Here is a 115,343-nt window from a genome sequence, read left to right on the forward strand (position 1 = left end):
CTCCGGGTCGGCCACGACGGCCTCAGCGACACCGGCGAGGTCCTCTTCCTGAACGACGGCAAGCGCTACATCGGCCGGCCGGGGGGAGCGCCCGAGCAGATCAGCACGGACCTCGGGCACGGGCGCTGGCTCGACGGGAGCTGGTACGTGATCATCGGCAACACGCTGTTCCAGGCGGCAAGCGCGGGCGGCTCCCCCGCGCGCCTCGCAGCGACCGCGGCGTTCGCGCCGGAGGACGGCGCAGAGGTGCTGTCCACCTCGTTCACCGGCGACGAGCTGCTCGACGCGCCGGTGTCGGTCCGCGACCTGCACGAGCCCGACGCGCTGCCTGTGTCGTCCGACGGCGCCGAGCTGACAGGCGATGAAGCGGACACCGGCGGCGACCTCGCGCCGGCCGCCGCAGGGTGCAGCGCCGCTGGCCCGGCGGGCTCTCCGGGCGGCGCCGCCGCGCTCGCCGCGGCGCTCTCAGGGCTCCTCGCCCTCGCGCGCCGCAGCCGCCCGCGCGCGTAGTCCGTCAGTCGGCGACGACGATCCGCCACCGCTGCTCGTCGCCGCCGCTGCTCCCCCGCTGCTCGATCGCGGCGGCGTCGTCGGTGGAGCCCTGGACGACCCCGATGAGCTTGCCGCTGTTCTTGTTCCGGATCTGGTAATCGCCGCCGCCTGTATCGATGAACAGCCACGCCTGGTTGTCGCCGTCGTGGTTCGTCCATTGCTTCAGCGCGATGCCGTCGTTCTTCGACTCGTCAGGGACGTCGAGCACCTTGCCGCTCTTGACGTTGGTCAGCCGGAAGTGGCCCGAGCCGTTGTAGTTGAAGCTCCACTTCTGGTTGTCCCCGCCGCCGTCAGGGCTCTGGACCACCGCGGCCCCGTCCTCCGACGACGCTCCCGCGACCTCCATCACCTTGCCGCTCTTCTTGTTCATGAGCTTGAAGTTGTTGGTCGCCCCCGAGACGGTGCCGGCCGCCGTGTCGATTGTCAGCGTGTTGCTCCAGCTCATGCTCATGGTGGTGTCCGACGGGAACGCGATCGGCTGCCAGACATAGGTCGAGTCGTTGACCCGCCCGCTCCAGGCGCCGGCCCAGCGGTCTCCCATGTAGAGGTAGGATGTGCCCGAGCTGCCCTGGACCGGGAGCACGTACGTCGACTGGGAGTGGAACGTCGTGCCGTCGGCGACGTTGGTCATCGACGACCAGCCGCTGGCGAGGGAGCGGGAGGTCGCGTACTTGGCCTGGTTGGGCGACCAGCCCGTCGCCCCGGAGGTCAGCAGGAAATAGGTGCCTTTCCGCCGGAACAGCGCGGGCGCCTCGCGGTGCCCGCCGGGGAAGAGCACCGCGACGAGGCGGTCGATCTTCAGGTAATCGGGGGTGAGCTGGTACAGGTTGAGATCGTAGTTCTCGTTCGAGGCGGAGATGAAATAGCCCTTCTTGTCGTCGTCCACGAAGAGCCCGCAGTCCCGGGACATGTACCCGGGCTTGTCGTGGTCGATCACCCCGCTGCCGGCGAGGGGCCGGAAGCTGCCGTGGTACGTGTAATCGCCGTCCACTGTGTCCGAGCTCGCGACCGCGGCCCGCGCCTCGCCGTAGTGCACCCCGTTCTCCCAGTGCATCCACATCACGTACCTGCCGGTGGACTCGTTGAAGACCACCTTGGGGCGCTCGATGTTCGCCGGATCGAGGTCCTCGTCCGAGTCCATCGTCAGGACATGGTTCCTGAACTCCCAGTGACGCAGGTCCTCGGAGCGATACGCGGAGACGGCGTAGAACGTCCCGTCCGGGTTCCGGTTCTCCCCGAACCAGTAGTAATACGACCCCACCTGGATCACCCCTCCGCCGTGCGCCTGGATGGGGTTGCCCGCGGTGTCGGCCCACTGGATCCCGTTGACCAGCGGGCCGAGATCCGCCGGCGTCTCGACCGGGCCGCCGCCCGCGCCGGGCGTCGAGCCGCCCGTCGCCCCGGCGCTCGAGCTGGAGGCGCCGCCGCCAGACGCCGCCCCTCCGCTGCCGGAGGCCGAGCTGCCGCTGCCGGACGACGGGCCGCCGGACGCGCCGACGCCGGGGGCCGAACCGCCGGCGGACCCCGACCCCTCGGAGGGCTCGGGCTGGCCAGCATCGCCGCAGGACGCGAGGCCGAGCGCGACAGCCAGCAGGCACGGGACCGGGGACAAGAAAGAACGACGCATGATGCTCTCCAGACAGAGGCTCATCTCCATGCCTTCAACCTGGCCTGTCAAGGCCTTCGCGCCCGCTATGTCCGGACTGGTATGTTCCGCTCCGGTACGATCTGCGCCGGGTCGACGCGGCCGCGCGTCGCCCGCCCTCAGGCGCCGCGGCGCTTCACTCGCGGATCCGCGTGCTCGTGTTGTAGCCGCGCGGCGCGAGGGGCGACAGCTTCTCCAGCCATATCTGCTCGAGCAGGGTGAGCTCGTCCGCGAGCGAGAAGCCCGGATCGTCCTTCTGCCGCACGACCTCGAGCACCTCGAACGTGAACGCGTCGGCGCCGTGCAGCTTCCAGTCCTTCTGGAGCTCCTGGTTGGAGTGCCCGCCGGTGGACAGCATGAAACGGTGCTTGTTGAGCGGCCCGTGGAGGTTCGTGCTGCTGCCGAGCAGCACCTTGCCGTTCACCGTGTTCTTGACCTGGAAGATGCCCGCCTGCTTCGGGGTCTCGAGGTACTGCCGCTTCAGCTCCTTGCGCGTTTCCATCGTGCTCTCTCCCGCTTTCCTCTCCGTCACCCCGGGCGTCCCTGTCGCTGCCTCGGGCGTCTCGGTCGTCTCCCCGGACATCCTGGTCCCCGCCTCGATCACCTCGTAGACTTGGCCGTCGCGCGCCATGTAGCCCTCGTCCACCAGCATCCGCCGGATGGTGCAGTGGTCGGGGTACAGCGCCTGGATGATCGCGTTCACCTCCTGCTCGCTGTAGCGCCGGCCCACCTCGAACCTGGCGAGGAACTTCTCGAGCACGATGCGCCGCTTGCGCCATTGCTTCGGCATCTGCACCAGCACGCCGCCGCGGAAGAAGGAGCGCATCACCTGGCCCCGGGCCCGCTCGACGCGCCGCCGCGCCGGGCCGTCGCCGGCCGATGGCACAGTGACGAGCTCTCTCAGCGAGAGGCGGAGCACGTCGTCGCGCAGCGCGTAGACCAGGTAGTACTGGGTCTTGCGCTTCGTCACGAGGCCGGCCTCGTCGAGCTTCCGGAGGTGGAAGGAGACAGTGGACGGCGCGCGCCCCAGCCGCTCGGCCAGCTCCTCGGCGCAGTGAGGCCGCTCCAGCAGGGCGTTCACCACCTGCAGCCGCGAGGCGTCAGCGAGCGCCTTGAGCACGCCGATGCGCGCCTCGAGGCCCAGCTCGGGCGCCGGAGAATCTGCTTCGATGGCCATCGAAGAGAATATAGCGGGCGCGCAGCGGCCGTCAATCTGGTTCGACGGGTGTCGAATCAGCGCACGGAGGAAGGCGCGCTGCGCTTCCTCGGAGGGTGACGTGGCCGGAGCGCGGTGAAGCGTGCGCCGAGCGACTACGTGAGGCTCGGGAGCGTCCCGCTGCAGAACGCCGGATCGCCGAACGTTGTGTCGTTGGTCCCCATCGCGTTCGCGATCGTGAGCAGCAGATCGTTGTGCTGCCGCGCCTTGCCCCCGTTGGCCAGGTAATCCACGAACCGCCCGGTGCGGAACACCCCGCCCGCGCTGCCGGCGAGCAGGAACGGCATGTTCGTGAGCGCGTGCTGCGTCGACTCGCTGATCTCGGTGACCCACAGCACGACGGTGTTGTCGAGGAGCGTGCGATCTCCCTCCGCGTACGAGTCGAGCTTCCCGAGCAGGTAGGCGAGCTGCTCCGCGAACCACGTGTGGATCTTCGAGTACTGCGCCTTCCCCTCGGTGTCCCACTGGTGCGAGATGGCGTGGTGATTCCCCCGGAGGTCGAGCCACGGGTAGAGGTGCTCGCTCTCCGCGTACGACCACTGGATCGTGACGATCCGGGTGAGGTCGCACGCGAGCGCCGCCGCCGCCATGTCCATCTGGAGCTTGCCGATCGCGGGCATGTTCGCGTCGTCCAGGAGGTCGATGCGCTGGCCGAGCGCGGGGCCAGCGCAGCCCGTCGTCGCGGCGCCGCCGTTGCTGCCCGCGAGGCGCTCCTCGATGCCCCGGATCGACTGCATGTGCGCGTCGAGCTTGATGCGGTCTTCCGCGCCGATGCGAGGCCGCACCTCCGCGATCTCCTCGCCGAGGATGTCGAACACGGTCCGCCGCTGCGCCCGGAGCCGATCGATCGCGTCGGCGCTGCTCTGACCCGGCGTCGCGGCCGCGAAGAGCTGCTCGAAGGTGTCGTACGGGTCCTCGCGCGGGGGGATCGGCTGGTCGGGCCCGCCGTAGCAGATCCGGCCGCGCACCTCCGGGTCGCGGACCTGGACGCCGAGCTCCAGGGTGCGGAACAGCGTCGAGGGCTTCAGCGTGTTCGCCAGGTGCTGGTCGAGCGAGATCCCCGACGACCAGCCCGCGTTGCTGGAGTTGAAGCTCCGGAAGTTGCCCCGGAGCAGCGCCCGCCCCGTGAGCAGACCGCCGATGCCGCGCGCGTGCTCGGAGCCGATGTTGGAGTTGACCACGACGTCCATGTTGATCCCGCGCAGCGGGAGCAGCTTCGCCTTGAACGGCTCCAGCGGCTGCAGCAGCGGGCTCAGCGTGAAGTCGGTCTCGGTGCCCCGGGGCATCCATTGCGACTCGAGCGTGCCATTCGGGGTGTAGAACACAACGAGGCGCTTCGGCGCGGTGCTCTCGTCCCCGCGGGCCCAGTCCGCGTTGAGCAGGGGGATCGCCGCCGTCGCCGCCAGCGAGCCCTGGAGCAGCCGTCGTCGGGAAATCAATCGCTGTCTCATCTCACTCCCCCTCTGCTGCGATCGCGCTGCGGTACATGAAGGCCTGGGTCTGCGTCGTGCCCACGATGAGCTCCACGAGGTCGCCCTCGGTGCCGTGGAACCCGGCGCGCAGCGCGCCGAGCGAGCACTCGTCGCCGGCGGTCTCGAAGCGGCCCGCCGTGTAGCGGAACCATTGCGTCGCGAGGCACTCCCGGACCTGCGCGCTCCCGGCGAGCTTCTCCGCCAGCTCGCGGACGCCGACGAAGGCGCCATCCATGTCCTCGGACAGGAAGATCTCGCCCGATGTGTCGATGACCTGCCCGCCCTCCTCGGTGCGGTACGCGCCGACGGCGTCGAAGTTCTCGAACGCGAAGCCGATGGGATCCATGAGCTGGTGACAGCCGGCGCACGCGGCATCGGAGGCGTGCTGGTTGTACCGCTCGCGCGCGGTGACGCCCCTGTCGCCCTTGGGCGGGTTGAGGTCGACGTCGGGCGGCGGCGGCGGCGGCTCCTGGCACATGAACTTCTGCCGGATGGACTTGCCGCGCAGGACCGGCGAGGTCTGATCCGGATGCGCGTGGACGGCCAGGAACGCGGGCTGGGTGAGCACCCCGGCGCGCTGATCGGCCGGGAGGTTCACGAGCTGCGGTGTCGTCGAGCCGGGAGCGACGCTCACGCCGTACACCTCCGCGACCGCCTCGGTGGCAAAGCCGATCGGCAAGGTCAGCAGGCTGGAGAGCTTGCGGTCGCCCGACCACAGGACGTGATCGATGAACGCAGGCGTCTCCGCCTTCATCCCCGCGACGAGCTCCTCGTCGAACCCGGGGAACGCGCCCTTCTCCTTGACGATGCCCTCGAGCTTCCCGAGGTTGAGCCATTGCTTGTAAAACTCCGCGATGGCCGGGCGCGCCTTCGGGCTCTCCAGCATCTCGCGGGCCCGCTCGGCGAGCTGCTCGGGGGTCTCGAGCAGGCCTGCCTCGGCGGCCGCGAGCAGCTCGTCGTCGGGGCCCGACGCCCAGACGAGGTACGACAGGCGCGACGCGAGCTCGTACGGGTCGAGGCGCACCCTCGGCGCGGAGCCGTCGAGATCGTGGCGCAGCTCCAGGCGGAACAGGAACTTCGGCGATTGCAGCGCGGCCCGGATGACCACCTCGATGCCCTCGCGCAGCGACCCGCCCGTGCGCCCGGCCCCGTAGGCGCGCATGAGCCGCTCGACCTCCGCCGGCGCGAGCGGCCTGCGGTACGCGCGCCGGCCGAACTGCTCGACGAACTGACGGGCGCACGCCTCCTCCTGGTCGACCTTGCCCTCGACGGCCGCCGCATCGCACGGCAGCAGCCTCGAGAGGTCGCCCGCCACGGCCTCGGCCGCGAGCGACTCGGCTGCCAGGAGGTATTTCTCGGCGTGCAGCGGAGAGATGGTGAGCACCGATGCGTTGTTGTTGAAGCCGCCGGCGACCTCGTCTGCCGGGAACTGATCGGCGGGGGTCTGCGACGTTCCGAGGAGATCGCGAACCGTGTTGTTGTACTCGAATCGCGTCAGGCGCCGCTGCGGCGCGGGGAGACGCTCGCTGCTCCCGCAGGCGTCCTGGGGACCTCCTTGTCCGGACGTCGACCCGTCCTCCCCCGCGCCTCCCGTTCCGATCTGCCCGGGCGCACACCCGGCAACGAACGCCAGCGCGAGCGTCACGATCGGCACGCGACCCGCTCGCCAGCGACGATATCTCAAGTCCGCCATACCGTGACCTCCTACCGTCAATCGCAACCTACGGGGGAGTCTCGCCGGCCGTCAAGCGCTGCTTCTCTCAATACAAGGCACCTGAGGTCCTCGTGAATGGCCGGTCAGCGCCCGTGATGGAATCATCCAATGAGAGAGTCCACCGCTGACACAACGGCGCGAGTCTCTGCGTCATCTCGGCAGCGGTCGGGGAGAGCCTGAAGCTGCCTCGTCCCAACCATTGATGAGAAGAAGAAGGAACCACAGAGGACACAGAGGGCACAGAGGATCCAGAGGACACAGAGAATTCAATTCCCTCTCCCCTCTGTGGCCTCTGTGCCTCTGTGGTTCAAATTCGCCACCCGTGCAGAACGCCAGAGCAGCGGCAACTTGAATGCCCGCTGCGCGGCGTCTTGATCACGCGCTCGACCGAAATGTGCTCTCGTTCGCGCGACGGGGCGGTTGGATCCGTTCAAGCCACGGCGCCGGCCGGGCGGGACTGGATAGTTACGCCTGAGTTAAAACCGCGTCACGGGGCGGGCTCGACGCCGCCGTGCTCGTCGCCCGCCGGGGCGACAGCGCGGGAGGCGGGCAGCCAGCCGTACGCCGCGAGGAAGCGGAGCAGCGACGGATCGTCGACCGACAGCGGCGGCAGGTACTCCGCGACGCGGACGCGGCGCCACCACGCGCCGCTGCCGTCGCCGATGCGGGTGAAGCTGTAACGGTAGAGCCCGGCGCGGATGTAGCGGGGCGGCGCGTCGGGGAAAGGGTTGCTCGCGAGCAGGCGCTGCGCGCCCGCGTCGCCCGAGAGGAGCTTGTAGACGAGGTGAACGAGCCACGGCTCGCTCTCGTAGCTGCCGAACGCGGCGAACCAGATCTGCCAGTCGAGGCGGTAGTGGTACGGCGTGATCAAGCACGGGCGCCGGCGCACGTCGCCGGGCTTGCACGGCAGGTCGTACTCGATCCACCGCGTCCCCTCCCCCGGCGCCTCGTCGCGCGTGCCCTCGAGGATCACCTCGTAACGCTCCCGGCCCACGCTGCCGAACGCGCCGTAGGTGTTCACCAGGCCGAAGCTGTCGAACGTCGCGTTCATCGCCTGCCGCGGCGAGAGCAGGTTCATCACCGGATTGACGCTGAGGCAGAGCACCAGGACAGCGAGCAGGGCGGCGGCGATCCGGTGCGCCCGCGACGGGGAGAGCTCGCCGGCGAGCGCCGCGGCGCGCTCGCGGACCCGCGCGGGGAAGAGCCGGCCGAGCGCGCCGTCGTCGAAGCAGGCGATCGCCGGCACGATGGTGAGCCAGTTGAGGAAGGAGAGGTTGCCGCTCGCGATCAGCATCCCCTGGAAGAGCACCAGGAGCACGCCGGCAACGTGGCGCGCGCGCCGGGGGCCGAACGCGAACCAGGGGACGACGAGCTCCACGAGGTGGTTGAAGAGCACGCCGATCGCGTGCACCCACGCGGGGAGCTGGTGGAGGTAATAGCTCAGCGGGCTCGGGACCGGCTGCGTCTCGTAGTGATGGACAAGGCAGGTCAGGTCGGTCCAGCACGGGTCGCCGCGGAGCTTGATGAGGCCGGCGCCGAGCATGATCCGGAAGATGAGCCAGCGAAACAGCCAGATCACCACGACGGGCGGAGGCGGCGACAGGAAGGGCCGGAATCCGCGCAACGGGCAGAGGAAGACGGCCAGAAAGCCGGTCTCCGCGAGCTGGTGCTCCCAGCCGTACCCGTAGAAGACCTGCCCGATGTGGACGAACGAGAGGTAGAGCGCCCAGAGCGCGAGCTGCACGACCGCGTTGGTGACGCCGGCGCACACAGCGAGCGACAGCGCCACGCCAGCCCAGGCCGCGGCGTGGAGGACGCCGTCCGAGGCGCCGAGCCACAGGAACAGCGTGGGGAGCCGGCGGAACGCCGCGCCGTGCGAGCCGGTGATGTCGACGAGGCGCTCGAGGAAGCGGTCGGCCGGCAGGAGGCCTCGCGGGCCGAGGAGCGGGCCGAGCTGCCGGGCGAGCGAGAAGAACGCGATGAAGTAGACGAAGCCGAGGAGGCGGAGCAGGACGAAGCGCGTCAGGAGATAGGACCGCGGCGGGCCGAGGAAGCGGCGGAGCGGGTGGCTCCGGATGCGCCGGAGCAGCGCGCCGTCGTCTTCGTCGGCCGGATCTGCGGCGGCGTCGGCCGGATCTGCGGCGGGGGGCGGCGCTTCGCGGGCCATCGGGCGCGAGAGGATAACCCCCTCGCGCGCCTGTCATCCACCGCGGCTCATCGTGGCGTGGATGAGCCCGTGGGGCTCGTCCACCGGGACGAAGATCTCGTTGTCGTTGCTGAGCCCGAAGGGCGAGAGATCGACAAGCAGGCAGTGCTTGTTGGGCAGCGAGAGGCTCACCTCGTCGACGGCAGGGCACGCCTCGAGCACGGCGCTCGCGAGCGCGTGGATCGTGTGCTGCACCGAGAGGCTGTGCTGCTCGGCGAACGTCTCGAGCAGGGCGCGGCGGGCGCTCTCCCACGTCGTCGTGGGGGCCTCGTCGCGGGTCGCGGTGCGCCAGCGCGCCACCAGGAGGGTCGAGAGGATGCGGTCGTCGGCCTCCTTGAGCGTCGTGTACGGGTCGCGCGGGAAGCCCGAGAACGCCGAGCCGGTCGTCTTGAGGACGAGCAGATCCGCGACGCCGCTCTCGATCGCGAGCTCGCCGGCGGCCGCCGTGATCTCCGCGGTCCGCCGCTCCCCCCCGGCGCGGAGGAAGGCGTGCCGGTGCGGCGCGCCGCCCGCGTCGATGCGCGACCAGACCTTCTCCGCGATCGCGACCCGTGCGCGGCGCGCATGGGGCGCGCCGAGGAAATGCTCGGCCAGGAGGACGCCGAAGTCCTCGATCGGCTCGACCGGATGCCCCTTGGCGAGCGCATACACGGTGTTCTTCATCGTGTCCGTGGGCAGCACCTTGCCGTTGTCGCCCTGCGTGTAGGCGTCGTCGAAATCGCCCTCGAGCTCGATGTCGACGTCGATGTCGGTGAGCTCGTGCCGCCCGTCCGCGCGGCGGACCTTGACCAGCCGCACCCTCGATTTGCCGTAGCTGTTCCGCACCAAGGAGATGGCCATCGCTCTTCAGCTCCCGCGCCGGGCAACGACGTCTCTCGGCGACGCGGGAGACCGTACATTGAAGAAGGATGGCAGCTCAAGCGCGGCGGGCCGGCGGCGCCAGCGGCGCGCTGCGTCCCTCGCGTTCCGTCGGGGCGGCCGCCCGCGAGGGACGCCCCGGGCGAGCTCGTGCGATATCGCGCGTGCGCCGGCGATCGGGCGTCACCAGATACGCGCGCATGGGCATCCCAGAGCGCGACAGGGCGGCGGACGAGCTCCTCGCTCGCCGCGAGCCGTTGATGGACGCCGCGATCGACCGGCTCAAGGCAGCAGCGCGGCGAGCGCCAGGCGAGGGCGACGGGCGAGAGGACCTCGCGCGCTGCCGCGAGGACATCGGCGCGCACATCGACGCGCTCTCGGCGGCGCTCCGCGCCGCGGGCGCCGAGCAGTTCAGCGAGTACTGCGCCTTCACCGCTGTGTTCCTCGAGGGGCTCGGCGTGCCGCGGAGCGCGCTCGGCGCCGCGCTGGACGCGCTCCGCGAGGGCGTCGGCGAGCAGCTCGCCCCCGCGCTCTCCGCGATCGCGCTGGAGGCGATGGCGCCGGGACGGCGGCGGCTCGACGCCTCGCCGATCGTGACGCCGCTCGCGCTCGCGACGAGCCCCGCCGACGCGCCCGCGCCCCTCGACGAGCGCGCGGCGGCGGCGGAGGCCCTCGCGCGCGCGGCGCCGCGCATCGCGCCGATGAGCGTCGCGCTCGGCTACATGCGGCGCCCGGGGGACGCGCTCGCGCACGGCGCGCGGCGCGGCCGCTGCCTGGAGGACGCCCGGCGCCACCTCGCCCAGCTCGCCGCGGCGGTCGAGGCGGGGACGCCCGCGCTCTTCGGCGACTACGCGGACTGGGTGCGAACGCTGCTGACGAGCTTCGGCCTCGACCCCGCGGAGCTCGTGAACCACCTCGGCGCGCTCGGCGACGCCATCGCCATCGCGCTCCCCGAGCACCTCGCCGAGGCGCCGCGCCGGTACCTCGCGGCGGCGCTCGATCGGCTCGCCGCCGGGCGCGTCGAGCTCCCGAGCTTCGTGCGACCCGAGGCCCCCCTCGGCGCCGTCGCGTGCGGCTACCTCGACGCGTTGCTCCAGGGAAACCGGGGGCGAGCGCTGAGGATCATCCACGAGGCCGTCGAGGCGGGCGCGCCGATCAAGGACATCTATGCTCACGTCTTCCAGCCGTGTCAGTACGAGATCGGCCGGCTCTGGCAGATGCAACAGATCAGCATCGCCGAGGAGCACTACTGTACCGCTGTCACCCAGACGGTCATGAGCCAGCTCTATCCGCTCGTCTTCAACGCCGACCGCGCCGGCCGCCGGCTCGTTGCCGCCTCCGTGGACGGCAACCTCCACGAGATCGGCGCGCGCTTCGTGGCCGACTTCTTCGAGATGGCGGGGTGGGACACGTTCTATCTCGGGGCCAGCACGCCGGCCCGGGACGTGCTCGACGAGGTCGCTCGACGGCAGGCCGACGTCCTCGCTGTCTCGGCCACGCTCGGCGAGCACCTCCCCAGCGTGCGCACGCTGATCACCGCCGCCCGCGAGGACCGCCGCTGCAGGAACGTCGTGCTCCTGGTCGGCGGGCAGCCGTTCCGCGTCGTCCACGGCCTCTGGAGGCAGCTCGGCGCCGACGGCTCGGCGCCGACGGCAGAGGGGGCCGTCCACGTGGCGCAGGAGATCCTCGCGGCGCGCGCGTGACGGCACGCCAGCGCGAGGCCCGCCCGGCGCGGCGAGCTCACGGCGCGCGGAACAGGTGCTCGCCCCTGGAGCCGGCCGCTCGCCACGGCCACGCAGGCGGGCATGGGCAGCCGCGCGAGCCCCCACGCGCCGGAGAGGCGGAAGGCCGCCGAGACGACCGCGCGCATCCCGCGCTCGATCGGATCGGCCAGGCCCTCTCGCGCTGGAGCTCGCTTCATCTCCCGCCCTTCCCCGGGCTCCGGCGATCGAGGAGGAACATGGATGACGGGCGAGCGGCGGAGCCGGCGTGGGGTGCGTTTGGTGTAGCGAGCCTCGCGCCGGGCTGCCAAGAACCGAGGGTCTCCGCCGCGAACGAAGGTGAGGATCGGACTCTCATGCGCCCGCGCGAGCCGCGAAGAACAGGAGAAGACGGCGAACGATCGCCTGTCGTCCCCTTGCCGGGGCAGGCGCTGAGCGGCGCAGTCGCCAGGCTCGCCGGCGCTTACCTCATGGATGCGATGGCGGTCGCGGTCGGCGTGTTCACGACCGACGGCGCGCCGCGGCTCGAGAACCGCGGCATGCGCCGGCTTCTCGGCGGGGCGGGCGGGCCGGGCCGCGCCCCTGTCGGCCTCGTCAGCCCGGGCTTCCCGCAGCTCGCCGCGGCGGGGCGGCGCGGCGACGCGCCCATCTACCGCGGGATCCTGCACTTCGGGGACCAGCGCTCCGTAGCGCACAGCCTCCGGGGGGAGGTCTGGCGGCTCGACGACGATCTGCTGATCCTGGCCGAGTTCGACGTCGTCGAGCTCGAGCGCGTGCTCTCCGAGGTGTCCGCGCTCAACTCGAAGATCACGAACCTCCAGCGGAGCCTCGTGTCCGAGCAGAGGGCGCTCGAGAGGTCGCTCGACGAGCTCCGCGCCACGCAGGCGATGCTCGTCCACTCGGAGAAGATGAACGCGCTCGGCAAGCTCGCCGCCGGCGTGGCCCACGAGATCAACAACCCGCTCGCCTTCGTCCGCAGCAACGTGCACACCCTGGGAGAGTCGTTCGCGCGGCTGCTCGCCGCGTACGAGACGCTCGATGCGGCGGCCCTCCCCGGGGGCTGCGGGGACATGGCGGCGCTCGCCCGAACGCTGCGCGAGGAGATCGACCTCGAGTTCCTGCGCGAGGACGCGGGCGACCTCGTGAAAGGCACCCTGGGCGGCCTCGCGCGCGTGCAGAAGATCGTCGAGGATCTGCGGACCTTCGCGCGGCTCGACCAGGCGGAGGTGGAGCTCTCCGATCTGAGAGAGAGCCTGGAGAGCACCCTCGCGATCGCCGGCCCCGCGCTGAAGAGCAGCGGCGTCCAGGTCACGCTGGAGTGGGCGGAGCTGCCGAGGCTGCGCTGCAAGCCGGCGGAGCTCAGCCAGGTGTTCCTGAACGTGCTCATCAACGCGGCCCAGGCGGTCGAGGGCCGCGGCCGGGGGAACGGCCGCGTCGTGATCCGCGCGCGGGATGAGGGGAGCTGCGTCGCCCTGGAGTTCGAGGACAACGGCGCCGGCATGACCCCCGACGTCCTCGGCCGGATCTTCGATCCGTTCTTCACGACCAAGCCCGTCGGGCAGGGCACCGGGCTCGGCCTCAACATCTCGCACAAGATCATCGTCGACCAGCACGGGGGCACGATCTCCGCCCGGTCGACGCCCGGGGTCGGCAGCACGTTCACGATCACGCTGCCGAAGGAGCTCGATCGATGACGCGCGCGGGCGCCGAGCGGGGCGCGCTGCTCATCGTCGACGACGAGCGCGAGACGTTGAAGGCGCTCCGCCGGGAGCTCCGGCGCGACTACGACGTCCTCGTCGCGGAGAGCGCCGAGCAGGGCTACGCGGTCCTTCGCGAGCGCCCCATCCACGTCGTGCTCAGCGATCAGCGGATGCCGGGCATGACCGGCACGGAGTTCTACGCGCGGGTGAAGGCCGAGTTCCCGGACACGGTCCGGCTCCTCATGACCGCCTACGCGGACACGAACGCCGCGATCCAGGCCATCAACGAGGGCGGCGTGTACAGGTTCATCCCCAAGCCGTGGGATCCGGCGGGGCTCGCCGGCATCCTGAAGGACGCGTTCTCCCAGCACGCGCGCCTCGGCGAGCGCCAGCGGCTGCTCTCCTGGCTGGAGGCGAGGGTCGACGCGCTCGACAGGGAGAACCAGCAGCTCGCCGCGCTGAAGCAGCGGAGCCACGATCTCGTGGGCACCGCCGCGCACGACCTGCGCAATCCGATCGCGGCGATCCAGTGGTTCTCGACGATGCTGCTCGCCGGCGCGGGCGCCGGGAGCGAGGACGCCCGGCGGCACCTCCTGAAGATCCAGTCCAACGCCGAGTTCACGCTGCAATTGCTCGAGGACCTGCTCGACATCACGACGCTGGAGGGCGGCAGCGTGGCGCTCCGGATGCAGGACGCCGATCTGCGCGGCCTCGTCGCCGCGGCCGTCTCCCTGAACGAGCACAGCGCTCGCCGGAAGGCGATCGAGGTGGCCATCGACGTGCCCGCCGAGCTGCCGCCGGTCCGCTGCGACGTCGAGCGGATCGAGCAGGTCCTGAGCAACCTGCTCAGCAATGCGTTCAAGTTCTCGCATCCGGGCACGACGGTGACGGTGCGCGCGCGGCGGCTCGGCGATGCGGTGGAGGTGACGATCGACGATCAGGGCCTGGGGATCCGGCCGGAGGAGATCAGCGGCCTGTTCTGCAAGTTCCGGAGGACGAGCACCCGGTCGACAGGCGGCGAGAAGAGCACGGGGCTCGGCCTGTCGATCTGCAAGAACCTCGTCGAGCGCCACGGCGGCGCGATCCGCGTGGAGAGCGAGCTCGGACGGGGAACGCGGGTGTGCTTCACGCTCCCGCTGCCCGAGGGAGAAGCCGGCCCGAGGAGCGGCTGAATCGGCGCAGCTTTCTTCGAGCGCGATTCTCCGTCGCATACCCTGCACCCCCCTGTTGCAGGAGCGAACGCATGCGACGCCCCCGTCTCTGGCTATCGATCTTGACCACCGCGACCCTCGCGACCGCGGCGTGCGGCGACGACGACACGTCGGGAAGCGGCGGCGCCGGCGGCGCCGGCGGCGCTGACGCGACCAGCAGCTCTGGGTCCACAGGGGGCTCCGGCGGCTCCGATGGCGCTGGGGGCCCCGGCGGCTCCGGCGGCTCCGATGGCGGCTCCGGCGGCTCCGGCGGCTCCGATGGCGGCTCCGGCGGCTCCGATGGCGGCTCCGGCGGTTCCGATGGCGGCTCCGGCGGCGCTGGGGGCTCCGGCGGCTCCGATGGCGGCTCCGGCGGCGGCGACGCGACGCCGCCGGCCGGCGAGGACTGGACGCGCGACATCCTGTCGACCGCCCTCGAGCTCGACCTCGCCAGCCTCACGGGTCGGGCGACCCTCGTGCTCGCCGCGTCGGACAGCACCGCCGCCTCCTTCCAGATCGGCGACCTCGACATCGCGTCCGTCACCGGTCCGTCGGGCGCCCTCGCGCACGCGGTGAGCTCTGGCCAGCTCGACGTCGGTGTCCCGTCGACAGGGAGCGACGCAACGATCATCATCGACTACGCCTTCAAGCCCCACGCAGACTTCGACGGGTGGATGCCCGGGTCGGGTGTCTCGTTCCTCTGGCCCTATTTCTGCGGCAACCTCTTCCCGTGCAAGCCCGATCCCGCGGACGGCGTGCGGTTCACCCTGCGCGTGACCGGGGTGCCGGAGGGCATGACCGCTGTCTACCCCGAGAGCATCCCCGCCGCGGCGCCTTCCTACATGCCCGCGATCGCCGTCGACGAGCTCACGCGCGTGGAGCTCGGCACCACGACGGCGGGCACCCGGGTGAGCGTGTGGCACCTGCCCGGCCAGGAGGCCGACGCGGCGAGCGGCACCGGGCACCTCGTCGAGGTGTTCGACTTCTTCGAGACCACGTATGGCCCCTACCCCTTCGGCGACAGCGTCGGCACCGTCTCGGCCGACTGGGGCGGCGGCGACTACGGCGGCATGGAGCACCACCCGTTCTGGCACGTCTCGAGCGGCTCTCTCTACAGCGAGGAGGTCAACGCGCACGAGGCAGCGCACGGCTGGTTCGGCAACGGCGTGCGCATCGCCTGCTGGGAGGACTTCATCCTCTCCGAAGGCACCGCCTCGTACCTCGCGGCCCGCGCGCTCGAGGAGGCCGGCGTCGACGCGTGGGCCGACTATGAATGCACGCTCCAGTCCGTCTGCGATCCGGCGGCCGACAGGAACGCCATCGCGCTGCCGGACACGTGCAATGCGATCGACATCCTGGATCACCCGCTCTGGTCGTCCGTGCCCTACATGAAGGGAGCGTTCTTCTTCCGCGAGGTCGCGGAGACGATCGGCGTCGACGTGCTCGACCGGGCCCTCGCCGGGTTCTACACAGCCAATGTGGGCAAGGCCGCGCGCACGCAGGACCTCCTCGACGCCATCAAGGCAGCCACCGACACAGCCGGGGCCGCCGCCGTCGACGCGCTCGCCACCGACTGGCTCCGCACCCTGACGTGCCCGGTCGACGTCGCGACCCTCTGCCCCACCTGAGAGAGAGAGCTCGACCATGTGGACCGATACGCGCCTCACACGACACCTCGGCCTGCGTCTCCCCATCGTCCAGGGCCCCTTCGGGGGCGGCCTGTCCACGGCGGCGCTGGCGGCCGCCGTCTCGAACGCCGGTGGGCTCGGCTCGTTCGGGGCCCACTTCCTGTCCCCGCCGCAGATCGTCGAGCTCGTCGCCGAGCTCCGGCGGCTCACGCCGCACCCGTTCGCGCTGAACCTGTGGGTCCCGCAGCCCGGCGAGCCGTCCACCGTCGCGCCCGCGGAGCTCGAGCGGCACGTGGCGCGCCTCCGCCCGATCCTGCGGCAGCTCGACCTCCCCGACCCCGAGCTGCCCAGCGCATTCACCCCGCGCTTCGAGGAGCAGGTCGAGGCCGCGATCGACGCGCGGCCGCAGGTCCTCAGCTTCGTCATGGGGGTCCCGCCTGCCCACGTCATCGACGCGGCCAAGGCGCGCGGGATCGCCCTCCTCGGCACCGCCACAACGGTCGACGAGGCGATCGCGCTCGACCAGGCCGGCATCGACGTCATCGTGGCCTCGGGCAGCGACGCCGGCGGGCACCGGGGCGCGTTCCTGCGACCCGTGCGCGAGTCGCTGGTGGGCACGCTGTCGCTCGTGCCGCAGGTCGTCGACGCCGTGCGGGCCCCGGTGGTCGCCGCGGGCGGGGTCGCGGACGGCCGCGGCGTGGCGGCGGCGCTCGCGCTCGGCGCCGACGGGGTGCAGATCGGGACGGCCTTCCTCGCCTGCGACGAGTCGGGCGCGAGCGCCGGCCACCGCCGCGCGCTGGCGTCGCCGCGCGCGCGCACGACAGTGCTCACGCGGGTCTTCTCCGGCCGCACCGCGCGCGGGCTCGTCAACGAGTTCGTCGAGGCGATGACGCCGCACGAGGCCGACGTGCCGGAGTATCCGGTCCAGAACTGGCTCACCCAGCCCATCCGCCGGGCCGCCGCGGCCGCGGAGCGCGACGACCACCTGTCCCTCTGGGCGGGCCAGAGCGCCGCCCTCGCCAGGCCGCGGCCCGCGGCCGAGCTGGTGGCGGCGCTCGTCGAGCAGACCGAGCAGGTGATCCTGGGGCTCATGAAGCGCTGAGCGGCGCCCCAGGCAGAGGACCGCTCCAGGCTAGAACGGGACGAAGTCTTGATCGTCCGCCGCGTGCTGCACGCGCCCGTTGCTCGATGCGCCGCCGCTCGGGCGGCCCTTCTGCGGCGGCTTCCACAGCGCCTTGCCCCCGTGGCGGCCCGGTAGACGCCCCGGCGCCGCGGGCCTGTGGCCCGAGCCGCCGTCGCCCTCCTGCGAGAGTCGGAACGACGCCATCACGTTCTGGAGCTGCTCCGCCTGGGCCGAGAGCTCGGCGGCCGTGCTGGCGAGCTCCTCGGCGATCGCCGCGTTGCGCTGCGTGGCCTGCTCGATCAGCTCCACCGCCCCGCTGATCTGGGCCACGCCGCTCGACTGCTCCTTGGACGCCGCGGCGACGCCCTGCACGAGCTCCGCTGTCTCCCGGATCGACGGGACGAGCTCCGCGATGAGCTGCCCCGAGCGCTCCGCGACGGTGATGCTCGACGCGGCAAACGAGCCGATCTCCTTCGCCGCGTCCCGGCTTCGCTCGGCCAGCCGCCGCACCTCCGTGGCGACCACGGCGAAGCCCTTGCCGTGCTCGCCCGCGCGGGCCGCCTCGATCGCGGCGTTCAAGGCGAGCAGGTTCGTCTGGTACGCGATCTCCTCGATGATCACGATCCGCTGGGTGATCGCCTTCATCGCGTCGACGGTCTCCCGGACCGCCTGACCGCTCTGCTCCGCGTCCTTCGTCCTCCGGTGCGCCGTCTCCTCGACCTGCTTGCAGTTGGCGGCGTTCTTCGCGATCGTGCCGCTCAGCTGCTGCAGGCTGGCCGTCGTCTCCTCCACGGACGCCGCCTGCTCGCTGGTGCCCTGCGACAGGCTCTGCGCCGTCGCCGAGAGCTGCACCGAGACCGAGGAGACCGAGACAGCGCCGCTCCGGACCTCGCCGATGAGGCCCGCCAGGCGCTCCGACATGGCCTTCACGGCGCCGAGCATCTGGCCGAACTCGTCGGAGCTCTTCACCGTGACGTCGCCCGTGAAGTCGCCCTCGGCGATGCGCTGGTGGATCGACACAGCCTGGGTGAGCGGCACCAGGACCATCCTGCTGAAGAAGATGGCGAGCACGACGGCGACGACGAGCGCGAGCAGACCTCCTACCTGCAGCGTCGCGTACATCGTCGTGACGAGCGCGTTCGTCGCCGCCTGCCGCTGGCCGAGGAGGGCGAGCTCCTCGTCGTCGATCTCCTTGAGCGACGCGCGCATCTGGTCCATGAGGATCTTCCCTCGCCCCTGCCTGACCTCGTCGAAGGCGCGATCCGCCGGCGCCTTCGCCTCATCCGCCATGCGGCGGAGCTGGATTGTCGGATCCAGCACGGAGGAATGCCACTCGCTGTGGTCCTTCGCGACCTTGTCGAGGCGCTCCTGCTGGCGCGGGTTGTCCCTGGTGAGCTCCCGGGCACGACTCAGGTGCTTGTCGAACCGGTCGCGCCCGCTGCGGTACGGCTCCAGGAACGACTCCACCCCGGTGATGACGAAGCCGCGCTCCCCTGTCTCTGTGTCGAGCAGAGACCTCATGATCTCCCTCGTCTCGAGCATCACCTCGTACGTGTGCTGGTCCCATGAGCGGGCCTCGTCGAGCTCCGCGAAATTCTTGTAGGCCGTGCCCGCCAGTCCGAGGACGATGACGACCATGGCGGCGAAGCCGAGATAGAGCTTCCGGCCTACTCCGATATGCGCAAGCATGATGCATGCTCCGGGCTGGATGGTTTGGGGCTTCCTTCGAGCCCCTCCGGGGGCTGGAGCCGATAAACTGACGGCGCGACGCATCGCACGCGGTGGTCCGTCCCGTGGAGGCCCTCGGCGTGTCCGAGGAACAGGTGCCCTGAAGGCGCGAGGCTGGCGATGAGCCTCGTCACGATCGACGCCTTCGTCGCGGCGTCGAAGTAGATGAGGACGTTGCGGCAGAAGATCAGATCGAACAGCCCGAATCGCCTGGGCGCCGCGTCGAGCAGGTTGAAGCGCCGGAAGGTGATGAGCCTGCGCAGCTCCGGCCGGGCCTTCATGAGGCCCCCGCTCGCGCCCGTCCCGCGGAGCATGTAGGCGCGCAGGCGCTCCTCCGGGATCTCCGAGGCCCGCTCGATCGGCCACACAGCGCGTTGCGCCTGGTCGAGCACGCGGACGGACAGGTCCGTCGCGAGGATGCAGATCCCCGGAGCGGCCAGAGGCGCGTCGCCTGCCCGTGGCGGCGCCTGTCCTGCCGCGCCGCCGCGATCCGGAGAGCGCAGGCTGTCGAGCAACGTCATCGCTATCGAGTACGGCTCTTCCCCTGTCGAGCAGGCCGCGCTCCAGGCGCGCAGCGGGCGGGGGCCGCGCGCGAAGGGCGCTCCATGGCCCGCGCTCTCGCGCCACGCCGGGAGGATCTCGCGCTCGAGGAGCTCGAACTGCTCGCGTTCCCTGAAGAAATGGGTCTCGTTCGTGCAGATGCAGTCGAGCATGTGCACGAGCTCTGCCTCGCCGTCCGCCGCGATCACGCGGCGGTAGTACTCGCCGAAGCTGCGGAGCCCGAGCGCGCGGAGCCGGGGCCCGAGGCGGCAGACCAGGAGCGGCTTCTTCTGCGGGCCCAGCGCGATGCCCGAGAGGCGCTTGACGAGCCTCTGGAACAGCACGAACTCCTCATCGCTGAGCGTGCGCGGGCTCAGCTCGGCGATCGAGATCATGGCCTGCCCCCCTGGCCGGTCAGCGCCCTGTGGCTGCCCGGGAGCGCCGGCGAGGCCCCGTGGGCCCGGGGGTCGAGCGCCGTCGAGGCCAGGAGCTCCGCCGGCGAGAGGATGCGGTCGATGTTGAGCAGCAGCACGAGCTTCTGGCCCACCTTCGCCAGCCCGAGCAGATGATCCGCGCGCACCTGCGTGCCGAAGGTCGGCGCGGTCTCGATCTCATCCTCGGCGACCGCGAGCACATCGCCCACGCCGTCGATGAGCAGGCCGAGGCGGGTGTTCTCGCCGTCGAGCTCGGCCTCGACGATGAGGATGCAGGTCCACCGGCTCACCCTCGTCGGCGGCAGCCCGAGCTGGACCGCGAGATCGATGACCGGCACCACGCGGCCCCGGAGGTTCATGACGCCGACGATGCACGCCGGCATCGTCGGGACCCGCGATGTGCGGCTGTGCTCGACGATCTCCCGCGCCCGGAGGATGTTCACCGCGTACTCGTCCCCCGCGATGATGAAGGAGATGTATTGCGACACGGGGCTCGACGCGTCGGAGATCATGACGCCTCCATAAAGAGAGAGTGGAAACGGGCGCCCTGCGCGCCGGGGCGCCCGATCATCCTGGGACGCCTCCGGCGGCCGACGGCGCTGCCCTGCGCTCGTCGAGGGCGTCGGCCGGGACCACGTCCCTGAGGACGCCGCCGAGCAGCGCGTCGACGTCGAGGATCATCGCCACGCCGCCGTCGCCGAGGATGGTCGAGCCGGAGATGCCCGGAACGCGGCGAAAGAGCTGGCCGAGCGGCTTGACCACCGTGCGCCCCTCGCCGTCGAGGAGGTCGACAACGAGGCCGGCCTCGGCGCCGTCGTGCGCGACGATGACGACGCGCTCCTCCGGCGGAGGAGGACCGCCGAGCCCGAAGAGCGCCCGGAGGCGGACGCACGGCAGCGCGCGTCCGCGCCGGACCATGAGCCCCTGGGCGCCGTCGTGCGCGAGCGCGCCGCGCGGCAGATCGCAGCAGGCGACGACCGCGTGGAGCGGGATCACGTACCGCTCGTCGCCGATCCCGACGGAGAGCCCTTCGATGGTGGCCAGGGTGAGCGGGAGCTGGATCAGCAGCGACGTGCCGTGCCCTTCGCGGCTCTCGATCCGGATCGTGCCCTGGATCGACTCCACGCAGCGCCGCGCGACATCCATGCCCATGCCGCGCCCCGCCAGGTGGGACGCCTCCGCCGCCGTGGAGAAGCCGGGCTCGAACACGAGGCTGAAGAGCTCCTGATCGGGGAGCGCGTCGGGCGCAGGGTGCCTCCCCAGCGCGCGGACCCGGGCGGCGATGCGCTCGCGGCTCATGCCGGCGCCGTCGTCGGAGATGCGGAGCGCGATGCCGCCCCGCTCGTGCGCGGCGTGCAGGGCGATCGTGCCGCAGGGGTCCTTGCCCGCGGCGCGCCGCGCCTCGGGCGCCTCGATGCCGTGACAGATGGCGTTGCGCAGCAGGTGCGTGAGGGCGTCCCGGAACCGCTCGACCACGGCCGTGTCCACCTCGACGTCGCCGTGCAGGACGACCAGGCGCGCCTGCCTGCCGTGCGCGTGGGCGAGATCGCGCACCGTGCGCTCGTAGTACCGGAACCAGGGGCCGACAGGCACCATGCGCGCGGCGCGCACCGCCTCCTCCAGCTCCTTGCAGAGCCGATCTTGCTCCTCCATCTCGTCGCGCAGCGCAGCGCCGGCCTCTCCGCGCACCCCGCGGAGCGTCCGCACGATCCTGTTCCGCCCGAGGGTGAGCTCTCCGATGAGATCCGCCATCCGATCCAGCTTCTCGACGACGACACGGATGCTCTTGATGCTGGCCGCTCCGTCGGCGTCGTCATCGGTCGCGCGGAGTGCGCTCGTCACCCACGCGCCCTGCGGCGCCTCTGGCCCTCCGCGCCGCGCCTCCTGGAGACGCGCGATGACCGCCTTGTGGGCGGTGCTGCGCTCGGCCTGTCCCCGCTCGACCTCGGTGACGAGCCGGCGGGCTGCGTCCACCGTCTCGAGCAGCAGCGAGACAACGGGCGTCGTCAGCGGGAGGTCGCCGCCGCAGAGCGCCTCGATGACGTCCTCCGCCGCGTGCCCGAGCTCGCTCAAGCCAGCGAGCCCTACCGAGCCGGCGCTCCCCTTGAGCGTGTGGGTGGCGCGGAAGAGGCGCAGGAGGACCTCGTGAGCGTCGCGGCCGGTCTCGAGCTGCAGCAGCGCGCGCTCGATCTCGTCGACGATCTCGTGCGCCTCTGGCAGGAACGTCTGGAGCAGCTCGTCGCGATCGCTGTCCATGAGGCTCACAGCGGCTGGATCGAGATGGCGCCGTCGCTCGTCCGGAAGACGATCTTGCGCCCCCGGCTCCCGCCCGTGTCGAGCTGGGCGATCCGTATCCCCTGCTCGCGCAGGAACGCGAGCCCTGCATCGACGTTCTGCGCGCCGAGGTGGGTGCCGCGCTCCCGGAACGCGGAGATCAGGCAGGCGCCCCCGACGACCCGCGCTTGCAGCGCCCGGCTGGAGGCCCCGAGCTCCACGAGCTGATCGAGCAGGCGCTGGCACGCGATACCGGCGAAGCGGACCGAGGCCACCGCCGGGCCAGGGCATTCCGGAAGCACGTAATGGTTCATCCCGCCGACGCCTGTGGTGGCGTCCCACAGGCAGATCGCCACGCATGACCCAACGATGGTGGTCACCGAGGTCGGCTCGGACGAGGCGAACAGCTGGCCCGGCATGACGTGGTGGGACCTCTCCGGCAGCGAGCGCCAGCTCGGCGGTGCGACAGAGAAGGACGGTATCGTGCGCTCGGACGGCCTGGCCGTTTCCTCGCGTTCGGCGTCGCTGGGAGGCGCGCGATGTGCGTCCTCGGATGCCCTGAGCGCGGTGTCAGTCGCCAAGGCAGCTCCTGACCTTTTCCAGGAGCTCCATCGTGTCGATGGGCTTCGTGACGAAATCGGAGCAGCCGCTCCGGAATCCCTCTTCCATGTGCGCCACATCGCTCCGGCTGGTGACGAGCAGGATCGGCGTGCTGCGCGTCGCCTCATCCGCGCGCAGCTGCCGGCACGCGTCGAACCCGTTCATCTGCGGCATGACGACATCGAGGAGAATGAGATCGGGCCGCTGCTCCACGGCCACGGCGACGCCCTCGCTGCCGTCGTTCGCCGTGATGAGGTCGTAGTGCTCGCGCAGCGCCATCTGCTCGATGCGCAGGATGGTCTGAGAATCGTCGACCAGCAGAATCTTCTTTCGACGCAACGTGGCCCCCCGATCCGTTCAGCGGACATGGCTGAGCCCGTGCCGTCGCGCATGGCCGCCAAGACTCCCCCGCATCCACTCACCTACAGCTCGTCTCCCCCTGGACAGAATCACCCTACCACGAGAGTCGGCCGCCTCTCCAACAGAAATTTGCAACACGCACACATCGGGTCCGTGCCGGTCGCGTTGGTTCGCCGGCGCCCCCGGAGCCTCAATGAGGCTCGATGCCGTGATTCTGGCAACACCCAGGCGGGCAGAGGCTGGCGCTGCTCGGCCTGCAGCTGGAGCGCGCAGCCTCGAGGGGAGACGCTGTTCCCGCGCCGACAGCGATTGTGCGCGAAGCAAGCGCGCGAGCTCTGCTCCAGGGCGCTCCTGGAGGTGAAACGCAGGTGGATGTGAGGTAAGGTGCTGAGGAGGCAGGTAGCAGGGAAGCAAGCTGGCAGGGAAGCGAGGGATCTGCGCCGCAACGTACAGCAAGCCCGAAGGAGGATACCCTGTGTGCTCTGTACCTCTTGGCTCAGATGCCCTGTGTTCGAATGCCTCCACATCACGAAGTCAGGGATGAGCTTGGGAGACGCGGAAGGGGGCCACGCCCGACGGCTGTCACGGGTCCGGCGAGCGCGAGCGAGGAAGACGGAAACAGCCCCGCTCGAGCTCGGCCGGTTGTTCGGCCGCTCGCGACGTCGGCCAGGCAGGACCTGCAGGGGATCGCCGGGCGCGCGCGCGGCGCCATCCGCGCCTGCTTACCAGGTCACCGTGTCGTTCAGCGTGAGCGTCCCCGTCGCAGGGGTGCCCATCGTGCGATTGCCGCCGCCCGACAGGTTCTCCCACGTCACGCTGCCATTGGCGTTCTTGCGATAGTACTTGTACTGCACGGAGCTGCTGGCCGGCACGTTGACGCGGTTCTTCCACACCGGGTAGCTGTTCATATTGGGCGCGATCGGGACGACAGCGACCGGGACGCCGAGGTCGGTGTTCCAGTTGCCCAGCGCCGCCGTGTTGCCGGTGATATACACGTGCTGGCCGACCACTGTGTGCGCTGTCACGTTGACGGAGACGCCCACCTCGCCGGCCGCGGGCTGCACGACGCAGGCGTTGTAACGGCCGCAGACCACCGACGGGATGTCGACCACCTTGCCCGCACGGATCGACGCCACAAGGCTGATGTACTCGCCCATGGCCCAGTTCAGCGGGCTCATCGACCGCGTCGGGGTGCCGGCCGTGGCGCCCGGCGGCAGATCGACGTCCCATCCCGTGACGAGCGTCGCCTCGCTCCATACCTGCTCGGGGATGAAGCCCTGCGGCGTCGAGAACGCCTTCACCGCCGTCAGGAACGGGGTGCCGGCGCTTCCCAGCCCCGTGCTGGCGATATTGAACATGCCGCGCTCGGCGGTGAAGATGGGCCACAGCCGGCCACGACCGGTGAGACCGTCGTAGCTGGCGCCGCCGATCTTCTCGCCATAGCCATCGTAGTTGTAGCGGAACCAGGCCTCGCCCTTGCCCGCGATGGTCCGCTTCAGGATGGCGTCGTACTCCGGCAGCGTCGCGACGATCGACGGATCGTCCGGCCGCTTCACGCCCATCCGCACGAGCTCGAGGAACCCGCCGTCGATGATGTACCGCTGGTCGTGCGTGCCGCCGCCGTTGCCGTGCGTGACAGGGATGGCCGCGTCCGGTCCGGACACCGGGTTGTAGACCTGCGGCCCGGCGCCGGAGTTCCCCCGCGCCGACGGGTTGATGCGAATATAATACTTGCCGTCGCCGTGGGGTCCGGTGTTGGTGAACGTCCACCTGTCGACGCTCTGCTGCCAGTAGTCCGCGGCGGCCATGTAGCGGGCCGCGCTGGCGGTGTCGCCGTTCGCGCGGGCGATCGTCGCCGCGCAGACGAGGCCCGCGATCTCCGCGGCGATCGTCGACGGCGAGTACCCGTAGTTCTCCTCCCAGCGCTCCTGCTGGGTATACGGGCCGACGTTGACGATGTAATCGGCGGTCTTCTTGATCTTGGGCCACAGCGGGTTGTACACCGCCGCGCCGAGCCGCCAGGCGAGGATGATCGGCATCGCCTGCTCATCCATCTGCGTGCCTTGCCAGTACTGCCAGCCGCTCACCCAGGCGTTCTGCGGGAAGCGGCCGACGCGGCTGTAGCCCTGCGGACAGCCGGGCGCGTTGTACTCGCCGACCCCGCAGTCGCTCGTCTGCTGCAGCGTGTTGAACAGGTAATTGACGACCGACGTGCCGGCCGCCGTGTCGCCGGCCGTCACCAGCGCGCCGGCGAACTTGAACAGGTCGCGCGGCCAGACCAGGTGGTAGCCGCCGTTGTTGCTGTCGCCGCTGCTCTCGCCCCAGGGCGTGCCCATGCCGGCGATCATGGCGCCGTTCGACTTGTCCTGGATCGTCTTGAGCGCCATCGCCGCGAGGTAGTACTGGTCGTCGGCGGTGCCGCCCTGGCTGTTGAGCCCGCTCGTGTAGCTCTTCCACCCGCTGTCGTACGTGGTCTGCAGGGTGGCGAGGTTGCTGCCGAGGGTCGCGTTCGCGGTGGTCGTCGCCTCGCTCTCGGTGGCGCCGAAGGCGAGGACCACGTCGAACGAGACGCTGGTGGCGGCGCTCGCGCCGAGGTCGATCCAGCCCATCTGCGCCACGTTGCCGCCGCTCGCGGCGTCGTTGCGCCAGCTCATCGTCTTGTCGCTGCTGCCGCCGAGCAGGTCGGTCCAGCCGTCCGTCTCGCCGACGAAGCCGCTCGACACCATCGGCAGGCCGCCCGCGCCCGCCTTCCACGACCGCGTGATCGCCAGCGCCGAGGCGCGGCTGTTCTCCGAGGCGACGAGCATCGTGCGCGCCCCGGCCGTGACGGTCTTCGACGAGTCGCCGGCCCCGGAGTTGTCCATCGCCGGGTTGTGGAGCAGGTAGAGGTTGAACTGGGTGACGTTCCTGCCGTTCAGCGCGTCGAACTTGACCCGCTGGATCAGCGCGTTGCGCCCCGGATCGGTGAAGATGGTCTTGGTGATCCGCCAGTTGTGGCCGCTGTTGGTGGTCGTCGCCTGCCACCGCATCGAGCGCTTGTCCGGCTGGGTGACTGTGTAGCTCTGCTGCTTCTCCTCGTCGACGAACGTCTTGGCCGTATCCCCCACCAGGAACTGCAGGTCGACGGTGTTGACTGTGTCGAGCACCGGGTAGAACACCTCGGACACGATGCCGCGGTGACCGGTGAAATAGACCCTCGACGCCGCTGTCGTCGACGTGCCGAGGAAGGACTTGTCGGCCGGCCCCCACACCGAGGCTGCCCCCGAGCCCGCGGCGAGCGCCTTCAGGCGCTCGGGCGGGGGCGAGCCGCCGCGCCCGAACGGGACGGCGGACTCGCTGAGGATGGGCTCCTCCGCGTCGAACGCGCAGCCCGCGAGCCCCAGCGCCAGGAGAAGAATTGTAGTACCACAAGAAATCCGCATCCGCATCACGCCATCCCCTTTCGATCGGGCAGCCGCCGCGCGAGGCCCCCCGCGGCTACCGTAAGCCAGCGACTTCGTTGATGTTTCCACGTGGCGCAGTCGGTCCGCGGCCCGGCCCCCTGCGCTCTGCTCGCTCCTGCGCCGCATGGAACGCTGACGATATTTCAGCTTAGCACGCCCTCTGTTCACGCTCGCGCGCCGCGATGCCGGGCTCCTGGCAAGGGCGCCGACGATGCGGCTTACGCACCGTGTCGACGCGGCGGGGCGCCTCTCGTACCTTCCCCGGATCGAAGCAGGCAACGTGGATCGACGAAGGAGCATGGGAATGCGACGAAGGGCGTGGGGCGGGCTCGGGGCGATCGCGCTGGGGCTGGGCGCGTGCTCCGAGACTGTCGTGGACCCGAGCGGAGGCGGAGCGGGCGCCGACTCACCTGCCGCCGACGGTGGCGGCGCCGCGGCGCCCGCCACGGGCGGAGGGGGGCACGGCGGCGGCGTGGAGCTCCCGGTCGGCCAGTGCAGCCCGCCGGTCGAGGCTCGGCCGTTCGACAAGGGCATCTGGACGCTGGAGCTCAACTCCATCGCATTCGACCGTTCTGGCAACCTCGGCATGACGGGGATAGCCCAGACGCGCGTCGATCTCGGCGGCGGCGAGCTTCAGCCCGGAGGGGGCATGGATGTCATCGTGGCGAAGTTCGATGCCGCGGGCAACCACGTCTTCAGCAAGGTCTTCGGCAATCGAAGCGACCAGCGCGGCGACAGCATCGCTTTCGACTCCGGGTGCAACATGATCCTCGGAGGCACGTTCGCGGGCGCGATGGACCTCGGTGGCGCGACGCTCACCGGAGAAAGATCCCTCTTCGTCGCGAAGCTCGACAGCGCCGGCAATCACGTCTGGAGCAAGCGGCTCGGCGGCGCATCCGAGTTGGATCCGCTTTCCCTTTTCGTCGCCGTCGACCCGACAACGGATGATGTGGTTCTCGCAGGGCACTTCAAGGGGATCATCGACTTCGGTGGAGCGTCGTTGACGAACGCGAGCGACGGCCGGCGGCCCGCCTTCGTGGCCAAGCTGAACGTCGCCGGGCAGCACCTGTGGAGCAAGCAGCTCGTCGGCACCGTGAACGTTCGTGGGCTGGGCGCCGACTCCTCCGGAGATCTGATCATCGCGGGTGAGCAAGGCGGCTCCGTCGACTTTGGAGGAGGTCCGCTCGGACCGGACGACCGGCTCGCTCACGGGCTGTTCCTCGTGCGGCTCGACGCAGCGGGAAACCATCGCTGGAGTAAGCGATGGGAAGCGAACAACACCGGAACCAACATGAAGGGTATGGTGATCGACGTGAGCGGCGCCGCGCTCATCGCGGGCTCGACCGAGTGCGGCCTCGATCTAGGCGGTGGCCGCTTGGAGACCGTCGAATGTCGGCGTAGCGCGTACGTGGCCCAATTCGACGTCGAGGGCGCCCACCAGCTCAGCCGGCTCCTCGGCAGCAGCAAGCTTTCGGGAGCCGAGAGCCTCGGAGTGGATCCCAGCGGGAGCGCCTTCATCGCGGGCATGTTCGGCGGGACGATGGACCTCGACGGCGAGTTGCTCACCGCGGACGCGGAGGACGGTGCAGGATTCGTGGCGCACCTCACCGAGGATGGCTCCGTCTCGCGGAGCAAGATGATCGTCGGCCAGCTCGATCAGCTTCATCGGATCGCCGTCGACCCCGAGGGAGATGTCGCCGTGCTGGGTCGAGCATGGGAGAGTGTCGAGCTGGAGAGCGGCCCGCGGCTCGGTCGCGGCGACTTCGTGACGAAGTTCGACATCGCAGCGCCATGACCCGGTAGCCGCGACGCCGCTGGGCGACTATCCATCGGCCCGCCGAGTCCATGCACCTTCCCCAAGAAGGCTATTGCACACATATGTAATCCGCATCACTCTCCACTCGATCAGCATGGCAGGTTAGTGTCGCGTCCAGCGTGCGCTCCGTCCGCAGAGCGGCGAATCGGTTGGAGTGTCGGCACGGGGCTCATGGTGGTTCCCGGCGCGGACCAGCGGAGCCATGCTTGTTCCTGCTCTGCGCTGCCTGCACTTCCGCCTTAAAATCTCCCGATCGCCTTGCCATTCTATCAACGGTCGAAGCAGGTACAGTAGGTCAACGAAGGAGTCCTGGGATGCGACGAAAGATGTGGATAGGGTTCGGTGCGGTCGTGCTGGGGCTGGGCGCGTGCTCCGAGACTGTCGTGGACCCGAGCGGAGGCGGAGCTGGCGCCGAGCAGGCTACCGCAGGCGGTGGCGGCGCCGCGACGCCCGCCACGGGCGGAGGGGGGCACGGCGGCGACGGCGGCGCGGAGCTTCCCGTCGGCCAGTGCAGTCCACCGGTCGAGGCGCAGCCTTTCGACAAGGGCATCTGGACCCTGGAGCTGAACTCCGTCGCGTTCGACCGCTCTGGCAACGTGGGCGTGACGGGGATAGCGCAACCGCGCATCGACCTCGGCGGCGGCGAGCTGAAGCCCGGAGGGGGCATGGATGTCATCGTGGCGAAGTTCGATGCCGCGGGGAACCACGTTTTCAGCAAGGTCTTCGGCAACCGAAGTGACCAGCGCGGGGACAGCATCGCGTTCGATTCCCGGTGCAACATGATCCTTGGAGGATCGTTCGAAGGCGCGATGGACCTCGGCGGCGCGACGCTCAGCGGAGGCAGATCCCTCTTCGTGGCGAAGCTCGATGGCGCCGGCAATCACATCTGGAGCAAGCGGCTCGGTGGCGCATCCGGGATGGATCCCCTCTTCCTCTCCGTCACCGTCGATCCAACGACGGATGATGTGGTGCTCGCAGGGGAGTTCGAGGGGACCATCGACTTCGGTGGAGCGTCGTTGACGAACACGAGGGACGGCCAGCGGCCCGCCTTCGTGGCCAAGCTAAACGCTGCCGGGCAGCACCTCTGGAGCAAGCAGTTTGTTGGCACCATCAGCATCGACGGGCTTGGTGTTGACGCTTCTGGAGATGTGATCATCTCGGGCGGTCAAGGTGGCTCCGTCGACTTCGGAGGAGGTCCGCTCGGACCGGATGACCGATTGGCTCTCGGGCTGTTCCTCGTACGGCTCGACTCTGTGGGAAACCACCGCTGGAGCACGCGATGGGAATCAACCAACACCGTGACAAGAATCAAAGGCATGGGGATCGACGCGAACGGCGACGCGCTCATCGCGGGCTCCACCGAGTGCGGCATCTATCTGGGCGGCGGCCTGCTGGAGACCGATGAATGTCGGGGCAGCGCGTTCGTTGCAAGGTTCGATGCCGAGGGCAGCCACGAGTTCAGCCGGCTCCTCGATAGCAGCGAGGGTTCCGTTGCGCAGAGCGTCGGAATGGATCCCAGCGGAAACGCTTTGATTGCGGGGCTGTTCGGCGGGAGGATGGACATCGAGAGCGGAGAGCTCACCACGGATGCGGAGGGCGGAGCCGGCTTCGTCGTGCAGCTTTCTGCGGATGGATCTATCTCGCAGAGCAGGACCATCGTGGGTAGCCTCAAGATGCTTCATCGGCTCGCCGTCGATCCCAACGGGCACGTCGCCGTGCTGGGAAGAACGTGGGACGACGTCGATCTGGAGAGCGGACCTCAGCTCGGTCGCGGCGACTTCGTGACGAAGTTCGACATCGCAGCGCGATGATCCGGTAGCCGCTCGCCGCTGGACGTCCCCGCATCGCCCAGCACGAGTCCGTGCGGATCCAAATAGCACAAATCCAACTATTTTGTATTATTGATCGCCATGTTACTCGTCCGTCCGCTCGGTAAGGGTGGCCGATCGAGGGAGCGTCGCGTTCGGCGCGCTTTCGCAGCGCCATGCCCGCGCGGAGCTGCGCCTTCGCGCATCCGTCGATGCCGACGAAGCGCAGCGTCCCTCGAGGAGAAGAACATGCCCAAAGTCTATGTACCGCTCGCAGTCATGGTGCTCTGTCCCGCGCTCGCAGGTTGTGGCGCCGGCGAAACGCTGACAGACGACATGATGATGGTTGGCGAAGAGCCGCTCGGGACCACGGCGCAGGCGCTCGTGCGGACGAGCCGCACGTTCAATAAAATTTCCGCGATCAGCGGGGACAATACCGCTCGCAAGGAGCACTGCGCGGTCGAGAACGGACAGTTCGAACTGGAGGACGGTGTGGCGGTCGGAGCCGACGTGTTCCGGGAGAATACGCAGGTCCTGCTCAGCGACAGCAACAACACGTTGCGCGGGCTGTGCACGGTCACCGGGCAGACGTCCCCGGGCGATTCGAGCTACTACATGGCCACACAGGGCTCCATCAATGGGGGATTCGAGGCGCGCTTCGGGTCCCCGACCCCGAGAACGGGCATCACGGTGAGCAACAGGTGGAGCACGACCGCGCCGCTCCACGCCATTGCCGAGCCCGCCGCCGCGCTGGCAGACCTCACCACCGACACGGCCAACAAGATCATGGACTTCAGCGATCGTGCTCGGGACGCGGGCACGCGAGGCGTCCTCTACGCGGCGGATCACCCGTTCGAAACCGGGAGCTTTAACCAGATCCAGTACATCCACGACACCCTCGATTACCAGAGCTGGGACACGGTATGGGCCCTCGGCGTGCAGAATCAGAGCGCCACCGCGGACGCGGCCTTTCACATCACGGCGGCGGACATCAGCGGCCTGAGCTTTCCGCAGCTCGGCGCCTTCATGGCGTCCAAATCGGCACGACTTCCCTACGCCGCGGCATTTCACGGCTTCGATGAAGACAACCTCGCCTGCAATAAGTACGAGCTGAAGATCGGCGGCGGTGTCGAATCGGACTTCCGCCGGGGCGTGGGCGAGATTGTCAAAGAATACGTTGGGAGCCCGGCGTCGCCGAGCGGCATGAACATCGGTTACTGGGACGACGGGACGTGCCCGCTCAACGGCGAGGTCGACGACAACTTCATCAACCGTGTCACGAAGGGGAATCGTGGGCTTCAGCTCGAGCAACGGTCTGACATGCTCAACCCGATGCCCAGCAGCTCAGCCTGGCGCAACGATGTCGCCGAGGCCACGAAGTCCGTCTACGACTGCCTCCTCGACGCGAGCGACGACAGCGACAGCACGGCGTCGACGTCGTTCATGCTCTCTGGGACCACGACGACCTACGGCACGACGGGCGTCGCTTGCCCGAGGTGGATCGGCGAGATCACGTTGAGCACCAACGCATCCCCGGCGGTCTACACGATGACCGCCGGCGCGCTGCTCGATACCTGCGAGGTCGGCGCGCACGCGCACGTGGACATCTACAAGAAGAACGGCGATGGCGCCTGGGTCCGCACCGGCGGCGGCCGGGTCCAGTACGAGAACGTGAACGGGAGCTGCGTGGCGAACGAGAAGGGCTGGAACGGAGGCGGCCAGCTCGACGAGCCGTCGTGGGGCTGGCGCCCCTCCGGGCCGGATGAGCTAGGGAGCGGTACCTACCGCGCGGTCGTGCGGGCGACGAGGGCGAGCGGGGCTCCTGCCAAGGCGTTCTTCAGGATCCTCTCCCTGTGACATGACCTCATGAGCCAACCACCTTGCGCCGCGCCGCCGCGTAGCGCCTCACCAGCTCATCCGCGATGACGCCGCTCAGGATGACGGCGCCGATGACCGCGAACTCGATCTGGGTCGGGACGCCCAGCATGTTGATCGCGTTGCGCAGGACCTGCATCAGCGCGGTGCCGAGGATGACGCCCATCACCGCCCCCTCGCCGCCGCGCAGGCTGAAGCCGCCGAGGACGGCGGCCGCGATCGCGTAGAGCTCGTAGAAGTTGCCGAAGTCGACCGGCTGGGCCGAGTTGACCTCGAGCGCGAACAGCATGCCCCCGAAGCAGGAGAGCAGCGAGCAGAGCACATAGGCGAGGATCGTCATCCGGTCCGTATCGACCCCGCTGTATCGGGCCGCCTGCTCGTTGCGGCCGAGGGCCATGAGATAACGACCGTAGATGGTGCGGTTCAGGAAGATCGACGCCGCGATTGCGATGGCGAGGAACAGCAGGAACGGCATCGGGATATCGATCCACGTGATCGGCGCAAGGCGCGTCCTTACGCCGGTGAACGGGTGCACCGCGTAGGGGCTGAACCGCCCCTCGGAGATCCACGAGAGGAAAGGCACCGGGACGGAGAACGGAGTGCCGACAGCGAGGTAGCGCAGCGACTCGAACCCGACGCCGAACCCCTGCGTCTGGTCGCCCGCGATGCCGCGGGCCGTCCCCCGGTAGAGCAGGAGCCCGCAGAGCGTGACGACGAACGGCTGGAGCCGGAGCTTCGTGATGAGCAGCCCGTGCGCGAGCCCGATGCACAGGGAGATGCCGAGCAGCAGCGGCACCACAACGGAGGCCGGCCAGTGATGGACGGCGAGCAGCCACGGCAGCATGCAGCCGGCGAGCGCCACGACGGAGCCGATCGACAGGTCGATGCCGCCCGTGATGATGACGAAGCCGGCCCCGATGCTGAGGATGCCGAACAGCGCTGTCCGGCGGATCAGGTTCTCGAGGTTCTCCGCCAGCAGGAACCTGCCGTTCATGAGCGCTGTGCCGAGCGACACGGCGAGCAGGAGCCAGAAGACGCCGAGCACCTTCCGCCGCGTCGTCGGCGCGAGCGGCGCGGGGGGCTCGGCGCCCGCCGCCCGGGGATCACGTGTCGTCGTCACAGGCATGCTCCTCTGACCTCGCACCTCGCACCTCGCACCTCGCACCTCGCACCTCGCCACCGCCTCGAGCGCTCCGGCTCAGGCCGCGACGCCGCTGCCTGTCGCGAGCTGCAGGATCGCCTCCTCGCTCAGCGCGGCGCGGCCGAGCTCCCCGGCGATGCGCCCCTCGTGCATCACCAGCGCGCGGTCGGACATGCCCATCACCTCTTCCATGTCGCTCGACACGAACAGGGTGGCCATGCCGCTCGCGGCCAGCCGCTCCATGAGCTGGTAGATCTCGTGCTTCGCCCCGACGTCGATGCCGCGCGTCGGCTCGTCCAGGAGCAGCACGCGCGGCGACATCGATAGCCACTTTCCGATGACCACCTTCTGCTGGTTGCCGCCGGAGAGGTGCTGCGCCGGCTGCACGTCGTTCGGCGTCCTCACGCCGAGCTCGCGGACGATCTTCGCCGACATCCGGCGCTCGCCCGCCCTGTCGAGGACCCCGCGGCGCTGCGTCCTTTGCAGGCTCGGGAGGCTCACGTTCGCCCGGATCGCCATCTCCAGGATGATGCCCTGTTGCTGGCGATCCTCGGGGACGAGGCCGATCCCGGCGGCGATGGCGTCGCGCGGGGTGCGGGGGGTGAGCTCGCGGCCCGCCACGCGGATGGCGCCCCCGGCCGCCGGCGTGACGCCGAACAGCGCCCTCAGCAGCGACGTGCGCCCCGCGCCGAGCAGCCCCGCGACACCGACGATCTCCCCGGCGCGGACGGTGAAGCTCAGCGCGTGCTCCGGGTGCCGCGCCGTCCGGAGGCCGGAGACCTCCAGCACGGGCTCGCCCGGCGGGTGCGGGACGTGCGCATAGAACTGCGAGAGCTCGCGCCCCACCATGAGCCGCACGATGCGCTCGTGGCTCACCTCGTCGCGCCGCAGCTCGCCGGCGTTCTCGCCGTCGCGCAGCACGAGCACGCGGTCGCACAGCGCCTCGACCTCGCCGAGGCGATGAGAGATGTACACGACGCCGATGCCGCCCGCGCGGAGCTCGCGCACGACCTCGAAGAGGGCCTCGGCCTCGTGCGGGCACAGGCACGACGTGGGCTCATCCATGATGAGCACCCGGGCGTCCGCCGACAGCGCCTTCGCGATCTCCACGAGGTGCCGCTGCCCGAGGGAGAGGCCGCCGACGAGCGCGCGCGGCGACCCGGAGAGGCCGACCCGCGCCATGATCGCCCGCGCCTCGCGCTCCATCCGCCCCTCGTCGATGAAGCCGCCCCGCCGCGGCTCGCGGCCGAGGAAGATGTTGGCCGCGATATCGAGGTTCTCCGCCAGGTTGAGCTCCTGGTGGATGAGCGCGATGCCGCGGGAGAGCGCCTCTCTCACGGAGCCGAGCGCGACGGGCCGCCCGTCGAGGGCGATCTCCCCCGCGTCGGGCGCCTCGACGCCGGCGAGGATCTTCATGAGGGTGCTCTTGCCGGCGCCGTTCTCGCCGACGATGCCGAGCACCTCGCCGCGGCCGAGCGTGAGGTGAACGTCGCGGAGCGCGAGCACGCCGGGGAAGCGCTTGGTGAGCCCGCGCGCTGCGAGCAGCGGCGTCACGCCTGGGTCGGGCGGGGAGGACGTCATTCTCACGAGGGGTCGCCGGCCGTGGCAGCGCGCCGCGCGGGCGCCGCGCCCGGGTCGGGCGAGGATGGCGTCACTCGGGCTTCGCCGCCTTCAGCTTCAGATCCGCCCAGAACTCGGGGAGGTTCGCCTTGCGGATCTGCCGGGCCGGCAGGGAGATGAACTTGCTCGGGGGCACCACCGAGTCGTCGCCCCGCACGAGCGCCGCGAGCACGCGCACCGACTCCTTGCCATACATGTACGGGTTCTGCACCACCGTGCCGACGACCTCGCCGTCCTGGATCGCGCGCAGCGTCGCGTCCTGCTCGTCGAAGCCGACGACCTGGATCGAGCTCATCTTCCCCGACTGCTTGAGCGCCTCGAGCAGCGCCGGCGTGTGGTACGCGTTCAGGCCGATGAGCCCCACGAGGTCCGGGTGCGCCGACATCATGTCCTCGGCGTTGCTCTTGGCCTTCGCCGCGTCGATCTGGTCGGTCAGCGTCGCGACGATCGTGTACTTCGCCCCTTTCAGCACGCCGTTCAGCGGGTCGTTGCCGCCGCTCGTGTCCTGGCGGTCGAGGAGCTCGTCGAGCACGCCCTGCCGGCGCTTCCTGGCGTTGTCGCCCTCGAGGCGCCCGACGAAGATCGCCACCTTCCCGCCGCCCGGGATCGCCTCTTTCACGAGCTGCCCCGCCATCCGGCCAGCGACGTAGTTGTCGATGCCGATGTACACGATGCGATCGCTCTTCGGCGCGTCCGAGTCCTGCGTGATGAGCTTGGTCTTGGCGGCCGCCTTGTTGAGCAGCGGGACCTGGTTCTCCGCGTCGATCGGGCTGATCGCGATGCCGTCGACGCCGCGGATGAGCAGGTCCTCCACCCGCTGCATCTGGTCGTTGACGTCACTCGGCATCACCACGCTGACGTCGGCGTTGTACTCCTTCGCTCCGTCGATCACGCCCTTCTCGGCGATGGTCCAGAACGGCGCGACGCCGTTGGTGATGTAGGCGAGCTTCGGCCTGGCGCCGGGCGCCGGCGCCTCGCTCCCGCTGCCGCCGCTGCTCTCGCAACCGAGGGCCGCGAGCCCCGCCATGCAGATCCCGACGACGAACCGACCGACGCTCTTCAACATCCCCTCACCCCTCCTGCTGCGAGAAGCCGCTTTGGCCCGGCCGATCCGCGCCTCGTGTCAGCGCGCGGTCAGCGCGAGAGCGCTACCGCGATGGAGCACGACCCCCCGGCCAACTCGCGACCTCATCATGCGCGATCCGCCGCGGATGTGTCCACACGATTCGACGCCGCGCGCGCTCGGGCAATCGCGCGCTCGGGCAATCGCGCGCTCACGCAGGGCGCTCACGCGAGCACGGCGCCCTGGCGCCCGACAGCGTAGGCGATCCCGCTCTGCAGCGTCCCGCGGATCACGATGCGCGTCATGTCGACGTCGAGCCCGACGAGCGCGCGCGCTACCTCGCCGCGAATGCCGGTCAGCACGGCCTGGGCCCCGAGCAGGCGGAGCGCGTTGGCCGCGTTGATCAGGGCGTTCGCCACGCGCTCGTCGACCGCCTTGATCCCCGTCACGTCGATGATGACGACCCGGGCGCGGCTCCTCGTCGCGCCGTCGAGCAGCGTTTGCAGCACCTCCTGCGCCCGCTCCTCGTCCAGCGTGCCGATGAGCGGCATCACCATGACGTCGTTCGTGATCGGGACGAGCGGCGTCGAGAGCTCCGCGATCTTCTCGCGCTGGAACCGGATCACCGCCTCGTGCAGCTCGGCGCGCGACCGCTCGGCGCGCTCGCGCTCGCCGAGCTCGTGCAGGAGGCGCAGGTTGGTCTCCTTCAGCTCCTCGCTCTGCTCGCAGAGGCGCGCGTTGGCCTGCGAGAGCTCCTCGGTGCGCTGCTTCACCTCCTGCTCCAGCCGCTCGTTCGACCGCCGGAGCTCCGCGCTCACCGCCTCCAGATCCGCGTAGAGCAGGGCGTTCTCCACCGCGACAGCGGCCTGGGACGAGAGGAGCCGCAGGAGCTCGATGCGATCGGCGGTGAACGCGTGCTCGGCGACGTGGTTCTCCAGGTACAGCACGCCGCTGAGGCGGCCTTGATGGAGCAGCGGCAAGCCCAGGATCGACTTCGGCCGGCGCGAGCTCACGTGGGGATCGCCGGCGAGGCGCGGGTCGTCCTCCGCGCGCCCGATCACGACCGCCTCGCGCGAGCGCGCGACGTAGTGAACGACAGGGCGGGCGAGATCGAGGCGCTCCTCCATGGGCGTCGAGAGCCCGAGGTGCACCGCGTCGGGATCGACCGAGATCATCGCCTCGACCGTCAGCCCCTCGCCGCGCGCGAGGATCAAGAACCCCCGGCTCGCGCCTGCGCTCTTGATCACGTTGCGAAGCACCCGCTCGATCACCTTGTCCAGCACGATCTCGCTGGAGATCGCCTGGGCCGTCTGCAGGACCGCGGCGAGATCGCAGACCTCGCCCGCGGCGAGCCCGCCGAGCGCCGTGGCCGTCGCCCCGGAGGACGTCGCGAGGCCCGCGGGCAGGCCGAGGGCCGGCGAGACGAGCGGCGCGAGCTCCTCGCGCAGCGCCTCCACCTTGGCGCTCGCCCCCCAGCGCTCGTAGAGGTACATCGCCCTGCGCAGGAAGATGCCCGCGAACTCGAGCCTCCCCTGGGCGAGCCAGAACCTGCCGTAAAGCTCGTTCCCGAGGGCCTGGTTGTTGATGTAATCCGCCTGCCGCGCGGCCTCGATGCCCCGCTCGTAGAGGTCCATGGCCTCGGCCGTCCGCCCCTCGACGCGCGCCTTCTCCGCGAGCAGGAGGGCGTGCTTGTGAAGGACGTTGTCCGGCCCGGCGTCGGCCCAGCGCTTCATCCGCCCGAGGAGCCGCTCGATGTGCTCCCCGTGCTCCTCCCGCTCGGCGCCGCCGGCGGCCTCCCAGGCGGCGATCCGCATGAGCCCCGCGTAGAACGTCGCCTCTGGCACCTTGGCGTGCGTGGGCAGCGCGGCCTCGATGATCGCGAGCTTCGGCATCAGGTCGGCGAAGCTCGCGCGGTCGCCGAACAGATAGGCATTGCGGATCTTGGCGTAGGTGAGCCACCCCATGTGGTAGGGCGAGCCGCCGTGCTTCTCGGTGTACGCCGCCTCGTCGAACGCCTCGTCATCGAAGCTGAGCCGGCTCTTCGTGAGCCCTTGAAGGCACTTGATGGGCTGGATCACGCCCGCAAGGAGGATGTCGATGATATCGTGGCTCCTGGCCCGCTCCAGGAAGGCGAGGTGCACCTCGGTCAGCCGCGCGAGCTCCGGCAGGGCCATCCCGTAGGTGAGCCGATCCGAGCCGCTCTGGCTGATCATGTACCCCATGGCCGTCCAGTCGCCGGCCTGGAGCCCGAGATCGTAGACCCGGTCGTAATACGGATCTGCCCGCCGCAGGGGCTGCGTCCAGCTATGCACGTCCGCGGAGAAGATGTGGTATGTCTTGGCCCGGAGGACGAGGTTGTCGAGCTGGTCGGCCAGCTCGATGGCCATCTTGCCGAACCTGTAGGCCGTCGCGTACTCGCCGAGCAGCGGGCCCACCACCATCCCGTAAGCGACGTATCCGAAGGCGGACATATCGCTGTTGCCGTGCTGCAGAGAGAGCGTCACCATCTTCACGATGGCGAGGTTCGCGAGCGTCTGATCGCTGGAGTTGTACGCGCCGAAGAACAGGTTGACGAGGAGCTCCAGCGTCATCGGGTGCTCGGGGCTCGTCGCCCTCGGGGCGTGCGCGAGCTCCTCGATGCTCCGCCCGCCGAGGAGGACGGGCACCGCCGCGAGCTCCTGCTCGAGCAGCGCGGCGACCTCGGCCCTGTCCTCGGGGATCGGGCACCCGAGGAGCCGGAGGCCGGCCTTCTGCACGAGGGTCGCCTCGTGGTTGCGCCACTGGAGCAGGTACTGATTCGCCTGGACGAGGTGGATCGACACCTTGTCCATCGCCGTCCGGGCGCGCGCGAGCGCCGCGGTACAGAGCCGCTCCGCCTCGTCGAAGGCGCCGCAAAGCGACTCGACCTCGGCGCGCTCCCTGTGGAGCGCGAGGGCGAGGTCGTAGTGGTCCTCGAAGCCGCCGCCCGGCAGAAACCCCATGCCCGCGCGGAAGTAGCCCGCGGCGGCCTCGTAGGCGGTGGCCGCCTTGGCCCTCCTGCCGGCGGCGAGGTTCAGCTCGGCGGCCGTGGCCCGCTCCTCCGGGGAGCTCACGAGGGGCGCCGCGATGTTGAAGTGGTTGACGATATCGAACATCGCCTCGTCGCGCGCGGCGCCGTAGCTGCTCGCGAGCATGAGCCGCCCGATCCGGAGGTGGGCCTCGCGCTTGCGGTCCTCGTCGATGAGCGAGTAGGCCGCCTGCTGGACGCGATCGTGCAAGAAGCGGTAGGTGACGCGCCAGTCGACGGCGCCCCGCGCGTCGTCGTCGGTCGCGTGCGCGAGGCGGTAGTCGGCGTCCACCGGCGAGATCAGGCCCTCTTGCAGGATCTTCCACAGCGCGGCCACGGTCTCGTGCGGGGGCCGCTCGCTGATGACCGCCAGCGAGCGCAGGTCGAACTCGTGCCCGATGCACGCCGCGAGCTTGAGGACGCGCTGGAGATCGGGCTCGAGCTCCGCGAGCCGGCGCGCCATGAAATCGACAACGTTGTCCGTCACCGTGCGCCGCCGGATGCGGTCGAGGTCCCACGTCCACGCGCCCGCCTCGAAGCGGAGCAGGCCCTCGGCGTGGAGCGCGCCCAGGAAGTGCCGCACGAAGAACGGGTTGCTCCGGGTCCTGTCGAACACAACGCGCGCGAGCGGCTCGACCTCTTCCCGCGCGGCGGAGAGCGTGTCCGAGAGCAGATCGAGCACGTCGGAGAGGGCGAGCGGCTTGAGCTCGATCTCCCGCAGCTTCGCGCCCGCCTTCTCGATCTCGCCGAGCGCGACGCGCAGCGGGTGGGCCGCGTAGATCTCGTTGTCACGGTAGGCGCCGAGGACGAGCAGGTGCGCGCGCTCCGGATCGGAGGCGATGACCTGGAGCAGCTTGAGGGAGGCCGGGTCGGCCCACTGCAGGTCGTCGAGGAAGAGCACGAGCGGGTGATCGACCCGCGCGAACACGTGGAGGAACGCCTTGAAGACCGCGTGGAACCGGCCCTGAGACTCCGCCGGCCCGAGCGGCTGGACGGGGGGCTGCGGGCCGATGATCCACTGGAGCTCCGGGATGAGATCGATCAGGAGCTGGCCGCTGCCGCCGAGGGCGCGCTCGAGCGCCGCGCTCCACCGCGAGAGCTGCTCCGGCCGCTCGGTGAGGATGTGGCGGATCAGCTCGCGGAACGCGCGCGCGATCGAGGCATACGGGACGCCGCGGTTGAGCTGGTCGAACTTGCCCGCGGCGAAGTAGCCGCCCCGCTGGGCGATGGCCTTGTGGATCTCGTTCACGAGGGCCGACTTGCCCATGCCCGAGTACCCCGACACGAGGAGCAGCTCGCGCTCGCCCCCGGCGGCGCGCTCGAAGGCGGCGAGCAGCGCGCGCTCCTCGTCGGCGCGGCCATAGAGCTTCTGCGGGATGCGCAGCGTGTCGGGGATGTCGCGCTGCCCGAGCGCGAACGGCGCCACGGCGCCGGTCGTCGAGAGCTGGCGCAGGCACGCGTCGAGGTCGGCCACGAGCCCGAAGGCGCTCTGGTAGCGGTCCTCCGCGTTCTTGGCCATGAGCTTCATCACGATGCGGGAGACCGCCTCGGGGATCCCCGGGGCCCGCTCGGACGGGGGCACCGGCGTCCTCGCGATGTGGCCATGGATGAGATCCATCGGCTCGCCCTCGGCGAACGGCAGCGCGCCGGTGAGCATCTCGTAGAGCGTCACGCCGAGCGAGTAGAGATCGGTGCGGCGGTCGATCACGCGGTTCATCCGGCCGGTCTGCTCGGGCGACATGTACGCTAGCGTCCCCTCGAGCGCCTCGGGGCTCACCGCCTGCTGCGTCTCGTGCGGCAGGAGCGTGGCGATGGTGAAGCCGACGACGTGGACCTCGAGCGTGTCGGGGTCGACGAGGAGGTTCTGCGGCTTGATGTCCTTGTGGATCACCTTGCGGCGGTGGATCTCGTCGAGGATCCGGGCGGCCGAGCGGGCGATCGTCAGCGCCGCCTTGAGCTCCAGCCGCCCGGCGCGCAGGATGTCGTGGAGCGTCGTGTCGCTCGGCCGCTCGAGCACGAGGGCGAGGCCGTTCTTGTGCTTCTCGATCCCGTAGGCCTTGACGACGCCCTCGACGTCGAGCTCGCGAAGGACGTTGTACTCGTGCCGGAGCGAGGCCAGCTCGCGCGAGCTCGGGAACTCGCTCTTCAGGACCTTGACGGCGATGGGCTTCCAGTCGTCACCCCATGTACCCTGGAATACATCGATGCTCGCATCGCTGTAAATCTTCTGGCCTACGGTATACGTCGCGGAGAGCATCTCACCTCGCCAGGGTGCTGGGCCGCCCGAGACAGCCGGGGACGGCGGCCTCGCAGAATCGCACCCCTGGCGGATCCTGTCTAGGTTGGGCGCCTCACACCGACGTCCTGCTGCCCTTCCAGAGCGCGGTCCACGAGCGCCCCGCCTTCGCGGCGGCCGCCGGGGCGGCCTCGCGCGCGCTCTCCGCGGCCGGCGGGTCCTTGTGCGACTGGCTCTCGAGGAACGTGATGAGGCGCTCGCGGAGGGGATAGTACATTGGGTCCTCGAGCACCGCGTTCCTGTCCCGCGGGTGCGGGAACGGGACGGCCAGGATCTCGCTGACCCGCGCCCCCGGGCCGCTCGTCATCATCGCGATGCGGTCCGACAGGAACAGGGCCTCGTCCACGTCGTGCGTGACCATCAGCGCTGTCTTCTGGTCCTCGGCCCACAGGTCCATCAGCACCTCCTGGAGCTCGAACCGGGCGAGCGGGTCGAGCATGCCGAAGGGCTCGTCCAGGAGGAGCATCCTGGGCGACAGCGCGAAGGCGCGCGCCAGCCCGACCCGCTGCTGCATCCCCGAGGACAGCTCCCGCGGCTTCTCGTGCATCGACGACCCGAGCCCCACGAGCTCCAGGTAGTGTGTCGCGATCGCGAGGCAGTCCTTCTTGCTCTTCTGCCGGTGGACCTGCTCCACCCCGAGCAGGACGTTGTCGAGCGCCGTCATCCAGTGCAGGAGGCAGGGCGACTGGAACACGACCCCTCGATCCGGGCCAGGCCCGCGGATCTGCCGGCCCGCGAGGACGATGCCGCCGCTGGTTATCTCGCTCAGGCCCGCGACCATCGACAGCACGGTGGACTTGCCGCAGCCGGAATGGCCGATGAGCGACAGGAACTCTCCTTTCCTCAGGTTCAGGTCGAAGTTGCGGACGACGACAGCGGGCCCGTCCGGCGTGGGAAAGGTCTTTGTGATATTCCAGATCTCGAGGTACTTCTTCATGCGACCGCCTCCGACGCCCGCGCCGCGCCGGACGCGCTCGTGCTCGCGCCGGGCTCGGCGCCCGGGCCGAGCAGGTAACCGATGACAGCGCCGCGGATCTCCTTGAAGCGCGGATCGTGGTTGATGGCCTTGCGATCCCGCGGGCGATCGAGATCGACGACGATCCCGGGCCCCAGCGTGGCGCCCGGCCCCTTGCTGAGCGGGAGGATCCGGTCGGCGAGGAGGATGCCCTCGTCCACGTCGCTTGTGATGAGGAGCACTGTCTTCCGGGTGGCCCGCCAGATCCGCGCTGTCTCGTCCTGCAGCGTCGCGCGCGTGAGGGGGTCGAGCGCGCCGAACGGCTCGTCCATCAGGAGGACCTCGGGATCCATGGCGAGCGCCCGCGCCACCGAGGCCCGCTGGCGCATGCCGCCGGAGAGCTGCGCCGGCCTCTTGTCGCGGGCCGCTGTGAGCTTCACCATCGCGATGGTGCGCTCGGCGTGCTCCCGCTTCCGCGCCGCGGGCCATAGCGAGAAGACCTGGTCCACGGCCAGGTAGACGTTCTCGTACACCGTGAGCCAGGGCAGAAGGGAGTTGCTCTGGAAGATGACGCCGCGGTCGGGCCCCGGCCCTTTCACCTCGCTCCCGTTCAGCTTCACCACCCCGGTGTCGGGCCGGAGGAGCCCGGCCACGAGCGACATGAGGGTTGTCTTCCCGGCCCCCGAATGGCCGACCACGGCGACGAACTCGCCTTGTTCGATCTCCATGTCGACGTCCCTGAGCACCTCGGTGCGGCTGGCCCCGGCGCCGTAGCTCTTCCCCACGTTGCGCAGCTCGACGAGCGGCATCGGGCTCACCCTCCCGCCAGCTTGAGCCTGCGCTCGACGAGGCTCATGAGCGCGTCAAGGAGGAAGCCCACGACCCCGATCGTGAGGATGCAGAGGATGACGTGCTCGTAGATCAGGCTGTTGTACTCCTGCCAGAGGAAGCCGCCGACCCCCGGCGAGCCGGTCAGCATCTCCACGGCGACGATGACCAGCCAGGCGATGCCCAGGCTGAGCCGGAACCCCGTGAACATGTACGGCAGCGCGGCGGGGAGCTGCACCTTGAACAGCGTCTTCGTGGGCGAGAGCCGGAGCACCCGCGCGACGTTCATGTAGTCCTGCGGGATCGAGCGCACCCCGAGCGCGGTGTTGAGGACCGTCGGCCACATCGAGCACATCGCGACGGTGAAGACGCCGGCCGGGTCGGGCTTCTGGAAGAGCACGAGTCCGAGCGGGAGCCACGCGAGCGGCGAGACAGGGCGGAGGATCTGGAGGATCGGGTCGAAGCTCGACCTGAAGAGCTTCGACGCGCCAAGGAAGAACCCGATGGGCGTCCCGAGCAGGATCGCCAGCGCGTAGCCCTTGGCGACCCGCTGGAGCGAGTACCAGGTGAAGCGGAGGATGCCCTGATCGAGCTCACCGCGCTTCTCGAACGGCTCGAGGATGTAAGGCCTGCTCACCTCCCACGTCTTGAGCGGAGAGGGCAGCGTCTGGGCCCACAGGCTGCTCGCGGCAGCCCACAGCCCGATCACGCAGGCCACCCCGAGGAGGGGCAGGAGCACGTGGTCGACTCGGATCCTGGGAGAGCTCGCCTTCGCCTCGCTCATGCAATACTCCTTCATCGCCCCGCCGCCGCGCTGTCCGGCGGCGCCCGGCGAGGTGGGGTCATCCCTGCTGCTCGTGGAATCGCCCTGTGGTTCGACAAGGAGGCAGTCAGGTCAGCGGCGAATCGGCGCGATCGCGCGCGATAGCGTCACCTGTGTGAGCCCAGGATGGCCTCAACCCCACATGGGCCCACGATCTTCCAAGGACCATGCATGGGCGCACGTTTCATTGCAGTTTCTACGTTATATTTTTTCGGCGTTCGCACATTCGCAATGCACAGGCCCCAAGGACATGAAGGGCGCGCCGCAGCGCGGTCGCCGCCGGTCCCGCGGCATCGGCTCCACCGGGCCCGCCGGCGGGTCCGGGTGCGTTATTTGCCAGGCCGCAGGGGAGACGGTAGCCTCCGCGCGACGCCGGTCATCGCCGCGCGGGCCGGACAGCGTGATGCGGTACGGAGAGGGATCGAGATGAGGAGCGGGTCCGCGGCGTGGGTCGGGGCGGCGGCGTGCCTCCTGGTCTGCGGGTGCACGACGGTGGCCGGCCTGGACAGGCCCTATCACCTGCAGCCGGACGGCGGGGCCGGCGGAGCGGGCGGGGCTGGCGGGAGCGCCCCCGCGGACGAGCGTTGCGACGTCGAGGCGAGCGCGGGGTGCGTCTACGATCGGTGCGGCGCCGTCCCCGAGGGCGCCCCGGCCGGCGTCTACACGCTCGATCCCGACGGGGCCGGCCCATCGGGGGCGCTCCAGGTCCACTGCGGTGAGCCGGCGGACGGCGGGCGGTGGGCGCTCGTCTTCAACAGCGTCGGCGAGCTGGGCGGGCCGACGCTCGCGTTCTGGAAGATCCTGTATGCCGACCGGCTCAGCCCCAAGGGGGAGCCGTCGCTCGACAACAACCATTACCAGCCTGGCCTGTACATCCCCGGCCGGGAGTACCGCGACGAGATCGAGGACATCCCGGGCACCGTCGTCGAGGTGCTGCGCGCGAACGCCGAGGGCATCGATCCCGAGACAATGCAGCTCCTCACGCCGATCCGCCTCTCCGGGGGCGAAGACAACCTGTTCGACTGGCAGTTCGGCACCGGGTGGGCGTCGGAGGACTTCGACAGGGACACCAAGGGCGACGGCAACTGCGCGAGCGCGTTCGCGGGCGTCGCGCAGCACTACGGGAACTGCTTCGTCTACAGCCTCGGCGCGGACGGGGACGAGGACGAGTCGGTCACCGACGACGACTGGGGCCCGCACCTGGAGACCGTTGTCGCGACGTCGTACGGGCTCTCGAACGACGGCAGCCATTACACGCGCGTGAAGCGGATCTCCCGCTGGACTCGCTGGTGAGCGCGCCCGGCGCGCTCGGGCCGGGTGTGCCGCGCGCCGGGCCGGGTGCGCCGCGCGTCACGCCGGGTGCGCCGCGCGTCACGCCGGGTGCGCCACGAGGGGGAGCGACGTCACCCCGCGGACGGAGATGGATCGCCGCCACGCCGCCGGCCCGGCCTCGGTGAAGCGACGGACGCGCGGCAGGAGCGCCGTGAGGTCGTCGGCGAAGAAGCGCACGCGCGCCTCCAGGCGGGCCATGGCCGCGGGCGCGAAGGCGCGGTTCACGAGCGAGCGCAGGCGGCCGTGCGCCGGCGGGTCGAGGACGATCATGGAGTCGCCGAACGGGTTGTGCCCGAGCCACGGCGGCTTGGTGGCGGCGCGGAAGCCCTCGGACGAGAACAGCTCCGTGTCCTTGAGGACGGCGATGACGTCGTCGTGGCGGGTCACCGCCCAGAAGTCGCCCGGATCCACCTGGCACACGGGCGCGTCGCGCCGCAGCGCTGCGTAGGTGGGGTACGGGTCGGCGAGCATCGCGGGGGACATCAGGTTCAGCCGTTCGCTCATGGGTCGAGGACCTCCCGGGCGGGTCAGGGATGGAGCGGGCATGATGGTCGCCTGCAGCGGGGGCGCGCCGCAAGCGGAGGGCTCCAGCGCGGGCGGCGCCGGTCGCCAGGACGCGCCGGATCGACAGGGTTGAAGGAGCTCCCTCCCCGGGTCAGACAGCCTCGATGAAGCGCAGCACCGCGGCGCAGAACGCGGCCGCGTCCTCCTCGGGCCACATGTGCGTTGCCCCGGGGACCACCAGGTGCTGCCCGGGGATGCAGCGGGCCGCCGCGCGGGAGACAACGCCGAACGTCGGCCGGGAGAGCTCGCCGTGGGCGATGGTGACCGGCACCTTCAGGCTGGCCAGGTCGACGCAGGTGATGGCGGGCGGCTGGGGCTGCGACAGGAGGAGCGGCATTGTCCGCGCGTTGTCCAGGTTGATGGCCTGCCTCTCCGCGGGCTGAGCGGCGAAGTACCCCTCGCGCTGGCCCGAGCCGTCGAGCAGGAGCCGCACGGCTTCCTGGAGCTCACCGCGCTCGACCGCCCCGAAGACGGGGCCGAACATCGCTTTCACGTCGTCGCCGAGCGCGCTCAGCTCGGCGGGATCGGTCACGTACGAGGGCACGCCCGGCTCGTGGATGAAGGCGCTCCTGATCAGCTCGGGATGGGCCAGCGCGGCGGTCAGGACCCCATGGCCGGCGTAAGACCACGCGACAACGTGCGCCGGGCCCGCGCCGAGGCCGCGGAGGAACGCGACAAGGTCGTCCGCGTGCGTCTGCACGCCGAACGGGGGCCAGCTCGAGCCCCACGCGCCGGTCCCGAAATAGCGCTGGCTGTACGCGATGGCCCGGTGCCGCTCGCCCACGATGGGGAGATGGCGATCCCACAGGCGGTGGTCCGAGACCGCCCCGTGCAGGAACACCACCGGGGTGCCCTGGCCTTGCTCCACGTAGGCGAGGCGGGCTCCGTTCACCTCCACGAACCGAGGCGCCTGCGCGCCGTCCGGGCCGCCGTGGCCCACCAGGGATGCTGCTGCCATGGGCACGCGGCGATAGTGCGTGCGAGCGCGCGGATCAACGCCGCCCGCCCCGTTGACCTGGGACGGGAGGGCGCGCGAAGATCCGGCGATCCCTTTGCACCACCGCGCGACACGCTCTCTCGCCGCACTCCTCGCGCTCGCCGCGGGCGCCTGCTCCCGAGGCCCCGCGCCCAGCGCAGACGCGGGCGCCGCCCCGGCCGGCGCGGGCGCCCCGGCCGGCAGCGCGGGCGCCCCGGCCGGCAGCGCGGGCGCCCCGGCGGCCGCGCCCCTGCGCGCGCCGGTCCGCGAGGGCGGCGCGCTCGCCCGCGCGGCGCGCGAGGACGCGCTCTACGTGGCCGACGAGGACCACGGCGTGGTGCGCGTCGTGCCGCTGCCGCTCGACCCCGCGCGGCCCGGCGCAGGCGTGCCCGCGCCGGGCCGGCCCGCGCAGGTGCTCGCGCTCGGCGGGCGCGGCGAGCCAGAAGCGCGCGTGCTCGCCACGGTGCGCGACCCGGGGCTGCTGCTCATCCTCCGGCCCGACGCGGCGGCGGGGCTCGTCGAGGTCGGCCGCGTCGCGCTGCCCGCGGACGCGTGGGGCATCGCTGTCACGCCCGACGAGAAGACAGCGATCGTGACCTCGGCGTGGACGCACAAGGTCTCGGCCGTGGATCTCGAGGCCGGCAAGGCGCGGTGGACGGTCGACGTGGCGCGCGAGCCGCGGGGCGTCGCCGTGCTGCCCGACGGCAGCGCCGCGTACGTGAGCCACCTCGTCGGGGCGGATCTCACGCGGATCGACGACCTCGGCGGGGCGCCGAGGGTCCGGCGCGTCGCGCTGCCCGCCTCGCCGCTGCGCGCGCCGTCGGGCGAGCGGCTCGCGGCGTCGCTGGGCTACGCGCTGGCGCTCTCCGAGGACGGGCGGCGCCTGTTCGCGGCGCGGCACGCGCTCGGCGCCATGGGCCACGCCGCGTGGTTCGGCGCCGCGACGGTGGACGTGCTGCTCACCGGCCGCGACGAGCCGCTCGCCCCGCCGCACCACGGCAACCTGCCGGTGCTCCGGTCCGCGTTCGCCGAGCAGGTGATCACGCCGGAGAGCGTCGTCACGCTGCCGGGCGCGAGCGTCACGCCCGTCACCCAGCCGCGCGCCGTCGCCTACCGCAAGCGCGCGCGCACGCTGCTCGTCGCGGGCGAGGGCGACGATCTCGTGCTCGAGGTGGACGCGACAGCGGTGGATCCGACGCTCGCGATCGTGAAGAGCTACCCGGTAGGCGGCCGCTACGACCCGCACATCCGCGTGGCGGGCACCTGCGGCGCGCCGACGGGCCTCGCGCTGTCCGCGGACGAGGCGACGGCGTGGGTGTTCTGCCGCTCGACCGGGGACGTGGCGGCGATCCGGCTGCACGATCCCGCCGCGGGAGCAGAGGGAACGGCAGCCGCGGCCGGCCCGGCGGGGACGGCGGCCGCTGCGCCGCCCGCCGAGGGGCCGGCGGCGCTCGTGCACCTCGCCGACGATCCGCTCGGCCCCGAGGTCGCGAAGGGCCGCCGGCTCTTTTACAGCGCGCTCGACACCACGGTGAGCGGCAATCTCGGCTGCGCGGGGTGCCACCCGGAGGGGCGGGACGACGGGTACGTCTGGCGCGAGGCGACGTTCAGCACGGCCGACGGCGAGCACGCGAACTTCGTCGGCAGGCCGGAGAACATTCCCGAGGTCGCGAAGAAGAAGGGGTATCCGCGGCGCACGCCGATGCTCGCCGGCAACGTGGGCGCGGAAGGGCCGTACGGGTGGCACGGCGAGGACGAGGATCTCCGCGGGAGGCTCCAGGCGGGCATGGGGCTTCACCGCTGGGGCGGGCTGCCGATCGATCACACGCCGGCCGGGCTCGCGGCCCGGGCCACCTACCTCACGATGTTCCTGCGCCGGGGCCTCGTGACGCCGCCGCGCGCCGACGCGACGGCCGACGAGCGCGTGAAGCGCGGCCGGGAGATCTTCCACAGCGACGAGGCGAAGTGCTCCCGGTGCCACGTGCCGGCGAGCGATTACACGGATCGCACGCCGTACCCGATGCCGAAGCGGCCGCCGCCTCCGGGCTATGACGACGATCCGCGCCCCGAGTACAAGACGCCCTCGCTGCGCTTCGTGGGAGGGCGGCCGCCGTACCTGCACGACGGCCGGGCGGCGACGCTGGCGCAGCTCATCGAGCAGAACGCCGACTGGATGGGCAAGACGAGCCACCTGTCGCCGGAGGATCGGGCGGCGCTCGTGGCGTTCCTGGAGACGTTATGAGGCCGCGCGCCGCGTTGCTTGTCGTGATGGCCGCCGGCGTTCTCGGCGTCCTGGCTGCGGCGCCCGGGGTGCCCGTCGCGCAGCCGAAGGGCGCGCCGCAGGCCAGCGCGGCCAGCACCGACGAGGAGCGACCCCTCGACGCCGAGCCTTTCCCGGCCGAGCCGTCCAGGCAGCCCACGGCCGCGGAGTGGAAGACCGCGCCGCGCGTCCGCCTCTCGCGCGCCGGCCCGGCGGCCGCCGGCTGCCGCGCTTACCGGATGAGGGAGTGGCTGCGCATCCGCTGCCCGGAGCTCACCGTCTCGGCCATGTCGCTGCTCGGCGGCAAGACGGAGGGCGTCGCCTTCTGGATCGATCCGCCCCGCGGCGGCAGCGAGCTCCCCCGCGGGGGCGAGGTGATGTTCCCGCTCCGCCGCGGCGATCGGCGGGTGATCCAGATCCTGACCTTCGGCCCCGGCTACGACGGGCCGTTCACCTTGTTGCCGGCGATCGTCGTCCAGGAGCAGTGGCTCGACGACGAGCCGGCTCCGACCGTGACCGCCTCCTAGACACCATGCGATCCCACACCACGCCCCTCGCCGCCTCCTCGCTGTTCCTCGCTGCCGCCGCGTGCGGCGCCCTCGCCGCCGCCTGCGGCGCCTCTCCCGCGGCGCCCGACGGCTCCACGCCCGCCGGTCCGGCGTCCGCTGCGCAGGCCGCGCCGGAGGGCGCCGCCGCGGGCGCGCCGACCGCCGCAGCGCCCGAGCCCGGGGCGATCGCATCCTCGGCGCCGCCCGGCGGCGATCCGACCGCCGCGCAGGCCGGCGATGCGTCGGCCGCCGCCTCCGCCGCGCCCGCCGCGCCCTCGGACGGTTGCCCCGACGGCATGGCCCGGGTGCCGGGCGGCAGCTTCGTGATGGGCCCGCTCAAGGTGAAGGCCACCGTGGGCGACCTGTGCATGGACAGGACCGAGGTCACCGCCGCGTCCTACGCCGCGTGCATCAAGGCGGGCAAGTGCACGGATACATTGGCGAATTGCGCCAAGGAGGCGTCGACCTACGGCGTGGCCGGCAAGGAGGAGCAGCCGATGGTCTGCGTCGACTTCGCGCAGGCCCAGGCCTACTGCGCGGCGCAGGGCAAGCGGCTGCCGCGCGACGACGAGTGGGAGTGGGCGGCCCGCGGCGGCGAGGAGGCGCGGCCGTACCCGTGGGGCGGCGAGGCGCCGAAGGATCAGCTCTGCTGGTCCGGCGGCGGCGCCGTGCGCAAGACAGCGTGCGACGTGGGGAGCTTCCCCGCCGGCGCGAACCCGCAGGGCATCCAGGACCTGGCCGGCAACGTCTTCGAGTGGACGACGAGCGCCAACGACGGCGGTGGCAAGATGCGCGTCGCCCGCGGCGGGAGCTGGCGCGACGGCATCCCGCCGCTCGTCAGGACGGCGCGGCCGGGAGGGTTCGAGGTGACGTACCGCTGCGGGTTCCTCGGGATCCGCTGCGTCACGGAGCCCGCGGCGCCGGCGGCCGAGTAGGGCGCGAGCGCCGGATCACCTGTCCAGGCCGCCCGGCGCGGGGCGCGCTGCGCTATGTCGCGTCCGGATCGGAGAGCCAGGCCGCGAGCGCTTCAGCCGAGGACGAGAGCACGACTTCCCCTACCCGATCCTCTCGCAGCCGATCGAGCCGCTCCGCCAGCGCCGCTGTCTCCGCTTCGGTCAGAGGCCGACCCAGCCGGATCGCGCACAGCCGGGCCGTCATCTGAAGCTGCCCGAGCTGCTGCCCATGGAGCTGGGCACGCTCCTCGGCTTCCTTCGCCTCTTTCATCCTCCGCGCGTTCCACTGCTCGTACCATTCCCGGGTTTCATCGAGCGGAGCAGGCCCGGCTGGATCTCGGGGTGCGCGCGCAACAGCTCTGGATCGGGAACATGCCAGATGTCGATCCGCTGTGCGTCCCCGGGCGGCACCTCCACTTCTGTCTCTGCTGCGCCCACGAGCACGAAGAAGTCCCGGAGGATGTTCTTGCCGAGCTGGTCGAGGCGGAAATGCATGATGATGGCCGTTATCAAGCCAGCGATAGGCAGGACGAATTCAATCAATGCGCGCGGGCGCCGCGAGCGGCGCATTACCGAGACGACCCTACTTCATTCGCGCAATCGACCCAGCGTGTGGCTCGGCCGCGTCTCGCGCAGCGATCCGGACAAGCAGTGATAGATGTCCCGGTTTTCGTGTTCGAGGAGGGCCATGCTCTCGAAGTCGTCGCGGGAGCGGGCTCAGTTGCGGGGAAAGGATGACTCCGGCGCGCCCATCCGCACCGAAGGCGCCCTACCACCTCCTCCGCCCCTCCCCTACTGGTCGGCCTGCGCGCGTCGTCCCCGTCCGTCACTTCCCCGGCATGCCGCGCCCACGCCAATGGTATACCCCAACCCCCTGCGCCCTCCGGGCAGCATCCATTGCGCGCGTCGCCGCATCCCGCGGCGTCTTCCGCGCGCCTCACGCATTCACAGGGTCGAAAGAGCGAGCATGACAGAGCAGGCTGGGCGCACGGCCCAACTCAGGACGATATCGAGATGGCTGGCCCTGAGCACAGCGCTGCTCGCCGCCTGCGGCGCCGACGATGCCGCCGTCCCCCCCGCGGGGTGCCCCGGCGGTCCCGAGCGCCCCGCCGATCCGGGAAGCGAGGGCGATCCGGAGAGCTGCCCGCCCCCCACCACCGACCCCACGCCCACCCCCCGCGGCGCGTGGCAGCAGCGCGGCCCGGGCGGCGGAGGCGCCCTCTTCTCGCCGTCGATCAACCCCCACGACGGCCGCGAGATCTTCATGGCCAGCGATCTGCTCGCCGTCTTCCGCACGAAGAACTTCGGCGCCGACTGGACGACCCTCGACTTCCACAACCTCCGCGGCGGAATCCTCTCGCAGTTCCGCTTCACCGCCGATCCCGACGTCCTCTATGCCGTGGGGCACACCCTCCCGCTCAACGGCTTTCACTACGTGCGCGATCTGGTGAAGAGCACCGACGGCGGCGCCACATGGAATGCTCCCATCACCATGCCCGGGGAGGCCGGAGACGGACACTACCTCTTCGTGGACCCGCGCGGCACGGAGCGGCTGCTGCTCTCGGGCACGACACAGCTCTACTTCTCGAGCGACGGCGGCGTGACGTTCCGCGACGTCTACACGACCACCTGGGCGGGCGGCCTGCTTGTCGGCGGCGTGCACTGGGACGGCATGGACATCCGCGCCGGCACGAGCGACGGACTGCTCGTCTCGCACGACGGCGGCCAGAGCTTCGCCCTCGACACGTCGATCGAGGGCATCCCCCCGGGCGAGAAGATCGTCTCCTTCGCCGGCTCCGGTCGCGGCGCGTCGGCCCGGTTCCTCGCCGTCACCTTCTCCGCCGCGGACGCCGACGGCAACGCCCTCGTCACCGCGGAGACCACCGGCGGGGAGCTCGACGCGTACGCCGGCCTGTACAGGCTCGCCCCCGGCGAGGCGCGCTGGGCGCCCGCGGCGACCGGGCTCGGGCCGAACGACAAGCTCGCGTTCGTCGCCATGCCAGAGGACGACCCCGACACCGCGTACGTCGCCGGGGGCGACCGCGAGAAGAGCGCGCCCATCGTCCTCAAGACGACCGACGGCGGAGAGAGCTGGCGACACGTGTTCGAGACCGATCGCAACGCCAACATCGCGACGGGCTGGAGCGGGTTCGACGGCGACATGACGTGGGAGTTCGGCGAGTACGCCCTCGGCCTCGCTGTGTCGCCCACGGACCCCCGCCTCGTCGCCGTCACGGATCTCGGCTTCGTCCACGTCAGCTCCGACGGCGGCGACAGCTTTCACCAGGCCTACGTCCAGCCCGCGGACGAGAACCCGGCGGGCGCCGAGACGGTAAAATCACGCTTCTACCACACGAACGGCGTCGAGCAGACGTCGGCCTGGTGGCTGACCTTCAGCGACGCGGACACCCTCTTCGCGTCGTTCACGGACATCCGCAGCGCCTTCAGCGAGGATGGCGGCCTCTCGTGGTCCCGCGACGGCGCCAACGGCCTGTCCCTGAACACCACCTATCATGTCGTCGAGCACCCGGTCACGGGCTCGCTCTTCGCCGCCACCGGGAGCGTGCACGACATCTACCAGAGCCCCTACCTGCGCGACGCGCGCCTCGACGGCACGGCGGCTCGCCCGGCGAGGGGCGGTGTCATGGTCTCCACGGACAAGGGCGCTTCCTGGTCGCTCCTCGCCGATCTCGAGCGCCCCGTCGTCTGGCTCGCGCTCGATCCGAGCGATCCGGACCAGCTCTACGCGAGCGCGGTGAACAGCGCGACCGGCGGCATCGTCCACATCGACCTCGGCGCGCCCGACGCGGCGCCGGCGACGCTCCCCGCGCCGCCGCGCACGCAGGGGCACCCGTACAACGTCCACGTGCTGAAGGACGGGAGCATCGTGGCCACGTACTCCGGCCATCAGCCCGGCAGCACCCGGACGTACACCGACAGGTCCGGCGTGTTCCTCCTCGGCAAAGGCGCCGCGGCGTGGGAGGACCGCTCCGCGCCCGAGATGCGCTACTGGACCAAGGACCTCGTCATCGACCCGAACGACAGCACCGAGAGCACGTGGTACGTGGCGGTGTTCAGCCACGATGACCGCTTCTACGGGGGGCTGTACCGGACGAGGGACCGCGGCGCGACGTGGCAGCGCATCAGCGACAAGTACCGCGTCGAGTCGTGCGCCATCGACCCGCGCAACCCGGACCGCATGTACATGACGACCCACAGGGACGGGCTCTGGCGCACCGAGAACCTCAACGACGAGACACCGACGTTCGCGCCCGTCGAGGAGTACCCGTTCCACCAGCCGGTGCGGGTGTTCTGGAACCCGTACAGGCCCGGAGAGGCGTGGACCGTCAGCTTCGGCGGCGGCATGCGCGTCAACCTCGAGGACTGATCGAGCGTCGCGGCGGGCGCGGCGCCCCGCCCGGCGCGCGGCCCGTCGGCCCGCCCGGCGCGCGCGCCTTGCCTTCCGGCCCTGCGCGGCACACACCTCCGCGCCCAGGGACCATGCACAGCGACGAACCCTACCTGATGCCCTCGTACGTCAAGCTCCTCGTCGGCGACGCGGCGCGCTCCGCCTCGTTCTACGAGCTCCTCGGCTTCCAGCGCGTCCACCAGGATCCGGTGTTCGTCCACCTGCGCTGGGCGCGCTACGCCGACCTCTTCCTTGTCGCCACGCCGCCCGGCGTCTCGCTCGCCGGGCAGCGCGGCCTCGGCGTCATCGTCTGCTTCAGCGCCACGGGCGACCTCGGCATCGAGACCATCGCCGCGCGCGCCGCGGCCGCCGGCGCGTCCGTCGACGGTCCGCGCGACCAGCCGTGGCACACGCGCGAGGTCGTCGTCGCCGACCCGGACGGGTACCGCCTCTGCTTCGTCGAGCCGAGCGCCCCCGCCCGCGCGTGACGGCCCGCCCGGCCGCCGGGCCGCGCCGTCACGGGCCCGGCGCGGGCTCCTGCGCCGCCGCCTCGGGCGCCATCCCGGGCTCGGCGCGCGCGGGGACGCCGCGCTCGACCTGACGGAGGAGCGCGTCGCAGAACGCCGGCACGTCGTCCGGCTTGCGCGAGGTGATGAGGTTGCCGTCCTCGACCACCTCGCGATCGACCCAGCGCGCGCCGGCGTTCAGGAGATCCGTCTTGATCGACGGCCACGACGTGAGGGTCCGCCCGTCGGCGATGTCGGCCTCGACGAGCATCCAGCCAGCGTGACAGATGGCCGCGACAGGCTTGCCCTGATTGAAGGCATCCCGGACCAGGCCGACCGCCGCCGTGCTCGTCCGCAGGTGATCCGGCGAGTAGCCGCCCGGGATCACGACAGCATCGACGTCGTCGTCCGACATGTCCTCGGCCGCCCGCTCCGTCGTGATGCTCACCTTGCCCTTCTTGCCGACGAGCTCCTTGCCCGCAGCGAGACCGACGATCACGGCCTCGTGCCCGGCGCCCCTCACGCGGTCATAGGGGCCCTGGAACTCGGAGTCTTCGAACATCTCGTCCACGAGGAATGCAATGCGCGCCATGGTGCTCGACCTCCGCGCAGAAGCTGGAGCCGCGCGGGGCGCCCGCAAGCTCGACGGGCTGCGCGAGGTGCGGCTCCGGCGCCTGTGTCTGCCGCGCGACGCTCCGGGCGGGCGCGGCGCGCGGGCTCGTGTATCATCGCCCCGGCATGCCGTCGGAGCCGCACCAGCCCAGGCGAATCGGCCGGTACCTGCTCTACAGCCCGATCGCCTCCGGCGGGATGGCGTCCGTGCACCTCGGCCGGCTGATCGGCGACGCGGGGTTCTCGCGCACCGTCGCCATCAAGCGGCTCCACCCCCAGCTCGCCGAGGCGCCCGAGATCGCCGAGAGCCTGCGCGACGAGGCGCGCCTCGTCGCGCGCATCCAGCACCCCAACGTTGTCGCGACGATCGACCTGCTCATCGCCGAGGACGAGGCGTTCCTTGTCATGGACTACGTGCGGGGCGAGTCGCTGGCGCGGCTGCTCCGGGCGGCGCGCGCGCGCGGCGAGCCGGCGCCGCCGCCCATCGTCGCGAGCATCGCGTGCGGCGCGCTCCACGGCCTGCACGCCGCCCACGAGGCGCGCAGCGAGTCCGGCGAGCCGCTCGGCATCGTGCACAGGGACATCTCGCCCGAGAACGTGCTCGTCGGCGTCGACGGGGCGGCGCGGCTGCTCGACTTCGGCATCGCCAAGGCGCGCGGGCGGCTCAGCACCACGCGCGGCGGGCAGCTCAAGGGGAAGCTGTATTACATGGCGCCCGAGCAGGTCCTCTGCGCGCACGTGACCCCGAGGACCGACGTGTTCGCGGCGGGGGTTGTCCTCTGGGAGGCGCTCGCGGGCCGGCGGCTGTTCGACGGGGGCGACGAGGGCGACGTCATCGGGGCCGTGCTCGAGCAGCCGATCCCGCCGCCGAGCTCGCACGCGGCGCACGTGCCGGCGGCGCTCGACGCGATCGTCCTCCGGGCGCTGGAGCGGAACGCGGAGGGCCGCTACCCGACGGCGCGCGAGCTGGCGATCGCCATCGAGGACGCCGTGCCGCTCGCGTCGCAGCGCGCGGTGGGCGAGTGGGTGGAGCAGCTCGCCGGGGAGGCGCTCGCGCGGCGGGCGGCCCGCGTCGCGGCGATCGAGAGCGCCTCCGCGGCGGATCCGGGCGGCGAGGCGACGGCCGGCGCGGGGGCGGCAGGGGCGGGCGGGAGCGTGGAGGGCGCGCGCGGCAGCGGCGGGGCGGAGGGAGCGCGCAGGCCGGCGTCGCCGAGCCCGGCTGCGCGGGGGCTCGCGGAGACGGCGCCCGAGATCCAGGCCGGCGACCTCGGGCAGGCGGCGCTCGCGCTCGGGCAGGCGGCGCTCGCGGTGACGGCCGGGGACGGCGGGATGGCCGGCGGGACGTCAGTGACGCCCGCCCCGAGAGACGGCGCGCCGCGCGGCGGCGCGGCCCCGAAGGCGGCGCGGCGCGCAGGCCCGCTGCTCGCGCTGGGCGCGGTGCTCCTCGGCAGCGCGGCCGCGCTCGCGGCGCACTTGTCGCGCCGCGGCCCGCCCGGGCCGGAGGACGGGGCGAGCGCTGTCCACGCGGCCCCCCTGCGGCGCCACGACACGCACGACACGGGCGAGCCGGGGGCGACGGGCGCGGCCAGCGCGGTGCCCGCCCCTACCCCGCCGCTGGCGCCGAGCGCCGCCCTCGCCCCGGCGCCGCCGCTGGCGTCCAGCGCCGTCACGCCAGCGGCCGCCCAGCGCCCGGCGCGCGCGGCCGTCAGCGCGCGCGCTCCCGCGCCTGCCCCGCGCGCGACCCGCGGCGACGCCCAGCGCTGCTCCCCGCCCTACACAGTGGACAAGGCCGGCATCCGACGGCTCAAGCCGGAGTGCATGTAAATGCACGCAGGTACAAAGAAATCGGCGAGCGCCCCCGCGCGCGCCCGCCCCCGGACGGCGCTCGCGCTCTCCCTCGGCGCCGCGCTCGCGCTCTCCGGCGCCGGCGCCCACGCCGCGCCAAGCAAGCGGGCGTGCGCTGCCGCCTACGAGCGCGCGCAGGGCCTCCGCCGCGATGGCAGGCTCCTGGAGGCCCGGGAGGCGCTCATCACCTGCTCGCAGCCGACGTGCCCGGCCGCCGCGGTCGCCGACTGCGGGCCGTGGCTCGCCGAGGTGGAGCAGAGCCTGCCCTCCGTGGTCATCGCCGCGAGGGACGCGGACGGCCGGGAGCGGCTCGACGTGCGCGTGCTCGTCGACGGGCGCCTCCTCGCCGCGACGCTCGACGGCAAGGCGCTGCCGGTCGACCCGGGCCCGCGCACCTTCCGGTTCGAGCCCGCGACGGGCCCTGCCGTCGAGGAGCGCGTGCTGATCCGCGAGGGCGAGAAGAACCGCGCGATCACGGTGACGCTCGGCGCCCCGGCGGCCGGCGCGCCAGCCGCCCCCCGCCCGCTCGCCCCGTCTGCCGCGCCGCCGCCCTCCTCGCCCGCCGCGGCTCCCCTCGCCTCGCCTGCCGCGCCGCCGGCGGAGCCCTCGATTCCTCCGCTCGCGTGGGCCGCCGGCGGCGTCGGCGTCGCGGGGCTCGCCGTGTTCGCCGTCGCCGGCGCGCTCTCGCTGGACGCCGAGGCCGACCTGCGCGCCACCTGCGCCCCGCGCTGCGCGGCCGACGACGTGCGCGCCGTCCGCGTCCAGCACGCGGTGGCCGACGTCGGCCTCGGCGTGGGCGTCGTCGCCCTCGGCGCCGCCGCGTGGCTCTATCTCACCCGGCCGGCCGCCGCGCCCCCACCCCAGCCGGCCGCCGCAACGCCGCTCCGGGCCGGCGCGAGCGCGCTCCGGCCGTTCTTCCCGGCGCTCCGGCCGTTCTTCTCCGGCGCCGCCGCGGGCGTCGAGGGCGCCTTCTGATGCACAACCGCCGGCCGGCTCACCGTCACGGCGCCGCGGCCGCCCTCCTCGCCGCCCTCGTCTCGGCGTGCACGCTCGTGCGCCCGCTGGACGGCCTCACCTGCGAGCCCGGCGCCGGAAACGCCTCGTGCCTGTACGGCCAGCCCTGCGACGCCGACGCCGACTGCGCGACGGCCTCATGCCTCGCGCGCGTGTGCCAGTGCCCCGCCGGCATGGTGACGATCCAGAGCACGTTCTGCGTCGACCAGACCGAGGTGTCGAACGCCGCCTACCGCCGCTTCCTCGCCACCAACCCGGATCTCGAGGCGCAGGAGCCGTTCTGCCTGTTCAACGGCAGCTTCGACTTCGACACCGGGCCCGACGCGCCCGCCGTCTGCAACGACCGCCTCACCGGCGACGAGCTCCCCGCCACGTGCCTCGACTGGTGCGACGCCCGCGCCTTCTGCAAGAGCCAGGGAAAGCGCCTCTGCGGCAAGATCCACGGCGGCGCGCTGCCGTACGGCGGCGCGAGCGGCGCGCTCGGCGAGTGGTTCGACGCGTGCAGCAAGGGCGGCGAGCGCACGCACGCCACCGGCGAGTTCGACGCCCAGCTCTGCAACGGCGACGGCGCGGCGACCGTGCCGGTCGGCGACGAGGACAGCGCGATCTGCGAGGGCGGCTATCACGGGCTGCAGCACATGAGCGGCAACGTCCGCGAGTGGGAAGACGCGTGCTCGGGGAACACAGGCCCCGGCGATTACTGCGTGACCCGCGGCGGGGCGTTCGACAGCGGGAACGCGCTCGACGAGCTCCGGTGCGACGCGCGCGACGGTCGCGAGCGCGCCGACACGGACCACGCGATCGGCTTCCGCTGCTGCAGCGGGTAGCGCCGCGGCCGGCGCGCCGCGCGCTCGGAGGCCTGCCGGACGCGCCGCTCGGACCGGATTGATCCGCCAGCCGCAGTATCCCTCGTGATTCCGGGGAAACGCAGCCCCTACCCGGGGCCAAGCAGGACGATCGTGGAGCCAATGTGAACGTTCACATACCTGGTGTCAGGCAAAATGCCCGGGCGCGAGGCTCTCCCCGGATCCGATCGGCGCGGAGCGGCGACCCGCCGCGGCGCCCGCGTGAGCTGCTCTACGAGCCCGCGTGACGCGCCGCTCCGGAGCGACCCCGCCAGCCCTGTCCTCCCCGGGATCGAGGAGCCCCGCTGGCCGGTCGAATGGAATTGACACAGAAATTGTGATCGTTCACATTCTTCCGGAGGGGTATCCTTTTGCTTGGCCCTGGGTGGACCCGTCACGCGTAGCGGGCCCTTCCTCGTCTGATCGATCTCGGCACCGATTGCGTTCGCTTGGGCCTCGCGAAGGCGATTGCCTATCGATGGTGTTTGACGTTTCGCCAGGGTGATCGACCAGAGACCACGACAGACCTCGATGGTTCGACGTCTGTCGTGAAATCCCAGGAGCTGTCCGGCGGAACTCTCTCATGAATCCGGCAAAGCGACCGGATGGCGACTCTGGGGGCGGCGTGACCTGTGTCGCGGCGGCCGATGCCCAGCCCCTCCTCGGACGGTCCGGTGCCCTCACATCGGCCCCATCCGGGATCATGTGTTCTGAGTCCCGTCACGTCGGGCTGAGGGGGCTTCGCGGTGCGAGCAGTTGATCCGAGGCATGGTCGCAAGGTGCGGGTACCCGTGTGCCGTCGCCCCCTTGCATTACCGGAGAGCAAGATGAAGAAGCCGTCGTGGCACGAGCTCCGTTCCTCAAGAGAAGCCGCCGCCGTCTGTGCGCTCGCGTTCGCGGCCGCGTGCACGGGCGCGCTGGGTGATCCGGTGGATGACGCCGGGGGATCCAACGCCGGAGGCGATGGGCCGTCGACGGGCTCGGCCATGGGCTCGGACCCTCCGCCGTTCCAGCCCGCGGCCGGGATGCTGCGTCGTTTGACGAGAACGCAATTCCGCAATGCCGTGCGCGACGTGTTCGGCGTCGAGGTCAACACCGATGCGCTCGACGCCGATAGCTGGAACGGAAACTTCGCTGTCATCGGCGCCGCGACAGTCGTTACCTCGGAACGAGGCGTCGAGCAGTACCACACGGCCATCGAGAGCGCCGTGGACGCTGTGTTTGCGGATTCCGCGAAGCGGGACCAGTTCATCGGTTGCACGCCGAGCGGCGCGCAGGACGACGCTTGCGTTCGCGGTTTCCTCCAGGCGCAGGGGCTTCGAGCGTGGCGCCGCCCGCTCGAGACGGCGGAGGTCGACAGGCTCGCGGCTGTCGCCAGCGAGGCCGCGGCGGCGCTCGGCAGCGCCGTCGAGGGCGTCCGCTGGGCGACGGTGGCCCTCTTCTCGTCGCCGAACTTCCTGTATCGCCCGGAGCTCGGAGCTCCGAGCGCCGACGGGTCGCTCCGCTTGACGGGCTACGAGATGGCGTCCCGGCTCGCGTTCCTCCTGTGGAACAGCCTGCCGGACAGGACGCTGCTCGACGAGGCAGCGAGCGGGACGCTCGACACGACGGAGGGCGTCCGCGCCGCGGCGACGCGGATGCTCGACGCGCCCGCTGGACGCGAGGCCGTTGGCGCCTTCGCCGAGGAGTACATGCGGCTCGATCGGATCGGCACGCAGGCGAAGGACGTGGAGCTGTTTCCGGAGTACGACGCCGCCCTGCGCGCGGCGATGGTTCGCGACATGCGAGACACATGGCAGGTCCTCGCCTTCGATGAGCAGGCGAGCGCGCTCGAGCTGTTCTCGACAACGAAGGTCGTCGTCAACACCGAGCTCGCCCAGCTCTACGGCCTCGACACGACAGGCCTGAGCTCGAGCACCTTCGAGGTTCGCTCGTTGCCTGCGGACGGCCCGCGCGTCGGGATCCTCGGCAAGGCCGGCTTCCTCTCGCAGTTCGCCAACCAGAAAGAGGGCTCGCCCACGCTGCGCGGCAAGTTCATGCGGGACGCCCTCATGTGCACGCCCGTCCCGCCGCCCCCCGGCGACATCGCCCTCGAGCTCCCGGAGCCGCCCGCGGACAGGCCCCTCACCAAGCGCCAGCGGCTCGAGGCCCATCGGACCGCTCCTGCCTGCGCCGGCTGCCACGGGTTCATGGACCCGCTCGGCCTGCCGCTCGAGACGTTCGACGCGATCGGCCGCTATCGCACGACCGATCACGGCCTGCCGATCGACTCCAGCGGCGACTTCAACGGGGAGCCGGTCGCCGACGCGCGCGAGCTCGGCATGACCGTGAGCGCGAGCGACGAGGTCGCCCGGTGCCTCGTCCGCAAGTACTACGCGTATGCAGCAGGCCACGAGGAGCGAAAGGTGGACGGCAGCGTGCTGAACACGCTGGCCGCGTCGTTCGAGGCGTCGGGGTTCAAGCTGCGCGAGCTCGTCCTCGACGTCGTGACGAGCGAAGCCTTTTCCTCCGTCGGCCCCCAACCCTGAACGCACGGTGCCCCCGATGACCATCAAAGCATTGAACCGACGAACCGTTCTCCGGGGTCTGCTGGCGACGGGCGCCGCCGTCACCATCCCGCTCCCGCTGCTGGAGATCATGCTGAACGAGAGCGGCACGGCGTTCGCTCAATCGAACACGCCTGTCTCGCCGCTCTACGTCACGTGGTTCTTCGGCAATGGCACGCTGCCCGGCCGCTGGAAGCCGGCGCGCACGGGCTCCGGCTCGGCCTGGGAGCTCAGCCCCCAGCTCCAGCCGCTCGCGGAGCACAAGTCTCACCTCACGGTGATCAGCGGCCTCGAGAACAAGCTCGTCGTCTCCGGCTTCGAGCACCCCTCGGGGTCGGCGGGGGCCACGACAGGCGCGCCGCTCAGCGGGAACGGCGTGCGGGCCCCATCCATCGACCAGGTCGTCGCGAGCCTCGCCTCCGAGGGGACGCCGTACCGCTCTCTCGAGGTGGGCGTGACGCCGGCGACACCGAACGGCCCTCAGGACTCGCTGCATACGGTCTCGCACAAGGGGCCGAACTCGCGCAACAACCCGGAGTTCGATCCGAAGGCCGTGTTCAATCGGCTGTTCACGGGCGGCGCGCCCGCGCCGAGCGACGACGGAGCGGAGCAGGCCGCGAAGCTCGCGAACGTCAGGAAGAGCGTGCTCGACTCGGTGCTGCAAGACGGCGCGAGCCTGCAGCAGCGGCTCGGGGCGGCCGACAGGCAGCGCGTGGAGCAGCACCTCGAGTCGATCCGCGCCATCGAGCGGCGCCTCGAGACGATGGCCCCCGGCGGCGGCTCCCCGGCCGCATGCAGCAGCCCGACGGCCCCCACCGCCGGCAAGGACTCGCAGAGCGAAGCGCCCCCGCAGGTGAACTCCGCCATGGTCGAGCTCTCGGCGCTCGCGCTCGCCTGCGAGAGGACCCGCGTGCTCTCGTTCATGTTCTCGCTGCCCGCCGCGCACGTCTACTACCGGCACCTCGCGCAGGACATGAACGACGACTTCCACGACACCATCTGCCACGGGGACGCCGGAGATCAATCGAGTCAGCCTCGCGTCGACAAGGGCGTGATCTACACGATGCGTTGCCTGAACGAGTTCTTGACGAAGCTCAAGAGCACGCCGCACGGCAGCTCGAACCTGCTCGACAACACGCTCGTGTTCGTCACGTCCGACACCGCCTGGGGCAAGGTGCACACGAAGGCGGAATGGCCGGTGCTCCTCGCGGGGAAGGCCGGCGGGCGGCTGCGCGGCGACGAGCACCACAACTTCCCCGGCGACAACCTGAGCAAGGCGCTCCTGACGGTCGCTCAGATCATGGGCTCGAAGGCGACGGAGCTCGGCATCGACGCGGGGCGGGTCACGTCACCGCTCGCGGGCATCCAGGTCTGAGCGCGGCGCAGCGCAGCGCTGAAGACGAGACGACGTCCGTCGTTCGCGATTGACTTAGACGACGTCCGTCGTTCGCGATTGACTTCGGCGACAGCAACATCCAAGCCGAACTCGTCCACCCGATCATCTCCTGATCGCGCAATCACCACGGAGCCCAGATCATGCCGAAGCCAGGTTTTCGTTCCTCCATCCCCGCCCTCGCCTTGATGGTCCTCGCTTGCTCGTCCGAGACAGGCACGCCCGATGAGGGAGATCACGGAGCCGGTCAGGGTGCGGGCGGCGCATCCACGAGCGGCGGCGCCCCCTCCACGGGCGGCGCGATGACGACGGGCGGGGCCGATGCCTCAGCGAGCAGCGGGGGTGGCACGACAGGAGCATCGACAGGGGGCGCATCGTCGACAGGGGGCGCATCGTCGACAGGGGACGGCGGCACGGGGACCGGCGGCGCTGAAACGCCCATGGGCAACCCGAGCCCAGGCTGCGGCAAGGCGGGGCGGCCCGCGAACGGAAAGGTGACGGTCGACAATGATCACATCTATACGTTCCCGGACAGCTACGACGGCCGCGCCCCTTTCCCCCTCCTGGTGGGCTTCCACGCCTGCGGCAACCCGATCGACCAGTTCATCAACCTCACCCGGGGGTCGGCTTTCGAGACGGAGTACGTGCGCGCCGTGGGGAGGTCGTCGGACTCGGGTGGATGCTGGAACTACAACAACGACATCGCCAAGGTCCTTCGAACCTACGACGACCTCATGAACAACTACTGCATCGACATGGACCGTGTGTTCGCCACCGGCCACAGCTCCGGCGCCCAGATGATCGTGCAGATCTTGGCGCACAGGTCCGATGCCGAGCACATGAACTTCAAGGCGGTCGCGCCCGTTGCGGCCTCCGATTACGGCGCGCTGCAGGTGCCCATGCCCGTGATGTACATCCAGGGCACGAACGACACCGTTCGCGGGGGGGACGGGGCGAGCACGGTCGCCAGGTTCCGCACCGCCAACATGTGCCAGATGAGCTCGACGCCGTATTCCGAGGTCATGGGCTGCCAGAGCAGCGGCAAGACGGTGAACCCCGGTTGCGTCTCCTACAGTGGCTGTTCGGAGCCGACGATCTGGTGCTCACACGACGATCCCGCGTACAGCAATACGAGCCACGGCGTGCCGTGCTTTGCCATCCAGGCGATGTACGACTTCTTCACGAACATGCCGTGAGCTCCGCGCCGGCGTGACGTGACCGTACCCAGCACCGGTCGCGGCAAGGCCCGAGCGCGAAGCGCCGCAGCGCGAGCGTCACGTAGGCCGGTGTAAGGGCCCGAGCCGAGCTCCCCGGAGACCAGACGCGAACGAGCCCGCGGTGACATCGAGTCGCCGCGGGCTCGTCGGGGAGGTCGCCTCTGCTGCCCGAACGTCCCCTCCGTGCGCTCGGAGGGGAAACGGGGTCACAGGTCGAGCGTCAACAGCCCGAGCCTGTAGGGCAAGCGGCCGTACTCCTCCCGAGAGTTCGGATCCCTCCCCTGGTAGAGGAACTGCATGTCGCACGGGTTGATGGTCATCCGCTCGTCGCTCCCGGAGCGGGTCAGCTCGCCGTGGCTGATGTCGTCGGTCCAGTCCCCGCCCTCGAACGTCACGTTCGCGGGGCCGGCGAAGGGGTTCGCCTTGGTGTCAGCCAGGGGAGCCCAGGGGCCATCCAGGCTCTCGGAGGTCCACGACCTGAAGAAGCGAGGGCTGTTGTCGAACGCCTCCACCAGGAGCAGGTACTTGTTCGACCCATCCACCTTGTAGACGTTGCTGGCCTCGAACAGGAGCCCCGCGCTGGGAGCCGACATGACGACCTCGTAACCGTCGAACTTCGGGAAGTCTTCGATGCGCACCTTGGAGCGGTAGAGCTTCCCGTCGTCCCGCGAGAAGAAGAGATGGCAGTTGTCGTCGTCGCAGATGACCCAGAAGTCCAGCGCGCCGAGGGTGCTCCCCATGGCGCCCGGCTCGCCCCGGAGCAGCGACTGGGGCCGGCTCCACCCGTTCATGTTGTTGATGTCGTCGTTGGTCGAGTACCTGCCGTTCCACTGGTAGATGAGGTACCACTTGTTGTGCGGCCGGAAATAGAAGACCTGGGGAGCGACAGTGCTGCCGGTGGGCCAGCCCGCCATGTAGTGCTGCTCGGCCGCGTTCGCCTGAGAGAAGTCCGTGAAGTTCAAGTACATCGACTGCCACCCGCCGTTGCCGCCGGTGGTGTCGAACACGGTGGCAAAGACGTGGTGCTTGCCGTCGTGGTACACGATCGTCGGGTCCTTGACGGACGCCCACGTACGGCCAGCAGGCGGCTTGGGGCTGATCACCGGAGGCCCCGACTTCCACTTGTACGTGGTCGGCAGCTCGCAGGTCGGCGTCGAGCCGCCTGCGCCACCGCTCCCGACCGCCGGAGAGCCGCCGCTCCCCGAGGACGTCATGCCGCCCGCCATGTCGCCGCCCGTGCCCGCGACGCTCGACGTGCTCGTGCCGGGGATCGACCCGCCTGTGCCGCCTCCCCCCGAGCCCGTCGTGCCGCTGGTGCTCGACATCGGATTCTCCGTGCCACCCGTCCCCCCGGCAGGGGGGGGCTGCTCCCCTTCCGTCGTGTCGCTGGCGCAACCGGCGAGCGCCGCGAGCACGCAACCGAGGGCAGAGAAGCAAAGGGTGGAACGGCGCAGAGTCAGGATCTGGCGGGGCCAATCGAGGTGAGTGTTCATGGCAGTCTCCAGGGGGGTGCCCGATCGGGCAGCGAGCTCCTCAGAGCCCGACCGTCAAGGTTAACGCGCAGGCGGACGAACGGGTCGGGGCACAAGACGTGCCCATCCAGGACGAAGCGGAAGGATACAAGAACCAATTGTGAACGTTCACATGGCTGGAGTCAACCCAAAACCGGCGCGCGGCGATCCTCGATCCCGGGGGGTGGCGCGCGGCGGCGGCCGGCCGCGGCGCCCGTGTGAGCTGCCTGTCGAGCTCGGCCTTCGAGCGCCCGTCGCCCCCCGGGGGACCCGAGGCGCCCCTTCACCCCTCGCGCTTCAGACCCAGATGGCGGCGATCGAACAGCCGCTGAAAGAGGCAGGAGACCAGGAGCAGGAGCCCGACAACAATCTTGGTCCACCAGGAGCTGAGCGTGCCCTCGAACGTGATGAGGGTCTGGATGGTGCCGAGGATGAGCACACCGAACAGGGTGCCGAAGACGGTGCCGAACCCGCCGGTCAACAGCGTGCCGCCGATGACGACGGCGGCGATGGCGTCCATCTCCATCCCGCCGGCGTGAAGCGCGTAGCCGGACACCATGTAGAACGTGAAGGCGACGCCGGCCAGCGCCGAGCAGAACCCGCTCCACGTGTAGACGAGCACCTTGGTCCTCGGCACCGGCAGGCCCATGAGCATGGCGGACTGCTCGCTGCCGCCGATCGCATAGACCGTGCGGCCGAAGCGCGTGTAGTGCGCGATGTAGACGGCCGCGACGAACAGCGCGAGCGCGATGACCACGTTCCAGGTGATCGAGGTGTCGAACAGGAACGGGATGCGGTGCGACGAGACGTCGACGTAGAAACGATGGGTGATCGTGATGGAATCGATGCTGATGAGGTAGCAGAGCCCGCGGGCCAGGAACATGCCCGCCAGGGTGACGATGAAGGCCTGCACCTCGAAGTACTGGATGACGATCCCCATCACGAGGCCGATGCCCGCGCCCATGGCGAGCACGAGCGGGATGACCACGGCCGGGCTGAAGCCGTGCTTCTCGACGAGCGACGCGGAGACCATCGTGGTCAGCGCGATGACCGAGCCGACCGAGAGGTCGATCCCGCCGGAGAGGATGACGAAGGTCATCCCGATGGCGGCGATCGCCAGGAACGCGTTGTCGATGAAGAAGTTGAGGAACACCTGCAGCGAGAAGAACCCGTCGAACAGGATCGATCCGGCCCCGAACATGAGGATGAACAGGCCGATGGTGACCGCGAGCGGCAGGTGCCTCGGGTCGATCCGGACCGACGGTCGGGCCACGGCCGCGGCGTCGCTCCTTGTCGCGGCGACGGTGTCGCTCCTGGTCACGGCTGCGGTGTCGCTCATGAGATAGCCACCTTCACTGCGCGCTGCTTTCCGATGAGGTCCCTGACCTTCTGCGATTGCAGGATGCTGACCAGGAAGACGACGAGGGCCTTGACCACCAGGTTGACCTCGGGCGGCACGCCCACCGAGTAGATCGTGGTGGTGAGCGTCTGGAGGATGAGGGCGCCGATGACGCTCCCCACCAGCGTGAACTTGCCCCCGGAGAGCGACGTCCCGCCCAGGACGACGGCCAGGATGGCGTCCAGCTCGAAGAGCAGCCCCGCGTTGTTGCCGTCGGCGCTCTTCACGTTCGAGCTCACGATGAGCCCGGCGATGCCGGCGCACAGGCCGCACACCGCATAGCAGGCGAAGGTGATCGAGCGCGCGCGGATCCCGGCCAGCCGCGAGGCGACCGGGTTGATGCCGATCGCCTCCACGAACATGCCGAGCGCTGTCTTGCGGGCGAGGAGCCAGAGGGCGGCGCCCACGCCCGCCACGATGAACAGCGAGACCGGGATGCCCAGCAAGAAGCCGTTCCCGATGACGTAGTAAGGGCTGTAGTAGATCGTGAGGATCTGGCCGTTTGTGATGAGCTGGGCGACGCCCCGGCCCATGACGAGCAAGATCAACGTCGCGATGATCGGCTGCATGCCGAGCAGCGACACCAGCGCTCCGTTCCACATGCCGAAGACCAGGGCCACGCCGAGCGCGCCGCCGATGACGACCGGCAGCGGGACCTGCGTCACGTCCTGCATGCCGGCGCCGCCGTGAAGGACAAGCTCGCCGCCGATGAGCGCCGCGGCGACCGCGCCCGAGATGGCGACGACGGCGCCGACCGAGATGTCGATGCCGTGGGTCGCGATCACCAGGGTGAGCCCCATGGCGACGATCATGAGCGGCGCCGCGCGGTTCAGGATGTCGATGACGCTGCCGTACAGGTGGCCGTCCTTGACCGTGATCGCGAAGAGCTGCGGGTTGATCAGGAGGTTGACGAGGAGCAGGAGGCCGAGCATCGCCGTCGGCCAGAAGGCGCTCCTCCGGGTGAGCTGGCGCAGGGAGGCGACCGCCGCGCTCACGCCGCGCCTCCCGCGATGATCTGGTACACCGCCTGCTCGTCGGTCGCGGCGGCGGCCAGGTCGGCCACCTTGCGCCGGTCGCGCAGCACGACGACCCTGTCGGCGTAGCGCAGCGCCTCGGCCATCTCGGACGAGACGAACACCACGGCCATGCCCCTGTCGCAGAGATCCATGACCTTGCCCATGATCTCGGCCTTGGCGGCCACGTCGATGCCGCGGGTCGGCTCGTCGAGGATGAGCATGCGGGGGTCGGTCGCCAGCCAGCGGGCCAGGAGCGCCTTCTGCTGATTGCCGCCGCTCAGCTTGGAGATGGGGACCTCCGCGTCGGCCGCCACGATGCCGAGCCGCTCGATGTACGCGCCGGCGATCTCGTCCTGTCGCGCCCGCGACAGGTTGCGGAAGATGCCGCGCTTGGCCTGGAGCGCGAGGATGATGTTCTCGCGCAGCGAGAGGTCGCCGACGATGCCCTCGAGCTTCCGGTCCTCGGGGCAGAAGCCGAGGCCCCGCGCGATCGCGTCGAGCGGCGAGCCGATGCGCGCCTGCTCGCCGTCGATCTCGATGGTGCCCTGATCCGCCCTGTCGATGCCGAACAGGAGCCGCACGGTCTCCGACTTCCCGGCGCCCAGGAGGCCCGCGATGCCGAGCTCTTCCCCGGACCTCACATCGAGGTCGATGTCCCGGACCGAGCCCTTCTTGCCGAGGCCGCGCGTCCGCAGGAACGGCGCGTCCCCGCCCTCCGGCCTCGCCGCCTGGGCGCGATCGGCCCGGCGCGGGCCCTCGTCCGCGACGTCGCGCCCCACCATCCGCGTGACGAGCTGCATGCGTGAGAGCTCCGCGGCCGGGTACTCGCCGACCCGCTGGCCATTCCTCAGCACCGTGATTCGATCGGAGATCTCGAACACCTGGTCGAGGAAGTGCGTGATGAACAGGATCGCCATCCCTTGCGCCTTGAGGCGCCGGATGACCGAGAACAGCACCTTGACCTCGTCCTCGGCCAGGCTCGATGTCGGCTCGTCGAGGATGAGGACCTTGGCCTTCGCGCTCAGCGCGCGGGCGATCGCGACGATCTGCTGGACGGCCAGCGAGAAGGTCGAGAGCGGCGCGGCGACGTCGATGTGGACGTTGAGATCCGAGAGCAGGGCGTCGGCCTTCCGGCGCATCTCCGCCCACCGGATGGCGAAGGGGCTCGACCCCTCACGCCCGAGGAAGATGTTCTCGGCGACCGACAGGTTGGTGCAGAGGTTCACCTCCTGGAACACGGCGCTGATGCCCGCCCGCTGCGCGCTCTGCGGGCTCGACGGCCTGATCTCCCGGCCGTCGAGGAGGATCTGCCCGCCGTCCGGCGGGTGGACGCCGGTCATGATCTTGACCAGCGTCGACTTGCCGGCGCCGTTCTGCCCCATGAGCGTGTGCACCTCCCCCGCCAGCAGGCGGAAGTCGACGCACAGGAGCGCCTGCACGCCGGGGAAGCTCTTGGAGATCCTCTTCAGCTCGAGCACGGGCACGGCATTGCTTCCCATGGCTCTCCTCCTCCCGGCTCGGAGATCGATGATCCCGTGACCCGCGCTCAGTACTTGCGCTTCGGGAACTCCTGGGCGGCGGTCTCCATCGGGAAGACGCCCTCCTCGGTCACGATGCGCTTCGGCAGCGTCTTGCCTGCCATGAGGTCCTTGACCGCGCTCATGAGCTGCGGCCCGAGCAGCGGGCTGCACTCGACGGTCACGTTGAGCTTGCCGGCCATCATCGCCTCGAACGCGCCCTTCACCGCGTCGATGGAGATGATGAGGATGTCCTGGCCGGGGCGGAGGCCGGCCTCCTCGATCGCCTGGATCGCGCCGATCGCCATGTCGTCGTTGTGGGCGTAGAGGACGTGGATGTTCTTGCCCTCCGCCTTGAGGAACGCCTCCATGACCTCCTTGCCCTTCGCGCGGGTGAAGTCGCCCGTCTGCGAGCGGAGGATCTTGAGCTGGGGCTTGTCCTTGATGATCTCCTCGAACCCCTTCTTGCGGTCGATCGCGGGGGCCGAGCCGACGGTGCCCTGCAGCTCGACGATGTTCACGGGGTCGGTCCGGTCCTTCGTCTTCTCGACCAGCCACTTCGCTGCGCGGCGGCCCTCCTCGACGAAGTCCGACCCGATGAAGGTGACCCAGAGGCTGTCGTCCTTCGTGTCCACGGCGCGATCGGTCAGGATGACGGGGATCTTCGCCTCCTTCGCCTCACGCAGGACGGGCTCCCACCCGGTCTCGACAACGGGCGAGAAGGCGATGACGTCGACCTTCTGGGCGATGAACGACCGGATGGCCTTGATCTGGTTCTCCTGCTTCTGCTGAGCGTCGGAGAGCTTGAGGTCGATCCCTTCCGCCTTGGCCGTCTCCTCGATCGACTTGGTGTTCGCGGTCCGCCACTCGCTCTCCGCGCCGATCTGGGAGAACCCGAGCGTGATCTGCTTCTTTTCCTTCTGACAGCCGACGCCGGTCAGGACCAGCGCCAGTCCGACCAGCGCCACCATCACCGCGGCGACAACCTTGCTCTTCTTCACGGCGCAGCTCCTCTCTCTTCTCGTCTCTCGCCCCGTCCCCCAGGGCACCTTGTCGTCCTCGCCGTCGTCACGCGACGTCCGGCGTCACTTCTGGCCGTAGTACGCGCCCTTCCCGTGCTTCCGGTCGAAGTGCTTGCGCACGAGCGCATCGGGCAGGCGCGCGGCGCCCGGGTGGATCGTGCGGGTGATGAACGCCATCCGCGCGATCTCCTCGAGCACCACCGCGTTGTACACGGCCTTCTCGGCGTCCGCTCCCCACGTGAAGGGGCCGTGGCCCGCCACGAGCACCATCGGCGTGTGGAGCGGGCTCCGCTCCCGGAAGCACTCGACGATCTGCTTCCCGGTCTCCATCTCGTAGTCGCCCTGCACGGCGTCGGCGCGCATCACCTCGGTGCACGGCACGTCCTCGGCCAGGTGGTCGGCGTGCGTCGTCCCGTAGATCGGGATCGGCGTGCCCGTCTGCGCCCAGCCCGTCGCGTACGTCGAGTGCGTGTGCACGACGCCGCCGATCCCGCGGAAGTTCGCGTACAGGAAGATGTGCGTCCGGGTATCCGACGAGGGGCGGAGATGTCCCTCCACCACCTTCCCCTCGAGATCGAGCACCACCATGTCGTCGATCGAGAGCGTATCGTAGGCGACGCCGCTTGGCTTGATGGCCAGGACACCTTTGTCGCGATCGAACGCCGACACGTTGCCGAACGTGTAGATGGCGAGCCCGCGGCGCGGGATCTCCATGTTCGCCGCCCACGCGCGCTCGCGCAGCTCCCGGTAGGTCGCGCTCACGTCTTGCCCCTCAATCCGCCAGCCGGTAGGCGAGGTCGTTCCATCGGAGCTCGTTCTTCAGCGCGCGGATCTCGGTCCCCTCGCCGATGCGGATCAGCTCCACGCCGGCGATGGAGGCGAAGTCCTCCACGTGCTCCATCGTCAGGGCGCGGCTGTGCGCGCAGTGATGGGCGCCTCCGGCGAGGATCCACGCCTCGCACGCGAGCTTGAAGTTGGGCCTGGGGATCCACACAGCGCGCGCCACGGGCAGCTTCGGCATCGCCCGGTCGGGCGCCACCGCCTCGAGCTCGTTGGCGACGATGCGCATGCGGCCCCGCATGTCGATCATGGCAACGTTCACAGCGGGCCCGGTCCCGGCGTCGAAGACGAGCCGGCACGGATCGTCCTTGCCGCCGATCGAGAGCGGGTGGATCTCCAGGGACGGCTTCCCGGCTGCGATCGACGGGCAGATCTCGAGCATGTGGGCGCCGAGGACGCGCTCCTTCCCCTGGACGAGGTGATAGGTGTAGTCCTCCATGAAGGAGACGCCCCCGCGCAGGCCGGCCGACATGACCTTCAGGGCGCGGACCAGGCCGCAGGACTTCCAGTCGCCCTCGGCCCCGAAGCCGTAGCCGTCGGCCATGAGCCGCTGCACCGCGAGGCCGGGGAGCTGCTTGAGCCCGTGCAGGTCCTCGAAGGTCGTGGTGAACCCGCCGAACCCGCCCTCCTCGAGGAAGGAGCGTATCGCCGCCTCCTGCCTCGCAGCGTACCGCAGCTCGCCGCGGCGATTTCCGCCCTTCCTCAGGGCGGGAGCGACGGCGTACGCCTCGTCGTACTCCGCCACCAGGCGATCGACAGCGGCCTCGTCGACCTCGGCGATCCGACCCACGAGATCGCCCAGCGCATAGCCGTTCACCGACCAGCCGAGCTTGACCTGCGCCTCGACGCGGTCGCCGCCGGTGACGGCCACCTCTCGCATGTTCATGCCGCCGAAGCGGGCGATCTTGAGCCGCCGCGCGTCGATGATGGCGCAGGCGGCGCGCGCCCAGACGTCGAGCTTCCCGAGGACGTCGTCGTCCGTCCAGTGGCCGACGACGACCTTCCGCTCGATGCGCAGGCGAGCGCCGATGTACCCGAACTCGCGGTCCCCGTGGGCCGACTGGTGCAGGTTCATGAAGTCCATGTCGATGCTGTCCCAGGGGAGCTCGCGGCTGTACTGCGTGTGCAGGTGCGCGATCGGCTTCTCCAGGCGCATGAGCCCCGCGATCCACATCTTGGCGGGCGAGAACGTGTGCATCCACGTGATCACGCCGGCACACCGCGGCGTCGCGTTGGCCTCGCGGCAGACGGCGAGGATCGCCTCGGGGCTCTTGAGCGTCGGCTTCCAGACGACCTTGACCGGGAGCTTGCCCGACGAGTCGAGGTGCGCGGCGATCTCCCGCGCGTGCTCCGCGACCTGCCGCAGCGCCTCCTCGCCGTAAAGGTCCTGACTGCCCGTCAGGAACCATACCTCGAAGCTCTCCCGAAGATCTTGCATGACGACTCCGCTCATTGTGTCAGCTCTCTCTCCACAAAGGACCCGAGCGCGACGTACTCCTGGTACAGCGCGTCATAGAGCCTGGCGCGCGCTGGATCGGGCCGGTACCGCGCCTCGGTCCCGGGCGACATCGCGCGCTGCGCTTCCTCGACGGTCGCGTGCAGGCCGGCGGCCGTCGCGGCGAACATCGCCGCCCCCAGGGCGACCGGCTGCTCGCCGGCGCGGACCTCGACGGTCATGTCGAGCACGTCCGCCAGGACCTGCATGGTGAAGGGGCTCTTGCGCGCGACGCCCCCGATCCCGATGACGCCGTCGATGCGGATGCCGTGAGACCGGAAGCGCTCGACGATGGCGCGCGATCCGAAGGCGATCGCCTCGACGAGGGCGCGGTAGATCCGCGGAGCGTCCGTGGCGAGGTCGAGGCGGACGATGGCGCCCTGGAGCCGCTGGTCCGCGTCCGGGGTCCTCCGCCCGTTCAGCCAGTCGAGCGCCATCACCGAGCTCGGCGCCGGCGGGATCTCCGCGGCCGCCCTCTCCAGCTCGGGGATGATCCGCTCGGCGAGCGCGTCGCCGTCGGGGATGGCGGGCTGGATCGCGCGCAGCGGCCAGCTCAGGAGCTGCTTGAACCAGGCGAAGACATCGCCGAAGGCGGACTGCCCCGCCTCGTAGCCGATCGCGCCCGGGAGGATGGAGCCGTCGACCTGGCCGCAGATCCCGGCGACGAGGACCTCCGGCGCGCCCGTCCTCGGGACGACGAGCATATCGCACGTGCTGGTGCCCATGACCTTGAGCAGGTGGTGCGGCTGGATGTCGCCGCCGACAGCGCCCATGTGCGCGTCGAAGGCGCCGACGGCGACGACGACGTCGCCCGGCACCCCCAGCTTCGCCGCCCACTCGGGCGAGATCGTCCCGAAGGGCGCGTCCGCGGTCCAGGTCTGCGAGCCGAGCGTGGCCCTGAGCTCGGGCAGGCGCGGGTTCAGCCTCGCGAGGAACTCGTTCGAGGGATACCCGTCGAACTCGGGGTGCCACATCGCCTTGTGGCCCGCGGCGCAACGGCTCCGCCGGATCCGCCGGAGGTCGTCGGTGCCGGTCAGGACCGCGGGGATCCAGTCGCAGTGCTCCAGGACGGTGACCGCCGCGCTCGCCACCGCCGGGTTGGTCTCGATGACGTGGAGCACCTTGGCCCAGAACCACTCGGAGGAGTAAACGCCGCCCTCGAACTTCGTGTAGTCCACGCCGCCCCAGGTCCGGGCGAGGTCGTTGATCCGCGCCGCCTCGGCCACCGCCGTGTGGTCCTTCCAGAGGATGAACATCGCGTCCGGATCCTCCTCGAAGCCGGGGCAGAGCGAGAGGGGCGTGCCCTTCGCGTCGGCCAGGACCGGCGTGGATCCGGTGGTGTCGACGGCGATCCCGCGCACGCGCGCGGCGGCGTCGCTGCCCGCCTGGCCCAGGGCCGCGCGGACCGACGACTCCATGGCGACCAGGTAGTCGAGCGGATGCTGGCGGAACCGGTGCGCGTGCGGGTCGCAGTGGAGGCCTTGCGCCCAGCGCGGGTACGGAACGACAGCGGCCCCCGCGAGCTCGCCGTTGCGCGCGTCCGCGACGACAGCGCGAACGGAGTCGGTGCCGAAATCGATCCCGATGACGAAGGTTCCGGTGCGCATGACGACCCGTTTGCTGGGGTGAAGCAGGGGAAGGATGAGCTCGAGATGAAATGTGAACGTTCACATCCCTGATGTCAATTCCAATCTGTCCGCCCGCGACTATTCTCCCGCCCCGATGGAAGACAAGAATGGCAAGTCGCCTGCGGAGCGACGCGTCAAGAGAGGCGGGCGCCGGGCCGCGGTGATGGTCGACGTGGCCAAGCTCGCGGGCGTCTCGTACCAGACGGTCTCGCGCGTCCTGCACGACAGCCCGCACGTGCGACGCGACACGAGGGAGCGCGTGCTCGACGCGATCCGCCAGCTCGACTACCGGCCGAGCTCGGTGGCGCAGGCGCTCGTCACCGGGCGGTCGAGGAAGCTCGGCGTTGTCAGCTTCAACACGACGCTGTACGGCCCGGCGTCGACCCTGCTCGGGCTCGAGGAGGCGGCGCACGACGCCGGCTACGGCGTCAGCATCGCCAGCCTGCGGTCGCTCAGCCGCGCCCCGGTGGTGGAGGCCGTGCAGCGCCTTTGCGATCAGGGGGCCGACGGCATCGTCGTCATCGCCCCGCAGCGGTCGGCGGTGGACGCGCTCCTCCACCTGAGCTCCGACGTGCCGGTGGTCGCCGTCGAGGGCGGGCCGGACGACTCGATCCCGGTGGTCGCCGTCGACCAGCACGGCGGCGCGGCCGCGGCGACCCGGCACTTGCTCGATCTGGGCCACCCGACGGTGTGGCACATCGCCGGTTCGTCCGACTGGCTGGAGGCCGACCAGCGCATCGAAGGCTGGCGCTCGACGCTGGAGGCGGCCGGCGCCGAGGTGCCCCCTCTCCTGCGCGGCGACTGGAGCGCGCGATCCGGCTACGAGCTCGCCCCGCGGCTCACGCGCACGCCGGGCGTGACCGCCGTGTTCGTGGCCAACGACCAGATGGCGCTCGGCCTGCTCCGCTACCTCCACGAGATCGGCCACGAGACGCCGCGGGACATCAGCATCGTCGGCTTCGACGACATCCCGGAGGCCGCCTACTTCACGCCTCCGCTCACCACCGTCCGCCAGGATTTCTCCGAGCTCGGGCGCCGGTGCCTCCACCTCCTGCTCGGTCAGATCGAGAGCGGCCAGCGCTCGTGGTCGCGCGTCGTTGTCGAGGCCGAGCTGATCCTGCGCAAGAGCACCGCGGCGCCCAGGAGCGGGTGAGCCCGCCAGCCCGGCGATCGCAGGAGCTCGCCTTCACGCCTCAACCACCTTCGAGGCAGATCGTGCGCACGAAGCGCCTCACGGTCGAGGCGCGACGCCGGGCGTGGTAGCCCTCGGCCGCCGCCCTCGACGCCTCGCCGGGCGCCTCGAGGCAGTCTGCGATGATCCCGTAGCCGTCCTGGAGACCGTTCGCGTCGCCGGGGTGCGTGCGGCGGACCTCGTTCAGGAGCTCACGCATGCGCGCGCCGTTCCGCGCGCTCATCGCGTCGTTCAGCAGCGCGACAAGGCCGTTCTCGTGCTGGATCTCGAGGTGACGCGGCGTGGTGGGGTGAGGGTGAGCGGGGCCGTCGTGTCGGTCGTCGGGGCTCGGCCCGACGAGGGGCAGCCCACCGACCGCCTCGGCAGGCTCGGCGCTGCCGGCCAGCGCCGGCGGTTCTTCCGGCGCGCGGCGCGACGCTCCCTCGCGCGGCGCCTCGCCCCGCGGGGCCTCCTGCCGAGCTGAAGGCAGCGGTCGGCCATCTGGCGATCGCGAGCGGGTGACGAGGCAGAGCGCCGCGCCGAGGAGCATCGGCGCGACCACGAACCAGCCCCAGCGCGGCGAGCTCATGGGATCGTCACCGTCCATGTCACTGTCTCTTGCGAGCGGCGCCAGCTGTCGCGGCCCCAGCAGGGATCGAAGTAGCCGGGGTTCCTCGAGGGCGGGGGGTCGAGGCACTCGCCGCTGCGGTAGCGCACCCACTCCTCGCCGGCGTTGTCGTAGGCCCTGGCGACGATGGTGTGCGTGCCCGACGGGAGGCGTGCCGCGGCGATGTCGTAGACGGGGCCGCCGTCGGTCGCGATCACGTCGCCGTCGAGGGTCCAATCGACGCTGATGACCTCGGGATCGATCACGTTGACAGTGAGCGTCGCCGGGTCCGTGACGGGCCCGGCGGGCGGATCGGCCGAGTCGATCGGCTTCACGCGCATCCAGATGTCCATGATGATCTTCTCGCGCGAGACCGGGTTGAAGCTCGTGTTCTTGTGGCCTCCGAACAGGCTGTTCATCATCGAGTTCGAGGAGGGGCGGTACTGTCCGGTATCCACGTAGCGGCTGCCGACGAAGGTGCCCTGGATGCCCGTGGAGTCGGCGGCGTCGTGACCCAGCCACCTGTCCCATTTGCCCGCCGTCGTGTCGCAGCTGGCCGTGGAGTTCACCTCGACGTACTCGGTGCCGCTGCCGCCGCACATGTCCGGGCCGCAGCCCGAGCCCGTGGCTTTGGCGCAATACTCGTCGGCGAGCTGATGGAAGCCGTGACCGCCCTCGTGCAGGGCCGCGCCGGGGGCCTCGGGGTGGCTGCCGGACCAGAGCATCCAGGAGGAGCCCGTGTTCCACCAGCGGTCGTTGTTCAGCACGATGGCGTGCCAGTCGACCTCGAGGTCGTCGGGGAGATTCGCCTCGAGCGCGCGATCCGCCGCGCGGGTGTCGCACTCTGCGAGGCGGCTCTCATCGTCGCCCGTGCAGCCGAGCGCGCCCGGGACGCCGTTCGAGGGGCTGACCACCTTGATGGCGCAGATGTTGACGAACTTGCGGTACCTGCCGTAGGGCTCGCCGATCGGGCTGCTGAAGCGCAGATCCATCGCCGCCTCGATGTGCTCGAGGTACGTGGAGCTCACCGTCGTGGCGTCGTAGCCGTCGCCCAGGATGACGTAGTTGACGCGGTTCTCGGGTGGGCCTGCGCTCTCGATGGCCACGCCGTTCGCGCCGCAATCGAGGACGTAGTCGGAGCCGGTTCCGCCCGGGTCGCCGGGGACGAAGGCCCCCCCGGCGCCCGCGCCGGCGGCGCCGCCTTGCGCGCCGCCGCCCTGAGATGCGCCGTCGGCGCCGCCCGAGCTGCCGTTGCCTGCTGCTCCGCCGGCGCCCTGGCCGCCGGCCGCGGGCTCGCTGCCGTCCGGGCCGCCGCCGCTGCTCGTCGTCGCGCTGCTGCTGCCCGGCGGTTCACCGCATGCGCAGAGCGCCAGAAGGCCCACGACGCGCAGCATGCAGCTCGACTTCATCGCGTGGACCTCCCGCCCTGACGCCCGCGCTCACCCGAACAGCCCCTCGACAGCCTTCGTCCGCTGGTCGCTGTCCCCCATCACGAGATCCGGGGCACCGAAGGCAGCCGCGCACGCCATCCACACGTCGTTGGTGGAGCGGAGGCCGCCGCCGCGGTTGTTCCACACCTGCCCGCCGCGCAGCTTGGTGTTCGCGCCGCCGAACAGCACCCACGGCATGTTGTCCCAGTTGTGGGTCCGGGTGCCGACCTCCGTGATGTACGGCACCAGCGTGCTGTCGAGCAGCTTCCCGCCGCCCACGTCGTCGGTCTCCGCGAGCTGCTGCAGAAAGCCGGCGACGAGGCGGGAGTAGAACTCTTCCACCCGCGTGAGGAACTCGAGCGTGTCGCGCGTATCGGGGTCGTGGCTCGTCGTGTGGTGCACCTTGTAGATGGAGGAGTCGGGGGGCCACAGCTCGCCGAAGCTCACGTGGTTGGTGCCCGGGGCCCACTGGAACGTGACCACGCGGGTGAGGTCGCAGCGGAGAGCCGCCTTGACCACCGCGAAATGCAGGGCGCCGATGCGCGCGTGCTTCACGTCGTCGCGCTCGTTGACGACGTGCGAGCTGTTGTAAGGGTCGATGTGACCGCTCACGTCGATCGTCTCGGGCTCCTCCGCGACGCCGCAGGACGCGGGGTCCGTCGGGTCCGCGTCGAACTCCTTCTCCACCTCGCGGATGGCGGCGGCGTGCGCGTCGAGCGTCTCTCGCTGCGAGCTCGGCGCGAGGCTCTCGAGGCGCTTGAGGTCCTTCATCGCGAAGTCGAGCACGCTCTTCTTCTCGAGGCGCGCGCGGGCCAGGGCGTTCAGGTTGTCGTTCGTGGGGCCGCCCGGCATCATCGCGCCGAACACCCGCCGGTACGCGTCCAGCGGCTGGTAGTACGGCGTCATCGGCGCGGCCGCGCCCGAATAGGACATGTGGCGGGTCGACACCTCGGGCGTGTCGGCGCGCTTGTCACAGGAGATCTGGAGCGACGCGATGGGCGTGCCCTGGAGCTCCGTCGACTGCCGCACGAGGAGCTGGTCGATGCTCGGCCCCTCGGACACCGGATCGTCGCCGCCGTTGCCCGGATACAGCTTCTTGGTCCGCTGCCCCGTGGTCATCAGCACCGTTCCGCGCTCGTGGCCGCCGCCGACGGAGCCATCGAAGGGCAGCTTCAGGTCGCGCATCACGACCATGCGATCCTTCATGGACGCGAACGGGTCGAGGATGCGAGAGAGCGTGAAGTCGGTGCCGCTGCCTTGCGGCCAGAAGTTCTGGTACACGGTGCCCACCGGGCGCTGGATGATCAGGAGGCGCTTCGGGGCCGTCCCGCCCTCCGCGGCCGACTCGAGGGTCCTGAGCACCGTGAAGAGGCCCGCGGCGGCGCCGATGCCTTGCAGGAAGCGGCGGCGAGACCATGCATAAGACAGGTTGTAGCGCACAGTCATTGCTCCTTGGCGCGCTCGGTCAGCGCCGGTGACGTCACGATGGCGTTCACGATGTTGGGTAAGGTCCGCTGGCCCTCGGGCAGCGCCGTGATCACGCGCTCGACCTGACAGTCGCGGGTCGAGAGCGCCTCGTCGTCCGTTCCGTACGTCACGAGGTGCCGCACGACGCAGGCGGCGAACCCGTCGGTCTGCGCCACGGCGTCGGCGAACTCGACGGCGCTCGTGTAGACTCCATCGATGTCGCCCATGTTGGCCAGGTCGACGCGCGCGTCGATGGGCTCCCCCCCGAGGGTGTCTCGGTACCGGCCGACCGGATCGTAGCGCTCGAGCAGCAGGCCGAACGCGTCGAACTGCTTGTGACAGGCCGCGCAGGTGGCGTTCCCTGCCCGCGCCTCGGCGCGCTCGCGCTCGGTCATGTCGGCCTTGAGCAGCTCCTCGATCGCGCCCGCGAGCGCCTCCGGGGGCGAGGGGATCTTCCCCATGCAGAGCAGCGCGCCGCGCACGAAGAGCCCGCGCGCGACGACGCTCGTGTTGTCGGTCCGGGACAGCGCCGCGAGCAGGCCGGGCTGCGTGAGGATCCCAGCGCGCTCGTCGGCCGGCAGCGTGACCTTCGCGAACTCCTCCGGGGAGGCGCCCGTGTGCTCGACGCCGTAGACCTCCGCGAGCGAGCCGTTCACGAACGTCTCCCGCGAGGTGAGCAGGGTCGAGACGTCGGCGCTGCGGTTCCACAGGAGCTCGTCGAGGAGCAGCTCGGTCTCGTGGAACATGCTCGCCTGGAGGGAGGGGGTGTACTCGGGGAACAGCCCTGGATCCTTGACCGTGCCGAACAGGTTGCTGAGCCCCCACGCCGCGATGAGCGTGGTGCTCAGGCTGCTGCGCGTCTCGGGCTTCTCGAGCAGGCGTTCGGTCTGGCGCTTCAGCTCCTCCGGGTCGTGGAGGGCGCCGGAGTCGGCGGCGGCGGCGAGCTCCGCGTCCGGCAGGCTGTCGGTCAGGAAGAACGCGAGCTCGCTGGCGGTCTCGTGCGCCGTCAGCTTGACCACATCGCCGTTCGCGACGTCGCCGAGCTCGGTGCGGTAAGAGAACGAGGGGGACGCGAGGACGGCCTCGACAGCGAGCGAGACGCCGCGCTCCAGGCTCGTCTCTCGCCCGAGGCCGTAGACGGCCCACAGGTTGTCGAGCTCCGTCGCCTCCATCGGCCGGCGGAACGCCCGCTGCGCGAACCGCGTCAGGAACTCCTTGGCGCAGGCGTCGTCGCCGCCGTCCTCTCCGGCGGCGCAGCCGGTCACCTGCTCGAAGCGCCCCGTGAGGCTCTCGGCCGCATAGGCGGCCCTGGCGAGCCGCGCGTGCACAAGGGAGGTCCCGACCACGACGCCCTTCTTGGCGAACGGCTTCGTCCGCGCGTCCGGCGCCTGGCCCGGCTCGATGGCCTCCTCTCCCAGGAGATCCCGGATGGCGTTCATGAACTGCAGGTCGGCGAGCAGCACGATCCGTCGTTCCAGCCGCGGGCTGCACAGGCCGCTCTCGGTGCCCGGGGGATTCACGCCGCCGCCCGAGGCGGCCGTGCCGCCGCCCGGGGGGGTCGCGCCCGAGCCGATGTCGCCAACGCACCCTGCGACGAGGAGCGAAGCGCACGCGGCGATCCCGCGCAGTCGAGAGGCCATCTTGCCGCGAGTGGATGTTTCCACTTCCAGTCGATTGCTCGCGATGTTCCGGCTGCGATGATGAGCGGAAAAATTCATGGAATTGGCTTCGTGATACAGGTCCTTACGGCACCTGGGATCTCTGACGAGAGCGCGCTCCGATGCGGCCGGAACACCGCCCTGAGCGCCGGCCAGTAACGTTGGTCGATTCATACGATGTCTCCCGGTGATCCTGCCCTGTTGCCAGATCGACCATCGCGCGAGCTCGGTGGCGCGGGCGTTCGTCGCCGGGCCATCGGGAATGCTCGCGTGAACCGCACGAAGCTCGGCTTCGCCGGGGCCGATGCGCGCCGCTGCCTGCTCCGCTGGAACGAAGCCCCCACGGGCAAATGTGAACGCTCACATCACCCATGTCAATGCGAATCGGCCCGCCAGGGCCCGGATCGATCCCTGGCGCGGACGGGGCGGGCGCGGCTACGGAGGAGCCCGCGTGGCCCGGCATAAATGTGAATCAACACGAGAATGGTACGGAGGCGCGGGCGGCCGCGCGGGGGGCGGCGTCAATGACGGTCAGGGCGGGTACGACAGCGCACGTCGGTGTGCGCGCGGGGGCACAGTCCCCTTCACTTCCCCGGCCGCTCGCGCTGCTCGGCGCCTCGGGGACACGAGCACGCGCAGGAGGAAGGCCCCTCCGTGAGCTCTCCCTCGTTCCAGTCGCAATACATCCATCCTACCGGGATGAAGCCACAGACGCCGTCGAAGCGATGGAGCTCGATGGTCCCTCCTACCTCGCGATAGAGCAGGTGCAGACCGTCCAGCTGACCGCACTCCGGGCTCGCCGCGCATGCGCCGGGTCCGCCGGCCGGGATCGTCAGGCAGCGGTGCTCCTCACGCAGCGCGTCGCAGGAGGCGTCGCGGGAGCTCACATGTACCACCTCCCAGGAGCACGTGCCCCTGGGGGATGGCTGAGCTTCGCAGTCTTCCTGGGACGAGCGCTCTTCACACGGCGTCGCGCCCGCTCCGGCGCCAGCGCTCGTCGCCTCCGGCGCGCCCCCCGCGCCGTCGTCCTGGGCGCCGCTCCCGTCGCTCGACGTGCAGCCGAGGAGAAACACCATGGCGAGGCCCAGGACCATCGCCGACCCACGGCGCATCCAGGTCCCGTCGCGCCGGGGCACCCGCGAGGACCGCCCTCTCCTGTCCGTCATTCGTCGCTTCCTCTCCGGCTCTTGCCAGCGAACCGGCGCGATCCTGCGCGGGCGCCGAGCCCGCGCTCACCGCCGGATGTCGTACTTGTCCAGCTTGTAGAGTAGCGCGCGCCGCGAGATGCCGAGCCGCTTCGCCGCGCGCGTCTGGTTGTTCCCCTCGGCGGCGAGCGCCTCCTCGATGCTCTTCTTCTCCAGCTCCGCGAGGCGCGCCGGCATCGGCCCGCCCTCGGCCGGCGCGCCCGCGCTGCCCGGCGCGCCGGCGCTGAGCGGCGCCGCGTCGCCCTCGACGACGGACGCGGGCAGGTGCTCGACCTCGATGACGCCGGCCTCGGCCAGCACCACGGCGTGCTCGACCGCGTTGCGCAGCTCGCGCAGGTTGCCGGGCCACGCGTGCGCCTCCAGCACCCGCATCGCGGCCGGCGCGAACCGCGGCGCCGGCTCGCCCATCCGGCCGGCGACCTGGTGCGCGAAGCGGTGCGCGAGCAGCGCGATCTCGGCGCGCCGCTCGCGGAGCGGCGGGACGCGCAGGACGAACGTGCTGATGCGGTAATAGAGATCCTGCCGGAACCGCCCGGCCGCCACCTCGGCCTGCAGGTCGCGGTGCGTTGCGCACACGACGCGCACGTCGAGCTCGATCTCCTGCGTGCCGCCGATCCGCGCCATGCGCCGGCTCTCGAGCACCCGCAGCAGCTTGGCCTGCATGGCGAGCGGCAGCTCGCCGATCTCGTCGAGCAGCAGCGTGCCGCCCTGCGCGGCCTCGAAATAGCCGATCTTGCGGCGGTCCGCCCCGGTGAACGCGGCCTTCTCGTGGCCGAACAGCTCGCTCTCGAGCAGCGCCTCGGGCAGCGCCGCGCAGCTCAGCCGCACGAACGGGCCCGCGGCGCGCGGGCTCGCGCGGTGGATCTGCTCGGAGACGACCTCCTTCCCCGCCCCCGTCTCGCCGAGGACGAGCACCGTCGTCTGGGCGCGCGCGAGGCGCTGCACCACCTGGAAGACCTTCACCATCGCCTCGTCCGCGACGACGAAGCCGGCGCCGGCCCCGGACGACGGGCCCTCCAGGGCCGCCGGCGCGGAGCTCGGCGGCGCCGCCTCGACGGGCGCGGGCGCGGCGATCGCCACGACGATCTCGGCCGGGCCGACGCGGATCACGTCGCCGCCGGCGAGGGCCCGCTCGGCCCCGCGCACGACGGCGCCGTTCACGGAGGTGCCGTTGCGGCTCCCGAGGTCGGCGAGCGCGAGGGCGTGGCCCCGCCGCGCGATGCGCGCGTGGTTGCGCGAGACGCGGGCGTCGTCGACGCAGACCGCGGACTCGGGCGCGCGGCCGATCGCGACGACGTCGCCGTCGGTCATGTCGATCACCCGCGCGGCCCCGTCGCCGGCGCGCACGATCAGCGACGCCTGACCCTGCGGCGCCCGCTCGCCGGGCGCGCCCTCCGCGGCCTCGAGCTCGGTCGCGAGCTCGGCCCCGGCGGGCAGCGGCTCGACCCCGGGAGGGGCTGCCTGTCGACGAGGATCTCGCTCCGCCATGCCGTTCGAAGGTTGCGCAACTGTACGACGTTTGCGCAACGGTCAGCAACGGCGCCGCGCAGCGCCGCGAGAAGCGCGCCGTGCGCGCGCTGGTCCCCGCCTTGCAATGCGTCCCCGGCACGCACGGAGACGCGAGGCGGGAGCCGCCGTCGCCGGGAGCCATCGCGGAGATCGCGCGCCTTGCCGCGCCTCGCGCCGACGTGCGCCGAGCTTCACCAACGACGAGCACAACAGGAGCAGAGACAATGACTTATTCCATCCGATCGACGTCCGTCCTCGCGATCCGCAGCGCCATGCGCCATGCCCTCGTGTGCCTGACCGCGACGATCGCGGCCGCCGGGTGCAGCTCGGATCCGGGCGCCGACGCGGAGGTCACCTCGGCGGCGAGCGGCGACGCGGTGACGGGCGGATTCACGATGACGTGCTCCAGGTTGACGGTGAGCCGGGGCAAGATCGGCGCAGGGCAGACGGCCGCCGCGCTCGCGACAGCGGATCTCACCGGCGAGCAGGACGTGTGGAGCAAGTACGTCGAGTTCGCGCCCCGCACGAGCGCGACGTGCGAGTACGCGCTCCCCGCCGGCACGTCGGCGGCGCAGCTCGCGTCCCTCGCGCTCGGCGTGAACTACCGCGGCCCGGCGAAGGCGGACATGCGGTGGACGTTCGAGGCGTGGGACGCGGCCGCCGGCGCCTGGGTCCCGGTCGGCGACAACACGTTCGCGGGCGACTGGTCCTGGACGAGCGCGAGCCTGAGCCTGCCCGCGCCGTATCAGCGCTTCGTGTCGGGCGGGGGCCTGAAGATCCGGTATGCCACGAGCAGCTCCGCCGACAGCTCGATGCTCGACCAGCTCGTCCTCAGCGGCACGACGAGAGGCAGCACGGGCACCGGCGGCAGCGGCGGCTCCGGCGGCAGCGGCGGCTCCGGCGGCTCCGGCGGCAGCGGCGGCAGCGGCGGCAGCGGCGGCTCCGGCGGCAGCGGCGGCGCTGGCGGCGCTGGCGGCGCTGGCGGCGCTGGCGGCGCTGGCGGCGCTGGCGGCAGCGGCGGCGCTGGCGGCAGCGGCGGCGCTGGCGGCAGCGGCGGCGGCAGCGGTACCGGCGTCTGGGTCCCCGCCCCGGGGACGACGTGGCAATGGCAGCTCACGGGCACCATCGACACCAGCCTGGATGTCGCCATGTACGATATCGACCTCTTCGACACCCCGCAGTCGACGATCGACGCGCTCCGCGCGGCCGGGAAGAAGGTGGTCTGTTACTTCAGCGGCGGGAGCTACGAGGACTGGCGCAGCGACGCGTCGAAGTTCCCCGCCGCGGCGCTCGGCAACGCGCTCGACGGCTGGCCGGGCGAGCGGTGGCTCGACACCCGCAGCGCCGCCGTGCGCGACCTCATGAAGGCGCGGCTCGATCTGGCGGCGCGGAAGCGCTGCGACGGCGTGGAGCCCGACAACGTCGACGGCTACCAGAACAACCCCGGCTTCCCCCTGACCTCGGCGACGCAGCTCGACTACAACCGCTTCCTGGCCGCCGAGGCGCACGCGCGCGGGCTGTCCATCGGGCTGAAGAACGACCTCGATCAGGTGAGGGATCTCGTGGGCAGCTTCGACTGGGCGCTCAACGAGGAGTGCTACGCGTACGACGAGTGCGACATGCTCACGCCGTTCATCCGCGCCGGAAAGGCGGTCTTCCACGCCGAGTACGTCGACGCGTCGCAGGCGAGCGCCGTCTGCTCCGCGACGAAGCCGCTCGGGCTGTCGACGGTGATCAAGCGGCTTGACCTCGACGCCTGGCGCATCGCCTGCCCGTAATCAGACGGGGTCGCCGGGGCAGACGGGGGCGCCGCCGCGCTGGCCGCGCCCCCGCGGCCAGCGCGCGCGCCGGATCAGCCGCTCAGTCGCCCAGGACCTGGAGGGTCTGCGCGCTGGCGAAGCTCTGCTGCTCCGGCTGGTAGTACGGGTGCGCCTCGGCGCCGCCGTCCTCCGCCTTCACCGGCATTGTCGCCTGCAGCCGGTAGTTGAAGCCGGCCACGCCGCTCGCGGCGAGCTCCTTCACGTACAGGATGAGCTGCTTGCCCGTGATCTCGAACCTCGAGAGCTGGCCCGCGTCGATGTACGCCTGGAGGTCCTCGGTCAGGACCTGGAAGCCGGGCGGGAGGCCGACGGTCACGAGGACCATGTTCTGCGCCGCGTCCGTCGTGTTCTTGACGCTCACCGACGCGGTCACGATGTCGTTCACGTGAAGCGACGTCTTGTCGTAGCTCACGCTGACCGCGAGCGGCCCGCCCCCGTCGCTCGGCACCGCGCTCCACGGCAGGTTGTGGCGGCCCACAACGTTGTAGCTGAGCTGCCCCTCCCCCTCGAAGGCGAGCGTGACCTCGTGCGCGCCGGTGGTCGCGAGGTGCGTGAGGTCGACCGTGGTCATGACGTCGGCCTGGTCATCGCGCAGCGAGACAGTGCCCACCGGCGCGCCGTCGACCGCGACGGTCAGCGAGCCCGTCGCGCCCTCGGTCCCCTTGCTGGCCGCGAGGAGCAGGGTGCGCAGGCTCCAGATCGTCGCCTGGGTCGAGCCGAAGTTGCCATTCGGGTCCTTCGACTGCGTCAGGAACTTCACGCCCCCGTCGGCGCTCGACCGGTGAGCGTCCGCCGAGAGCAGCGCGTGCGCCGCGAGCGCGGTCGTCGTGACCTTCGCGTCGTCGCCGTACTCGTAGAACGACGTCTGCGTGCCGCCGTCATCCCAGGTGATCACATCCCCATCCAGCGTCTTGCGGTCGTCGAGGGCGTCGAGCACCCGGTCCGTCAGCGCGCCGGACGGACTGGCCACCGCGAGCGCGTTGGCCACGATCGCCAGCGTGTACAGGTCGTCGGTGGCCGGCTGCACCGCCCTGCCGAGGTAAGCGAGCCCCGCCGCGACCTGCGGACCCGTGTACCCCGCGCTCGCCAGCGCCCAGAGCACGAAGGCGCTGTTGCGGAGCGTGCCCGTGTGGAAGCTGAAGAACTCCGTCTGATCGCCCTCCCACGTGCCGTCCGCCTTCTGCTGCCCGGCGAGCCAGGCGACCGTCCGGGCGAGCATCGCCTCGTCCACGGCGTGCACCTTGATCATGTCGGCGAACTCCATCACGCCGAACGCCGTGACCGACAGGTACGGGTGCCCGTCCTGCTCGCCGAACCACGAGAAGCCGCCGCCGGCGTGCTCGAAGGTGAGCAGGCGCTGGTAGCCCGCCGAGATCAGCGACTCGGCCTTCATCTGGATCTCCGGCGTGATCTGGCCCGTCTGCTTCATGTACTGCGTGACGAGCACGTTGGGCCATGTCGTCGAGGTGGTCTGCTCGAAGCAGCCCGACGGGACCTGGAGCATGCTGTCCATGCCGCTCACGACCTGCGACAGGAACGCGGGGTAGACCTCGACGTAGAGCTGGTTCGAGCCGACGACCGCGCCCTCGGGGAACGACAGCGCGTGGGTGGCGCTCCCGGGCTCGAGCATGCCCGACTGGCTCTCGGCGACCGGCTTGCCGTCCGGGACCACGCGCACCGTGCGCGCCACGGCGTCGGCGCCGTCCGTGCCCCGCGCGGTGACCGTGAGCGAGTTGACGCCCACCGTGTCCACGCGCACCGGGAAGCGGACGCCGCGCACCTCGCCCGGGGCGAGGGACACCTGCGTCGACGTCGCGCCGAGCGCCGTGTACCAGCTCCCGGGATCGAGCGTCAGATCGACAGTCTGCGGCGCGTCGAGGTAGTTGTACACGGCGATCGGGAACTCCACCTCATCGCCGCGCGTCAGCGTGGCAGGGAAGTTCACGTCGACGAAGAAGTCCTGGAACACCTTGAAGCCGCTCTGCATGCCGCCGAGCTTGCCGTCGGCCGAGTTCGCGAGCGCCGAGAGCCGCCACTCGGTGATGCTGTCCGCGAGCGGGATGCTCAGCGTCGCCGTGCCGTCGGCGCTCGTGATCACGCTCGGGTTGACGTACAGGGTCTCCGGGAACTCGCGCCGGACGCGCGGGCCGCCCTCGCCGCTCCCGCCGCTGGGGTCGCCGGGGGGGCCTCCCGTGCCGCCGCCGCCCGCGCCGGACGCGGCGCCGTCCCAGTCGCCGCCATTGCCGGCGGCGGGGCCCCCCTCTTCTGCCCACCAGTCCTGCGATTGCACGGTGACCCCGAGCTCGTCGAACGTGAACGCGACCGCCGCGTCGTCCTGGCTCTGCGCCACCTCGTCGGGCCCCGACGACTGCAGCGAGACCCCGCCCGGGCCGGTGGCGATCCGGTAGGCGTTGCCCCACACATCGTAGGCCTCGAAGCGCTCGATGACCCGCTTCCCGAGCAGATCGACGTACGAGCTCTGCCCCGCGGCGCAGAAGAACTCGCTCGAGTTGCAGCCGAGCGCCGCCAGGTCCTGCACGGCGATCTCCGTGGCCTCGGCGAGCGCGGGCTGGAGCGCGCCCTTCTGGCGCGCGTGGAACGGCGCGAGCTCCTGCTGTACCTTCGCCAGCACGGCGGGCCAGGTGCGCGCCTGGAGGCCGGTGACCGACGTGCCGGCGAGCGCGGCGAGCGAGGCCTGCGTCGTGCGCTGCGCGGCCTCGGCCTGCTCGGGATCGTCGCTCGCCGTCGCGCTGAACAGGAGGTTCTGGAGGTTCGCCGACGGGCCGCGGATCTGGTAGCTCGGCTTCGCGAACTCGTCCTCGAGCTCGAAGTAGGTGCGGAGCAGCCCGGGCTGGGCGTCGACAAGCGCGAACACTGCCTGATCGACGACCTGGATGCCGACCGCGGCGACCTTCGGGTTGCCCGCGTCGTCCTTGACCGAGAACCGCAGCGTCGCCGTCTCGCCCGGCGCGTAGAGCGGCTTGTCGGCGTCGACCTCGATGCGGAGCGCCGAGTCGCCGCGCGCGAAGACGGTGCGGCCCGAGCGGACCAGGTTGCCGTCGTCGTCGACCAGGTACGCCTCGACGCGGTTGCTGCCGAGCAGCCCGGCGTCGACCGGCATGCTGAAGCGGGCGCGCCCGCCCTCGAGCTCGAGCGACCGCATGTCGACGGCCTGACCGTCGTTGAGCCAGTCGACGTAGACGCTGCCGGTCTCCTCGCTCGACTCGATGACGACCTCGATCGTCTCGCCCGCCTCGTACACGGCGCGATCGGTGCGCACGAGCAGGTGCTCGCCGCCCGACTGCGCGGTGAAGGAGAACGACCGCTCCACCGTCCGGCCACCCACCTTGGCCCGGACCGAGAAGGAGGTGCCCGTCGAGCCGAGCGGCGGGGTGAAGGTCACCGAGGCCTGGCCGAACGCGTCGGTGCGCGCGGTGAGGCGCGTGCCGCCGGTGAGCGGCGTGGCGTCCTGCACCTCGATTGTCGCGTCGGTGTCGGGGAGGGGCTCCCCGAGCGGATCGGTGACGAAGAGAAGCAAGGTGTTCGGGACCCCGGGGACGAGCTCGCGCCCCTCGGGCACGAGCACGAGAGAGGCCACGTCCGCGGCGACCTTCACCGGGATCGCCTTCGTGACCTCCTGACCCGCCGTGTCGGCCACGGTGACAGTGAGCGTCACCGCCGCGTCGCCCTGCTCGAGCGGCAGGCCCGCGAGGCTCTGCGGCAGCGTCAGGCTGAACCCGTAATGCCCCCCGGCGTCGAGCTCGCCCAGGATGCGCTGGAACGTCGTTTGACCGATATCCAGCGACGCCGCCTCGATGGTCACGGCGCCGCCGGAGACGGTCTTGCCGAAGAAATAGCGCGCGTCGATGGTGCCTGTCAGCGTGTCGCCCGCGCTGTACCAGGGCTTGTCGGTCTTGACGGCGACCTCGAACTTCGGGAGCGCGTATTGCCCCACGGTGACTGTCTTCTCGGTCGTGATCTCGCCGCTCACGACGCGGACCTTGAAGTCGCCGACGTTCACGATGGAGCCGATCCGGAACGTCGTTGCGGCGACGCCGAACGCGTCGGTCACGACGGCTTTCTTGAAGATCTTGTTGCCCTTGCCGTCCTCCACCTCGAAGGTGACCGACGTGCGGGCGAGCGGCTCGTTGTTCCCCCGCTCGAGCGCGAGCCCGCGGAGGTGGATTGTCTGACCTGGCTTGTAGAGCGGCTTGTCGGTGGTGAGGAGCAGCTTCGGGCCGGGGCCCTCGACGGTGACGCGCTCGTCGATGAGCGCGCTCACCCCGAAGCCGTCGGCCCGCGCCGAGACGGGGTGCTCGCCGATCGCGCCGGGCTCCACCTCGAACACCGCCGCGCCCAGCGCGTCGGTCGTCCCGCGGAGCTGCCGCGCCGCGTCCCCCTCGCCCACGGAGAGCTCGACATCGACCTCGGGCACCGCCGCGTGGGTGATGGCGTCCGTCGCGCGCACGCGGTAGCTCGCGGGGCGCCCGCGCACGACCCGCGCCGGCCCCTCGAGCTGCACGTCGTAGGGCGGGATCACGCGCAGCAGGCTCCGGGTCACGAGCAACCCCGTGTCCGACCCGTCGTCGATGCGGACGAGGTACCGCGCGAGCCCCGGCTGCGCGCTCACCGGCGGCGCCTCGAGGCGCGCCTCCGCTGTCGCGGCGGCCGCGCTCGCGACCTCGACGTCGACCTCGGTGGTGCCTTGTTCCCTGTTCGCGTCGAGATCGACCAGCGTGACGCGCAGGTGGCCTCGGGTCGCCCCGGCGGTCAGGTTGCGCACCGGGATCTGGAGGCGGAGGTCGCCCCCCTCGATCACGCCCCGCAGCTTCGCCTCGTCGACCTCGATCAAGCCGTTCTGCGGCTTGTCAGGGCGGCCAAAGCTCGCCGGCGGCGCCTCGTCCGAGGAGCAAGCCCCCGACGAGATCACGCCCGCCAGCGCGAGCGCGGCGAGCACGTGAAGGGAACTCCACCGTCGGCGGGTTGCATCGAAGCGTACGCGCATAAGTCCAGTCCTCCCGAAGGCGCTGGCACAAATCCAGCGGCCGGCCCGTACGTTGCATCCGGCGTACCAGGACCTGAAAGCAGCAATCTCGCGGGAATAGGCGCAGCTCGGGTCCGCGGGTGTGCCAGGGTGTGCCCGGGGTCCGGCGCATCCGGTCCGTCCAGGACCAGCAGGTTCCTGCCCGGACAGGCGCTCTACGCCTCCTCGATCGTGTCGGCGCAGCGATCGCCGCCGGCGCTCGGCGCGTCGTTGCCGGCGAAGATGAGGTGGAGTCGGCCGCCGAGAGCGCACGACGGGCGCCATCCGCATGGCAGTTCGAGATCGCGTCATCGTCATGGCCCCTGTCCATGACATCACGTCATCACCGCTCACGGCGAAGCTCCTCGCGCCTTCCGGGGCGCGGCGAGAGCGCGCGACGATTCTCGACCAGCGCGGCGAGCGGTCACGCGACGGCCGGCCTGTCCTCGCGCCGTGATGATGGGTCCGCCCGGCGCCGCTGCTCCGCCTTCGTCTGCGCGATCGTCCGAGCATCGAGTCGCTCGTGCTCCACTGGACATCGGCGCCGCCGGTCTCAGGCTCTCGATCGAGCACGAGGCTCTTCGTCTGAGGAGGAATCATGCAGATCGACTTCGATATGCCCGTGGTCGCCGGCGGCGGCCTCGAGGCCGGCGTCCTCGACCGCGTGTTGGTCGACAGGGAGCGAGGCATCGTGACCCATGTGATCCTCCGCTCACCGCTGGCGAGCGAAGAGCTGCTGGTATCGATGGACCTCGTGCAGGGTACGGCGGGGGGGCGCCTCCAGCTGCGACCGGGTCGAGACGAGCTCATGGCGCTGCCTCGGTACTACGAGGGACGGACGACGGCGCCGCCGGCGGGGCGCGTCGACACCTCGCTCGTCCCGCAGCCGCCCGAGCGCAGGCAGGAGCTGGAAGAGGCGCTGGGGGTCACGGAGGATACGGTCGAGCTCGGCCCCGAGACGCGGGTGATGACCACCGACGAGGCCGAGGTGCAGCTCATGGGGGTCGGCGCGAACGACCCCGGCAATGACATCTCGCGGCTGCACGTGCGCGGCCCCGCGGGCGCCGAGGCCGACTTCCCCGCCTCGTGGATCCGCGTGATGCGCGAGGACGTCGTGGCGCTGACGGTGACGCGGGACGAGGTCCTCCAGGTGCACCCTGCGCCGAGGCGCCGGGACGGGAACCTGGCGGACCTCGAGGGGCTCTCGGGCATGGGCGGGCTCGACGGCGACACGCCCGAGGAGGTGTTCGGCGCGGACTTCGTCGACGAGCTGCGCGGCAAGGGCGGCATGGTCCTCGACGTGCCCGGCACCAGCGGCCCCGCCGGCGAGGCCATCGACAACCGCGTCGCAGAGCCCGTCGACGCGGGCGCGGCGGCCGGCGCGGAGCGGCGCCACCCCTCCCGGTGATCGCGCGGCGCGCTCGCGAGCGGCGACCGCGCCGCCCCGACGCTTCCCCCGGACTGCGCTCCTGCGCGGCGCCGTGAGTCGGTATCCGGGAATCCGTGGTTGAACGAGGTTGAACGAGGTTGAACGATGCTCGGATGATGGAGAGAGCGCCGGTCGGGTGATGGCTGAACCGGACCGCCGGAAACTTGACAGCGATGCTGGCGCGTGCTCGTCTCCGCCCCAGGATGGACCCGCAACACAAGCCGCCGAGCCAGGACACTCGCACGGCCAGCGTCATCGATCCGAGCGTGGTGGCGGAGACGTTCCGTCGCGAGATCCGGGAGGAGATCGCCGCCCTGCCTGAGCCGCTGTTCCTTGTCGGCGTGCTCGCGGCGGATCACGGGCCGTCGTACACGTACGCGGAGTACACGCGCAAGGCGTGCGAGGACGTGGGAGTCCGCTTCGAGATCCGCCACGCGACGCGGCTCAGCGCCGAGGCCGCCATCCGCTCGGCGAACGAGGACCCGGGCGTGCACGGGATCATGGTGTATTACCCGATCTTCGGCACGGAGCAGGACGTGTATCTGCGGGACACCGTCGATCCGTCCAAGGACATCGAGGGGCTCCACACGTTCTGGGCACGTTGCCTGTACGGCAACCAGCGCTTCCTGGACGAGGCGAGGACGAAGAAGGCGATCCTGCCCTGCACGCCGCTGGCCATCCTCAAGCTGGTCGAGGCGGCCGGCTTCTTCGGCGAGGGCGAGCGGCCGCTCGAGGGCCGGAGCGTGTGCATCTTCAACCGCAGCGAGGTGGTCGGGAGGCCGCTCGCGAGCATGATGGCGCACGACGGGGCCCACGTGACCTCGTTCGACATCGACGGTCCCCTCCTCTTCGTCCCCAGCTCGTCCGGCGGCACGCACGAGGCGCACGAGACGATGGTGGACCGGGCGAGCGCGCTGCGGCAGGCCGATATCGTCGTGACCGGCGTCCCCTCGCGGAGCTTCCCCCACGTGCAGGCCGCGGAGATCCGCGAGGGCTGCCTGTGCATCAACTTCTCCACCTTCAAGAACTTCAGCGACGATGTCCAGGGCAAGGCCAAGGTGTTCGTGCCCCGCGTCGGCCCCATGACGGTGACGATGGCGATCCGCAACAGCCTGCGGCTCTACAAGAACTCGCACCAGGGCGGGTGAGCCCGGCGCGCCCGCGGCGCCGCCGGCGCCGGCGGGCGGCGGCGCCCCGCGCGCGTCAGCTCGCTGTCCATGCCCGCGCGCGCGGGCCCATGCCTCGAAGGTCGCCGGCGCCCGACCGGTCACGCGCTCGACGGTGTCGGTCTTCAGGGCGCCGTTCCCCGAGCGGATGCGCTCGATGAGCTCGCCGAGGGCCGCCGCGAGCGACGGGGGCATCCCGGCCTCGATCATCCGCCGCCTGGCGGCGTCGACAGAGACGTCCACGCGCCGCAGCGGGACGCCGAGGACGCGCGCGAGGATCTCCACCTGCTCCGGCGTGCTGAGGAGCTCGGGGCCTGTCACCTCGAGCGCCTGTCCCAAAAGCCCCTCGGTCACCATCGCCCGCGCGGCGACGGCGGCGATGTCGCGCGGGGCGATGGGCGCTGTCTTGCCGTCCCCGTGGGGGTTGTAGACCACGCGCTCGGCCTTGATCGACCGGGCCCACTGGAAGGTGTTCGACATGAAGGTGCCCGGTCGGACGAACGCCCAGGGGAGCCCGGAGTCCTTCACGAGCTGTTCCCGCTCGGCGTGACGGTGGGCGAGCTGGACCGTCGGCGCGCCCGCGCTGATGCTCGACAGGAGGACGATCCGGGGCGCGCCGCTCGCCCGCGCCGCCTCGAGGAAGCTCCGGACATGGTCGACGCCGTCCGCCTCCGCGACCGGCAGCAGGAACGCCGCCCGCGCGCCCCGGAGCGCCGGCGCGATCGTTTCCTGTCGCGCGAGGTCGCCCACCGCCTTCTCGACCCGGGATCCCCAGTGGGACACCTTGCGCTCGTCGCGCGTGAAGACACGGACCCTCTCTCCCGCGCCGAGGAGCTCCTCGACGACCTCCTTGCCGACATTCCCGGTGGCACCCGTGACCAAGTACATGGCTGTCTCCTTCCGGGTGGTCCCCGCGCGCTTCCCCGGCAGCGCCGCGGCGTGACTCGATGGCTCCCACAGGAACCATCGAGTCGCGCCGCGCTGCGCGCGGGCCGTCGGGTCGACTGTCGCGCGCCCAGGATCGCGCCGCGAGCGCGGCGGGGCAAACCACCCTTTCTGGAGAGAGCCTATGACTGTTCCGTGCGCTTGATTAGTCTTGACCGGCAGGAAGAATCGTTCCACGGGTGGAACAATCCGATGCTGCCCGACCTCAACGAGATCGCTGTCTTCACCCGGGTCGTCCAGGCGGGGAGCTTCACGCGGGCCGCGCGCGAGCTCGGCATGCCGAAGTCGACCGTGAGCCGGAAGGTGTCCGAGCTCGAGGCGCGGCTCGGCGCGCAGCTCCTCCGGCGGACGACGCGCAAGCTCGGCCTGACGGACGTCGGCGCCGTGTACTACGAGCGCTGCGCGCGCGTCGTGGCCGAGCTGGACGACGCGGACCGGACCGTGACGCAGATGCAGGAGGGGCCGCGCGGGCTGCTGCGGATCACGGCGCCGCTGCACTTCGGGTGGATCGGCGGCGTGGTCGCCGAGTACCTGCGCGTCCACCCCGACGTGAGCGTGGAGGTCGTCTGCACCGACCGCATCGTCGATCTCGTCGCGGAGGGGTTCGACGCGGCGCTCCGGTTCGGCGCGCCCAGCGACGCGTCGCTCGTCGCGCGCCGCCTCGGGGCCGTGCCGCGCTACCTCGTGGCGGCGCCCGCGTACCTCGCGCGGCGGGGCGCGCCGCGCGCGCCGGCCGACCTCGAGGGCCACGACGTCCTCGTGTCGGCCGGGGCGCGCGCCGGGGAGGCGCCCGGCGCGCGGTGGGTGCTGCACCGGGGCGCGCGGCGCGCGGAGGTGCGCGTGACGCCGCGGGCGACGGCGAACAACCTCGAGGTGCTGCACCGGATCGCGCTCGCGGGCGTGGGCATCGGGATGCTGCCCGCGACGCGCTGCGAGCAGGACGTGCGCGAGGGGCGCCTCGCGCGCGTGCTCGACGGGTGGAGCCCGGTCGACGTGCCGCTCCACGTCGTCTACCCGGGCACGCGGCACCTGTCGCCGAAGGTGAAGGCGTTCCTCGACCTGGTGCGCGAGCGCATGGGCCCCGCCCTGCGCGACCGGCGGGACGGCAGCGCGGGCGCCGGGAAGGCCAGCGCCTGACGCGGCGCCATGATGGATCTGCGCCGCTGTCGGGCGGCGCCGCGAGCGCGCCGCGAGCTGCTCCCTCTGCCCCTGCCCCCTGCCGCGCGCCGCCTACCTGCCTCGCGGGCGCCTCGCCGACGTCGCGGCGTCGAGCGCCGCCGCCGGGGTGACGGCGCGCCCCGCGCCCTGCGGCGCCCGGAGCTCGCTCGCCCGCGTCCGCCGCGCGGGCGGGCTGCCCTGCGACGTCAGCCTCTCCAGCTCGGCCCGCACCTCGGCGCGCACATGCGGGCCGAGGAGCTTCTCCGCCATCGCGATCAGCCGTCCGGCGAAGGTGGCCATGATGCAGCCCGCGCGCTGGTCGTCGTGGTCCGGAGACCCCGAGCGCCGGTAGTGCCGCCCGTAGTCGCGCGTGATCGCCCCGAGGTCGCCGCCGACGTGGACGGCCTGCCGCATGAAGAGCCGCGCCGCGCGCTCGTTGGCGATCGGCGGCATCTGCGCGAGCGTCAGGGCGACGTCGGTCCTGCCCACGGCGAGCAGCATGGAGACGACGCGCTGGCGCGCGAGCTCGACGAGCCTCGGCGCGAGGGTGTGCTCGTGGAAGACGTGGACGTTCGCCGGCACGAGCGCCCTCCCCTCCGCGCCGAGCTCGCTCAGGAACGCGTTCAGCACCGGCGAGCGCGTCGGCTCGGCGTGGAGGTACTCCCGCGCCGCGCCCGCGGCCGGCGCGCCGCCCGGCGGCGCGCTCGGGCCGGCGTCGGGCCTCGCGGGGGTGAGCGGCCGCGCCGCGCGCGCCCGCGCCCGCTCGAAGTGCCTCGCCGCGCTCCCGGCGCGCTCGTCCGCCGCGGCGGGATCGGCCGCGTCGAGCAGCGCGACGAGCCCGGCGGCGCGGGCGGCGATGACGTGCGGGAGGGCTTTCTTGCTGGACATGCGAGCAGCTTCTCCCGAGGGAGAGCTGTTCGGGCGTGTACCACGCTGCGCAAACAGTTGTACAGGACTGAACCCCGGTTCCCGAACAGACGCACGCGCTCGTGACGCCGTGGCGAGGCCGCCCGCCGTGTCGGTCGTAACCCCGATAGGCTGCGGTGCATGGACGCCACGACACAGCCCGGCGCGGAGCGACCTCCGTCGGTTCCGCCTTCGGCCAGGTACAACCCCGAGCACGGGACGTTCGAGCTCGTGGAGACCGACGCCGACGGACGTCCTTCGGGCGAGTGCCGCGTGTACCGCGCGAGCGACGGCTCGTTGCTCTCGTGCTGCCGCTACGCGGACGGGGTGAAGGACGGGCCGTTCACCGTGTTCCACCCGAACGGTCAACCCGCGCAGCGCGGGCGCTACCGGGGCGGCCAGCTCGACGGCGAGGTGGTGCTGTACGGCAGCGACGCCCCGACCGAGCTCAGGCTGCGACCGTGCTGCGTGCCGCCCGGCGCCTGGGAGCTGCGAACGCAGTACCGGCAGGGGCGCGTCGTGCGCCAGGTGTTTCACGACCGCGCCGGATACCCGATCTCCGCGGACGGCTCCCGCTGGCCCGACAGACCCGCCGGCGTCGGCGAGGCGGACTACGACAACGGCTCGCAACGCTGGCTGGCCAGCGAGGAGGACGAGTCCTCGGCCATCCACCGCTACTTCACGCGCGAGGGCAAGCCCTCTCAGGAGATCGAGATCCGCGCCGGAGCGCGCTGTCGCGAGCTCCGGTACGACGCGCTGGGCCGCCCTTCCGAGGAGCGGCACCTCGATCCCCAGGGGCGCCTTCACGGCCCGTCGGTCCGGTGGTTTCCCGATCCGGACGCGAGCCCTTACCTCGATCCGCGCGTGCGCGAGGAGCGAGGCCAGTACGAGCACGGTCACCCCGTCGGAGCGTTCACGCTGCTCGCCGCGGACGGGGCGCCGGTCGTCCGGCGCGAGCTCGGCGCGGCGCTCGACGAGGCCAGCCTCGGCGCGTCGCCCGCGCTCGCCGAGGACCTCGCCGGGTGGGACGCCGAGCGCGTCTGGGCCCTCGCGCGAGAGCTCTTGCAGGGCGGCCGCGCGCGCGAGGCCTGCTGCGCCGCGGCCCGCGCGGCCGTGCGCGGGGGCGAGCGCGACAGGCTCGTCGCGTTCCTGGACGCCGCGACGCTGCGGCCGAGGCCCGAGGTCGCGGAGCGACGCGGGCAAGCGCTGCTCGAGGCGTCCGGCGCGACAGCGCTCGGCGTCCTGGACGAGCTGCTGCTCGGCGCCGAGCCGAGCGCGGCCTACCGCACGCTCGCCGCCGTCGCGCCGGGCTCGCGCCGCGTCGCGCTCTCGCTCGTCGAGGCGGCGCTGCTGCTCGAGCCCGAGCGCCGCTCGACCTGCGTCACGCGCGCGCTCCTGCGGCTCGATCTCGGCGACACGCGCGGGGTGCTCGAGGACGCCGACCGCATCGCGCCGGGGGCCCCCGCCGTGGCCGAGCACCTCAGGACCTTCGTGCGGCTCCTGTCCCCGGAGTTTGCTTTCTGGCCGGCGCGCGAGGCCCTCGATCCGATGCCCGACGACGCGTCGGTCACTGTCGATGTAGGCCAGCCGATCGAGCAGATCCGGAAGAAGATCCAGCTCTACGCCACCCGCTTGCTGCGCCTGCGCGAGGCGGTGCAGCGCAGCCTGCCGGGGACGGAGCCCTGCCCGTGGCTCCCGCCCGACCTGTCGCACGTGCTGCCGGACGGGCCGGTGGAGCTCGCACGGACGGCGGCGACCTTGACCGAGGAGACAGAGAACGGGGTCGAGACCGTCGAGCTCACCGTGGACGAGACGCTCGACCCGGGAGCCCTGCCTGTCTCTCACCTGATGCGAAGGGCCCGGGCCGAGTGGGCCGCCCTCTGCTGGCTTTGCTGGTCGGCCGGCCTCGACAGCGTCGCCCTGCCGGAGCGCGTCGCGCCCCGGCCCGACTTCACCGCGGCGGTCAACATGTCGCTCACCCGTTGCTTCCGCGCGCGCGATCAGCTGCAGACAAGCGGGCTCGTCAGCCGGGCGCGCGGCGTGCCAGGCTTCGTGTGGGAAGGGCACGCTGTCGACGAGCTCGACCCGACGCTCGCTGTCATCGCGGCCGACGAGTACTTCGAGATGCGCTGCGTCTTCGTGTGGCTCATGTTCCCGGAGAACGTCTCCCCGTTCCAGAGCGACATCCGCGCGTGAGCCGACCGCGGCGGCGCGGTCGGCTCGGGGAGCACGCCCTGCCGGCGCGCTTCAGGGGCAGGGGCCTGCGTACGGGTAGCCGCGCGCCGTCGCGCACGAGGCCGCCTTCGACGACGACACAGCGGCGAACGTGAGGGAGGCGCAGCCGTTGATCGTGCCTGTGTGGTAGACGTACGTCCCGACCGAGCCGCTCGTGACGATTGTGTAACCGGGGTAGGCCGCCTGCCCGCACTGCGCTGCCTCGCTCAGCGAGTTGGCGAAGTAGACCTGGGTCTGCTGCAGGCAGCCCCAGCCGTCCTCGATGCCCACGGTGAAGTACTGGGCCTGCGACCCGGCCGTCTGCCCCGAGCACGTCTTCGGGGCGCACGAGCCGCAGTCTCGCGAGCAGCTGTCGCACGTCTCGTCGTTGTCGCAGGCGCCGTTGCCGCAGCACGAGCCGCAGTCTTGCGAGCACGTGCTGCACGTCTCGCCGACGCTGCTGTTGCAGGTGCCGTTGCCGCAGCACGAGCCGCAGTCCTGCGCGCAGCTGCCGCACCACTCGGCGCCGTTGCAGATCCCGTCGCCGCACTTGCAGTCGGACGGGCAGCTCGACGGCGTCTCGCCGCCGTTGCACGCGCCGTCACCGCAGCCGGTCACCATGCACTCGCCGAACCACTTGCGGCACAGGCCGTGCCGGCTGCCGTCGGGGAAGCACACGCTCCCATAGCCATGGTTGTAGATCTCGTCGTCCGTGAACTTCGTCTTCCGCGCGCCGCCGTCGTCGAACAGCCGGCACTCGACAGGGCGCCCGTCGGGCAGCGTCGCCTCGCCGAACCAGCGCCGGCAGATCCCCGCGGCGCCGTTGCCCGGCACGCACGCCATGTTGCCCCCCGGCGCGAACACCGCGTCCGACGGGCCCGCCATGTCGGCCCCGCCGTCGTTGAAGACCCAGAAGAGCACCGGCGTGTGGCTCGGGTCGATGGTGCGGCAGGCGCCGAACCACTTGCGGCAGGTGCCGCCCGGGCTGCCGTCGGGCATGCACGCCTGGCCCGATCCCGAGATGTAGAGCGCCTGCGTCGGCCCGGCCATGTCGGTGTAGCCGTCGTTGAAGACGAAGCACTCGACGCCCTGCCCGATCGGCAGCGTCGCGCACTGGCCCGGCGCGCCCGCCGCGCCGCACGCCTCGCCCGCCGGGCACGCGCCGCCGGTGCAGATGCCGCCGCAGCCGTCGGGCGCCCCGCACGCCTTGCCCGAGCACTGGGGCGAGCACCCACACTGATAGGAGACGCCGCCGCCGCCGCAGGTCGTCCCCGCCGGACAGCTGCCGCTGCTGCACTTGCCGCCGCAGCCGTTGGGCGCCCCGCACGCCTTGCCCGCACAGCTCGGCGTGCACGGCGGCGGGGGCGGCGGTTCGCAGTCCTCGCACCGGGCCGCCTCGCTGTGCGAGACGACATCTTCGGACATGGCATCTTCGGACATGGCGTCTTCGGGCGAGCCGCTGCACGCGACGACGATCGCGGCGCCGGCGAGGGCGAGGGCGAGAGTTCTGACGAACATCTGCATGAGATAAACGTGTCCTTTCGCGCCGGGCGCGGGCGGCGCCCCGCGGAGCGGCTGCGCGTGCGCCCCCGGGGCCCGCGACGCGCCCAGCGTGCCGGACGTAGGATCAACCGGCGTGCCAGCGGGGTGGGGCAGGCTTTTCCGCCAGACGCGGGATCATCGGTCGCGGCGGTCTTGCGCAAGTTGCGCCGGGTTTGCTCGAACCGGACGCGTCGCGCGCAAGGCGGCCCGGCGCGGCGATCAGCTCAGGGGCACGCGTCAGGGCGGACCACGGCATACGCGAAGTCGCCGAAGCCGGCCGCCGCGAAGCCTCCGCCGGGGAGCGCCGTGACCGTGGTGATCCCTGTCGGCGTCCCGACCGCCCCCTCGTGCTCCCAGCGCAGCGCGCCGTCGGTATCGACGGAGATCAGCCACATGCGCTGCGTGCCGCCATCCGCTCCCCGCGTCGTCCCGGCGAGGTGCAGGAGGCCTGTGCTCGGGTCGTGGGCGACGGCGCTCAGCTCGGTGTCGCGCTCGGGTCGATACGTCCTGTGCCAGAGCACCGAGCCCTCGGTGTCCAGCAGGATCACGTGGTTGTGCCCGACGCTGAGCGCGACGACGGCGATGCGGCCGTCCGGCAGGACGGCGACGTCCTGCGGCCAGGCCTCGCCGATCTCCTCCAGAACGCGGTCGAGGACCGGCTCGGTCGCCCCGTTGCTGCGGATCATGCGCACATGCGCGCCGTCCGCGGTGAGCTGGACGACGTCCCCTCCGGGCAGGAGCGCTGCGGCGCCGTGGCTCCAGTTGTACCCCACCTCGGATCCCGGGGAGAGCGGCGTCGACCGCCGGTGGACGAGCTGGCCCTCGTCGTCGAGCCGGAGGAGCACCAGCTGCGGCGCCTCTCCATCCAGCAGGCTCTCGTGCGTGGACAGCACGTATCCGCCGTCCGGGTGCTGGAGCAGCTCGATATCGACGCCCGCCATGTAATGCGTCGGTCCGAGCGCGTGGGCGGCGAGCAGCGTACCGGCACCGTCGAGCCGGCCGAGCCACAGCCCCTGGCCCGAGGGTGAGGCCGGATCATACGTCTGTCCCGCCACCATGAGCCCGCCGTCCCCGGTCGGGACGCCTGTATGCAGAAACCCCTCGGCCAGCGGGACCGAGCTCCACACGATGTTTCCCGCGCCGTCGAGCTCCGCGACGCCCCCGTTGTGCGGCGCCCCGATCGCGATGAACCCATCGCCCCCGGCGGGAAGAAGCGTGTTGGCGTCCAGCCCTGATGGCGCGAAGAGCGAGACGAGGGCTCCGGCCATGCAGGAGTCGGTCACGACATCCACGGGCACAGCCGCCTCCTCGACTGGCACAGCACCATCCTCTGCTGGCACAGCACCCTCCTCTGTTGGCACAGCACCCTCCTCCGTCGGCGCGGCCCCCTCCCCTGCAGTCGGATCCCCTTCCTCTTGAGGCACCACCATGACCTCGGTGCAGCCCACGAGGGCCGCGAGCGCGAGCAACAACCCCGGAACCTTGCCGATCTGTGCCATTGTCCACCTCATGATCGGGACGGGTCATGCAACTGCTGTTCCCGGCCCCACATCTGCTCGCGCTGCGGGGAGGAAACAAGCGCGAAGAGGCCGCGCGCTCTGATCGCGGTGGCACCGTGCCGCCCGCGGGGCCTGCTGCGGGCCCACGAGCGGCGCCGCGTCGTACACCGCCGGCAGGACATGGCTCCCCCCGCGACCGGCGCGGCCGCGGCGCCCGCGCGCGCTCTCGGAGCGGCGAAGCGGAGGACGCACGCGGAGGACGCACGAGGAGCGGCTGGGCGTCGAGGCTTCGTGATCCCTCGACGGGCTGCCCGATGACCGTTATCCTGCGCCGTCTGCAACGAAGGCACGCCCGAGGCGGAAGCATGGACACCATCACGTCAGACGATTGAGCCGCAGCAACCCCTGAGCTCGTTGCTGCGGCTATCTGCTCTCGATCGTTCGACGAGTGCCGTCCTGGAGGCAGATCGCCGCCGAATGTCCACCATTTGCGCGGATGGTTCGTCGTGCCTCGAACAACATCAACAAACTGGAATTTCTCGCTGGCCGCAGCGCTGCTGCTGATGGCCCCCTTCGACCTGCTGGCCTCGCTGGCCATGGATGTCTACCTGCCGGTGGTGCCGATCATGCCAGGCATCCTCGGCACGTCGCCGGCGGTCGTTCAGTTGACCTTGAGCCTCTACATGGTCGTCCTGGGCGCGGGGCAGCTCGTGTTCGGACCCATCTCGGACAGGATCGGCCGGCGGCCGGTCCTGCTCACCGGTGCGGCCCTGTTTGCCGCCGCGTCGTATCTGCTCGCGGGCACCGAGTCCGCCGCTGTGTTCGTCGCTCTTCGCGTCCTGCAGGGGCTGGGCGCGGCCGCGGCGCTCGTCGCGACGTTCGCGACCGTGCGCGACGTCTATGCGGAGCGCGCCGAGGGGGCGGTGATCTACAGCCTGTTCGGCTCGATGCTGGCGTTCGTGCCAGCGCTGGGGCCCGTTGTCGGCGCGCTGGTCGCGGACCATCTCGGCTGGCGCGCGATCTTCCTCGCGCTCGGCGTCGCCGCCACCGCGGCCGCGCTGAACGCGGCGCCGAGGTGGCCCGAGACTCGGCCCGTGAACGCGTCGAGGCCACGCGCGGCGTTCGGCCGGATCCTCGCGGACGCCTCGTTCTGGACTTACACGCTCGGCTTCAGCGCGGCGATGGGCGCGTTCTTCGTCTTCTTCTCGACGGCGTCACGCGTCCTGATCGAACGCGCGGGCTTCTCTCAGCTCGTCTTCAGCCTCCTCTTCGCCACCGTCGCGCTCGTCATGATCGCGACGACCCGGTTCGCGAAGCGATTCGTGGCGCGATGGGGAAGCGCCGGGAGCCTCGTCCGCGGGATGGGGATGCTGCTCCTGGGCGCCGCGCTGCTTGTCGTCGGGCAGGTGATCGCCGCTCCGTCGTTCTGGACGTTCATCCCGCCCATGTGGATCATCGCGATAGGCATCGTGTTCGCCAGCTCGGTGACGGCGAACGGCGCGCTCCAGCGCTTCGGCCACGTCGCCGGCACCGCGACAGCGCTCTACTACTGCATCGAGAGCCTCGTCGTCGGCGTCGTGGGAACGACGCTGGTCGTCCTGCTGCCCGGGGATACTGCATGGCCGCTGGCGGCCTATTGCACGCTCATGGCCGTCGTTGTGCTGGGCTTCGTCAGGCGGGCGGAGACGACGCCGGCGACCGACGTCTTGCCGGATCCAGCGCGTCATCGCGAGACGTGAGGTGAGCGGGCTCGGCGTATCGTCGAGCCCGCCGCTCGCCCGACAGGGACCACCACCCCCTCCCCGGTCCCGCACAGCAGCAAAAACGCCGCGGCCTCTTCGTTCGCGCGAAGGACGACCGAGGTTGCCGGCATCCACTGGCTGACGGTGGAGCGTCGACGCAGCGACCGGCAGCGCCTCGAGCCTCGGGGCCGCTGGAGCTGTGGGCGCATTTCCGTGGTCAACCGGCGGAGCCCGGCGGCGCTGGCGCTCCTCTCGGATGGTTGTCTGACAGGACTTGAAACTTCGACGGAGATTGTCATGAAGAGAATACCTTTCGCGGCGGCGGCCTTCCTTGCAGCGTGCGTGGGAGGGGCGGACGACCTGCCCCCGAGCCCGACGGACGCCGACTCCGCGGCCATCATCGGAGGCACCATCGACGAGGGCGATCCGGCCGTGGCGAATCTGCAGGTCTACGAGAAGAGGCCGGCTGGAAACGTGATGACCCACAACTGCACCGCTTCGCTCATCGCCCCGACGGTGCTCCTGACGGCGGCCCACTGCATGGACTTCCGGCTGGTGGACAGCGGTCCTGTCGGCAGGGCCCTCTTCGGCACCGAGGTCTCGGAAGCAGGGTACTGGGTGAACGTGAAAGAGGTCCACTACGACCCAGAGTTCAACGGCTCCAACGTGCACGCGGGGCACGACATCGCGGTGGCCATCCTCGAGGAGCCCGTCGCCATCGAGCCGCTGCCCTACAACCGCGCGCCGATGACCGAGGACATGGTCGGCGCGTCAGGCCGGCTGATCGGCTTCGGCCTGGACGAGGATTTCTGGGACGGCACGAAGCGCCACGTGACCACCTTCATCAACACGGTCACGCCGCTGCTGGTCGGCCTCGGCGACGCGGACCACCACACGTGCACGGGTGATTCGGGCGGGCCCGCGTTGATGGATGTGAACGGCGTCCCCACCATCATCGGCGTGACGTCATTCGGCGCCGCGATCGACGGCAATGTCTGTGTGGACGGCTGGCATACGCGCGTCGACCTCTACACCGACTTCATCGACCCGTTCGTGAGCGCGCCGTAGCGAGCGCCGCGTCGCCCGGCCACGACCCGTACTTCCTTGGCCAGCCGCTCCGCCTACGAGCCACGAGACCTCAGGCGAGCGGACGCGCGGAGCGGGCGGGTCGAGATCGAGCGCGCGCGACGCGACCTTGACCGCACCGCGAAAGATGAGCGAGCGCGGCATCGACGCGGCGCTCGCCGACACGCCACCGCGGACAGGCGATACAGGACCACACGTCCACACAGCACTTCTGTTTGTCGTTGCACGCTTGCGGGAGGTTTGATAGCCATCCTCTGGTACCGCGCACCGCTCACCGCTCACCGCGCACCGCGAGACCGTCCCCGGTCTCGACGGTCATCGTCCCGGCCGCGGGACGCGATCCATAGGAAGGGACACGAGCACATGCCTCAATTGAACGGCAACACCTGCGAGATCGATGAACTTCCGGATGGTGTGACCGTGACCATCAGAGCGACGACCAACTCGCGGTACACCCAGAAGATCATCGTGACTCGCAACGATGAGGACCTGTGCGCCTTCACGGGCTCCGGTGAGCGCAACGCGATGACGGGTCAGTCGACGGTCGTTGCCAGTTCAAGAGCGAAGCTGCGAGCGACGTTCGAGTATCAAACGGACATCAACGCAGAGTGGCGCAAGTCGAGCCAGCTGAAATCGGGCGGTCCTTATACGGTGGGCAACCACAATTTCATGGTGATCGTCGCCGAGAACGGGGACGACAACGACTACAACGATAGCGTCCTCGAATTCAACTGGACCACGCCCAGATAGCGTCGTCCGGAGCCCGGGAGGCGGGCACGCGCCGCACAGCGCCAGGCGCCGCGCGCAACCCCCGACGGAAGCGACCCATGTCCCGACAACCCAAGCGCGGCGCGGGCCTCGCGGCCGTCCTCCTGCTCCTCGGCGCCTGCCGATCGACGCCGGATGCGCCGCCGCCGCCGCCCCCGACCGAGGTCGCCGTCATCGAGGTGAAGCCCGAGCCCGTCACGATCCGCGACGAGCTCCCCGGCCGCGTCGAGCCCTTCCGCATGGCGCAGGTGCGCGCGCGCGTGCCCGGCGTCGTGCTCGAGCGCACCTTCAAGCCGGGCAGCGAGGTCAAGCAGGGCCAGACGCTCTTCCAGATCGACCCGGGGCCGTTCAAGGCCGCCGCCGCGAGCGCCCGCGCCGCCATCGAGAAGGGGCAGGCGAGCCTCGCCCTGGCGGAGGCCCAGGCCAGGCGCGCGACGGCGCTCGTCGAGGAGGGGCTCATGACGCGCGAGCAGTTCGACAACGCCGTCGCGGCGCAGGCCATGGCGCGCGCCGATCTCGCGCAGGCGCGCGCGGCGCAGGCGCAGGCGCTCCTCGACCTCGGCCACGCCACCGTGACCGCGCCGATCAGCGGCCGGATCGGCGGCGAGCTCGTCACCGAGGGCGCGCTCGTCGGCCAGAGCGAGGCCACGCCGCTCGCCGTGATCCAGCAGATCGACACCGTCTACGTCGACATCAAGCAGCCCGTCTCGCAGCTCACGCGCCTGCGGCGCGCGGCCACGGGCGGCGCCGGCGCGGAGGGCGCATCCGGTGAGGCGCCGGTGACGCTCGTGCTCGACGACGGGACCGAGTACCCCGAGAAGGGCGCGCTGCTCTTCTCCGACATCAGCGTGGATCCCGGCACCGGCGAGGTCACGCTCCGCGCCGCCTTCCCCAACCCCGACCGCCTGCTCCTGCCCGGCATGTTCGCGCGCGTGAAGCTCGCGCGGCGCGTCGACCCGGCGGCGCTCATGGTGCCGCAGCAAGCGGTGGGGCGCGACACCGGCGGCAAGGCGACGGTCGTCGTCGTCCAGGCGGACGGCAAGGCGGTCGTGCGGCCGATCCAGACGGGCGGCGTCGATCGCGACCGCTACATCGTCACCGAGGGGCTCGCGCCCGGCGACCGGGTGGTTGTCGAAGGCCAGCAGAAGATCGCGCCCGGCGCGGAGGTCCGCGCCGTGTCCTGGGCGCCCCCCGGGGCCGCGGCCCCGGCCGCGCCCTGAGCCGATCCGAGGCGAGCATGCCGCGCTTCTTCATCGACAGGCCCATCTTCGCGATCGTCATCGCGATGTTCATCGCGATCCTCGGCGCGATGGCGCTCCCGCGCCTGCCCGTCGCGCAGTACCCCTCGGTGGCGCCGCCCACCGTCTCGATCTACGCGAGCTACCCCGGCGCGACGCCGCAGACGCTCGACCAGAGCGTCGTCAGCCTGATCGAGCGCGAGCTGAGCAGCGTCAAGCGGCTGCTCTACTTCCAGTCGTCGAGCGACGCCTCCGGCGGCGCCCAGATCACAGCGACCTTTCAGCCGGGCACCGACCCCGACCTGGCGCAGGTCGACGTGCAGAACCGCCTCAAGGCGGTCGAGCCGCGCCTGCCGCCGGCCGTCCGGCAGTACGGGCTCTTCGTCGAGGCCTCGACGTCGAGCTTCCTGATGATCGTCAGCCTGTCGTCGCGCGACGGCAGCGTGGACCCGACGGCGCTCGGCGACCTCCTCGCCCGCAGCGTCATCGACGAGATCAAGCGCGTCCCCGGCGTCGGCCGCGTGCAGCTCTGGGCCAGCGAGCGCGCGATGCGCGTCTGGATCGACCCGGCGAAGCTCGCGGCCCTCTCGCTCTCGCCCGCCGACGTGTCGAGCGCGATCGCCGCGCAGAACATCCAGTTCGCCTCGGGCCGCGTGGGGGACCTGCCGAGCCCGCCGACGCAGCAGATCAGCGCGACGCTCATCGCCGAGGGCCAGCTCACGACGCCCGAGGAGTTCGGGGAGATCGTCCTGCGCGCGCGGCCGGACGGCTCGCGCGTGCTCCTCCGCGACGTCGCGCGGATCGAGATCGCCGCGCAGAACATGGCGTCGTCGTCGCGGAGCAACGGCAAGCCCGACGCGGCCATCGGCATCCAGCTCGCGAGCGGCGCCAACGCGATGAAGACGTCCGACCTCGTGCGCGCCCGCATGGAGGAGCTCTCGCGCGGCCTGCCGCCCAACGTGACCTACAGCGTCCCGTTCGACACGGCGCCGTTCGTCCGGGTGTCGGTCCACAAGGTGATCGAGACGCTGGCCGAGGCGATGCTGCTCGTGTTCGTGGTGATGTTCCTGTTCCTGCAGAACATCCGCTACACGCTCATCCCGGCGATCGTCGTGCCGATCGCGCTGCTCGGCACGTGCGCGGTGATGCTCTTCGCCGGCTCCTCGATCAACATGCTGAGCCTGTTCGGGATGGTGCTCGCGATCGGCATCATCGTCGACGACGCGATCGTCGTCGTCGAGAACGTGGAGCGGATCATGGCCGAGGAGGGCCTGTCCCCGCGCGACGCGACGATCAAGGCGATGAGCGAGATCTCCGGCGCTGTCGTGGGCATCACGCTCGTCCTGTCGGCGGTGTTCCTCCCGATGGCGTTCGCGTCGGGGTCCACGGGCGCGATTTACCGGCAGTTCTCGCTCTCGATGGCGGTCTCGATCCTGTTCTCGGCGTTCCTGGCGCTGACGCTGACGCCGGCGCTCTGCGTGAAGCTCCTCAGGCCCATCCCGGCAGGACACGGCGAGCGCCGCGGGGCGTTCGGGTGGTTCAACGCGGGCTTCGCGCGGCTCACCGGCGGGTACAAGCGGTGGGCCGCGGGCTCGCTCGACAGGCCCCTCCGGATGCTCCTCGCGTTCGCGCTCATCACGACGGCGCTCGGCGTGCTCTACGTGCGGCTGCCGACCTCGTTCTTGCCCGAGGAGGATCAGGGCGTTGTCATGGTCGACGTCCAGCTCCCGCCCGAGGCCACGCTCCACCGCACGCTCAGGGCCGTGAAGGAGATCGAGGCGCATTTCGAGGGCCGCCCCGCCGTTCGCTTCGTCTCCGCCTACCCTGGCTTCGGCTTCTCGGGGTCGGGGCAGAACGTGGCGCTCATCTTCATGATGATGAAGGACTGGGACGAGCGCCCCGCCGGCGCGACGGCGCAGGCGGAGGCGGCGCTGGCGAACGAGAAGCTCGGCGCCGTGCGCGACGGGGCGATCTTCAGCCTCGTGCCGCCGCCGATCATGGAGCTCAGCGTGACCTCGGGCTTCAGCCTGAAGCTGCAAGACCGCGGCGGCCGCGGCAACGCCGCGCTCGTGGCCGCGCAGCAGCGGCTCATCGAGCTCACGTCGGGCAACCCCGTCTTCGAGCAGGTGCGCGCCGAGGCGCAGAGCGACGCCGCGCAGATCCGCCTCCGGATCGACCGCCAGAAGGCGAACGCGCTCGGCGTGCGGTTCGAGAGCGTCGCCGCCGTGCTGTCGACGACGCTGGGCTCCGCCTACGTGAACGACTTCCCGAACCAGGGCCGGCTCCAGCAGGTCATCGTCCAGGCCGAGGCCGCGAGCCGGATGCAGGTGGAGGATCTGCTTGCGCTCTTCGTGCCCAACGGCGCTGGGCAGATGGTGCCGCTCGCCGCGTTCGCCACGGCGCAGTGGGAGCGCGGCCCGCTCCAGCTCGCGCGCTTCAACGGCTACCCCGCCGCCGGGATCAACGGGCAGCCGGCGCCGGGGCGCAGCAGCGGCGAGGCGATGGCCGAGATCGAGCGCCTCTCGGCGCAGCTCCCGCCCGGCTTCGGGGTGGAGTGGACGGGCCAGTCGTACCAGGAGCGCCTGTCGGGCGCCGAGGCGCCGGCGCTGCTCGCGCTGGCGCTGGTGGTGGTGTTCCTGGTGCTCGCGGCCCTCTACGAGAGCTGGTCGATCCCGCTCGCGGTGATCCTTGTCGTGCCGCTCGGCGTGGTGGGCGCGGTCCTGGCGATGACGGTGCGCGGGCTGCCGAACGACGTGTTCTTCAAGGTCGGGCTGATCACCATCATGGGGCTCTCGGCGAAGAACGCGATCTTGATCATCGAGTTCGCGAAGAGCCTGCGCGAGCAGGGCAAGAGCGCCCGGGAGGCGGCGATCGAGGCGGCGCGCCTGCGCTTCCGGCCGATCTTGATGACGTCGCTCGCGTTCATCCTGGGCGTCGTGCCCCTCGTCTTCGCGAGGAGCGCCGGCTCGGCCACGCAGCACGCGATCGGCACGGGCGTGTTCGGCGGCATGATCACGGCGACGATCTTCAGCATCTTCTTCGCGCCGCTGTTCTTCGTGCTCATCAGCCGCCTCCGGCGGGCGCCGCCCGGGTGAGCCCGGCAGCGGCGCCCGTCGCCGCGACGTCGCTGCGCCGCCCGACCGAGCCCCCCTGGCAGCCCCCGTGAGGCCCGGGGCGGCCTGATCACGCCCGGCCCGGCGCACACGCCGGAGCCGGCGCCGCACATGTTCGCGCACAGGCCCCGGTCGAGCCGCACACGCGCAATCCCCCGCGGATCGCGGGATACGGCGCCTCTCGCCCTGGCACCCTCCCTGCAATGGCCCTCTCCCGACGAAGCGACGCCCCAACGAACGAGGCCACCGCGCTTCGAGGACCGCTTCTGAACACAACGCCCGCTCTGGCAGCCCTGCTGTCGAGGTCAAACATCATGCAAGCAGCCATCAAGTTCAACGAGAGCACCTTCACGATCAAGAACCGGTCCGACTTCCGAGCCGAGCCGGAGAAGGAGTTCCAGCATCGGCTCAAGACGAGGGAACACCTGGCCTACTTGCAGGACATGAAGCTGTTCGATGTGTCCGACAGCCGGTGGGCGAAGGCGACCGTCGATGGAGAGGTGGTGTACGGACACGAATACAACGGGAGCGTCCTCACCGTGCGCCTGAAGACGCGCGACGGCAAGCTCACCCTGAGCCACAACGAGGATGGGACCTTCGACCGCCACCTGATGGATAACCCGGGGGAGTCCACGGTGTACTCCATCACCTCGTCGAACAACGGGCTGGAGTCGACCCACACCTTCACCGTCCAGTCCGCTGGAGTGGTATCGCTCACGATCGTCTTCGCCGCCCTCGTGTTCACCGTCAACCTGGCCAACGGGGTGGCCGCCGCGCAGGCGGCCCTCGACGCGGGGGAGGCCGTGGCGGCCTTCTGCGGGGTCGAGACGACCATCTTTCCAGGGATCGGCATCGTCATCGCGGTGCTCGCCTTCATCGGCGTCTGGATCGCCTACTCCGTCGGGCGCGAGATCATGCTGAATGTCATCTACGAGAACCGGAGCAGCAGCAAGACCATCAAGCTCGTCGATCACTACGTCTACAACATCGGCGACAGCAAGCTCATCGACGCCACGCTCGGCCCGCTCCAGAAGGCCGGCCCGTTCGAGTTCTACTCCGACGTGGTTGTCAACATCGACAACTACAGCAAGATCAGGGGGATCGGCGTCTCGATGAAGTTCCAGAAGGAGGACGGCTCGTCCCTGATCCTCTGCATTCGAAACGACATCTACAAGGACGCTCATTACTCCATCGAGCAGTTCCCGAAGGGCGACACGACGTCCGCGGAGGACGCCTACGACCGATGCAACGGCGCGCTGCAGACGAGCGACTTCGCGTGGGGCGATCTGATCGTCAAGAACCGACTGGATGCGGATGGCTTCCAGAAGTACAACTTCAGCGGCATCATCTCGTTCCACGACGCGGGGACGTGAGCTCCTGCGAGGCGCGCGCGAAAGCGCGGCGGCCTCGCACGCCAGCTCGCGCGGGTCCCCGAGGCGCCCATCGCCGCGCCGTCGTGGAAGGCGGCGCCCGCTGCGGCGCGGCGCGAGGTCCTCCGCGGATGTCTGCCAGATGTTCGCCGTGGTAACCTGCCCGACCGAGCGCGAGCAGGTGAAGAAGCCCCTCCCCGACGACGCGACGAAAGGTGCAGAGAGCGCTCGCGGCGACACGCTCGCGGCGCTCGGCAGCGGCGTCGTCCCGCGCGGCGCGACGGCGAGGATCGCGCTGCCCGGCCGCTACGAGGATCTCGGCCTCATCGCCGGCGGCTCGTTCGGCGAGGTCCGCCGCGTGCGCGACACGTTCCTCGACCGCGTCGTCGCGATGAAGCTGCTCCACGCCGAGCACGCGGGCGCGGCCCACCTGCGCCGCCGCTTCCTCGCCGAGGCGCGGATCACCGCGCAGCTCCAGCACCCCGGCATCATCGCGCTGTACGACCGCGGAGAGCTCCCGGACGGCCGCCTCTGGTTCACGATGCGGGAGGTCCGCGGCCGCACGCTGCGCGAGGCCATCGACGAGCTGCACGCCGCCTCGGGCCCCGGCGGGTTCGGCGCCACGGCCGCGGGCTGGACCTTCCGCCGCCTCGTCGACGCGTTCGCGCGCATCGCGCAGGCGATTGCGCACGCGCACGGCCGCGGCGTCGTGCACCGCGACATCAAGCCCGACAACCTCATGGTCGGCGAGCTGGGCGAGGTCCTCGTCATGGACTGGGGCCTCGCGCGCAGGATCGACGTCGACGAGCCGGCCGAGCCCGGCGACGACAGCGCGCTCGACCTGCGATCTCCCGCGCTCACCCGCCAGGGCGATATCCTGGGCACGCCCGCGTACATGCCGCCCGAGCAGGCCCGCGGCGACACGTCCCTGCACGGCCCGGCGAGCGACGTCTACGCGCTCGGCGCCGTGCTGTATTGCCTCCTGACGGGGCGCCCCCCGTACCTGGGCAGCAGCGCGGCGGAGGTGCTCGCGGCCATCCTCTCGGGCCCCCCCGCGCCCGCGATGGCGGCGGCGCGCGGCGGGCCACCGGTCCCGGAGGAGCTGTGCGCGCTCTGCGATCGCGCCATGCGCCCCGCGATCGCCGACCGCACCCCGAGCGCCGAGGCGCTGGCCGCCGGCGTGCTCGGCTGGCTCGACGGCGTGCGCCGCCGCGAGCAGGCCCTCGCGGCCCTCGATCGGGCGCGCTCGTTCGACGCCGAGATCGCCTCCCTGCGCGCGCAGGCCGCCGAGGCCGAGGCGCGGGCCCGGGCGCTCCGGAGCGCGCTGCGGCCGTTCGACCCCGTCGCGAGCAAGCGCCCCGCGTGGGCGCAGGAGGACGAGGCCGCACGCCTGGGCCGCGCCGCCGCGCTCGCCGAGGCGAGGTGGCTGGAGGCGGTGCACGGCGCCCTGAGCCTGGATCCGGAGCTCGCCGAGGCGCACGCGCTCCTCGCGGACCACCACCGGGCGCGCCTCGCCGAGGCGGAGCTGGCCCACGACGACGAGGAAGCGGCGCGCGCCGAGGAGATGCTGCGCATCCACGATCGCGGCCGGCACGCGGCCTTCCTGCGCGGCGACGGGGCGCTCACGCTGGTGACCGATCCGCCGGGCGCGGAGGTCGTCCTCGAGCGCTTCGTCCTGCAGGACCGACGGCTCGTGCCGGTGCCCGAGCGCGCGCTGGGGCCGACGCCGCTCGTCGAGGTGCCGCTCGGGCGGGGGAGCTATCTGCTGCGGCTGCGCGCGCCCGGGCGGGCCGAGGTGCGGTATCCGGTGCTGATCGAGCGAGACGGGCACTGGGACGGGCGGGCGCCCGGGGAGGAGGAGCCGTATCCGATCGCGCTGCCCGCGGAGGGCGAGCTCGGTCCGCACGACCTGGTGGTGCCGGCGGGGTGGTGCTGGACGGGCGGTGACGCGGCGACGCCGGACAGCCTGCCTCGGCGGCGGATCTGGATCGCCGGGTTCGTGATCCGGCGGTTCCCTGTCACGACGGCGGAGTACATCGACTTCCTGAACGACCTCGTGATCCGCGGGCGCGAGGCCGAGGCCGTCGCGGCGTGTCCCAAGGTGCATGAGGGCGTCTCGGCCGTCGCCGACGAGCCGGCGCTCCACCGCGACGCGTCCGGCCTCTTCTGCCTGCCGCCGGATCGCGAGGGGTTGCGCTGGCGCCTCGACTGGCCGGTGGTGCTCATCGACTGGCACGCGGCGACGGCTCACGCGAGGTGGCTGGCCGAGCGCACCGGGCAACCCTGGCGGCTGCCCGGCGAGCTCGAGCGCGAGAAGGCGACGCGCGGCGTCGACGGCCGCCTCTTCCCGTGGGGCGACCACGCGGACCCGACCTTCGCCTGCGTGGCCGACACGAGCCCCTCGGAGGCGGCGCGCGAGGGCGTGGAGGGCCACCCGTTCGACGAGAGCCCCTACGGCGTGCGGGGCCTCGCGGGCAACGCGCGCGACTGGTGCCTCGATGTCTGGAAGCACGACGGCCCGCGCGTCGAGGCCGGACGGCTCCGGCTCGACGCCGCGGCGCCGGACGATCCGGACCTCCGCGTGATCAAGGGCGGCGCGTGGACCGGCGCGCTGAGCCAGGGCCGCGCGCCGGCGCGGTTCGGCGGGCGGCCGGGCATTCGCCGCTCGGTGGTGGGCGTCCGGGTGGCGAGAGACGCGCCGATCCGGCGGTGAAGCGAGCCCTTGTCAGGCCCGCTGTGGCCCCAGGTGATTCACGAACGTCGTGCCGACAGCGTCGCGCCGCGCGGTCAGCGTGAACTCTGCGTCCGTGGTGTTGCTGAAGAACATGGGATGGACCTGGGAGGCCGGCCTGAACCATTCGATGGTTCCGGCCCACGTGCCGTCCTGGCTGCGCCCGGCGTTCAGCCGGAAGCCCTGGTGTCCGCCGCTCGGGTCCGCATAGGCACGGTAATCCGAGGCGTGGTTGCGGGCCGTCCACGTCGCGTCCAGGGAGCAGGTGAAGCTCGCGGCCGCCGCTGCGAACGGCGGCGGGTTGTTCCCGTCGCTCCACATGCGGCCGCGCTTGACGACCTTGATGGACGACGCCTGGTTGGTGTCGATCTGCGTGAGGCCATCACGGATCTTCCAGTACTCCTTGCCTTTGGTGAAGCCGCCCTGGGGGCTGGCTGTGCGGGTCGCGACGATCTCCAGCAGGAGCGCGCCGTTCGCGAGGATCCGGTAGTACGCGTAGTCACGGTCTCCGGTCGGGTCGATCTGCCCCCCCGGCCGCTCTGCGTCGGGCACCGGGCTCGTCGCGCCGCCGTCGCTCGCGCCGTGGTGGAACACCGGCAGGTTCCCCAGCCCGTCCACCAGGATCGGGTGCTGCCGGAACGAGAGCGCCTGGAGAAGCATCCTCGCCCGGAAGAGCAGCTCGGCGTGCGACATCGTGCTCCGCTTGAACTGGCCGTCCTGCTGGACCTTCCACTGCTCCAGCGCCACCGTGAGCGCCCAGGTGAAAGCGCCGTGCCAGTGTCCGCCCAGCATGGCCTGGTACGACGGCTCGTCGCGCCCGGAGGCGCAGAAGACGCGGCTGCCGATCTCCTTCGCCGCGACGGGCGTCGTCCCGCTGGACGGCCCGGCCGGCGTCAGGGTCGGCACCCGCTGGGCGTTGCCTGTCGGCTCATTCGCAGCCGCGAAGCAGCAGTCGAGCACGATGGTGAGGTTGTCCGAGGGGCGCTTTCTGCCGGGGCGATCGAGCGCGGGGTTGAAGAGCGCGTGAAGCTCCGAGAACGAGACGGCGTTCTCGAGCCCGCGGCCGGTGTCCGCCGGGCACAGGACGAGGTCGCCGTCCCGCTGCGCGCCGTGGCCGGAATACGTCATGAGCCCGGGGAGGGCCATCCAGTCCTCATCGATCTCCCAGGCTCCCCACGTGAGCTTCACGTGGGTCACGAGCCCCCTGGCCAGCCACGCGGCGCCTCGTTTCACCTCGTCGGAGCTGGCCTCGCCGAGGGTCACCTCGAGATCGCCGGGCTCCCGCCGCATCCTCGACAGCCACTCCTGGGCGCGCTCCGCGACCTCTGCCGCGGTCTCCCCCGCGAGCTCGGCGGTCGGCTCCGGCTCCTTGCGCGACAGCCAGCGCCTGACGCGCGCCTCGACCTCCTCTCGGGTCTCCCCCGGGGACAGCTCGGGCGCCAGCTCCAGCTCGGCCCGGACGAGATCGTCCTCCGTGAGCGCCGGGCTGGAGAGCGCCCGGATCTGCGTGTAGCCCAGTCGACGGCAGACCTTCCAGAACGCGAGCACGTCGTTGCGCCCCGCCGGAAGGTCCTTGTCGGTGAGATCCGGGTACCGCTCCACGCCGATCAGCAGCGCGCCGCCGCGCAGACGGGATATCTGCTCCCTGGCAGCGGCCAGAACGGGCTTCACGGCGCTCGGCGCGTCACGCTCGACGGGGGAGTCTGTCTTGGTCATCGTCATCTCCGTGGGTGAGCTGCTCGCCGAGAGCGGGGCCGCGCCGGGCGTGGCGCGACCGAACGAGCGTCGGCGCTGGCATCGTCGGATGAACCGCCTGTCACAGCAAGCGCTGCGCCAGCTCTCGCATCGTCGTCGCGAGCGCGCGCCACGGCCGATGCCGGGAGGACCTCGGATCGTGTAGGTTGGCAGCCGGCATGATCCAGCGTGATTCGACCCTCGATCTCGGCAGCTCAGCCGCCCTGGGACCGGGCCATCACGACCAGGAGACGCTCGCGCTGGTGATCGCCTGGGCCCCCGCCGAGCCTTCGCGCTTGGGCGAAGTGGCGCTCTTCGAGGCGGGCGACGGCGCGCGGATCCTCGGCCGCGGCGCGCCTGCGGACGGATCGGGCGGCGAGCGGGTCGTGTTTCACCGCCAGCGCCCCGGGATCAGCGAGCGAACGCCGCCCCTCGCGAGCCCCGGGCTGTCGCGGGAGCAGCTCCGTATCCGCCCCGCGGGCGACGGCCTGCGGATCGAGCGGATCGGCAAATGCGCGATGGAGTTCGCCGGCGAGCGGGTGGATCGGTGCGTCCTCGCGCGCGGCGACACGTTGCTGCTCAAAGGGCAGCTGCTGCTCTTCTGCGCCGCTCGCCCCCGGACGCTCGAGCCGCTCCGCAGCGCGTCGCTCGACGATGCGCCTCCCTTCGGCATGCCGGACGCTCACGGG

At 71.1% G+C, this 115,343-nt stretch carries 80 protein-coding genes and 1 pseudogene (2 of these 81 cut by a window edge); 35 read left to right on the forward strand and 46 right to left on the reverse strand.

The window, feature by feature from the left end:
- Window positions 1–510: the final stretch of a hypothetical protein gene (locus WMF42_RS20635; protein WP_437693739.1), read on the forward strand. The gene continues 1,443 nt to the left of window position 1, outside the view; 510 of the gene's 1,953 nt are visible here — the last part of the coding sequence; its start codon lies beyond the left edge, outside the window; the stop codon is at window positions 508–510.
- A gap of 4 nt (window positions 511–514) precedes the next feature.
- On the opposite strand, the gene WMF42_RS20640 is transcribed toward WMF42_RS20635, so the two are convergent.
- The 6 genes from WMF42_RS20640 to pucL all read right to left on the reverse strand — a co-directional run bounded on the left by WMF42_RS20640 (window position 515) and on the right by pucL (window position 9,645).
- Window positions 515–2,179, reverse strand: coding sequence for an RICIN domain-containing protein (locus WMF42_RS20640; protein WP_233561051.1), 1,665 nt, complete (start codon window positions 2,177–2,179; stop codon window positions 515–517).
- A 154-nt stretch (window positions 2,180–2,333) separates the two neighbouring features.
- Window positions 2,334–3,374, reverse strand: a complete 1,041-nt coding sequence (locus WMF42_RS20645; RefSeq protein ID WP_061605918.1) for a metalloregulator ArsR/SmtB family transcription factor — start codon at window positions 3,372–3,374, stop codon at window positions 2,334–2,336.
- A gap of 134 nt (window positions 3,375–3,508) precedes the next feature.
- Entirely contained in the window at window positions 3,509–4,852 is a 1,344-nt protein-coding gene (locus tag WMF42_RS20650) for a DUF1552 domain-containing protein (RefSeq protein WP_437693742.1), read from the reverse strand.
- A gap of 13 nt (window positions 4,853–4,865) precedes the next feature.
- Window positions 4,866–6,578: a DUF1592 domain-containing protein gene (locus tag WMF42_RS20655; RefSeq protein WP_434048425.1), complete on the reverse strand. Its 1,713-nt coding sequence runs from the start codon at window positions 6,576–6,578 to the stop codon at window positions 4,866–4,868.
- A 508-nt stretch (window positions 6,579–7,086) separates the two neighbouring features.
- Window positions 7,087–8,766, reverse strand: a complete 1,680-nt coding sequence (locus WMF42_RS20660) for a lipase maturation factor family protein (protein WP_437693744.1) — start codon at window positions 8,764–8,766, stop codon at window positions 7,087–7,089.
- A gap of 33 nt (window positions 8,767–8,799) precedes the next feature.
- Entirely contained in the window at window positions 8,800–9,645 is an 846-nt protein-coding gene (gene pucL / locus WMF42_RS20665; protein WP_434048427.1) for a factor-independent urate hydroxylase, read from the reverse strand.
- Window positions 9,646–9,863: 218 nt separating this feature from the next.
- Between pucL and WMF42_RS20670 the strand changes: the two genes are divergently transcribed.
- From WMF42_RS20670 to WMF42_RS20690, 5 genes are all read left to right on the forward strand, one after another.
- Entirely contained in the window at window positions 9,864–11,366 is a 1,503-nt protein-coding gene (locus WMF42_RS20670; protein ID WP_437693746.1) for a cobalamin B12-binding domain-containing protein, read from the forward strand.
- Between the two features lie 374 nt (window positions 11,367–11,740).
- The gene (locus WMF42_RS20675) at window positions 11,741–13,078 is read left to right on the forward strand and encodes a sensor histidine kinase (protein ID WP_061610249.1); all 1,338 of its coding nucleotides are present in this window, start codon (window positions 11,741–11,743) and stop codon (window positions 13,076–13,078) included.
- The gene (locus tag WMF42_RS20680; protein WP_437693749.1) at window positions 13,075–14,256 is read left to right on the forward strand and encodes an ATP-binding protein; all 1,182 of its coding nucleotides are present in this window, start codon (window positions 13,075–13,077) and stop codon (window positions 14,254–14,256) included. The genes WMF42_RS20675 and WMF42_RS20680 overlap by 4 nt, the downstream gene beginning before the upstream one ends.
- Window positions 14,257–14,327: 71 nt before the next feature.
- On the forward strand, window positions 14,328–15,902 hold the full coding sequence (locus WMF42_RS20685) for a M1 family metallopeptidase (RefSeq protein ID WP_437693751.1): 1,575 nt from the start codon (window positions 14,328–14,330) through the stop codon (window positions 15,900–15,902).
- Window positions 15,903–15,918: 16 nt separating this feature from the next.
- The gene (locus tag WMF42_RS20690; protein ID WP_437693752.1) at window positions 15,919–17,004 is read left to right on the forward strand and encodes an NAD(P)H-dependent flavin oxidoreductase; all 1,086 of its coding nucleotides are present in this window, start codon (window positions 15,919–15,921) and stop codon (window positions 17,002–17,004) included.
- 30 nt (window positions 17,005–17,034) lie between these two features.
- Here the strand turns inward: WMF42_RS20690 and WMF42_RS20695 are convergent, their stop codons facing one another.
- The 7 genes from WMF42_RS20695 to WMF42_RS20725 form a co-directional block, all read right to left on the reverse strand.
- Window positions 17,035–18,714 (reverse strand): methyl-accepting chemotaxis protein, encoded by a 1,680-nt coding sequence (locus tag WMF42_RS20695; RefSeq protein ID WP_437693754.1) that lies wholly within the window; start codon window positions 18,712–18,714, stop codon window positions 17,035–17,037.
- Window positions 18,693–19,688, reverse strand: coding sequence for a CheR family methyltransferase (locus WMF42_RS20700; protein WP_061610304.1), 996 nt, complete (start codon window positions 19,686–19,688; stop codon window positions 18,693–18,695). The genes WMF42_RS20695 and WMF42_RS20700 overlap by 22 nt, the downstream gene beginning before the upstream one ends.
- On the reverse strand, window positions 19,685–20,239 hold the full coding sequence (locus WMF42_RS20705; protein WP_061610303.1) for a chemotaxis protein CheW: 555 nt from the start codon (window positions 20,237–20,239) through the stop codon (window positions 19,685–19,687). The genes WMF42_RS20700 and WMF42_RS20705 overlap by 4 nt, the downstream gene beginning before the upstream one ends.
- Window positions 20,240–20,294: 55 nt before the next feature.
- On the reverse strand, window positions 20,295–21,983 hold the full coding sequence (locus WMF42_RS20710; RefSeq protein ID WP_061610311.1) for a chemotaxis protein CheA: 1,689 nt from the start codon (window positions 21,981–21,983) through the stop codon (window positions 20,295–20,297).
- 5 nt (window positions 21,984–21,988) lie between these two features.
- A complete protein-coding gene (locus WMF42_RS20715) occupies window positions 21,989–22,420 on the reverse strand; it encodes a chemotaxis protein CheD (RefSeq protein ID WP_233562012.1) in 432 nt (143 codons plus the stop codon).
- Window positions 22,421–22,571: 151 nt separating this feature from the next.
- A complete protein-coding gene (locus WMF42_RS20720) occupies window positions 22,572–22,940 on the reverse strand; it encodes a response regulator (RefSeq protein ID WP_061610302.1) in 369 nt (122 codons plus the stop codon).
- A gap of 743 nt (window positions 22,941–23,683) precedes the next feature.
- On the reverse strand, window positions 23,684–26,383 hold the full coding sequence (locus tag WMF42_RS20725; RefSeq protein WP_437694316.1) for a glycoside hydrolase family 15 protein: 2,700 nt from the start codon (window positions 26,381–26,383) through the stop codon (window positions 23,684–23,686).
- Between the two features lie 493 nt (window positions 26,384–26,876).
- Between WMF42_RS20725 and WMF42_RS20730 the strand changes: the two genes are divergently transcribed.
- The 3 genes from WMF42_RS20730 to WMF42_RS20740 all read left to right on the forward strand — a co-directional run bounded on the left by WMF42_RS20730 (window position 26,877) and on the right by WMF42_RS20740 (window position 31,885).
- Window positions 26,877–28,199, forward strand: a complete 1,323-nt coding sequence (locus tag WMF42_RS20730; RefSeq protein WP_437693758.1) for a hypothetical protein — start codon at window positions 26,877–26,879, stop codon at window positions 28,197–28,199.
- A 335-nt stretch (window positions 28,200–28,534) separates the two neighbouring features.
- Window positions 28,535–30,031, forward strand: coding sequence for a hypothetical protein (locus WMF42_RS20735; RefSeq protein WP_437693760.1), 1,497 nt, complete (start codon window positions 28,535–28,537; stop codon window positions 30,029–30,031).
- Between the two features lie 246 nt (window positions 30,032–30,277).
- Window positions 30,278–31,885 (forward strand): hypothetical protein, encoded by a 1,608-nt coding sequence (locus WMF42_RS20740; protein ID WP_437693762.1) that lies wholly within the window; start codon window positions 30,278–30,280, stop codon window positions 31,883–31,885.
- 7 nt (window positions 31,886–31,892) lie between these two features.
- On the opposite strand, the gene WMF42_RS20745 is transcribed toward WMF42_RS20740, so the two are convergent.
- From WMF42_RS20745 to ntrB, 7 genes are all read right to left on the reverse strand, one after another.
- Window positions 31,893–33,029, reverse strand: a complete 1,137-nt coding sequence (locus WMF42_RS20745; RefSeq protein ID WP_437693764.1) for an ABC transporter permease — start codon at window positions 33,027–33,029, stop codon at window positions 31,893–31,895.
- A 72-nt stretch (window positions 33,030–33,101) separates the two neighbouring features.
- Window positions 33,102–34,625, reverse strand: coding sequence for a sugar ABC transporter ATP-binding protein (locus tag WMF42_RS20750; protein WP_437693766.1), 1,524 nt, complete (start codon window positions 34,623–34,625; stop codon window positions 33,102–33,104).
- A gap of 70 nt (window positions 34,626–34,695) precedes the next feature.
- The gene (locus WMF42_RS20755; protein WP_061610298.1) at window positions 34,696–35,730 is read right to left on the reverse strand and encodes a sugar-binding protein; all 1,035 of its coding nucleotides are present in this window, start codon (window positions 35,728–35,730) and stop codon (window positions 34,696–34,698) included.
- 221 nt (window positions 35,731–35,951) lie between these two features.
- Window positions 35,952–41,030, reverse strand: a complete 5,079-nt coding sequence (locus WMF42_RS20760) for an AAA family ATPase (protein ID WP_437693768.1) — start codon at window positions 41,028–41,030, stop codon at window positions 35,952–35,954.
- Between the two features lie 94 nt (window positions 41,031–41,124).
- Window positions 41,125–42,006: an ABC transporter ATP-binding protein gene (locus tag WMF42_RS20765; RefSeq protein WP_061610296.1), complete on the reverse strand. Its 882-nt coding sequence runs from the start codon at window positions 42,004–42,006 to the stop codon at window positions 41,125–41,127.
- Entirely contained in the window at window positions 42,003–42,833 is an 831-nt protein-coding gene (locus WMF42_RS20770; protein WP_061610307.1) for an ABC transporter ATP-binding protein, read from the reverse strand. Before WMF42_RS20770 ends, WMF42_RS20765 begins: the two co-directional genes overlap by 4 nt.
- Before the next feature lie 5 nt (window positions 42,834–42,838).
- Complete coding sequence (gene ntrB / locus WMF42_RS20775; protein ID WP_437693771.1) at window positions 42,839–43,636, reverse strand: nitrate ABC transporter permease; 798 nt, start codon at window positions 43,634–43,636, stop codon at window positions 42,839–42,841.
- A gap of 465 nt (window positions 43,637–44,101) precedes the next feature.
- On the opposite strand from ntrB, the gene WMF42_RS20780 reads away from it, so the two are divergent.
- Window positions 44,102–44,968, forward strand: coding sequence for a fibrinogen-like YCDxxxxGGGW domain-containing protein (locus tag WMF42_RS20780; protein ID WP_437693773.1), 867 nt, complete (start codon window positions 44,102–44,104; stop codon window positions 44,966–44,968).
- A gap of 78 nt (window positions 44,969–45,046) precedes the next feature.
- On the opposite strand, the gene WMF42_RS20785 is transcribed toward WMF42_RS20780, so the two are convergent.
- Entirely contained in the window at window positions 45,047–45,511 is a 465-nt protein-coding gene (locus WMF42_RS20785) for a cytochrome P450 (protein WP_199693413.1), read from the reverse strand.
- Between the two features lie 151 nt (window positions 45,512–45,662).
- A complete protein-coding gene (locus WMF42_RS20790; RefSeq protein WP_437693775.1) occupies window positions 45,663–46,529 on the reverse strand; it encodes an alpha/beta fold hydrolase in 867 nt (288 codons plus the stop codon).
- Between the two features lie 94 nt (window positions 46,530–46,623).
- On the opposite strand from WMF42_RS20790, the gene WMF42_RS20795 reads away from it, so the two are divergent.
- Genes WMF42_RS20795 through WMF42_RS20805 form a run of 3 tightly spaced genes read left to right on the forward strand, consistent with a single transcriptional unit; the run spans window position 46,624 to window position 50,290 of the window.
- Entirely contained in the window at window positions 46,624–48,789 is a 2,166-nt protein-coding gene (locus WMF42_RS20795) for a hypothetical protein (protein WP_437693777.1), read from the forward strand.
- Window positions 48,786–49,334, forward strand: a complete 549-nt coding sequence (locus WMF42_RS20800) for a hypothetical protein (RefSeq protein WP_061605374.1) — start codon at window positions 48,786–48,788, stop codon at window positions 49,332–49,334. Before WMF42_RS20795 ends, WMF42_RS20800 begins: the two co-directional genes overlap by 4 nt.
- Window positions 49,335–49,339: 5 nt before the next feature.
- Entirely contained in the window at window positions 49,340–50,290 is a 951-nt protein-coding gene (locus WMF42_RS20805) for a formylglycine-generating enzyme family protein (RefSeq protein WP_437693779.1), read from the forward strand.
- Between the two features lie 52 nt (window positions 50,291–50,342).
- Here WMF42_RS20805 and WMF42_RS20810 read toward each other — a convergent pair whose 3' ends face one another.
- Window positions 50,343–50,579, reverse strand: coding sequence for a hypothetical protein (locus WMF42_RS20810; protein WP_061612720.1), 237 nt, complete (start codon window positions 50,577–50,579; stop codon window positions 50,343–50,345).
- Entirely contained in the window at window positions 50,576–50,878 is a 303-nt protein-coding gene (locus WMF42_RS20815) for a hypothetical protein (RefSeq protein ID WP_155799037.1), read from the reverse strand. The genes WMF42_RS20810 and WMF42_RS20815 overlap by 4 nt, the downstream gene beginning before the upstream one ends.
- 397 nt (window positions 50,879–51,275) lie before the next feature.
- Between WMF42_RS20815 and WMF42_RS20820 the strand changes: the two genes are divergently transcribed.
- On the forward strand, window positions 51,276–53,696 hold the full coding sequence (locus tag WMF42_RS20820; RefSeq protein WP_437693782.1) for a hypothetical protein: 2,421 nt from the start codon (window positions 51,276–51,278) through the stop codon (window positions 53,694–53,696).
- A gap of 113 nt (window positions 53,697–53,809) precedes the next feature.
- Window positions 53,810–54,205, forward strand: a complete 396-nt coding sequence (locus tag WMF42_RS20825) for a VOC family protein (protein ID WP_061612722.1) — start codon at window positions 53,810–53,812, stop codon at window positions 54,203–54,205.
- 28 nt (window positions 54,206–54,233) lie between these two features.
- On the opposite strand, the gene WMF42_RS20830 is transcribed toward WMF42_RS20825, so the two are convergent.
- Window positions 54,234–54,815, reverse strand: coding sequence for a type 1 glutamine amidotransferase domain-containing protein (locus WMF42_RS20830; RefSeq protein WP_061608879.1), 582 nt, complete (start codon window positions 54,813–54,815; stop codon window positions 54,234–54,236).
- A 146-nt stretch (window positions 54,816–54,961) separates the two neighbouring features.
- Between WMF42_RS20830 and WMF42_RS20835 the strand changes: the two genes are divergently transcribed.
- The 5 genes from WMF42_RS20835 to WMF42_RS20855 all read left to right on the forward strand — a co-directional run bounded on the left by WMF42_RS20835 (window position 54,962) and on the right by WMF42_RS20855 (window position 62,460).
- Complete coding sequence (locus tag WMF42_RS20835; RefSeq protein WP_437693784.1) at window positions 54,962–56,659, forward strand: protein kinase domain-containing protein; 1,698 nt, start codon at window positions 54,962–54,964, stop codon at window positions 56,657–56,659.
- The gene (locus WMF42_RS20840; protein ID WP_437693786.1) at window positions 56,660–57,655 is read left to right on the forward strand and encodes a hypothetical protein; all 996 of its coding nucleotides are present in this window, start codon (window positions 56,660–56,662) and stop codon (window positions 57,653–57,655) included.
- Complete coding sequence (locus tag WMF42_RS20845; RefSeq protein ID WP_061605351.1) at window positions 57,655–58,521, forward strand: formylglycine-generating enzyme family protein; 867 nt, start codon at window positions 57,655–57,657, stop codon at window positions 58,519–58,521. Before WMF42_RS20840 ends, WMF42_RS20845 begins: the two co-directional genes overlap by 1 nt.
- A gap of 845 nt (window positions 58,522–59,366) precedes the next feature.
- Window positions 59,367–61,067, forward strand: coding sequence for a DUF1592 domain-containing protein (locus WMF42_RS20850; RefSeq protein ID WP_437693788.1), 1,701 nt, complete (start codon window positions 59,367–59,369; stop codon window positions 61,065–61,067).
- Between the two features lie 31 nt (window positions 61,068–61,098).
- The gene (locus tag WMF42_RS20855; RefSeq protein WP_437693790.1) at window positions 61,099–62,460 is read left to right on the forward strand and encodes a DUF1552 domain-containing protein; all 1,362 of its coding nucleotides are present in this window, start codon (window positions 61,099–61,101) and stop codon (window positions 62,458–62,460) included.
- A 265-nt stretch (window positions 62,461–62,725) separates the two neighbouring features.
- Here WMF42_RS20855 and WMF42_RS20860 read toward each other — a convergent pair whose 3' ends face one another.
- Window positions 62,726–62,920 (reverse strand): hypothetical protein, encoded by a 195-nt coding sequence (locus WMF42_RS20860; protein ID WP_437693792.1) that lies wholly within the window; start codon window positions 62,918–62,920, stop codon window positions 62,726–62,728.
- A gap of 52 nt (window positions 62,921–62,972) precedes the next feature.
- Here WMF42_RS20860 and WMF42_RS20865 point away from each other — a divergent pair, with 52 nt between their 5' ends.
- Window positions 62,973–63,674: an alpha/beta hydrolase family esterase gene (locus WMF42_RS20865; RefSeq protein ID WP_061607722.1), complete on the forward strand. Its 702-nt coding sequence runs from the start codon at window positions 62,973–62,975 to the stop codon at window positions 63,672–63,674.
- 227 nt (window positions 63,675–63,901) lie between these two features.
- Here WMF42_RS20865 and WMF42_RS20870 read toward each other — a convergent pair whose 3' ends face one another.
- The 8 genes from WMF42_RS20870 to WMF42_RS20905 all read right to left on the reverse strand — a co-directional run bounded on the left by WMF42_RS20870 (window position 63,902) and on the right by WMF42_RS20905 (window position 74,102).
- Window positions 63,902–65,020, reverse strand: coding sequence for a non-reducing end alpha-L-arabinofuranosidase family hydrolase (locus WMF42_RS20870; protein WP_437693794.1), 1,119 nt, complete (start codon window positions 65,018–65,020; stop codon window positions 63,902–63,904).
- 469 nt (window positions 65,021–65,489) lie between these two features.
- Window positions 65,490–66,545 (reverse strand): galactofuranose ABC transporter, permease protein YjfF, encoded by a 1,056-nt coding sequence (gene yjfF, locus WMF42_RS20875; protein ID WP_081426411.1) that lies wholly within the window; start codon window positions 66,543–66,545, stop codon window positions 65,490–65,492.
- Window positions 66,542–67,600: an ABC transporter permease gene (locus WMF42_RS20880; RefSeq protein WP_061607711.1), complete on the reverse strand. Its 1,059-nt coding sequence runs from the start codon at window positions 67,598–67,600 to the stop codon at window positions 66,542–66,544. The genes yjfF and WMF42_RS20880 overlap by 4 nt, the downstream gene beginning before the upstream one ends.
- Window positions 67,597–69,120, reverse strand: a complete 1,524-nt coding sequence (locus WMF42_RS20885) for a sugar ABC transporter ATP-binding protein (protein ID WP_061607712.1) — start codon at window positions 69,118–69,120, stop codon at window positions 67,597–67,599. Before WMF42_RS20885 ends, WMF42_RS20880 begins: the two co-directional genes overlap by 4 nt.
- 47 nt (window positions 69,121–69,167) lie before the next feature.
- Window positions 69,168–70,109, reverse strand: coding sequence for an ABC transporter substrate-binding protein (locus WMF42_RS20890; protein ID WP_061607724.1), 942 nt, complete (start codon window positions 70,107–70,109; stop codon window positions 69,168–69,170).
- A 114-nt stretch (window positions 70,110–70,223) separates the two neighbouring features.
- Window positions 70,224–70,922: an L-ribulose-5-phosphate 4-epimerase gene (locus tag WMF42_RS20895; protein ID WP_061607713.1), complete on the reverse strand. Its 699-nt coding sequence runs from the start codon at window positions 70,920–70,922 to the stop codon at window positions 70,224–70,226.
- A gap of 10 nt (window positions 70,923–70,932) precedes the next feature.
- Window positions 70,933–72,438: an L-arabinose isomerase gene (araA, locus tag WMF42_RS20900; RefSeq protein ID WP_061607714.1), complete on the reverse strand. Its 1,506-nt coding sequence runs from the start codon at window positions 72,436–72,438 to the stop codon at window positions 70,933–70,935.
- Between the two features lie 11 nt (window positions 72,439–72,449).
- Window positions 72,450–74,102, reverse strand: coding sequence for a ribulokinase (locus tag WMF42_RS20905; protein ID WP_061607715.1), 1,653 nt, complete (start codon window positions 74,100–74,102; stop codon window positions 72,450–72,452).
- A gap of 184 nt (window positions 74,103–74,286) precedes the next feature.
- Here WMF42_RS20905 and WMF42_RS20910 point away from each other — a divergent pair, with 184 nt between their 5' ends.
- Window positions 74,287–75,276, forward strand: a complete 990-nt coding sequence (locus WMF42_RS20910; protein ID WP_199693633.1) for a LacI family DNA-binding transcriptional regulator — start codon at window positions 74,287–74,289, stop codon at window positions 75,274–75,276.
- Window positions 75,277–75,316: 40 nt separating this feature from the next.
- On the opposite strand, the gene WMF42_RS20915 is transcribed toward WMF42_RS20910, so the two are convergent.
- The 6 genes from WMF42_RS20915 to WMF42_RS20940 form a co-directional block, all read right to left on the reverse strand.
- Window positions 75,317–75,901, reverse strand: coding sequence for a hypothetical protein (locus WMF42_RS20915; protein WP_437693798.1), 585 nt, complete (start codon window positions 75,899–75,901; stop codon window positions 75,317–75,319).
- Complete coding sequence (locus WMF42_RS20920; RefSeq protein WP_437693799.1) at window positions 75,880–77,310, reverse strand: M64 family metallopeptidase; 1,431 nt, start codon at window positions 77,308–77,310, stop codon at window positions 75,880–75,882. The genes WMF42_RS20915 and WMF42_RS20920 overlap by 22 nt, the downstream gene beginning before the upstream one ends.
- Window positions 77,311–77,340: 30 nt before the next feature.
- Entirely contained in the window at window positions 77,341–78,777 is a 1,437-nt protein-coding gene (locus WMF42_RS20925; RefSeq protein ID WP_061607719.1) for a DUF1552 domain-containing protein, read from the reverse strand.
- Entirely contained in the window at window positions 78,774–80,438 is a 1,665-nt protein-coding gene (locus WMF42_RS20930) for a DUF1592 domain-containing protein (RefSeq protein WP_437693802.1), read from the reverse strand. Before WMF42_RS20930 ends, WMF42_RS20925 begins: the two co-directional genes overlap by 4 nt.
- A gap of 602 nt (window positions 80,439–81,040) precedes the next feature.
- Window positions 81,041–81,622, reverse strand: a complete 582-nt coding sequence (locus WMF42_RS20935; protein ID WP_437693804.1) for a hypothetical protein — start codon at window positions 81,620–81,622, stop codon at window positions 81,041–81,043.
- A gap of 66 nt (window positions 81,623–81,688) precedes the next feature.
- Window positions 81,689–83,149: a sigma 54-interacting transcriptional regulator gene (locus tag WMF42_RS20940; RefSeq protein ID WP_437693806.1), complete on the reverse strand. Its 1,461-nt coding sequence runs from the start codon at window positions 83,147–83,149 to the stop codon at window positions 81,689–81,691.
- A 245-nt stretch (window positions 83,150–83,394) separates the two neighbouring features.
- Between WMF42_RS20940 and WMF42_RS20945 the strand changes: the two genes are divergently transcribed.
- Window positions 83,395–84,948, forward strand: a complete 1,554-nt coding sequence (locus WMF42_RS20945; protein ID WP_437693808.1) for an endo alpha-1,4 polygalactosaminidase — start codon at window positions 83,395–83,397, stop codon at window positions 84,946–84,948.
- A gap of 82 nt (window positions 84,949–85,030) precedes the next feature.
- Here WMF42_RS20945 and WMF42_RS20950 read toward each other — a convergent pair whose 3' ends face one another.
- A complete protein-coding gene (locus tag WMF42_RS20950; RefSeq protein ID WP_437693810.1) occupies window positions 85,031–89,947 on the reverse strand; it encodes an MG2 domain-containing protein in 4,917 nt (1,638 codons plus the stop codon).
- A 664-nt stretch (window positions 89,948–90,611) separates the two neighbouring features.
- Between WMF42_RS20950 and WMF42_RS20955 the strand changes: the two genes are divergently transcribed.
- Window positions 90,612–91,421 carry a hypothetical protein gene (locus WMF42_RS20955; protein ID WP_061613051.1) on the forward strand — a complete coding sequence of 270 codons (810 nt, stop codon included), beginning with the start codon at window positions 90,612–90,614 and terminating at the stop codon, window positions 91,419–91,421.
- 224 nt (window positions 91,422–91,645) lie between these two features.
- Complete coding sequence (locus WMF42_RS20960; protein WP_437693812.1) at window positions 91,646–92,590, forward strand: bifunctional methylenetetrahydrofolate dehydrogenase/methenyltetrahydrofolate cyclohydrolase; 945 nt, start codon at window positions 91,646–91,648, stop codon at window positions 92,588–92,590.
- A gap of 246 nt (window positions 92,591–92,836) precedes the next feature.
- Here the strand turns inward: WMF42_RS20960 and WMF42_RS20965 are convergent.
- Window positions 92,837–93,496: pseudogene (locus tag WMF42_RS20965) on the reverse strand (SDR family oxidoreductase); the annotation flags it as partial.
- Window positions 93,497–93,688: 192 nt separating this feature from the next.
- Between WMF42_RS20965 and WMF42_RS20970 the strand changes: the two are divergent.
- On the forward strand, window positions 93,689–94,690 hold the full coding sequence (locus WMF42_RS20970) for a LysR family transcriptional regulator (RefSeq protein ID WP_437693814.1): 1,002 nt from the start codon (window positions 93,689–93,691) through the stop codon (window positions 94,688–94,690).
- A gap of 93 nt (window positions 94,691–94,783) precedes the next feature.
- Here WMF42_RS20970 and WMF42_RS20975 read toward each other — a convergent pair whose 3' ends face one another.
- Complete coding sequence (locus WMF42_RS20975) at window positions 94,784–95,599, reverse strand: hypothetical protein (protein ID WP_437693816.1); 816 nt, start codon at window positions 95,597–95,599, stop codon at window positions 94,784–94,786.
- A 159-nt stretch (window positions 95,600–95,758) separates the two neighbouring features.
- On the opposite strand from WMF42_RS20975, the gene WMF42_RS20980 reads away from it, so the two are divergent.
- Window positions 95,759–97,813 carry a toxin-antitoxin system YwqK family antitoxin gene (locus WMF42_RS20980; RefSeq protein ID WP_437693818.1) on the forward strand — a complete coding sequence of 685 codons (2,055 nt, stop codon included), beginning with the start codon at window positions 95,759–95,761 and terminating at the stop codon, window positions 97,811–97,813.
- Between the two features lie 51 nt (window positions 97,814–97,864).
- Here WMF42_RS20980 and WMF42_RS20985 read toward each other — a convergent pair whose 3' ends face one another.
- Both WMF42_RS20985 and WMF42_RS20990 read right to left on the reverse strand, forming a co-directional pair.
- Window positions 97,865–99,349, reverse strand: coding sequence for a hypothetical protein (locus WMF42_RS20985; RefSeq protein ID WP_155798153.1), 1,485 nt, complete (start codon window positions 99,347–99,349; stop codon window positions 97,865–97,867).
- A gap of 248 nt (window positions 99,350–99,597) precedes the next feature.
- Window positions 99,598–100,671, reverse strand: a complete 1,074-nt coding sequence (locus WMF42_RS20990; RefSeq protein ID WP_437693820.1) for a hypothetical protein — start codon at window positions 100,669–100,671, stop codon at window positions 99,598–99,600.
- 764 nt (window positions 100,672–101,435) lie between these two features.
- On the opposite strand from WMF42_RS20990, the gene cml reads away from it, so the two are divergent.
- From cml to WMF42_RS21025, 7 genes are all read left to right on the forward strand, one after another.
- Window positions 101,436–102,611, forward strand: coding sequence for a CmlA/FloR family chloramphenicol efflux MFS transporter (gene cml / locus WMF42_RS20995; protein ID WP_437694319.1), 1,176 nt, complete (start codon window positions 101,436–101,438; stop codon window positions 102,609–102,611).
- Window positions 102,612–102,911: 300 nt separating this feature from the next.
- Window positions 102,912–103,682, forward strand: a complete 771-nt coding sequence (locus tag WMF42_RS21000; RefSeq protein ID WP_437693822.1) for a S1 family peptidase — start codon at window positions 102,912–102,914, stop codon at window positions 103,680–103,682.
- A 381-nt stretch (window positions 103,683–104,063) separates the two neighbouring features.
- The gene (locus WMF42_RS21005) at window positions 104,064–104,450 is read left to right on the forward strand and encodes a fucose-binding lectin II (RefSeq protein ID WP_081426255.1); all 387 of its coding nucleotides are present in this window, start codon (window positions 104,064–104,066) and stop codon (window positions 104,448–104,450) included.
- 77 nt (window positions 104,451–104,527) lie between these two features.
- Entirely contained in the window at window positions 104,528–105,688 is a 1,161-nt protein-coding gene (locus WMF42_RS21010; protein WP_061606685.1) for an efflux RND transporter periplasmic adaptor subunit, read from the forward strand.
- A gap of 17 nt (window positions 105,689–105,705) precedes the next feature.
- Window positions 105,706–108,801, forward strand: a complete 3,096-nt coding sequence (locus WMF42_RS21015; RefSeq protein ID WP_061606686.1) for a multidrug efflux RND transporter permease subunit — start codon at window positions 105,706–105,708, stop codon at window positions 108,799–108,801.
- Between the two features lie 332 nt (window positions 108,802–109,133).
- Window positions 109,134–110,192, forward strand: coding sequence for a hypothetical protein (locus WMF42_RS21020; RefSeq protein ID WP_437693825.1), 1,059 nt, complete (start codon window positions 109,134–109,136; stop codon window positions 110,190–110,192).
- A gap of 139 nt (window positions 110,193–110,331) precedes the next feature.
- Window positions 110,332–112,902 (forward strand): bifunctional serine/threonine-protein kinase/formylglycine-generating enzyme family protein, encoded by a 2,571-nt coding sequence (locus WMF42_RS21025; RefSeq protein WP_437693827.1) that lies wholly within the window; start codon window positions 110,332–110,334, stop codon window positions 112,900–112,902.
- Between the two features lie 12 nt (window positions 112,903–112,914).
- Here WMF42_RS21025 and WMF42_RS21030 read toward each other — a convergent pair whose 3' ends face one another.
- Entirely contained in the window at window positions 112,915–114,636 is a 1,722-nt protein-coding gene (locus tag WMF42_RS21030; protein WP_437693828.1) for a caspase family protein, read from the reverse strand.
- Between the two features lie 197 nt (window positions 114,637–114,833).
- Between WMF42_RS21030 and WMF42_RS21035 the strand changes: the two genes are divergently transcribed.
- Window positions 114,834–115,343, forward strand: partial view of a sigma 54-interacting transcriptional regulator gene (locus WMF42_RS21035; protein WP_437693830.1) — the 5' end (the start) only. Its footprint extends 987 nt past the window's final position; only the first 510 of its 1,497 coding nucleotides appear in the window; the start codon lies at window positions 114,834–114,836; its stop codon lies off the right edge, out of view.

It is taken from the genome of Sorangium sp. So ce176, from assembly GCF_051519835.1.
GTDB lineage: Bacteria > Myxococcota_A > Polyangia > Polyangiales > Polyangiaceae > Sorangium > Sorangium cellulosum_G.

Bases quoted from the DNA above. Each gene is read 5' to 3' on its own strand.
- WMF42_RS20640 (WP_233561051.1), bottom strand. From the start codon at position 2,179: ATGCGTCGTTCTTTCTTGTCCCCGGTCCCGTGCCTGCTGGCTGTCGCG.
- WMF42_RS20645 (WP_061605918.1), bottom strand. From the start codon at position 3,374: ATGGCCATCGAAGCAGATTCTCCGGCGCCCGAGCTGGGCCTCGAGGCG.
- WMF42_RS20655 (WP_434048425.1), bottom strand. From the start codon at position 6,578: ATGGCGGACTTGAGATATCGTCGCTGGCGAGCGGGTCGCGTGCCGATC.
- WMF42_RS20660 (WP_437693744.1), bottom strand. From the start codon at position 8,766: ATGGCCCGCGAAGCGCCGCCCCCCGCCGCAGATCCGGCCGACGCCGCC.
- pucL (WP_434048427.1), bottom strand. From the start codon at position 9,645: ATGGCCATCTCCTTGGTGCGGAACAGCTACGGCAAATCGAGGGTGCGG.
- WMF42_RS20670 (WP_437693746.1), top strand. From the start codon at position 9,864: ATGGGCATCCCAGAGCGCGACAGGGCGGCGGACGAGCTCCTCGCTCGC.
- WMF42_RS20675 (WP_061610249.1), top strand. From the start codon at position 11,741: ATGCGCCCGCGCGAGCCGCGAAGAACAGGAGAAGACGGCGAACGATCG.
- WMF42_RS20680 (WP_437693749.1), top strand. From the start codon at position 13,075: ATGACGCGCGCGGGCGCCGAGCGGGGCGCGCTGCTCATCGTCGACGAC.
- WMF42_RS20685 (WP_437693751.1), top strand. From the start codon at position 14,328: ATGCGACGCCCCCGTCTCTGGCTATCGATCTTGACCACCGCGACCCTC.
- WMF42_RS20690 (WP_437693752.1), top strand. From the start codon at position 15,919: ATGTGGACCGATACGCGCCTCACACGACACCTCGGCCTGCGTCTCCCC.
- WMF42_RS20695 (WP_437693754.1), bottom strand. From the start codon at position 18,714: ATGCTTGCGCATATCGGAGTAGGCCGGAAGCTCTATCTCGGCTTCGCC.
- WMF42_RS20700 (WP_061610304.1), bottom strand. From the start codon at position 19,688: ATGATCTCGATCGCCGAGCTGAGCCCGCGCACGCTCAGCGATGAGGAG.
- WMF42_RS20705 (WP_061610303.1), bottom strand. From the start codon at position 20,239: ATGATCTCCGACGCGTCGAGCCCCGTGTCGCAATACATCTCCTTCATC.
- WMF42_RS20710 (WP_061610311.1), bottom strand. From the start codon at position 21,983: ATGGACAGCGATCGCGACGAGCTGCTCCAGACGTTCCTGCCAGAGGCG.
- WMF42_RS20715 (WP_233562012.1), bottom strand. From the start codon at position 22,420: ATGCCGGGCCAGCTGTTCGCCTCGTCCGAGCCGACCTCGGTGACCACC.
- WMF42_RS20725 (WP_437694316.1), bottom strand. From the start codon at position 26,383: ATGCGGATTTCTTGTGGTACTACAATTCTTCTCCTGGCGCTGGGGCTC.
- WMF42_RS20735 (WP_437693760.1), top strand. From the start codon at position 28,535: ATGCGACGAAAGATGTGGATAGGGTTCGGTGCGGTCGTGCTGGGGCTG.
- WMF42_RS20740 (WP_437693762.1), top strand. From the start codon at position 30,278: ATGCCCAAAGTCTATGTACCGCTCGCAGTCATGGTGCTCTGTCCCGCG.
- WMF42_RS20745 (WP_437693764.1), bottom strand. From the start codon at position 33,029: ATGCCTGTGACGACGACACGTGATCCCCGGGCGGCGGGCGCCGAGCCC.
- WMF42_RS20750 (WP_437693766.1), bottom strand. From the start codon at position 34,625: ATGACGTCCTCCCCGCCCGACCCAGGCGTGACGCCGCTGCTCGCAGCG.
- WMF42_RS20755 (WP_061610298.1), bottom strand. From the start codon at position 35,730: ATGTTGAAGAGCGTCGGTCGGTTCGTCGTCGGGATCTGCATGGCGGGG.
- WMF42_RS20760 (WP_437693768.1), bottom strand. From the start codon at position 41,030: ATGCTCTCCGCGACGTATACCGTAGGCCAGAAGATTTACAGCGATGCG.
- WMF42_RS20765 (WP_061610296.1), bottom strand. From the start codon at position 42,006: ATGAAGAAGTACCTCGAGATCTGGAATATCACAAAGACCTTTCCCACG.
- WMF42_RS20770 (WP_061610307.1), bottom strand. From the start codon at position 42,833: ATGCCGCTCGTCGAGCTGCGCAACGTGGGGAAGAGCTACGGCGCCGGG.
- ntrB (WP_437693771.1), bottom strand. From the start codon at position 43,636: ATGAGCGAGGCGAAGGCGAGCTCTCCCAGGATCCGAGTCGACCACGTG.
- WMF42_RS20780 (WP_437693773.1), top strand. From the start codon at position 44,102: ATGAGGAGCGGGTCCGCGGCGTGGGTCGGGGCGGCGGCGTGCCTCCTG.
- WMF42_RS20785 (WP_199693413.1), bottom strand. From the start codon at position 45,511: ATGAGCGAACGGCTGAACCTGATGTCCCCCGCGATGCTCGCCGACCCG.
- WMF42_RS20790 (WP_437693775.1), bottom strand. From the start codon at position 46,529: ATGGCAGCAGCATCCCTGGTGGGCCACGGCGGCCCGGACGGCGCGCAG.
- WMF42_RS20800 (WP_061605374.1), top strand. From the start codon at position 48,786: ATGAGGCCGCGCGCCGCGTTGCTTGTCGTGATGGCCGCCGGCGTTCTC.
- WMF42_RS20805 (WP_437693779.1), top strand. From the start codon at position 49,340: ATGCGATCCCACACCACGCCCCTCGCCGCCTCCTCGCTGTTCCTCGCT.
- WMF42_RS20810 (WP_061612720.1), bottom strand. From the start codon at position 50,579: ATGAAAGAGGCGAAGGAAGCCGAGGAGCGTGCCCAGCTCCATGGGCAG.
- WMF42_RS20815 (WP_155799037.1), bottom strand. From the start codon at position 50,878: ATGCGCCGCTCGCGGCGCCCGCGCGCATTGATTGAATTCGTCCTGCCT.
- WMF42_RS20820 (WP_437693782.1), top strand. From the start codon at position 51,276: ATGACAGAGCAGGCTGGGCGCACGGCCCAACTCAGGACGATATCGAGA.
- WMF42_RS20825 (WP_061612722.1), top strand. From the start codon at position 53,810: ATGCACAGCGACGAACCCTACCTGATGCCCTCGTACGTCAAGCTCCTC.
- WMF42_RS20830 (WP_061608879.1), bottom strand. From the start codon at position 54,815: ATGGCGCGCATTGCATTCCTCGTGGACGAGATGTTCGAAGACTCCGAG.
- WMF42_RS20835 (WP_437693784.1), top strand. From the start codon at position 54,962: ATGCCGTCGGAGCCGCACCAGCCCAGGCGAATCGGCCGGTACCTGCTC.
- WMF42_RS20840 (WP_437693786.1), top strand. From the start codon at position 56,660: ATGCACGCAGGTACAAAGAAATCGGCGAGCGCCCCCGCGCGCGCCCGC.
- WMF42_RS20845 (WP_061605351.1), top strand. From the start codon at position 57,655: ATGCACAACCGCCGGCCGGCTCACCGTCACGGCGCCGCGGCCGCCCTC.
- WMF42_RS20850 (WP_437693788.1), top strand. From the start codon at position 59,367: ATGAAGAAGCCGTCGTGGCACGAGCTCCGTTCCTCAAGAGAAGCCGCC.
- WMF42_RS20860 (WP_437693792.1), bottom strand. From the start codon at position 62,920: ATGGGCGTTTCAGCGCCGCCGGTCCCCGTGCCGCCGTCCCCTGTCGAC.
- WMF42_RS20870 (WP_437693794.1), bottom strand. From the start codon at position 65,020: ATGTCGAGCACCAGCGGCACGACGGGCTCGGGGGGAGGCGGCACAGGC.
- yjfF (WP_081426411.1), bottom strand. From the start codon at position 66,545: ATGAGCGACACCGCAGCCGTGACCAGGAGCGACACCGTCGCCGCGACA.
- WMF42_RS20885 (WP_061607712.1), bottom strand. From the start codon at position 69,120: ATGGGAAGCAATGCCGTGCCCGTGCTCGAGCTGAAGAGGATCTCCAAG.
- WMF42_RS20890 (WP_061607724.1), bottom strand. From the start codon at position 70,109: ATGGTGGCGCTGGTCGGACTGGCGCTGGTCCTGACCGGCGTCGGCTGT.
- araA (WP_061607714.1), bottom strand. From the start codon at position 72,438: ATGCAAGATCTTCGGGAGAGCTTCGAGGTATGGTTCCTGACGGGCAGT.
- WMF42_RS20905 (WP_061607715.1), bottom strand. From the start codon at position 74,102: ATGCGCACCGGAACCTTCGTCATCGGGATCGATTTCGGCACCGACTCC.
- WMF42_RS20910 (WP_199693633.1), top strand. From the start codon at position 74,287: ATGGTCGACGTGGCCAAGCTCGCGGGCGTCTCGTACCAGACGGTCTCG.
- WMF42_RS20915 (WP_437693798.1), bottom strand. From the start codon at position 75,901: ATGGACGGTGACGATCCCATGAGCTCGCCGCGCTGGGGCTGGTTCGTG.
- WMF42_RS20920 (WP_437693799.1), bottom strand. From the start codon at position 77,310: ATGAAGTCGAGCTGCATGCTGCGCGTCGTGGGCCTTCTGGCGCTCTGC.
- WMF42_RS20925 (WP_061607719.1), bottom strand. From the start codon at position 78,777: ATGACTGTGCGCTACAACCTGTCTTATGCATGGTCTCGCCGCCGCTTC.
- WMF42_RS20930 (WP_437693802.1), bottom strand. From the start codon at position 80,438: ATGGCCTCTCGACTGCGCGGGATCGCCGCGTGCGCTTCGCTCCTCGTC.
- WMF42_RS20935 (WP_437693804.1), bottom strand. From the start codon at position 81,622: ATGACGGACAGGAGAGGGCGGTCCTCGCGGGTGCCCCGGCGCGACGGG.
- WMF42_RS20940 (WP_437693806.1), bottom strand. From the start codon at position 83,149: ATGGCGGAGCGAGATCCTCGTCGACAGGCAGCCCCTCCCGGGGTCGAG.
- WMF42_RS20945 (WP_437693808.1), top strand. From the start codon at position 83,395: ATGACTTATTCCATCCGATCGACGTCCGTCCTCGCGATCCGCAGCGCC.
- WMF42_RS20955 (WP_061613051.1), top strand. From the start codon at position 90,612: ATGCAGATCGACTTCGATATGCCCGTGGTCGCCGGCGGCGGCCTCGAG.
- WMF42_RS20960 (WP_437693812.1), top strand. From the start codon at position 91,646: ATGGACCCGCAACACAAGCCGCCGAGCCAGGACACTCGCACGGCCAGC.
- WMF42_RS20975 (WP_437693816.1), bottom strand. From the start codon at position 95,599: ATGTCCAGCAAGAAAGCCCTCCCGCACGTCATCGCCGCCCGCGCCGCC.
- WMF42_RS20980 (WP_437693818.1), top strand. From the start codon at position 95,759: ATGGACGCCACGACACAGCCCGGCGCGGAGCGACCTCCGTCGGTTCCG.
- WMF42_RS20985 (WP_155798153.1), bottom strand. From the start codon at position 99,349: ATGTTCGTCAGAACTCTCGCCCTCGCCCTCGCCGGCGCCGCGATCGTC.
- cml (WP_437694319.1), top strand. From the start codon at position 101,436: ATGGCCCCCTTCGACCTGCTGGCCTCGCTGGCCATGGATGTCTACCTG.
- WMF42_RS21000 (WP_437693822.1), top strand. From the start codon at position 102,912: ATGAAGAGAATACCTTTCGCGGCGGCGGCCTTCCTTGCAGCGTGCGTG.
- WMF42_RS21005 (WP_081426255.1), top strand. From the start codon at position 104,064: ATGCCTCAATTGAACGGCAACACCTGCGAGATCGATGAACTTCCGGAT.
- WMF42_RS21010 (WP_061606685.1), top strand. From the start codon at position 104,528: ATGTCCCGACAACCCAAGCGCGGCGCGGGCCTCGCGGCCGTCCTCCTG.
- WMF42_RS21015 (WP_061606686.1), top strand. From the start codon at position 105,706: ATGCCGCGCTTCTTCATCGACAGGCCCATCTTCGCGATCGTCATCGCG.
- WMF42_RS21020 (WP_437693825.1), top strand. From the start codon at position 109,134: ATGCAAGCAGCCATCAAGTTCAACGAGAGCACCTTCACGATCAAGAAC.
- WMF42_RS21025 (WP_437693827.1), top strand. From the start codon at position 110,332: ATGTTCGCCGTGGTAACCTGCCCGACCGAGCGCGAGCAGGTGAAGAAG.
- WMF42_RS21030 (WP_437693828.1), bottom strand. From the start codon at position 114,636: ATGACCAAGACAGACTCCCCCGTCGAGCGTGACGCGCCGAGCGCCGTG.